Genomic DNA, 115,343 nt, shown 5'->3' with positions numbered 1-115,343 from the left:
AACTTCTGCAGCGAAGTTGAATGTTTCAGAAAGTGTTGGATGCGGATGAATAGTTAAACCAATATCTTCAGCATCAGCACCCATTTCAAGTGCCAATACAGCTTCAGCAATTAACTCACCAGCGTTTGTTCCAACGATACCTGCACCGATGATCTGGCCAGTACCTTTATCAAACATTACCTTAGTCATACCTTCGCTACGGCCGTTACTTAATGAACGTCCACTTGCAGCCCATGGGAATGCACCTTTGGTGATTTCAATACCTTCTGCTTTACACTCTTCTTCTGTTTTACCCATCCATGCAATTTCAGGATTAGTGTAAGCAACAGATGGAATGGCACGAGCATCAAAGAATGCTTTGTGACCCGCAATCACTTCGGCGGCTGTTTTGCCTTCATGTGTTGCTTTATGCGCAAGCATTGGTTGCCCAACGATGTCACCAATTGCAAAGATGTGAGGCACATTAGTACGCATTTGGTTATCAGTAGCGATAAAGCCATGATCATCCACTGCAACACCTGCTTTATCAGCGTCAATCAATTTACCGTTTGGTGAACGACCGATTGAAACAAGTACGCGATCGAATGTATCAGACTCAGGTACGTTCTTAGCTGTCTTTTCATCAAGCGCTTCAAATTTACAAAGCATACCTGCGTCAGATGGCTCAATAGAAGCAAGTTTAGTATTTGTGAAAATGTTTTCGTATTGCTTGGCAATGCGACGCTCTAATGGCTTAACAAGATCGCGATCAGTACCAGGCATTAGGCCCGGAGATAGTTCTACGATGGTTACTTGAGAGCCAAGTGCATCATAAACAGTAGCCATCTCTAAACCAATGATTCCACCACCAACAACTAGCAAACGCTTTGGGATATCTTCCAGTTCAAGAGCGCCTGTAGAGTCCATTACACGTGGGTCATCCCAAGGAATGAAAGGAAGTTTAGTTACACGAGAACCAGCAGCAATAATACAATTATCAAAAGTTACTTCTGTTTTAGTACCATCTTCCGCTTCAACTTCAATCGCTTTATCAGAAGTGAATTTTCCGTAACCATGAACGATAGTTACTTTACGTTGCTTAGCAAGTCCTTTAAGGCCACCTGTAAGTTTGCCAACAATATCATCTTTGTTCTCACGAACCTTATCAATGTCAATTTTTGGTTTGCCAAAACTAACACCGTGGTTTCCGGCTTCTTCTGCTTCAGTAATAACTTGAGCAGTGTGGAGTAAAGCTTTAGATGGGATACAGCCTACGTTTAAACAGACTCCTCCAATACTTTCGTACTTTTCAATCAAAATAACTTCAAGACCTAGGTCTGCTGCGCGAAAGGCTGCTGTGTAACCACCTGGGCCTGAGCCTAGGACTACTAGGGGTGCGTGCATATTAATACTTCCTTCTATTGTTTGCGGTAAACTTTATAATTAAAAAAGTCAATCATATAATCAATTATTATTTAGCCGTATACTTTAAACCATCATGCGACGAATGTCAGATAACATTTTACTTAAATGTGAAGTAAATCGTGCGCCATCTGCTCCGTCAATCACTCGATGATCATAAGAGAGGGATAATGGTAACATTAGGCGCGGTTTGAACTCAGTACCATCCCATTGCGGTTGCATGGATGACTTGGAAACACCTAACACTGCAACTTCAGGCGCATTGACGATAGGCGTAAATTTAGTTCCGCCGATACCACCTAAACTAGAGATCGTAAAACAACCACCTTGCATATCAGAAGGTTTCAATTTCTTGTCGCGAGCCAATTGCGCATATTGACGAATTTCTTGTGATATTTCTACCAGTGACTTTTGATCAACCTCCCGAATAACAGGAACAACAAGCCCATCTGGCGTATCAACTGCCACACCAATATTGAAGTATTTTTTAAGAATCAGGTTTTCGCCGGTATTATCTAAAGAGCTATTGAAACGAGGGTAGAGCTTAAGCGTTGTAACAACGGCTCTAATTATGAAAGCTAATGGCGTGATTTTAATGCCATCTTTTTCCATCTCCTTGCCCATTTGCTTACGGAAAGCTTCCATTTCTGTAATGTCGGCTTCATCGAACTGTGTAACATGCGGCACAGTCACCCAGCTACGATGTAAAAACTCACCAGTAAGCTTGTTTATCTTACTCAGAGATTGCGTTTCTATCTCGCCAAATTTTGAGTAATCAATTTCAGGCATAGGTGCTACGCCTAATGATGAACCGGCTGATTTGGTCGTTAAAGCCTTCTTAACAAAACCTTTTACATCGTCTTTATTAATACGTCCTTTACGACTTGTACCTGAAACCTCGCCTAAATCTACACCGAGTTCACGTGCGAATTTACGCACAGACGGACTGGCATAAGCTTTACTGAAGCGTTTTTCATCCAGATGTACTGTTGGTGATAATTTATCAACGGAAGATTTACTTGGCTTAGCCTCAGCGGGAGCAGTAACATTGAGTTTCACTGCATCTTCTTTGGGTTCAGGGGCCGCTTCTGGTTTGGCGTCGCTTCCCCCACTATTAACTTCCATCATTAATAGTACAGAGCCTTCTGAGACTTTATCGCCAATATTTACTTTAACCTTTAGGACTTTACCCGAAGCGCTGCTGGGGATTTCCATAGAGGCTTTATCTGATTCAACCGTGATAAGTGAATCTTCTGCTTCTACCATATCTCCTTCTGCAACAAGTACTTCGATAACCTCAACTTCATCAAAATCACCAATATCTGGTACTACGATCTCTTCAATGCTGGTTGTTCCGGCTGAAGATGTCGAAGCTGCAGCGGGCTTTTCGCTTTTCGACTCAGGTGTTGCTGGTGCTTCGGTTGTCACTGGTTCAGAAGGTTTCTCGGCCGTATCTGTTGCCGCGGAGTCTTTTGATGAAGGTTCTGCTTTTTCAGAATCATCCACTTCTAACATCAACAGCACAGTGCCTTCGGAGATATTGTCTCCGAGTCCAACTTTTAACTTAAGAACTTTACCTGACGCGCTACTCGGGATTTCCATAGAGGCTTTGTCTGATTCAACCGTTACGATTGAATCTTCAGCTTCAATAAAGTCTCCCTCTGCGACCAATACTTCGATAACTTCAACGGCATCAAAATCACCGATATCGGGTACTACGATTTCTTTAATACTCATGATCGTGGCCTCCCTTAAGCTTGTAGTGGGTTAAGTTTATCGGTATCAATACCGTACTTTTCAAGCGCATCAGCGACTTTCACCGCAGGTAATGTGCCATCATCAGCTAACGCTTTCAGCGCTGTAACTGTTATCTGGTAACGATCAACTTCGAAATGCTTACGTAGTTCAACACGCGTATCGCTTCGACCAAAACCGTCTGTGCCTAAAACGGTATATGCACTTGGTATCCACTTTCTTACCTGTTCAGGATACTGCTTGATATAATCAGTAGCCGCTACTGCAGGACCACGATGACCTGTTAATTGCTTGGTGATATAAGGCACTTTCGCATCTTCTAATGGATGTAATCTATTCCAACGCTCAACTTCGTGTGCTTCACGAGCGAGTTCATTAAAGCTGGTGCAACTCCAGATGTCAGAATCCACACCCCAGTCTTCGAGTAATAAATCGGCTGCTGCGATGACTTCAAGCAAGATAGTTCCAGAACCCATTAACTGGACTTTGTTCTTTTTCTTGCCACCATTTTTCAGCAAGTACATGCCTTTAACGATGCCTTTTTCTGCGCCTTTAGATAAAGCAGGTTGTTTATAATATTCATTCATTGCAGTGATGTAGTAGTAAACATCTTCCTGCTTGTTGTACATGCGATTCATACCGTCATGAATAATGACTGCCATTTCATAGGCGAAAGTAGGGTCATAACTGATACAGTTTGGAATCAATCCGGCTTGAACCATGCCGTGTCCATCCTGATGTTGTAGGCCTTCACCAGCGAGTGTTGTTCTACCCGCAGTTGCCCCAATCAGGAATCCGCGTGAACGTGAATCACCTGCAGACCATGCAAGGTCGCCAATACGTTGGAAGCCGAACATAGAGTAGTAAATATAGAACGGAACCATATTAACGCTGTGCGTACTGTATGCCGTAGCAGCTGCGATCCATGATGAGAACGCGCCAGCTTCGGTGATACCTTCTTCAAGGATCTGACCGGTTTTATCTTCCTTATAGAACATCACTTGTTCTATATCCTGCGGATCATATAGCTGACCGACAGATGAGAATATGCCGAGCTGTCTGAACATGCCTTCCATACCGAAGGTGCGCGCCTCATCAGGAACGATTGGTACCACGTATTTACCCATCTTCTTGTCACGGGTAATCATCGTTAATATACGCACAAATGCCATGGTAGTAGACATTTCGCGATCACCCGAACCATCAAGCAATGGCTGGAAGATATCGATAGGTGGAACTTCAAGAGGAGCCGCTGTACTTTTACGCACAGGTAATGAGCCACCGAGTTGTTTACGACGATCTAGCAGGTATTTTTTCTCCGGACTGTCATCATCCAGTTGATAGTATTGTGCTGCCGCTGCATCTTCATCGCTTAATGGAATATTGAAACGGTCCTTGAAAGCGATCATTTCATCTTCTGTTAATTTCTTTTGTGAGTGAGTACGATTCTGTCCTTCACCTGCAGCACCCATACCGTAACCTTTTACCGTATGCGCAAGGATAACCGTAGGGCCGTCTTTGTGATTCACTGCAGAATCATAAGCGGTATAGACTTTATGTGGATCATGACCACCACGATTCAAACGCCAGATATCATCATCGGTCATGTTTTGAACCATTGCGCTCAACTCAGGGTAAGCACCAAAGAAGTTTTCGCGAACATAAGCACCATCTTTCGCTTTGTAGTTCTGGAATTCACCATCAACAACTTCAAGCATGCGCTTTTTCAAGATGCCGTCTTTATCTTTAGCCAGTAATGGGTCCCAGTAGCTTCCCCATAATACTTTGATAACGTTCCAGCCTGCGCCACGGAAGACTGCTTCCAATTCCTGAACAATTTTACCGTTACCGCGAACAGGGCCATCAAGGCGTTGTAAGTTACAGTTAACAACCCATGTCAGATTCTCTAGTTTTTCACGACCTGCCAATGAGATCGCACCCAGTGTTTCGGGTTCATCGGTTTCACCATCACCTAAAAATGCCCATACGCGTCTGTCTTTGGTATCAGCTAATTTACGGTGTTGCAGATACTTCATGAAACGCGCCTGGTAGATCGACTTAATTGGGCCAAGTCCCATCGAAACAGTAGGGAACTGCCAGTAATCAGGCATTAACCATGGGTGAGGGTATGAAGATAAGCCTTTGCCGCCAGCTTCTTGTCTGAAAGTATCGAGTGTTGCTTCGTCGAAGCGTCCTTCTAAATAAGAGCGCGCGTAAATACCTGGGGAAGCATGTCCCTGAAAATAGATTAAGTCGCCACCATGATCCGGAGTAGGTGCGCGCCAAAAATAATTGAAACCCACATCGTATAAAGTTGCGGATGAGGCAAAAGATGCTATATGTCCGCCAAGTTCACTCGCTTTGCGGTTTGCTCTTACAACCATTGCCGCAGCATTCCAGCGTATAAAGGAACGAATACGACTTTCCAGTCCAGCATCACCCGGGCAGGTTTTTTCTAAATGAGGAGGAATAGTATTTATATAAGCAGTACTTGCACTATAAGGGAGGTTTGCACCGTTAGTACGTGCTGTATCGATTAACTTTTCGATAATGAAGTGAGCGCGTTCAACGCCTTCGGCCTCAATTATCGCTTCGATAGATTCTGTCCAATCCAGCGTTTCCTGTGGATCAACATCATTTATATGGTCGTTACTCATTATTTCATCTCAGTGATTTTATTGTGCCACAAAGTGTAGCTTCTATTTATTTTTTGTCAATCCAAAATAAATCGGTTTAAATTTCAATGTGTTACAGAGATAGAATAATATATTAATCGTCTGGTGTTATTTTTAGGGCGATTGTTGTAAGCTCGCCTGATGGAAATAAATCTAAAAACACCACTGCTTAATACAAGTACATCAGAAACAGAAGAGACTGAAAATATTGAAGATTGTCTTCATCCACTAGGAGGAAGATTTCGCGGCTTTTTACCCGTAGTGATTGATATGGAAACGGGTGGTTTTAATCACCACACCGATGCTCTATTAGAAGTTGCTGCCGTTACACTGAGATTTGATGAACATGGCATGCTTGCACCTCATCGTACTTATGGTTGGCATGTCAGCCCTTTTGAAGGTTCTAATCTTGAGCCAGCTTCTTTAGAAGTAAATGGTATAGACCCAAACCTACCGTTTCGTCAGGCTATTGCCGTCGATGAAAAGAAGTGTCTGGATGAGCTTTTTCTGATTGTTAGAAAAGAAATGAAGGCGAACAATTGCAAGCGTGCCATTTTAGTAGGCCACAACGCGGCGTTTGATCTTAATTTCTTGAATGCAGCGGTACAGCGAATTGCTAAAAAACGTAATCCGTTTCACCCGTTTAGTACATTTGATACGGTGACATTAGCGGCAATGGCCTATAAACAGACGGTTTTAGCTCGCTCTGTTAAAGCAGCCGGATTCCCGTGGGATGCTAATGAAGCTCATTCGGCTGTGTATGATACTGAAAAGACAGCAGATTTATTTTGTAATATCATAAATCAATGGGAAGACAAAATAGGAACCAAGAAACTAGATGGTGCAGAAGACTAGCGTTTAAGGTCTACAAACGAGAATAACAAATATAAAAAATAACCACGTAAAAGCCATAATGAAACTCAATGAAAAAAGACAGCGCTGTAACTAATCAATTTCTGTGTAAGCTTTCTGATCTTGAAGATCTATCCTGTAAAGGTTTTACCGTTGATGTAAAACAAAACTCATCACGAATATTTATAATAAGAAAAGGTGATGAAGTTTTTGCTTATCTAAATGTATGTCCGCATGCCTTGGCTCCTTTGGAATGGAACCCCGATGACTTTCTCGATGAAAAAAAAGAACATATTATCTGCGCCATGCACGCTGCAAAATTTACCATTGAAGAAGGCGTGTGTATTGAGGGACCTTGCAAGGGTGATGGCTTGACACCAGTTGATATCAGCGTTTCTAACGGTTTGATTTACTTAGATTAAATCTGCTTTATTTAATCAATATATAAGAATATAAAAAAAGCCCTGTAAGTAGGGGGGGTGGCTTTAGAGTTTCTTTTAATAGGTCTTTTGGTCAGTAGTTCCGGTATCTCTACCGTTTATCCTTAGTTTGCATCAAAGTAAATTTAAACTATATATAAAGGGTAGTTACCCCTTAATAGACTCCGGAAAAATTATGAGTTCGTCTAAAAAGCCCGCTATGTTTCGTCTTTCTTTATTATTACCTGTGTTTATAGGTTTTTCTTTTTCTACAGTCACACATGCTGATGTCCTATCGACCAGTGTAGCAGCTGATATTCAAGAACCAGCGGGAACGTATGATACTGGAGCACCCACTTTACTTAATTTATATGCAAAAACAGTCTTAGAAGAAGGTGTTTGTCTGCCTGATGAGTACGATGGGTGTACCTTCAATGATGTGTTAAACGATATTGATCCATCAGATGATTTTAAACCAGAAGTAAAAGTACATATCACAGGTGATGGTTATCCAGATGATGGTTTGCTAACAAATGGTGCAATACGTCAGCGTGGCGGCTTTAGTCGAGCGGCACCACAGAAGTCATTTCGTATTAAACTGGATAAAGATATACCGTTATGGCGTGGAGAACGACGTATTCAGTTAAATAAGAGTTTTTATGATCTGAGTAGAATCCGCAATAAGATAACGTTTGATCTACTGGTTGATGTACCAAATCTACCAAGCATGAGAACGCAGTTCGTAAATTTGACGCTTGAAGATCAAGGGGTAACTGACAATCTTGGCGTTTTCACTCAACTTGAGTATTTTGGCAAAGAATATTTAGAAAGACGCGGTTGGGATAAAGATTCTCGAGTGTATAAAACTGAGTATTTCTTTTTTCAGGAAAGCCCAGACTATGCATTGGATGGAGAGGGTGAACCTGTTGATATTGATGCTTTTGAAAAGTTAATTGAGATAAAACGAGGGGATACTCATAACGAGCTAATCAGCTTTATCGATGATGTAAACAATCCAAACTTAAATTTTCAAACCGATATTTTTAATAAATATTTAAACCAAGATAATTACTTATCCTGGTTTGCTTTAAATATATTAACGGATAATGCAGACACCGTTGGTAAAAATCACTACTACTATAACCCCATCGATACCGAGAAGTTTTATCTGGTTCCATGGGATTATGACCTAGGCTGGGAAAGCAGTACTCAGGCAGATGATGTTGGCCCGACAGATAGACCACGCTGGTGGTACTCACACGCTTATGCCTGGCCAAATAAACTTCATAGACGTTTTTTACAAACATCAGGTAATTTGGCGTTGTTAAAAAGTGCTGTTATTGAATTCAAACAAAAGCACCTGACGCAAGCGAAAATAGCCGCTAAACGAGATTCATACTACGATGTGATTTTCCCGACTATTTCTACGAGTGTGGACTGGGACTATATTTATTTCTTTGGTTCTGATCCTGAAAAAGTCGCGCAATTCAACCAGATGTTTGAGAGCTTATCTTCGAGTGTAGAACGAAACTTTAATCGTTTTTTAGAACGTGAAAATGATCCAATGCCGTTTTATACAAATACTCCATCAATTGGCGAGGATAGTATTCTATTTAGTTGGGAGGAGTCCGAGAGCCTTACTGGGCAAACTATTAGCTATGATTTAGAGCTGGCTACAACCCCAGAGTTCACGCCTGGAACTGTTGTTGAAGTAATTACTGGTATATCGCAATTGAGCTATAGACTGGATTGGGGACATCCAGCCGGAACCTATTATTCAAGGCTTACAGCAAGAGATTCAGCTAACCCTCAAAATAGTTGGATGACGTCATTAGATAGCTCGATACAGTTATCTAATTATGAATCAGCGCATGGTGTGAGAGCGTTATATGTCAATATTGATGGTACAGATCCAGAACCTCCGGTAGATGGCGTATCAAACCCTATCGTGGAGACATCGATTATTCTGGATGGAAATACAACTGACTGGAACGGTTTAGTCGCTTTTCCTAATGACCCCAATGACATAAATAATAATGCTCAAAATGTCATTGACTGGAAAAATGTCAAGATCGCGCATAGCGATGATAATGTGTATTTCTTGTATGAAAACTATGGAGCCATTAATACGGATGGATCAACCTACATTCCCTGGGGATGGCAAGTTTATATAGACAGTGATAACAACCCGGATACTGGTTTTAAATACAGTGCGGTAGTGGGTGCTGACTATATAATTGAAGGCAGTTATGTGCAGCGATACAGCGGCACAGGTACAAACTGGAGCTGGGATACAGTAGGTCGTGTAAGTGCTGAAATGACGAATAATATCCGTGAATTTAGCTTTCCTAGAAGTTGGTTGGGTTCTTCAAGTGGCATGAACCTCGTGTTTCAGGGAGCAAATGTGTCTTATGGTGGAAATACTACAGACCTCTATCCGGATGGAGCTTTGACTCAATCAGCAACCGTAAGGTCATGGAAATATGCTTTTGGCACAGTAACACCGCCTACTAATGAGGCGCCAGTAGCCACAGGTCAGAGTTTATCGCTGTTGGAAAATACCACAGTGACGATCTCTTTAAATGCCACTGATGCCGATCAGGACTCATTAAGTCTTGTCATAACAAAACAGCCTGAGCATGGAACATTAACGTCAAATCCAAACAGTTTGATTGTGTCATACATACCCGATACAAATTATCAGGGGTCAGATAGTTTCAGCTTTAAAGTTAATGACGGACAGGTGGATAGCAATACTGCAACGGTTAATCTTGAAGTGGTTCCTCAACAGACTAACGAAGGAATTTCAAATCCAGTAATCGCCGGTGGTATCAGTATCGATGGAAATGATTCTGATTGGAGTAGCTTAGAGTTCTTTAGCGCCGATCCTGCAGACGTTTCAATCAATAACTCGAATCCAATAGATTGGCTCAGTGCCGGTATGGCGCATAGTGCTGATACTGTTTATTTAACCTATAAGAATGCAGGTCCGGTTAATCCTGGTGCTAATTCTGGCTCGTCGGTTTCATGGGGTTGGCAGACATTTATTGATGGCAATCGTGACCCACAAAGTGGTTACTTACTCAATGACAATATTGGTGCTGAGTATCTGGTAGAAGGGCGTTATGTTTATCAATATGCGGGCACTAACGGTAGTTGGGAATGGATTCAACTTGGCGTCGCCCAACTCAGGTATGTTAATAATACTGTAGAGTTGAGTTTTCCACGTAACTGGTTAAGCCAACTTAATAATATAAATGTAGCATTCTATGGTAATAATACAGCCGCTGGTGGTAGTCAATACGATACCTATCCAGATCAGGGAGCTCTTTCTTATAGCTTCGGCGGTACCGGTGAATTTGGTGAACAGGTTCAGGTGGCGGAAGCACAAAGACAATCGTCGCCTGTGTCTCATCAACCTGTTATGGCAGCGACCACCACACCAACAGATACAGGAAGTTCGACGGATACACCTACTACGACTCCACCTGCAACATCAAGTGGTAGCTCAAGTTCTGGTGGCGGTAGTTTCTCATGGATGTTGTTATTCGCATCGGCGTTATTCATAAGAAGACGTATTGGGTTGACTGTAAAATAAAAGACACACTGATTTAAGTCGGTTTTAAAAAGCCTGATGCGTTAACTCAACGTATCAGGCTTTTTTTATGTATCCTTATAAATGCATGAACCTTCAAGGTTTTAATTTTCTCTTAAGAACAGCTAATTTGGTTATTATAAAAGTGATTCATGGGTTTCTCATGTATCTCTGAAAATGGAGAATTGAAAAGGATGGGTCGCAGCAATATGGTTAGATTTAACGGGATGATCAAATACCTAACGTTATACAGTTTTTGCATGGTTCTGTTTTCTGCTTCTCCTGCTTACGCCAAAAAGCCAAACCAATGTTTTGAAATTCAGAAATCATGTCCCGCATTTCAATCTTTTCGTAAGAAAACCAACCCTGGTAATGTGACTGTCACAGAAGGGAATAGCTATTCGATCATTCAAAAAAGCAAAAAAGGTACTCACTATCGGGTCAGAATAGAAGGTATCGATAGACAGGAACGTTGGATTGATAGCCGCTGTGGAATAAAAACAGATCAATGCGGTATTTCGAACAATAACAAAAATGCTCTAAAAACAATCGTATCAAAACCTGGCAAGACAAAAGCAAAATCAGGACAGTACTTATTGGCATTGAGTTGGATGCCGACCTTCTGTGAGTCGAAATCTAGGAAAAAAGAATGCCGCAGCCTGGGTGAAAATAGATACGACGCAACGCATCTTTCGTTGCATGGCTTATGGCCTCAGCCACGTGCAAATGCTTATTGCGGTGTGAGTGATACCGACAAAGGTATCGATCGAAATAAACGCTGGCACCTTTTAGAGCCACTCAAACTCTCTCATGAAACGGTTAAAAAACTCGCATTTGTGATGCCCGGTTATGCATCAAATCTGCATCGACATGAATGGATAAAACACGGAACCTGTTATGGTACCGATGCCGATACTTACTACCAGCATTCGATCGCACTAACGCAAAAAATTAATGAGTCTGCTGTCGGTCGTTTATTATCTAAAAATATCGGTAGAAAGGTTTCCCTCAAGCAGATACGTCAATCCTTCGATAGTTCTTTTGGCAAAGGTGCGGGCAAAAAAGTCGATTTACGCTGTGACCGCAAAGGTCGAATCAGTGAATTATGGATAAACTTTACCGGTGTGGTTACGGATAAAGCCGCAGAGGATTTAGATGTTTCTAGATTAATGAAATCTGCCATTGATGCAGGCTCTACCTGTTTTAAAGGTTATGTAGACAGGGCAGGTTAGAGCTTGTTTAAGATATCTCACGCACATTTAGTAAGATAGTCTTAATCATTTAATTTCAAGCGTTTTAATCAAGATCTTAACCAAGGGCTTTTACTATCTCGGTCTCATCAAACGGTCGTGTAAATACAGCGTGCAAGGGTAAAATATCGTTCAGTTTATCCACGTATTGACGTTCGTTTTTATCCACAAAAACTAAGACCTTGGTATTCGGAGCATAGCGTTGTAAGGAGTACAGCATGACATCAAGATTGCTGATATTGACACCTGCGTAATTATTTCCATAACCGTAAAAGAATTCAGCGGCGATAAAATCAGGTGGTGTATTTTTTATTTTAGCCATCAACTTACGCATCGATTTAAAACACAGCTCTTCAATACCTAGTGTTTGATATAACGCAGTTAAATGAGGGTGTGTTGGAGATTCAATCACACTGTAAATCGTTCGTTGAGGCATGCAGTTATTGTTGTCTCAATTAAATCATTTGTATATATCTCGAATAGCTAAAGCGATGGCTGGGTTCATCTTTTATAAAAACGAACAAATAAAAAAATGCCCCTAAGTAGGGGGGTGACTAAAAAGTCTTTTATTGATATAAGTCACGTTCAAAAACGAGAATCATTTGCATTTAAGTATTTGCTTATTTACACTTTAAATATCCCGTTTATTAGTGAAACCCAGTTTGAGCTAAACATGTTAAAAACCAGCCCTTTAATTAATCAACAAGAGTCTTCTCACGTTTATGTAAAGAAGATTGTGTCTGACTGTAAAACACAGGTTCGTCTTCTCGGGCTGGGTATTGGCATTGGTTCTAACCTACAGATATTACGTAATCGCGGTGGTGATATGGTACTGGCAAATAACAATAGCCGTATTAGTCTCGGAAGATCAATCGCAGAAAAAATTCTTGTTTCTAAGGAACATTAATTAGCGCCAGCTTTGGTAAAAAAAAAATGGCAAAAAAATGTTGTGGTAATGGTTGTGATCAAGAGCAAGTCTCTTGTGATAATCTGAAAGTCGCATTGGTAGGAAATCCCAATGCGGGTAAAACTACCTTATTCAATAAACTCACAGGTGCGCGACAAAGTACGGGTAACTGGCCAGGGGTAACGGTTGAGCGCAAGCAGGGTTATTTCAAATATAACGGTGAAAGCATTCGCGTTATTGATTTACCCGGAACCTATTCACTGGATTATTCCGATGCCTCTGAAGATGAAGTCATTGCACGAAAGTTCTGCCTTGATTGTCCCGAACATATCTTCGTTAATATTCTTGATGCGAGCACTCTGGAAAGAGGCTTATACCTAACCCTGCAATTGCGTGAATTAGGTATCCCGACACTGGTCTATCTGAACATGATGGATGTGGCGAATAAACGTGGGATGACAATCAACGTTGAAGAATTAGCTCATCAACTAAAGTGCCCAATCATCCCGATATCTTTGAAAGGTAGTCAGACCTCAGCGCAGATACAAAAGCAACTGATTAAAACCAGTCAGGCTAACAGAAACCCTGAAGATTTTACCCTGCAATACGATGAGAATGTCGAGATTGCCTTAGCTGAATTGCAACGCAAACATGAGTGTAATCGCCCACAGGCACTAAAAATATTACAGGAAAACCAGTCTGATTTGACAGCAAAGATGATCGCTGAGATTGAAACAAAAACAGGTGAAGAACTTGATTTTCTGCTGGCCGAAGTACGCTTCGAAAAAGCCACAGAATTAGCCAAAAAAGTCGTTACAGAACAGGGAAAAGTCAGCCGTACACGATCTGACAAAATCGATAAATACGTACTGGGTAACTGGCTCGGTGTGCCAATATTTTTAGCGATGATGTATTTGCTATTCACCTTCAGTATCAATCTTGGTGGAGCCTTCATCGATGTTTTCGACCTTACCGCACAAGCATTCTTTGTGGATGGCTTGGGCAGTTTGATGGCAAACATCGGCTTACCCCAATGGTTAATTACTATTGTGGCCAATGGCGTTGGTGGTGGTGTTCAGGTTGTTGCTACATTTATTCCTATTATCGGCGCTTTGTTTTTGTTTCTTACGGTTCTTGAAGAGTCCGGTTATATGTCGCGTGCGGCATTTGTCATGGATCACTTTATGCGCAAACTGGGCATTTCTGGAAAAGCCTTTGTACCGTTGATTGTCGGATTCGGCTGTAACGTTCCCGGTATTATGGCGACACGTACTCTGGACGATGCGCGCGAACGCATCATCACCGTAATGATGTCTCCTTTTATGTCGTGCGGTGCGCGTCTTGCGGTGTATGCCTTATTCGCTGCGGCTTTCTTCCCCGTAGGCGGGCAGAATATTGTTTTCTTGTTGTATTTGATTGGTATCTTATTTGCCATTATGACGGGTTTCATTCTGCGTAAAACCCTATTGAAAGGCGAAGCGGAAGACTTCTTTATGGAGCTTCCCAATTACCAGATTCCTAGTGTAAATAGCGTTTTGATCAATAGCTGGGGCAAGCTCAAAGGGTTTATTTTTGGTGCGGGCAAAATCATAATCATCGTCGTAACCTGTATCAATGTAGCAAATTCATTGGGTACAGATTTGACCTTTGGTAATGAAAATTCCGAAAAGTCAGTGCTCAGTGCCACAGCCAGAACGGTTACCCCAATCTTCAAACCGATGGGAATAGAAGAAGATAACTGGCCTGCAACCGTGGGAATTATTACCGGCCTGTTAGCTAAAGAAGTGGTGGTCGGAACTCTCGATGCGCTTTATTCTCAAATCGATAAGCCACAAGTGGCAGATGCAAATAAGGTTGTAGATGGAAATACAGACGAAAATAAAGAAGACGCTTTTGATTTATCCAGCAGTTTAAAAGCCGCATTTTTAACGGTTCCAGAAAACTTAACAGGCGTCGCAGATAGCCTGCTGGATCCATTGGGCTTATCCATCGTCGATGATATTTCGGATAGCGAGAAAGCAGCCGCGACTCAAGAGGTTGATATTTCAACTTTTGGCGCAATGCACAAACGCTTCGATGGAAAAATTGGCGCTTTCGCCTACCTATTATTTATTCTGCTTTATTTTCCCTGTGTTGCAGCGACAGGTGCCATGATTCGTGAAACCTCAAAAGGTTGGGGAATGCTGGGTATCGCATGGACCACGGGGTTGGCCTACGCATCGGCTGTTATTTTCTATCAATTAGCAACGATCTCACAGCATCCAGCTCAATCAATTATCTGGGTGGTGTGTTTGTTAGCGATACTGACGTCAACAATTTACGCGTTTAAGGTCGTGGGCAATAAAGAACCGGATAACCACAAGCCATTGAACTCCTCGGTGAGCTAACCATGAAACTCGGTGAAATCAGAAACTACATACAACAACGTCAGCAATCTTCGTTAAACGATGTCGCGATTCATTTCGATATCAGCAAAGAAGCTGCGAAGCTCGCGCTCGAATACTGGATTAAAAAAGGAAAGATCGCAGAACAGGGCGCATCGTGCGGAAGTAGCTGTAATGGCTGTGGTGATGCAGATGAAAGTTATCAATGGGTAACGAATGAGAAGATCGTTCGCTGGTTGTAGCTATTTCTACTTTATGATTTTAAATGCACCCCCCTACTTATAGCGGCTTTTTTATATGACCTAAAAAAGCCGCTATAAGTAGGGGGGTGGCTATCGATGCTTTAAAGCACCGATAGCATTAAGCCTTTGGCTATTGCTTTCAGGCAGGCTTCAAAGCTTTTGCAGCTTTGCTTAATCCAAGATACAAACTGACGCACATCGCCAAAAGTACAAAGGTAAACGGCAAACCGGTTGAAACGGCCATGGCCTGTAATGCGCCTAAGGCTTCTTTACCACCCACTAATAATAGTGTGATCGCAACAAGCCCTTCGAAAGTACACCAGAAGATGCGTTGTCCTGCGGGTGCATCATCTTTACCGCCGGCAGTAATAGTGTCGATAACCAAAGATCCAGAATCGGAAGAGGTTACAAAGAATACCAGTACCAGGATAATACCGAGCAGTGAAAGTACGCTGCTAAACGGAAAGCCTTTAACCATTTCAAACAGCTTTAATTCTTGCGCGACTTTTGCCACAGGTGCAGAAGCGTCTGCGATAACTTGTGATATTGCTGCACCACCAAATGCACTCATCCATAAAACACACAGAAGAGTTGGGACAATGATTACCGCAAGCACAAACTCTCTAACCGTTCTGCCACGAGATACGCGAGCGATAAACATACCAACAAAAGGAGACCATGAAATCCACCACGCCCAGTAGAACGAAGTCCAGCCTTGAGAGAAGTTAGTATCTTCACGACCAAATGGCGTAGACAACGGGATTAATTGTTTAAGATATTCAAATCCGCCGGAAAAGAAGGACTTAAAAATATCGGCTGTCGGCCCAACGATAATGATGAAAAGTAACAGTAAAAGCGCTAGCCCCATATTAATTTCAGAAAGGATTTTGACACCGCCGTCCAAACCACGCAGTACCGAAATTAAGGCTATCGAGGTAATCACTGTTACCAAAACAAGAGCAGCGACACCGCCAGTTCCCCAGCCAAACAAGAAGTTGAAACCGGCAAGTGCCTGTGTGGTGCCAAAGCCTAATGAAGTGGTTAAGCCAAATAAGGTTGCAAATACAGCGGATATATCAATCAGATGACCCGGCCAGCCCCAGACTCTTTCTCCCAGTAATGGGTAGAACGCAGAGCGTAAGGTCAGTGGTAAGTTATGATTGAATGAGAAAAATGCCAGTGCTAATGCCACTGTGGCGTAAATCGCCCACGGGTGTAAACCCCAATGGAAAATGGTAGCCGCCATCGCCAAACTACGGGATGCATCAGCATCACCAGCTGCGCCGCCTAACGGAGCCCAGTCGGTTCTGACACCACCTTCACCTAATGTGACACCGCCCATGGAAGAGCTGAAATGAGACATCGGTTCGGATACGCCAAAGAACATCAAGCCAATGCCCATGCCTGCGGCAAACAACATCGCAAACCAGCCTATATAGCCGTAATCTGGGGTAGCCTCTTGACCACCTAACCTGACTTTACCCAGTGGCGATAACGCGAGGAAGAAGGCAAATATGACAAAAATATTTGCAGCACTTAAAAAGAACCAATCGAATGTACTGGTTACAGCTGGCCGCAACCACTTGAAAAATGTTGCGGCTTGTTCTTGAAACATCAAGGTTAGTAGTACGAATGCGACTACTGAAAGTCCTGAAATGATGAAAACGGGATTGTGAATATCCATTCCAAATGGTGTTACATTATCTTGTCCTATTTCATAATCAGTTTTAATTTTGGGCACGAGTTCCTCCGTAAATTGAATTAGGGTGGAGTCAAGTTATAGCGTTTTTTGAAAGTTGCTAAGGACACGACTCCGGCATCTATTTACCCACCAAAAAGAGATGGATTGTAAATAGTAAGCCTCAGGGTAACGCGTACAGTCTGAAAAAAGTAGGGGGTGACAATAATTAACACTATTTAATCAGTTAACGTCTAAACACAACCGTACGCTTACCGTTTAATAGAACTCGACCTTCTGCATGCCATTTGACTGCGCGATTTAGCACCACCGTTTCGATGTCACGACCGATGACGACCAATTCTTCTGGCTGATTTGCGTGTGCAATTCTTTCAACAGCCTGTTCTATAATAGGTCCTTCATCTAAATCAGAATTTACATAATGAGCCGTTGCGCCAATGAGTTTTACGCCGCGTTCATACGCTTGGTGATAAGGTTTAGCTCCTTTAAAACCAGGTAGAAAAGAATGATGGATATTGATCGCATTACCTTTTAGCTGCTGGCACATCTCATCAGATAAAATCTGCATATAACGGGCAAGCACCAGTAATTCAGCATCTGTATCCTTCATCAAATCCATGATCTGTTTTTCTTGCTGGGGCTTGGTTTCTTTGGTGATCGGGAAATAGTGATATGGGATTTTGTACCAGTCCGCGATTTCGCGTTGTGACTCATGGTTAGACACAATACCCACTATCTCAACCGGCAAGTCGCCACTGTGCCACGTATTTAATAACTTGGCTAAACAGTGTCCCCAATTAGATACGGCAATTAAAACGCGTAATTTATCGGCTTTGCTGCGCATTTCCCATTGTATTGATAAATGCTCAACGGTTTTATCAAATGACTGTTTTATTGATTCTAATGCTGAGTTGTCATTGCTTGGGTGGGCAAATACCGTACGCATAAAAAAAGTTTTAGAATAAGGGTCTTCGTATTGTGAAGATTCTAAAATGTTGTAACCGAGCTCTGAGAAAAAGCTCAAGACTAAAGCGGCGATACCGGGTTGATCGGGGCAACTTAGTCTTAATACGATGATGTTCTCATCTTCGCTGATTTGTGAGTCCATTATTTGTGAGTCCTTGTATTAATGGTTCCTTGATTTAATTCCAAGGGAATGGGCTGTTAGAAACAGGGTGAAATTTGCCTTCTGCATAACGATAAAAACTAAACGGTGTAAATAGTGAGGAGGTTTCGCTATTTACTCACTACGAATATCTTCAGCAACTAACTTACGTTTAGGAAACGTTTTCGATGGACGTTAAAATCATATGTAAAAATGCGTCGGCTGATGAGCGAGGAGAGAACAGTAAATATTCATCTTCTGCTCCTGCCACTGGTTCATTTACTTGCATAATGATTACTCCAAGATATTCCATCGATGTTCTCGTTACAGAAAAAGGTCCAAAACCTGAAGCGTCAGAACTAGGTTGTAAATTAATCGAGCAAATGCGTTCCAAAGCTGCTCGTGTATTTGAACCACTAATTTTCAACATGGCCCAACTATCGGACTGGTCGCTTAAGTAAGCAGAATCTTTAACCTTTTCCTGAATATGCGCTACTGCAGTGCAGTTTTGGTAAACAGTTTCATTTTCAAATAACACAAAACACTGGTCTTGCTGAACGCTCAGGATTCGCGTGTTATCCACAGCGGATGTTGTGAATTTGCCGACTTCAGGTAGTTCAGCATCGTAAGCGGCTTTAATGTTCTCTACTAAAGCTGGCTTTTTATCTTGAGATGATGAATTAGAAGAAAACGCCATTGAAACCATGGAATACCCTAAGAGTTCAGAGACGTTAATACCATCAAATTGCTGACTGAAACCATCAAAAGGAATTTTTTCTTCTAGTTTAAATGTATTGTTAGTTGTGGGGTTAGGATTAGACACGTAAACGTTCTCCTTCTGGATCTACAAAATGTGCTGAAACTATTTCGACATCGATTTCTTTGCCTTGTAATAGATTACTTGCGGTAACAATTTCGCCCATGCGTTCATGGCCTTTTTTGATAAAGCCGATACCAATTGAATGACCAAGCGAAGGGGAGAACGCTACGGAACTCATCCAGCCTTCATCGTTTGCTGTGACAGGTTTATTACCTTTGCTAATAAAATGCGCACCAGCTGAGAGTGATTCGCTCTTATCCACCGGTACAAAACCAACTAATCTATTCGCATCTTCTTTAACCAGATTAGGTCGTTCCGACATCATATTGCCGATGCTGTCTTTCTTCTTCGACACCATGCGACCCATACCCAGGTTGTATGCGGTGGTTTGACCGGTTAGCTCATTACCTGCAGCATGACCTTTTTCGATACGCATGACACTCAATGCTTCGGTACCATAAACAACCACATCGAACTCTTTTCCTGCCTCTGTCATGGCTTTCATCATGCTGTAACCATAACGAGTCGGAACTGCGATTTCGTAGGCGAGTTCGCCGGAGAATGAAATTCTAAATAGTCGAGCAGGTGTTCCACCACAAACTGTAATATCGCTACAAGCCATAAACGGAAACGCTTCGTTACTGATATCGAATTCAGGATCAACGATTTTCTGCAATAGCTTACGCGCATTAGGTCCGGCAACTGAATACTGTGCATATTGCTCGGTGGCTGAAATCATGTGTACGTCTAAATCTGGCCATAAACACTGGTGACAAAACTCCAAATGTCTGGCAACAGCAACGGCATTGACTGTGGTGGTTGTCATCAAATAGTGATGCTCACCAAGACGCGCGGTTGTGCCGTCGTCCATGGCGAAGCCATCTTCTCTTAACATTAAACCGTAACGCACCATGCCGACTTTGAGGGTAGAAAAGGTATTGCAGTAAACACGATTGAGAAATTCACCCGCATCACGACCTTGAATATCTATTTTTCCTAAAGTGCTGACATCGCAGATACCCACTGATTTACGCGTTTGAGTGACTTCGCGATCAACACTTTCACGCCAGTGTGTTTCACCGTCTTTAGGGTACCATTGCGCACGTAACCACGCTCCGGCTTCAACAAATTCTGCACCTTGTTCTGTTGCATATTGATGACTCGGCGTATATCGAATAGGGCGGAACTCTTTTCCACGAGTTCGACCTGCATACGCCGCGATAGATACGGGTGTATATGGCGGGCGGAATATCGTGGTGCCCACTTCAGGAATGGTTTTGCCTTCGTTGTCAGCCATTACTGCCATCGCAGGAATATTGGACGTCTTGCCTTGGTCTGTCGCCATTCCTAATGTGGTGTAACGCTTCACATGTTCAACCGCGGTGAAACCTTCCTGCTGTGCCAGTTTTATATCTTTGGTGGTTACATCGTTTTGTAAGTCTAACCAGCTGCGTGACTTGGTATCCGTTTTAACAAACCAGAATGCGGAGTTTGCAATCGACTCTGCATTAGTAACGTCAGCCTGAGGGCACCCCCCCACTTTGAGGCTGTTTTTTAATTCCTTTGAAAGCGTTATTGCCAATTCGTGACCGCTTTGCAGGGCAGAGGATAAATCCAGTTGCCCATTTGCTGCCCCAGCCACATGCATATTTGGTGGTAACTCACCACCGGGAACGAATGCGAGAAGATCTTCATTCCATTGAGGTCTGCCACGATGATGGCAACTTAAATGTACATTCGGATTCCAACCACCTGAAACCGCAAGACAATCGGTGTCGTATGTTTTGCCATTAGAAAGCGTGATCGATTGAAGCGCATGACGACCTTTGGTGTCGATAACGTGCGCGTCCATTTCAATGCTAGCGCCTGCGATATTAGCAACAGGCTGAATAGCTCGGCTATCAATCACAGCTTGAACATTGATACCTTTAGCAACCAGATCACTCGCTGTTCGCCAGCCATCATCGTTATTGGTGAAAATACTGACGTTTTGGCCTGCTGCTACATCATAGCGGTTCGCATAGGTTCTTACCGCACCTGCTAACATCACTCCAGGTCGATCATTGTTTGGGAAAGCAATGGGTCTTTCTGTCGAGCCTGCGCTTAAGATGGCGCGTTTAGAATAGATGCGCCAAAGCACTTGTCTTGGTTTGTTTCCATTTTCAGCAATATCACTTGCAGAAAGGTGATCTGTTTTACGTTCAAGTGCGCTGTAAATGCCATGATCGTAAGCACCCAGAACGGTGGTGCGTTTCATTAAACGGACATTATCCATCGATGCTAATTCAGCAAGAGTAGCCTTCGCCCATTCGGCCCCGTGCATACCATTCACTTGGTAAGTTTCGTTATTTAAACGACCACCCATAACGAAATCTTCATCCGCAAGAATCACCTGACTACCAGCTTGTCCAGCCGCTAATGCCGCAGCTAATCCACTAGGACCTGCGCCGATGATTAAAATATCGCAGTGCAAAAAGCCTTTGTCGTATTTATCAGGATCTTCTTGTCCTGATAGCTCACCTAAACCCGCAGATTGGCGAATAATTGGCTCGTAGATTTTTTCCCAAAATGCCTTTGGCCACATAAAGGTTTTGTAATAAAAACCCGCGGTTAGGAAAGGGGAGAGGAAATCATTGATCGCCATTAAATCGTTTTTAAGAGAACCACGATGGTTTTGACTGCGCGCTTCCAATCCATCAAAAAGTTCAGCAACCGTTGCTCTAACATTGGGTTCTTGCAAAGCACCACTTCGTAAATGCATGAGTGCATTAGGCTCTTCAGAACCTGCAGTGAAAATGCCACGAGGTCTATGGTATTTGAATGAACGCGCGACCAGTTTTTGGTTATTCGCTAACAATGCAGAGGCGAGGGTATCACCTTGATAGCCTTCAAATTGTTCACCATTAAAACTGAACTGAATGGTTTTATCGCGATTAATAAAGGCATTGTTGTTTTTGCTTTTATCGTTGCTGATTCTATTGTTCTGGCTCATTTTTCACCGCCTTGATTTTCTATCGCTACTTTATTAGCTCGCGCGGTTTTGTTAGCTAACGCGGCTTTATTAGCTAACGCGACGTCTTTAGCTAATTCAACATTATAAATTTCATGCGTGATGGTATTGCGAGTCACAACTAACCATGATCGGTCACCTTGCTCGTGATACCAAAGTTCTCTGTGCTCACCTGCGTTGTTTACGCGGATGTGAACATAGTCGTGGTATTGCTGTAATGCTTCTGCAGTTTTTGCTTCGTCTGCATCCTCGCCTTTCCAGTCTGGTCGGTCGATGAGACAGGCATCTCCCAGATAAAGAAATTCAGACGAATCACGAGGCCCAAGAAGAGGGTGGTTGATAATCATTGTTTAGTACCTCTTGAAGTCATTGAGAATGACACCCCCCCACTTACAGGCAGTTTTTTAAATGAGACTAATTCGTTGTAATTTAAGATATTCATAATTAATGCGTATTCGGTTGCGCGCCTCGTCCGTTTTCATCAACAATATTGCCAGTCTGGAATCTATCGAGACGGAATCCAGTGGCGACTTCATGTGGTGTATCCGTTGCTAGTAAATGTGCGTAACACAAGCCACTGGCAGGGGTTGCTTTAAATCCGCCGTAGCACCAGCCACCGTTAAAATACAATCCTTTAATATGGGTGCGATCGATAAAAGGTGAACCATCCATAGACATATCCATGACCCCCCCCCAGTTACGAAGCAATTTTGCACGGCCGATTGAAGGCATAATAGCCATGCCGATTTCGCAAACATCCTCTACCACAGGAAGATTGCCGCGTTGTGCGTAAGAATTGTACATATCCAGATCGCCGCCAAACACTAAGCCACCTTTGTCAGACTGAGATATATAGAAATGTCCTGCGCCAAAAGTCACCACTCCATCAACAATAGGCTTTAAACCTTCGCTAACAAACGCTTGTAAAACATGAGTTTCAATCGGTAAATTGATTCCTGCTTGTGACATAACCCGGCTAGAAGAACCGGCTACACAAGATGCGACTTTTTTAGCGCCAATATCACCTTTATTGGTTTTAACGCCAGTGCATTTTCCATCTTTGATAATGAAGCCAGTGACTTCACAATTCTGGATAATATCGACCCCGCGGCTATCAGCGCCACGCGCATAACCCCAAGCCACAGCATCGTGTCTTACCGTGCCTCCGCGTTTTTGTAATAGTCCACCTTTAATAGGGAAACGTGCATTTTCGAAATCAAGGTAAGGGTAGAGTTGACGAACGCCATCCTGATCCAGTAATTCTGCATCACCACCAGACATATGCATCGAGTTGCCTCGACGAACCATCGCATCTCGTTGACCATCACTGTGATAAAGGTTCAAAATACCGCGTTGAGATACCATCGCATTGTAGTTAAAGTCTTGCTCAAGTCCTTCCCAGAGTTTCATCGATAACTCATAAAAAGGCTGGTTCTCTGGTTGAATATAATTAGAACGAATAATCGTAGTATTACGTCCTACATTACCGCCACCAATCCAGCCTTTTTCTAAAACCGCTACATTGGTGATGTTGTAACGACTCGCAAGATAATGCGCCGTGGCTAAGCCATGACCACCGCCACCAATGATAATAATGTCATATTCTTTTTTTGGTTCAGGTGTGCGCCAAACGGGCTTCCAACCTTTGTGACCCGTAAGGGCTTCTTTGATAACTCTAAAACCGGAGTAACGCATATTTAATTCTCTAGCTGCTTGATCAATAATTAATATTAAGTAAGTGTTGATTAATAGTGTCAGTTTTCTAGGAGTTGATATTTCTTAAAATGGACGGAATATGTTCTAATATAGAAATGCCAAAAAATAATAAACAATTATTCAGAGTGGGTTTTTTGCTCATCGATGATTTTGCCTTGATGGCTTTCTCTTCGGCGATTGAACCATTGCGTGCTGCAAATACATTGCTTAAGCGGGCAAAGGAACAGGCGTTTTATAAAATTGATCTATTTTCTATCGATGATGTTTCAACAAAAAGTTCGATGGGTATCCAGGTAAATGCAACCGCCAAACTGGAAGACGCAGAGAATGTGGATATTCTGTTTGTGGTCGGTGGTGGTGAATTCAATGTTTTGAAGAAACCAGAGATTTATAAATTACTCCGTAAATTAAGCAATCAAGGAATGATCTTGGGCGGTGTTTCAGGTGGGCCGGTAACATTGGCTTTGGCGGGCGTTATGAATAACCGTCGGATGACCGCGCATTGGGAATACACCACAGCATTGCAGGAATTAATGCCAGACATACTGCTTGAAAACTCATTGTATGTTATCGATCGTGACCGCTATACCTGCGCCGGTGGTGTTGCGCCAGTAGATATGATGAATGCGATTCTCACCAAACATCATGGTGCAACATTTGCGCAAGAAGTCAGCGACTGGTTTATTCATACCGAAGTCAGACCTTCGGCAGGGCCGCAACGTTCAAGTTTGGCAGAGCGATATCCATCAGCCACACAACCGGTAATTCTTGCGATTGAAGCGATGCAAAACCATATCGCTGACCCTCTGGATTTGGAACAGCTAGCGCGACTCTCAGAAATCAGTCCGCGTCAATTAAACCGCTTATTCAAAGATAAACTGGGACATAAAACCATGGAGTTTTATAAACAATTACGATTGCAAATAGCTAACAATTTACTTAAACAGTCTCCAATGAAAATTATAGAAATTGCACAAGCTACTGGTTTTGTCAGTGCGGCGCACTTTTCAGCTTCGTTTAGTAAGCTGTTTGGGGAGACGCCATCTGAATTGCGGAAGAAAGGTTAGGAATGCCACTCCCCACCATTTAGGCACTTATATTAAAAAGTGCCCCAAAGGTGGGGGGTGACTTTGACTAATTATCATTTGTTGGATTGGCATTTATTTCTTCTAAAAGCCTATGCAGTTCAATTTTCCAATCGTCTTTCAATTTTTTCGCAAGTCTGGATAGTGGTCTGAAATTAGAAGATAAAACAGCATAATCATAGCGAAGATGTTCTTTTAAGGGTCTGAATACTACTTTGCCATGGGAGCTATCCATTTTTAATTCAGTCACCATTGTCAAAGGGTCGGTAATCGCCACGCACTGTCCTGCGCTGACAAACTGAAAAGCGGGTAAAAAAGTCTGGCTATCTACGATTTGATTAAACAGTAGACCTTGCTCTTCAAATAAATTAATGATTCTTTTGGTATTGATGTGTTGTTTCATCAAGCCACCGATGGGTATGCTATCAAGGTCTGTTACGCTGATAACTTTTTTCTGTGTCAATGGATGATTTTGCGGTAGCGCAACAAAGCAGTCAGCAGATATTTTTTCTATTGCGTATTGGCTTGCTTCACCACTCAGATTTGCAGCATCAGCAAAACCAAAATCTATACTTTGGGTGGCAGCTAATTCATGAACCTGATTTGAAGAGTGGGCGAATAACGTCACTTTGATATTGGGATTTTCACCAATGCTACGACTGATGAATCGAGGGAATAGGTACGTCGCAGGTCCTGGCATTGCTGCGATTCTTAAGCTGCCTATTTCGGCATTTTGCATACTGTGCAGGGTGCGTTCAATCGTTGAAACACGTTTTAATATACCTTGCGCTTCCTCTAGAAAATAATAGGCTTCGGGTACTGCAACCAGTTGCCTTCCTTGTCGTTCAAATAACTTAAAGCCAATGGAGTCTTCAAGATTTCTTATCGATAAACTTATCGCCGGTTGCGTTCTGTGGAGCAAAACGGCTGTTTTAGAAATAGAGCCAGTTTTCATGACTTCGGTAAACACTTTTAGCTGGGTTAGGTTCATATAATCATCGTAAGAAATTAATAGTAAGTATTTTCATATAAGTAAAACTTCATAAAAAGCAATATAAACAAATTAGTATTTATATTGCAAGCGACTACACTCTTATCATCGCAAACCTGAATTACGGTGGTTAAGCGTGATCTTTTTAATTTAACAGGAGTATAACGATGTCCATGAGTTCCAAGTTAGCAAGTGCGTTGCTTGCCACAATAGTTACAGCCGGACCAGCAATAGCGGCTGATCCCACATTCTTTCGTATAGGTACAGGTGGTGCTGGCGGCACTTACTTCCCTATCGGTGGAACCATTGCCAATGGTATTTCTGCTCCTCCAGGCTCACGCCCTTGTGAGAAAGGTGGTCAGTGTGGTGTTCCTGGTTTAATCGCTATCGCACAATCTACAACAGCTTCTGTATTCAATAATGCAGCTGTAGAAAACGGTGAGTTAGAAGCCGGTCTTGCTGCAGCTGATGTCACACGCGCCATGTTCAAAGGTGAAGGTAAATTTGAAGGTAAACCACATCCGAAGTTACGCATTGTGGCAAATCTGTATCCGGAAGATTTACATTTAGTTATGCCAAAAGGCAAAACGATTAAAGATTTGGGTGATTTAAAGGGTAAACGTGTCGGTATTGCTCAAGCAGGTTCTGGTACCCAGGTTGCGGTATTGCAGATGCTAGATAAGTGGGGCGTCAATCGCGATAATATGGAAGAGGCTGAGTTAAATAATTCACAATCTGCAGAACGTTTGGCTGACGGACAGATCGATGCGTACTTTTATGCAGCTGGTTGGCCGGTTGCTGCAATGATACAACTTGCTTCTACAAAGGGTATGAGCTTGCATTCATTTACCGATGAAGATTTAGCTAAAATCAATGAAGCCGTTCCAGCTTATATTCCTTCAATGATTCCAGGTGGGGTTTATGAGGGGGTAGATAAGGATGTTAAGACGCCAGCTGTAAGTGCTCTATTGGTTGTTTCTTCAGATTTATCAGAAGATATGGTTTACAAACTAACGTCTGCGTTATGGAACGATAATACGCGTAAACTGTTGGACAATGGTCATGCCAAGGGTAAACAAATCACGCTGGAAACAGCACTCGATGGTATCAGTGCGCTTGGTGTTCCTTTACATCCTGGTGCAGAAAAGTTCTATAAAGAAAAAGGCAAACTCTAAGCCTATTCGTTTTTTCAGTTAAAAAAAATGATGTTGAAAAGTGACCGGGTATCTCGATAAATAACGAGATACCCAGGTTTACCCTACCCAATAACAATTGACCAAGTTGCAGCATTAATATGAATCAAAATACCAAACAAAATACAGATGACCTCACAGCAGAAGAGCTTGAAGCGATTGAGCGTAAATACGATGAGAGTAGCGCAACGCGTGCTGTAACCAATAGGGCAGGGTCTATTTTACGTGTAGTTGCATTAGTATTTGCTGCTTATCACTATATTACCGCTGGTTTTGGTTTGCCAGCAGATCACTGGCACATGGGTTGGCATTTGTCTGGCTTGTTTATACTGACCTATGCATTTTTCCCGGTTTTTAATACAAAGGGTTTATTCAAGCTAAAGTCCACACCTTTCAGAATCGGGAATATTCCTATTTATGATCTGATACTGATGATACTTGGAGTGTCAGCTGCGCTTTATCTTGGATTTGCATGGCGTGGAGTGCCGTTTTTAGGGATAGAAGAACAAACGTTCAGAATGGGTAATCCAAATAAGTTCGATTTGTTCTTTGGTGTGATTATTATTTTGTTGGTGCTTGATATTGCGCGTCGTACGCTAGGTTGGGTGCTGCCATTTATCATTGCAGTGTTTATATCTTATGCTTTATTGGGGCCTTATTTCCCCGGTTTACTGCAACATCCAGGGGTTAAGTTTAATACGTTTGTATCATCCATGTATTTCCCGCAAGAGGGAATATTTGGTGTCACACTCTGGGTTGTATCAACCATCGTGTTTCATTTTGTTTTGTTTGGGGTTATTGCACAACGTACCGGATTAGGTCAGTTGTTTATCGATAACGCCACGATTCTCGCAGGACGATATACAGGTGGCCCTGCAAAAGTGTCTGTTATTTCTTCTGCTTTCTTTGGCACGATATCAGGTTCATCGGTTGCCAATACGGTTTCTACAGGGGCACTGACTATTCCCAATATGAAGCGTTTGGGTTATCCCGGACATTTCGCCGGTGGGGTAGAGGCTGCTGCATCTGCAGGTGGTCAAATTACGCCACCTATTATGGGTGCAGCCGCATTTATTATGGCTGAGTTTTTAGAACTGCCGTATACCACAATTATTATTGCAGCCATTTTCCCTGCATTTTTACATTATGTCGGTGTATTTACCGTTGTCCATTTGATGGCGCGTAAGCTCGATCTCAAGGGCTTAACTAAAGAACAATTACCTTTGTTAAAAGAAGTCTGGAGCAAGGGCTGGGCAAATATCATTCCGCTTATTGGTTTATTAGCTGTTTTATTTGCCGGGTATACCCCATTTATGTCAGCTTTCTGTGGAATTTCGTTGGCTATCGTTACAGGTATGTCGCGCATAAAACAACCGATAACAATGGTATATGCCGCGGCGTTCATAGCTTTTGTTGTCTGGAAGTTTTCCAATGAAGGCTTTAGCGGAACAATGTCTCTGATTCTAATCGCGGGTGCTCTAGTCGGAACACTGAATCCTGTAGAGCGTACAAAACTCCCTGAAATGTCGGAGTCTGTGCAACTGGGTGTTAAATATGCCTTAGCTGTAGGTGCTGCATCTGCTGCTGTGGGTATCGTAGTAGGTGTTATTAACACTACGGGTATCGGTTTTCGTATCGGGTTTATGGTAACGCAGGGGGCTGGTGCCTTAGCGTCTGATTTCCACTCAATAGTCAGTCTTGGTTCGCTAAACCTGTTTTCTGTAGAAGATTTACAGCTCTTTATCTCACTTGTTTTTATCGCGATTGCTTGTATTTTAATGGGAGCAGGTATCCCGACTACCGCGTTGTATATCATGCTGGTTTCTGTAGCTCAGCCTGCATTGGCACAGTTAGGTATACCGCCAATAGCGAGTCATTTATTTGTTCTTTATTATGGTGTGGTCGCTGAGATAACCCCACCGGTCTGTACGTCCGCTTATGCCGCAGCAGCCATTGCAAACTCTAATCCTTTCCGAACCGGTATTTCGGCATTCACACTCGGATTGGGTAAAATCATTGCGCCCATGGCCTTTGTCTACGCACCTGTATTATTGATTGTTTCCTCTGCTGGTTTTGATTTATGGACATTTACATACTCTGCTGTGAGTTGTGTGATGGGGGTCATCTGTTTGTCTGCAGCTGTGGTTGGGTTCTGGTTAGCACCAATGGGAGTGATTGCACGTATTCTGGCTGCTATTGCCGGGTTGGTGTTTGTGGCGCCATCTTTAAGCGCGGATCTTGCTGCGCTCATTATCGTTTCACCTGTGATCATCACGCAGGTTTTAAGTAAGCGAAGCGCAGTGTTGGTTTCATGATTGCCATGAATAAAGAACCTGTCACTATTATCGGCGCTGGCATAGTTGGTATCTGCTGTGCGCTATCGCTTGCAAAACGCGGAGTACCCGTTCGACTGATTGATCGCGATCAACCAGGTCAGGGAACATCTTTTGGGAATGCCGGAGTCATTTCGCCTTGGTCAATCATACCGATGGCATTACCTGGTCTCTGGAAAAAAATACCGAGTTTATTGTTAAGTCGGGATCGACCTTTGTCTGTGAGCCCTGAATTCTGGCCTCAAATGATTTCATGGGGGAGTAAGTTATTATTAAATTCGAATGAAGAGTCAGTGCGTAAAACAGCTGATACGATGTCTTATTTGTGCGGCCCTTCAATCGAATTATTCCGTGAACACCTATTAGGAACGGGTCACGAAAATCTCATCGTGGATAGTTATTACGTGCATGTATTTCGGGATGCGAACAAGGTTAGTCTGGATAATCTTGATTACCGTATTCGTCTCGAAAAAGGCGGAGATCTTGAATTAATTACCGATAATGAGTTGAGACGTTTTGAACCTGCGTTGTCTCCTAAGTACAAAGCAGCCGTTATCATCAAGGGTCAGGCCAGGACTTTATCCCCTGGTAAGTTGAGTGAAGTATTAGTTGAAAAAGCAAAATCTTTAGGGGTAGAGGTTATTAATTTAGATGTGTCTTCGATCCGAAAACAGGCCGATGGTTGGGAAATTGAAGGAAATGGTAGTCACTTAACGAGCAGTAGGGTAATACTTGCCGCGGGTGTCTGGTCTAAAAAATTATTAGAGCCGTTAGGCGTGAAGGTGCCATTGGCTACCGAGCGTGGTTATCATATCGAAATATCTGATCCTCAAGTCGAGTTGAATAATTCGATTATGGATATGGACGCAAAGATTGTTGCTAGCACAATGATGAATGGTTTACGTCTGGCTGGAGCCGCAGAATTTGCTCATCCTGATAAACCTGCCGATCAAAGTAGGGAGGGTTTACTAACAACTCAAGCAAAAACAATGTTTCCTGATTTGAAAGTCGGTAAAACTAAGTTCTGGATGGGACGACGCCCTTCATTCCCTGATAGTTTACCGTTGTTAGGAGAAATAGAGGGGCAAAAAGATCTTTACGCTGCTTTTGGACATTCTCACTTTGGTCTTATGATGGCACCTAAAACAGGTGAAGTACTGGCTGATATTTTGAGTGGTCAGCAACCCGATTTTGATATGAATGCTTTTTCTCTTAAGCGTTTTAAATAGAAAATTTCAAAAGTCGTTTAACACTATTCAGTTATCGATACTTTATTATCGATTTTTCTGTCATAAATAAAACTATCGTTTATAAAAAACTGCATGCGCATTAATGATAATAGTAATTAGAGTTTCTAATACTTATGGATCACTTTATCCAACTATCGCTTAATTATTGAAAGCAACCGCAATTGATTTATAAGGTTGCTCAAATAAAAAATGAGTTGTTCATTTTTAAGCATAGATATTTTTGATAAAGAGGTTTATCTGATGCGTATTGAATACGACGCCCTTGGCGAAAGTCTATTAGACGACGCTGTATATTATGGAATTCAAACACAGCGAGCAAAAGAGAATTTTGATATATCGAATAAGACCATAAGTGATATTCCCTATTTTGTGAGTAGTATTGCCCAAATAAAAAAAGCAGCGGCGATTGCAAATTATAATGTTGGGGCATTAGAAGAACCCATCTATAAAGCGATTTGTCAGGCTGCAGACGAAGTGATTGTTAATCCAGATGCTGCGTCCTTTTGTATCGATGTATATCAGGGTGGTGGCGGAACGTCTGCAAACATGAATCTCAATGAAGAACTGGCGAATCGGGCAAATGAGATTTTAACCGATCATAAAGGCTACGATACTGTTCACCCAAATACGCATGTCAATATGGGGCAGTCTACTAACGATGTGATTCCTTCAGCGATGAAGTTAACTGTCTATCAAACACTTGAGGTTTTGGAACAAAGGCTTATAGATTTTACAGTGTCGTTGAAGCGTAAAGAGCATGAGTTTAATGAAGTGGTTAAGCTTGGTCGTACCTGTTTTCAGGATGCGCTTCCTATTACATTAGGTCAGCAGTTCAGCGGTTATCGCAGTGCTTTCGAGAGAATGATTGTTGATGTTCGTAATGTACGAAAACTTTGTTTGGAGTTGCCGTTATCAGCCACTGCAGTAGGTACTGAGTTTGGTACGTTTAAGGGGTATAAAGAAAACTTGTACGCGTCTTTGCAACAGGTAACGGGTTTGGATGTTGTCGTTGAAGATAACTTGTTTGATGGTTTGCAAAATGCTGATATTTGGGTGAAAGTTTCCGCAGTGACGAAAGCTGTTGCTTTAAATCTGAATAAACTTTCTAGTGATCTACGTATAATGTCATCAGGCCCTAGAGCAGGACTGGGTGAAATAAGATTGCCGGCAGTACAGCCTGGTTCATCAATTATGCCCGGAAAAGTTAATCCGGTAATGCCAGAGATGGCAATGCAGGTTTACTTTCGAGTACTCGGTAATGATGTTTCTGTCACCCGAGCCTGTGAAGGCGAATTGGATCTGAATGTTTGGGAGATGCTGATTTTAAACTGTGTCACTGAATCTTGTGGCTTACTTAGTCGATGCTTGCCGTTACTTGCTGAAAAGTGTATTGATGGTATTCAGGTAAATCAGGAAAAGTGTTTACAGGATGCAGAGCAATCAATTGCGCTATCAACTGTTATCGCGACCTTATTTGATTATCAAACTGCCTCTAAAATTGCTAAACAAGCTGAACTTGAGAATAAGACAATCAAAGAAGTAGTGGTTGAATCAGGAATAATGAGTCAGGAAGAAGCTGAAACATTTCTTAACCCATTGATGATGACATCTCCAGAGCGATTCAATACCTTTTTTAATACTAAATGGAAAAACCGTGAATGAGTGCTCAATCGCCAATCTTATTACAAGCCGCTCGTTTTCTGAATGAAACGACTTACGATCAATTGCCTATAGAAACGGTCGAAATAGCCAAACGAGCTGTACTTGATTATGTAGGGGTTGCGATTCCTGGTAGTACACAAGAAGTGACTAAAAACTTAGTTCAATGGGCGAAAAAAAGAAGTTGGGGAGAGTCGGCTTCAATCATCGGTAGTGATCTTAAGATGGATGTGGAACATACTGCATTGGTTAATGCAGCGGCAGGTCATGCGCTTGATTTTGACGATACTAGCTGGGCAACGATTGGTCATCCTACAACGGTAATTCTACCCGCGCTTTTAGCTGTATCAGAGGATCAGGGAAAGTCTGGTAAAGAGTTACTATTGGCTTATATTACAGGTGTTGAGGTTGCCCACAAAGTCGCTGATTTAATGATGCCTGAAGCATCAGAACAGGGGTGGCACACAACTGGAATTTTTTACTCCTTTGGAACGGCTGCTGCAACGTGTCAGCTTTTACAACTCGATGAAGAAATGACGACTCGAGCGTTAGCGCTTTCGCTATCGCGAGCCAGCGGCATACGGAGTAATTTTGGTACTCAATCAAAACCTTATCATGCGGGCATGGCTGCCAAAGCAGGCTTGGAAGCGGTAAGTCTGGCGCAAGCAGGGATTACGTCTTCTGCGATGGCACTGGAAGGCCAAGATGGTTTTATTCAATGCTTTGCCGGGGATGAGCTGGCGAATAAGGCGAGAAGTCTTACTGAATCGATTAAATTTGGTGAGGAGTGGGATATTTCTACTCGCGGTTACGCATTCAAAAAATACCCTAACTGCAGTGGTAACCACCCCGCTTGTGATGTGATTCTTGAATTTCTTAATCACAATAAAATTGATTCAGAAGATATTGAGTCCATCGATTGCGGTGTTAGTTTACTCGGCCCAAAAGAGTTAGTGTCGCATCAACCAAAGACACCTGTTGAAGCCAGATTCTCTCTGGAATTTTCTCTAGCTGCTGCTTTTATCTACGGTCAAATTACACTTGATGAATTTACCGAGGAAAAAATTCAAAATCCAAGAGTTCAGGCTTTTATGCAGCGTATTACCATGGAAGTGGATGAGGATCTTGCCAAATTAGGATTTATAGGAACGGCACCCATAAAAATCTGGATTACCAAAAAAGAGGGTGAGAAGCTCTTTTTAGAGAACGATCTTGCAAGAGGCAATCATGAAAAGCCATTTACCGACGAAGAATTTATCGATAAGTTTTGTAAGTGCACAAAAGCTAGTATGAATACAGATCAACAAAATAAGTTGATAACCATGATTTTGAATTTAGAAAAGCTCGGATCGATCAATGATTTATTCACTGTTTTACACATTGAACGTTGAGAGAAAAATGAGAAACAAATGAGATATTTAAACCCTAAATAGTGTTAAGAATTGGCCTGTTCATTAATAATAATTTCCGAGGCAGTCCAAGGGAAGTTATCTCCAATTTTAGGCAGAAGGTTTTCTCTCAATTGTTGTGCACATTCTTTCTGAATAATATTCACTAGACCTTGGTATTCTTTATCTCGGGTAATAATGTATATAGCTCGGTTAAACGAAGGTTTCGGTGATGGCTGTATATGAACGTCAGAGAGAATATCTTTACACTGCAACAAGCATAGAGGTGTAGAAACAGCCCATCCCAATCCATCTGCAACCATAGATAATAAAACACGAGTGGTATCTGCTTCTACTTTCACAGAAGGTGTAAGGCGCATACGTGAAAAATGGTTTTCGGCTAATCGTCCAGAGGCTGATCTGCGAGAATATCGAACCAGAGGCAAGCCACTATCTATTAAATTTATCCATTTATCGGCAGAATCTACTAAGGTTGATTTTTTCGGTAGAACAAGTAAATGTGGTTCTTCACAAAGGAAAAATCGATTAAGTCCTTCAATACCATCCAAAGGGTCGCTGGTAATTATAATATCGACTTCTCTATTCATTAAATCATGTGCAATATTGGGCGATATCCCACTCAATACTGAAATTTGCCGAGTCTGTTCTGACAAAGCGTGAATAAGTGCCGGAGCTACGCTAGATGATAGGGAGTCGATAATGCCGATTTTAACAATAGGTTTCAGTTTATTACGCTCTCTAATTAGAGAGATAGTTTGTTCGATATCAGAGAACTGTCCTTCTAAAAGATCTCGTAACAGGATGGCATCCTGATTCATCGTTATTGGTCGAACTTCGCGGTTAAATAAACTGACCCCCAATGTATCCTCGAGTTTGTGAATGTTTTGCGACACAGAGGATTGGCTTAAATCTAGTTCTTTTGCGGCTTTAGTAAAGCTTTGATGTTGGCAAACGGCTAGAAAAACCCCCAGTGTTTTACTGTAAAGCAATTGAGTAAATTTTTTTGATGTTGCAGATTGCATCTACGTTTCCAGGTCAATATAGGTGGTTTAAAGGCGGAGTGTATCGCTATTAGTTACATTTTGGCATATTACTTATAATTATTTAAAATGATTGTTGAATCGGTATAGCTAATAGTAATAATTAGAGTTCCTTATAATTCTGGTTCATTATTTCATCCTGTAACAAACTCTTTTTAGAGAAAGTAATTAGGGAAGTGCTCTAAAGTAGGGGGGTGATAATAATTCTTTTAGAATAGAAAAAAATTCACCTTATTAAAAATGATTCAATTCTGACAACTTGTTTTTTCTCTACTAGTCTTACTTAAATGAATGAATTGTAAAGAATAGTTGTCACCTATCTTGAGCAATTTTTTTTTCGGTTGTTGTGACAAAAAAAATAGAGGATCCACCATATGATTAAACCAATTCTTAGTAAAATTGTAAGCGCTTCAGTACTGTGCGCAGTTGCAATGAGTAGTCAGATTGCTCAAGCTGATGTCATAGATGATATTAAAGAACGTGGAGTTCTGAAAGTTGCTGTAAAGGCAGATTACAAACCTTATGGTTTTCGTAATCCTGAAGGAAATATCATAGGCATCGAGCCAGAACTGGCTAAAGATGTTGCTGATCGTCTAGGTGTTAAGATTGAATATGTACCTGTCGTTAGTTCAAATCGAATGCAATTCTTAGAACAGGGCAAAGTTGACTTAATGATCGCTACCATGACTGATAAGCCAGATCGTCGCAAAGTCATTTCGATAGTAGAGCCTAATTATTACTCATCAGGTACTAATATTTTATCGGCTAAAAAGTACGGATTCAAGAAATGGGAAGACCTAAGAGGTAAACCAGTTTGTGGTATTCAAGGTGCTTTCTACAATAAGAAAACCGGTAAAGAATTTGGCGCTCAAATTGTTGCTTTTAAAGGCACTGCAGAGGCTTTAGCAGCGTTGAAGGGTGGTAACTGTGTAGCTTGGGTTTATGATGATTCATCAATCGTTGCTAAAACCAAAGATGAAGCATGGAAAGATTATGAAATGCCATTGAAAACCATTGATGATGCACCTTGGGGGTTAGCGGTTAAATTAGGCGAGACTAAATTCCATGAATTGATGAGTGATCAAATCAAGAGCTGGCATAAGTCTGGTCGTATTCTTGAGCTTGAGAAAAAATGGGGTGTAGAAAACACGCCTTTCGCACTTAAAATGCATGAAGAGTACAAGTAAACTTTAGTCCTTTGCTAAAGTTTATCCTAATGGGTGGAATTCGATTCTGATCTTCACCCATTTTTGTTTATTTACTTCCCAATACTGAGATCCATACATGGAAGCCTTTTTTGAATGGTTTAAAATCCTCTACGACAACACGGGGATAAACTTACCTTTTTTATACGATAGTTATGATCGAGCCCGAATGTGGAATGGCTTCTTGATGACAATCAAACTATCCGTTGTAGCATTATTTTTCTCCGTAATTATTGGAATCATCGGTGCATGGCTACAAAATTCGCCACTAAAATGGACGCGCCGAATTGTTAATGGCTATATCCAGATATTCAGAAATACTCCTCCCTTAGTGCAGCTTTATTTCTTCTATTTTGCGATAGGCGCATTACTACCAAAAGTATCTAATGGATATGGTGGTGAAATGCCATTGTTGGGTGGCTTCGCTTGGGCTGCGATCTCCTTATCGTTCTTTGCTGGTGCGTTTAATGTTGAAATTTTCCGCTCTGGTATGGAAGCAGTTCCCAAATCTATGACTGAAGCCGCAGAGGCTTTGGGTTTTTCACGTTTACAAATTTATAAAGATATAACACTGCCTTTGGCATTTCGTGTGGTATTACCTGCGTTAAATAATAATCTGGTCAATCTGGTCAAAACAACTACCTTAGCTTATGCGATTGCAGTACCAGAAATGCTTTATGAATCTAATCAAATCTGGTCTGATAATGTCAATGTCACCGAGATGATGATCTTCTTACTACTCGCATACTTCTTTTTAGTCGGCGTTCTGGTATGGGGTATGAATCGCTGGGAAAGATCGCTTAAAATTCCGGGGTTTGGCACATGAGTCACTCTACTTACAACGGCTTTAATAGTCGTAAAAAACAACAGCAATATAAAACTGATCTTCCGGTGATGATCACCCCTGAAGCAAAAGTACCCGGTTCACTTACTTCTAGTTTAAGTGCTTATATTTTTAAGCCGTGGCATGGCTTTATGCTTATCTTCTTTTGTATCGTTTCATCGAGTATCGCCTTTGGTGTCGATGAAAATGCTAAGTCTTCCATTCCCGAAGTTTTATGGCGCTGGATGCCGCTGTTATTGAAAGGTTTTATCTTCAATATCGTGATTTCTATTTGTGCCATGGCAATTGGTACAGCAATAGGAGCGGTGTTAGGGCTAGGGCAGATTTCATTGAATAAATGGATACGAAGATCTTCGTGGTTTATCACTCAATTCTTCCGTAATTCACCGTGGTTGGTTTTACTCTTTTTCGCGATGTTCTTACTACCGTTTGAAATAAACATTGGCGGATTAGCTATACCGTTACCTGACTGGGTAAAAGCCATCATTGGCTTATCATTACCCGTTATGGCGAATGTTTCAGAGATCGTTCGCGGTGCCGTTGTATCGCTACCGAGTGGTCAATGGGAAGCCGCAGAAAGTCTGGCATATACACGCAGACAAACGTTGTGGTTAATCATCTTGCCGCAATGTGTAAAACGCATGTTACCGCCATGGATGAACCTCTACGCGATACTTACGATGGCAACTGTATTGGCATCTATCGTTGGTGTATCAGAGGTAATGACGCTTACGGGACAAGCATTGGCAGCAGAAGGTGGTAGAACGGATTTACTCGCCCCGTTCTATTCATTTGTATTGTTGATTTTCTTTATGTATTGCTACCCGATTGCACGCTGGACAGTACGTTTAGAAAAGAAATTCTCAGTGATAGGTTAAGGAGCGTTTTCTTAAGAAAATACTCTTTAAGAAAAATTAATAAACACACTGTTGTTCTTCAGAACAACAGTGAGATTAAAAGTCAAAGGAATAATATATATGAACTGGGATGACAGCATGCCAATGGTTTCGATTAAGGATGTGCACAAAGCATTCGGTGATTTTGAGGTTTTGAAAGGTGTCTCGATGGACATCAAAAAAGGCGAAGTAGTCTGTATTATTGGACCATCTGGTTCTGGTAAATCGACACTGATTCGCTGTATCAATGCACTTAACGATATCCAGCAGGGATCAATTTTAGTTGAAGGGCAAGAAGTTAATGATCCTAATCTTGACAAGCTAGAACTTCGAAAAAAAGTGGGAATGGTGTTTCAACAATACAACCTGTTTCCACATAAAACCGCGCTTGAAAATGTCATGATGGCGCCCATTCGTGTATTGAAACAAAGTAAAGCTGAAGTAGAAAAAACGGCAAGAGCACTGATTAAAAAAGTACGTCTTGACGGTAAAGAGGATAGCTATCCGGGTGAATTATCTGGTGGTCAGCAACAACGTGTTGCTATCGCGCGATCACTTGCAATGAATCCTGATGTAATGCTATTTGATGAAGTTACAGCAGCACTTGACCCTGAGACTGTTGGCGAAGTTTTGCAAACGATAAAAGACCTGGCAGAAGAGGGTATGACTTGTATTCTGGTAACCCATGAAATGAATTTCGCGAGAGAAGTGGCTGATCATATCTACTTTACGGATAGAGGTGTCATCGTTGAGCACGGCTCACCAACTACATTTTTCGATGAAGCGAAAGATCCACGTACCAAAGAGTTTTTGAGTCAGATTCTTTAGTTAGGCACCCCCCTACTTATAAGGGGTTTTTTTATTAATCAATAGAAAAGCCTCTTTATATCCTCAACTATTTCCCTTGAATTTACGATTCTGCAAAGGTCGCGATAACTCTTATCGAATTCAGAATCATTCTATCTTTATTCTATCTTCTTACGGCCTTCATCCCACTAGCGGATAACGTCTCACTAATTTAAATGGCTCATGGTAGTTGGTTTGGTGAAACAGACATATTTGGTCGACGTGGAAGGGCTTGCCTAAAAAAGATCTGAATAATTGTTTGAGGCACTTGCGAACAATCTTGATGTCTTTTTTCTTCAATTGATTACTCAGCGTCATGTGAAAATTAAACTCATCCATCACAAACGGATAACCCCATTTGTCTAACAACTCGGTTTGATGGGGGGTTAAATTATCGGGATCTCTTCGTGCTCTCTCAATCTCTGTGTTGGGTGCGCGGAAATCTTCGAATGTGGTGACGCAATCAGACGCTAGAGCAGTTAATTTTTTACACGGTTTAATCGGGGTCAATGCTAAAAGCTTATCCATTTTTTTGATTTTTAGTGGTTTGCATTTAAAGGGATTATAGTTTTTGCTGAATTCATCCAGAGCTGATTCTAGCTCTTCAATATTTTTTCCAGATTGCAGTCTGAATGGTGCTTTAAGTGTTGCATGAAAGCCGTACTTTTTGGGATTTGTCGAAAATTTAGCTAATTCATCCAGGTCACGGTGGTAAACAGTTTTTTCAAAGTCTTCAATATGTCTGCCGGTGCATACATCGTACCCAAGCCACAAAGTTGCTAAACGATAAACTGGATGATCCGTTGGCAGAGTGAAATAAATCGCATAGCGCTCCTGACTTTGTATGTCGCTTTCAGGTATCTGAGTAGATGAGCTAGGGTTATTCATTCTTATTGATGTGTCCATAATAAAATGTGGTTAGCAGTGGTCTCTATTAAACCATCGTTACGATAGGTTTTAAATGACCTGAACCTGATTCTCCATCTATTTTTGAATTATTAGTTTTGAAAAAGCGGTGAGCCGTACTGATTAATCTTCCTAATAAAAGACTAGCTAGCATACGCATGTAGTGAGTTCAGTAGTGGAAGGTAGTGATCAAAATCTGCATTTGAATTTTCTGACGTTTTCCCACAATCATCAAATCGACTAAGTTGAACGGCTTCCTTGAAATACGGCTTGTTTTCAAACGCTTTGATTTGTTGCGTGTTTTGGTAGCGTCCGCCTTGTAGCTTTAAACTCTCTTTAGAAGTTGGGGGGAGGTCGTTATAGTAGTGATTATCAATGGTGCATAAATACCTTTTGGCCTCAACGTGATAGCGAACCGGTTGAAACACCTCGGGACCAAAGAATTGACTTAAAATGATCGCGCCATGTACTTCGTGCACATCATCTCTGCCTTCAAGTGTCAGGTCAGTATCAAAAATTAAATGGCCAATATCATGTAATAGACAGGCAGCAATCTGTGCATCGGTTGCAAAGTTTTGCTCAGCAAGTTTGGCAACTTGCACAGCATGCTGAAGCTGCGATAGCGCTTCGTTATATTGGTTTTGATTATCGGGCGTGTAGAACGCTTGTAATTCTGAGATTTTTCGCATTCTAAGCATCCTCTGTCTAAAAAACAGAAGATAGTAGACGCTGAACATGACAAGAATATTACAGATTTATGATTTTTCAATTTATAATATGCGCCATCTAGATTCAATCCTTACTTCGTTTTACTGTTTAAAAAAAACTTCAAACGTAAGAGAGAGTCTATAGATATAAGCTGAACTATAAGTTTTTTCATGGTTTGCATAAAATACTATGAATACTTGTGAGACTGTTTTGTATATAAGATATTATGGTGAGTAATGTATAGTGAACATCCGCTAGTGTGCACACTACTCACTAGTACTCCCCTTTATAGAAGTTAAGAAATGACCATGCTGATAAATAAAATACGATCCTCCTGTTTGCGATCATTTCTTATAATTATTTCTTTTTCGGTGTTTTCGCAATCTCACGCGAATCATGAAATTGTACTGTCTTATCCCAAAGAGTCTGCCTATCAATTTATGGCTAAGCGGGTACTTACGGAGGCTTATCATCAAATTGGCATCAATATTACTTTAGAAAAATTGCCTGCAATCCGTTCGGCGTATTATATTGAAAATGGTTCTGCGGATGGTTTACTGGCAAGAACTATAGGTATTAAAGAACTACATCCAGACCTTATAATGATTTCTGTACCAGTGGCTTATGACGTGATTTCTGTTTATGCCAAAACGGATATAAAAGTAGAAGGATGGGAAAGTCTTTTACCCTACAGTATTGGGTATGTTACTGGTTCTAAAACGATTGAAGATAAAACTAAAGGGATGAAAGTAGAAGGGGTCAGATCTGAAAAGCAAGGTTTAATCAAACTGGACTTGGGAAGGAATGATGTGTTTATCGGATTAACCGGTGCTCAGTGTGTTATCAATAAACTGAATTTGTCAGATATTAAATCCTTAGATCCACCCTTGGAGACAGTGATTTTATTTCACTTTTTAAATAAAGAGCACAGTGAGCTCGCTAAAAAATTAGAGCTGATTCTAAGAAATATGAAATCAACTGGACGAATTGAGGAGTTACAGAAACAATCTGTTTTAGAGTTTATGAATCAATGTTAATGTCTGTTTTATAATATAGTTAGAGTTTACCCAGATAGAAGCTAATCAGCTAATTATCGTAGCCATAGTAGTGACTATGACAGTGCTTATATAATTATGAATTTACACAACTATTCAAAACAAACAGGTTTTTATGCATAAGCTGCAACAGCTTTTCATCGCTGCTATTTTCGCTATTTCTACAATGGCGTCTATTTCAATTGCATCTCAACATGTTTACCCAAGCGTTTCTCAAGCAGAGCCTCAAGAGCAAAACGATAGTACTCCTGTTAACAATAGTACTCCTGATAACGATAGCCTAGATAGCGGTAACAAAATTGTTATTTCTCAGCCAGACCTTGATAGTTCATTATTTATAGAAACAGCCAGACGCATTCTTAAAGTCGCTTATTCGCGAATTGGAAAAGAAGTCGAATTTGAATTGTTCCCCGCAGAACGATCTTTAGTATCTGCTAACTCCGGGGTGACAGGTGGTGAGTTAGTGAGAATGAGTGGGCTTCAAAGTGAATATCATAATTTGATAAAGATACCGATTTCGATTGTTTCAAATGAGATTTATGCGTATACCAAAAAACAGGATTTTGTCGTAGAAGGGTGGGAAAGCCTTAAACCATACAAAATTGATTTTATTTTTGGTAATAAATTTGCAGAACAAAAAAGCAAGGGTTTCAACTCAGCAAGAGTGAAATCTAGCTACCAGGGTTTAAGGAAATTAAGTGCCGACAGGAGTGATTTTTTTATTGGGGTATATGGCGTGAGATGTATCGCAAATAAATTCCAGTTCAACGATATAAAGGCATTAACTCCCATTTTAGATAACTTTCAGATGTACCATTATTTGCATAAACGTAACGAGTCTATTGCCGAACAACTAAAGTTAGAGCTGCTAAAAATGCAAAGAAGTGGTGAGATGGAATCAATACAAAAGGAAGCCAAAAAGGCGTTTCTGAGTCAATGCCAATAAATTGCCAATCCGAAAATCATAAAGAATAAATCTCTTTTTCTCCTCATTCACATTTTTTCTCTAATTCACTCTTCCTTCGCTTCCTTACAACTATCCAGTCAAAAGCGTTCAGCTTTATGATCACATTAAAAACAAAGGTAATGTGCGTTTAATTAATAAACGTAAAATAGCCTCCAAAGTAGGGGGGTGCCTTTAGTTAATAAATGCTGAGAAGTATTTCGACGCTAACATTGCTTAAGCCCTCATTAGGGTTGTTTTGCTATAATCGGCAAAAAATAATAAAAAATGGCTTAAATGCATAAGCTTAAAAGAGCATAGGACTCGCTAACAATGAACGAAGAATACCAATACAAAGAAAGGCAAATAGAGAAAGATTCATCCAAAGAATTTCGTTTTGGCGAAGGCAAAATCAGCGGGGTTTTATCTCTGGTTTTAGGTGTTTTAAGTTTGTTGGCGGTATTTGCGTATTTATACCCTTCATACCTCACCACAACCGATTTGCGTAAAACCTATGATGCGGGGCAATTACAAATAGTGCTCAAATACGGGATGTATTTCTCATTATTGTTTGGTGCGTTGACGCTTATTTTAAACAAAGCTCGCTATAAATATTTTGGTTTGGCGGGCATTACACTGACCTTGATAGGCTTTGCTTTGGGTGGGTACAAAATACCTGTCGGGGCGGTTGAGCCTAAAGAGTTATCGTTAGGTGTCGATTGGTTAATACTCGCATTTTTAGGGTCAACTATCATTTTTATGGTGCTGGAAAAACTGTTTCCTAAATACCGTGATCAGATCATCATGCGTCCCGAATGGGATGTTGATCTGTTTTATTTTTGCTTCAATCATTTGGCTATTTCAGCAATCCTGATTTTTGGCAACTACCACGCCAGTCATTTTGATTGGGCATTAAGCCCATCGTTACAAGAATCTATTCAATCCATGCCGATTACGCTGCAAGTGATTTTAATTGTCTTGAGTGCTGATTTTGTCTTGTATTGGGAACATCGGGCGTATCACGAAATCAAGCTACTGTGGCCAGTACATGCGGTGCATCATTCGATTGAAAACATCGATTGGCTGGCAGGGTCACGCGGTCATTTCATTCAAGTATTTTCCGAACGTGCCATGGTGATGATTCCATTGTATTTATTAGGTGCCGATGAAACGGCGTTAAATGCTTATGTGGTATTTGCCGCCTTGCAAGCGATCCTGATTCACACGAATTTATCGATACCGTTTGGGCCATTGAAATACGTGTTCGTGACGCCGCAATTTCATCATTGGCATCATAGTTCGGAAAAGCCCGCGATCGATACGAACTACTCAGCGCATACCGTTCTGTATGATCGATTATTTGGCACCTATCACTTACCCGGAGAACATTGGCCGGCAGAATATGGCACCACCAAACGTATACCAAGAACGGTGATGGGACAGGTATTGCATCCTTTCTTTCCGAATAAAAATACATCCATGAAACAAATGAAAGACAAGTCTTGAAACATACTTCCATAGAACATGCTCTGAAAGTCATGTTCTAAAAAAGTCATACAATAAAACCTCAAACATAAAGCCAAACCCAAACATAAAAAAGCCCCCCAAAGTAGGGGGGTGACTTTGATCTATGTATGTTTTTCCAACATTACTCGTAACTATGATGATTATTTTCAAAACAAATCATTCACATAGGCTACAATCAAACCAACTGATCTAAGAAAAAAATTATACGTGTTACAAATAGATAATCTGCATAAAAGTTTCGGGTCCCTGGAAGTTATCAAGGGTGTTTCAATCGATGCTGCCAAAGGGGACGTAATATCCGTTCTAGGTCGCAGTGGTTCAGGTAAAAGTACCTTTCTACGCTGCATCAACTTTTTAGAAACCCCCACAGAAGGGACAATCAGTCTCAACGGAGAAGCTATCACGGTTAGCCCGAATAAAAAGGGTGACTCAGTCGCGAGCGATAAAGCACAAATTCGTCGTTTGCGCACAAAAATGCCGATGGTGTTTCAGCAGTTTAATCTCTGGTCTCACATGACTGTTTTAGACAATGTTACGATTGCATTAAAAACAGCCCTAAAACTTCCTAAAAAAGAAGCCAAGCAGCGCGCCGAAAAATACCTCGCACAAGTCGACATGATGGATAGACTGGATTATTACCCCGGCCAGTTATCTGGTGGTCAAATGCAGCGTGTGGCGATTGCCAGAGCGTTAGCGATGGAACCGGATATTTTATTATTTGATGAACCAACATCTGCACTCGATCCCGAGCTGGTTGAAGAAGTGCTGAATGTCATCAAGAAATTGGCCGAACAAGGGCTAACGATGCTGGTGGTTACGCATGAGATGGCATTTGCCAGAGATGTGTCTAACCGCGTTATTTTCTTCGATGATGGCGTTATTGTCGAAGACGGTCCTCCACAAGAAGTATTTACCAATCCTAAATCCCCCCAATTTACGCAGTTTATTTCAAAGGAGTATTAGGTATTACTCAATATAACGATTTTTAACAGTCTGTTATATAAAGCGTTACACAGGAATTTGATACTTATAGAGTTTTTATTAAGCAAAATCTGAGATTCCTCAAAACAAACGCTCGTTTTTTGTCTAAGATAGACGAGTGTATTGATTAAATACATCAATTAAACCAATAGAAAAGGATTTACCTTATGAAAAAACGTTTAACTATTAGCTCATTGTTATTGAGTGTTTCTTTGCTTTTTACTGCATCGGCATTCGCAGAAACGCTGCGCATCGGTGTTGAAGGCGCTTATCCTCCATTTAGTAAAGTAGATAAAGATGGAAAGCTTAGCGGTTTTGATATCGATATGGCTAACGCACTTTGTAAAGAAATGGGTGTTGAGTGTAAGCTAATCAAACAAGATTGGGATGGCATTATCCCAGCACTTATCGCTAAAAAGTACGATGCGATCGTGGCTTCTATGTCTATTACAGAAGAGCGTAAAGAGAAAGTTGATTTCACTAATCATTACTACAAATCACCTGCGCGTTTCATCCACAAAAAAGGTGCTGACCATGTGATCTCTGCTGAAGGCCTAAAAGGCAAGAGCGTAGGTGTTCAACGCGGTACTGTTTCTGACAAGTTCATCACTGGTACATTTGGTGAAGGCGTTGATATCAAACGATACGGCACACAGGAAGAAGCGTACCTAGACTTAAATGCAGGTCGTTTAGACTTTGTATTCGCTGATGCATTCGTACTGCTTGAGTTTATCAACTCTGATAACGGAAAAGACTACGAGTTTATCGGTGATAGCTACACAGATCCGAAATACTTCGGTGAAGGTATCGGTATTGCAATCCGCAAAGGTGATACAGAGCTAGCGAATAAATTCAATACAGCATTAGAAAACTTACGTAAGTCTCCTTACGATAAAGTTCGTGAAAAATACTTCGATTTCGACGTGTTTGGCGAATAAGATCTCTACCAGCCTCTCCTCATAAATCGGGGAGAGGTTTTTTAGTTAACCTTCCTAACAGATTTATCCTATGACAGAAATATTTGGTGGCTATCTTCCCATGATCCTAAAGGGCATGGTTGTAACAGTCGAAGTAGCCCTGCTGTCATTAATTCTATCACTTGCTTTAGGCATTCTTGCCGCATCCGCCAGACTCTATGGTGGTCCTATCGCGAAAGCTATTGCCGGCACCTACACCACTGTCATCCGTGGTATTCCAGACCTTGTTTTAATGATGCTGATTTTCTTCGGTGGTCAGGTTCTGGTAAATAAAGTGGGTGATAAATTCGGCTGGGGTTATATTGATATTGACCCATTTATCGCCGGCATTCTCACCATTGGTTTTATTTTTGGTGCCTATATGGGCGAAACCTTCCGTGGTGCGATTATGGCGGTTTCCAAAGGTGAAATCGAAGCAGGTCATGCATACGGTATGACAAGTTTTCAGGTATTTACCCACATTACTTTCCCGGGAATGATTCGTCATGCGATTCCAGGGTTTTTCAATAACTGGCTGGTATTGGTCAAAACAACGGCGCTAGTGTCTGTTATCGGCCTCGAAGACATGGTCTTCAACGCGAAAGTTGCAGGCGATACATTACGCCAGCCATTTACGTTTTACGTATTAGTGGGGGTTCTATTCCTGCTGATTACAGCGATCAGTGATCTCGCCATGAAATGGTTAGAACGCCGCTACAAAATAGGAGGTCATTGAAATGGATTTTTCGATTATCTTCGACAATCTACCGCTGTTATTTAAAGGCTTAGGTCTTACTTTACAGTTACTCATTATATCTTTAATCGCTGGGTTTGTTATTTCCATACCCTTGTCGATTATGGCTGCCTCAAAAACGAAGTGGGCAAGAATACCGGCTAAAAGCTTTATCTATGTATTCAGAGGCACCCCCCTACTTATACAGATATTTATTATCTATTATGGTTTATCGCAATTTGAATGGTTACGCGAGAGTCCATTGTGGGGCTTCTTCAAAGAAGCTTATTGGTGTGCGATTCTCGCATTCGCACTGAATACCGCTGCTTACACGGCAGAAATTTTCCGTGGCGCGATTGTACAAACACCTAAAGGTGAAATAGAAGCGGCAGTGGCTTATGGTATGTCCAGATGGGATCAATATCGCCATGTTATTCTGCCGAGTGCGTTAAGGCGTTCTATTCCCATGTACGGCAATGAAGTGATCTTTATGTTGCACGCGACGGTACTTGCTGGTGTGATTACACTGGTGGATTTGTTCGGTGCGGCGAAAATACTGAACTCGCGATATTATGCGCCGTTTGAATCTTTCATAAGTGCAGGTCTTTTCTATCTGGTGATTACATTCACCATCGTGTTTATCTTCAAGCTTATAGAAGGGCACTTCCTTAAGCACTTGAAACGTTAATCGTTTAGATATTACATTAGCCGCTACTGCAAATTTCCCGGGATGAAGACAACGCCTTTTTATACGGTAGAAAAATTATAAAACCTCATTAATTTCGTACATTTACGTGTATAACGTTTTTAATATCCTATACTAGTATCGACGAAAATTATTTAGAGATTTTTATAGGTTTTGTTAATTTTTGTATAATCCATTTACAACTTTTAGCTAGACCTAATTTTGTTTTTAGTCGTTACATACATAAAAATTTCAAAGTTAAAATTATTATCTAATAGGAGAAATTATAATGAAAAAAACACTGATTAAACTACTTTCAGTAAGTGCACTAACTCTAGCTGTCGCTGGCGTAAATGCGGCAGATACAAAAGACTATGTATTGAATACAGCGTCAACAGGTGGAACATACCACCCGGTTGGAACGGCTATTTCTACGTTATCTAAAGTTAAATTGTTACCAAAAGAAGGCTTCAGCCTTACAGCAGTTAACTCGGCAGGTTCTGGTGCTAACGTACAGGCATTAGGTGCTGGCACTGCAGATTTCGCAATCCTTCAGGGCCTTTACGGTTCTTACGCGGCAACGGGCACAGGTCCGGTAACGGCAAAACAAACCAATATGCGTTCGGTTACCATGCTTTGGCAAAATGTTGAGCAGTTCATCGTAAGTAAAGATGATGCAAAAACCGGCACTATGGCTGATATGGTTGCATTAAAAGGCAAGTCGATGGGCTTTGGTAAGCAAAACTCAGGAACGCTAGGTTCTAACAAAGTATTGATGCAGGGTCTTGGTGTTGATATCGAAAAAGACTACACGCTGGTTTACTCTGGTTACGGTCCAACAGCAGATGCATTAGCGAATGGTCAGGTATCTGGTGTTGGTATCCCATCAGGAACGCCAACGGGTGCAATCACTAAGTTGATGGCAGCAAACACAGGTAAATTTACACTGTTAAATACAACTCCTGAAGAAATGAAAAAGATGGATGGCGGACGTGAATTATGGACACCGTTCACTATTAAAGCAGGTACTTACCCAGGACAAGATAAGGATGTAACAACGATCGCACAGCCTAACTTCCTGGCGGTTAATGCAAGCGTTGATGAGAATCACGTTTACCTATTAACTAAAGCACTGTATGAAAACCTACCATTCTTGCAAGCGATTCATAAAGCGACTAAAGCGATGAATAAAGATGCTGCAATGGCTGGTCTACCTGTACCACTTCACCCGGGTGCAGTTAAGTACTACAAAGAAATTGGTTTGACAGTTCCAGATCGTTTAATCGCTAAGTAATTTCTTAGTTCGATTAGTTAAACTAGATAAATAAAAAAGGCGGTCGTTAGTAATAACGACCGCCTTTTTTTATGTTTAGTGATAGCGTTTTTTGTTGGCTTGATTGGCTACCTGTCTACTTAGATACCTACTTACCTACTTACTTACTTACTTACTTACTTACTTACTTACTTACTTACTTACTTACCAACAAAGAAACCATTCTGTACAGGCATCAACACTTTATTCGATACGCCTAACTCAGTCGCAGCATGTATTGGCCAGTAAGGATCTAACAGGCTCTGACGAGCCATTAGCGCGATATCTGCATGACCGCTGGCAATTAATTCTTCTGCCTGTTTCGCGTCTGTAATTGCACCCACTGCCATCGTCATGATGTTTGCCTGTTCACGAATTTTTCCTGCTAAAGCAGGTTGGTTTGCGGTACGTTCACCCATCGACGCCCTGGCTTCCGGGGTTGCGCCACCACCTGAACAATCGACAATATCGACACCACGGTCTTTCAGCCATTTAGCCATTTGAATATTATCTTCAACGGTTAGCCCGCCTTCGATCCAGTCAGCTGCAGATAAGCGAACAGCCAGGGGTAGATTTTCTGGCCATACAGCTCGTACAGCATCGACGGTTTCCAGCATCATTTTTGCACGACCTTTGATATCTCCGCCGTAGGCATCATCACGAGTATTTACTAACGGTGTGAAAAAACTGTGCAATAAATAGCCGTGTGCACCGTGAATTTCCAGTAATTGGTATCCGGCGGTTAATGCGCGTTTAGCGGATTCTGCGAAAGCGTTCTGGATATGTTTGATTTCATCCAGACTCATTTGATGCGGTGCCCTCATCAAACGCGTGCCATCCTGATCGAACGCCTGATCTGTGGGTGCGATCATCTCCCAGCCACCTTCATCAACGCTTAAATGCGCACCACCGTCCCACGGAACAGCTGCAGAGCCTTTACGGCCAGAATGACCAATCTGAACGCCAATCACAGCGCCATGATCTTTCACAAAGCTATTGATGCGCGTTAGTGGTTCTATTTGCTCATCGTTCCACAAACCCGCACATTTAGGTGTGATTCGTCCATCCGGTGTTACTGCTGTCGCTTCTGACATGATGAAACCTGCACCACCGACAGCACGAGAACCGAGTTGCACCAAGTGCCAATCATTAGCCATGCCATGATTCGACGAATATTGACACATGGGTGAAACACCAATGCGGTTACGAAAAGTAATATCTTTGATTTTGAGTTCAGAAAAAAGCGCTGACATCGGATTGATCCTTAAAATACAATTAACAAGAAGTAAGGATAGTACAAAAGACACCCCCCCACTTACATGAGTTTTTTATTTCAAGGTGCTATTTAATTCTTCCAGATAGCTTTCTAAAATCAGATTGGTTCTTGCACCTTTGCGAACAATCGCGGAATAGTGCGTGATGAAGTTATTTTGTTCGGGCTGAATCGCTACCATCAAATCATCCTTAACCCAGCGTTCGGCAAAGTGAGTCGGCAAGAAACCGATGTAATGTCCTGTTAATATTAAGAAAGCGATACCTTCGCGATCTGTCGATGTCGCCGTTGCTCTGAGTTTTTTCTGTTGTTGTTTGATTTCTGCGGCTTGTGGGTAGGCGGGTAACACAGCATCAAATTCAGCGAGTTGCTCCGAACTCAACTTGGTATTATCTTTTGAAAATAGGGGGTGTTCCTTGCTGCAATAGAGTAATGATTTTTCTTTATAAAGCGGTATGTAATTCAACCCCGAAAGCGCGCGCAAATCTGGCACAACACCAATGTGAAGTTGTCCATCGATGACCGCCGTTTCAATATCTTTTGGCGGAATCATGCGGATATTGACGATGATTTCAGGTCCACGATTTTTTAACTTGGTCAATGCCCGACTGATGTACATTTGCGGGATCGTCGCTAAATTATCCGTAATGCCGATATTGAACTCGCCTTTTAATTCTCTGTTGATGGCATTCACTTGCGATTTGAACGTCTCAAGACTACCCAATAATTGCAACGCCGCTTGATACACTGTTTCGCCTTCATTGGTCACCGAAAAACCAGCGCGACCACGGTGACACAGTCGCATATCGAGTAATGACTCTAATTCAGATATAGCCAGACTGATTGCGGGTCGACTGATATTCAATTCAATTTCTGCAGAAGCAAAGCCACCCGATTCGATAACGGTTTTATAAATCCGTAACAAGCGAATATGGGTGTCGCCAATCTTGTGGGGGAGTAACGTTTTTTTAGCGTTTTGGCTTGTCATCTGATGGGAGTGGGATAGAAAGGTTTTAAGAAAATTCTGTTAGTTAAGTAAAAGCTTAAACTAAGTTTAATATGTTTTGATTTAATAACCTAATAATAAGTCCATAATAGCGTACTCACATTTGATAGGGACAATTGCTGGGTATGCAAAGCCATACAGCAATACGAGGTAGATATGCAAAGTAAGAGTGAAGTACTAGCCAGTTGTAATCTTTCACAAGAGCAACTAGACAGCTATTGGATGCCTTATACGGCGAACAGAGAATTTAAGAAAAATCCTCGTATGATTGTTTCTGCCGAAGGTAAATATTATACCGATGCAGAAGGACGTCAGGTATTTGATGGACTATCAGGATTATGGACGTGTGGAGCAGGGCATAGTCGCCCTGAAATCACCGAAGCGGTGAGTAAGCAAATCGCACAACTGGATTATTCACCCGCGTTTCAATTTGGTCATCCCAAAGCCTTTGAATTAGCGCATCGCATTACTGATTTTATGCCTGATGGGATGGATCGTGTGTTTTTTACAAACTCAGGATCAGAATCTGTAGAAACTGCGTTAAAAGTAGCTCGTGCCTATTGGCGTAAAAAAGGTCATGGAACTAAGAATCGCTTTATTGGCCGAGTGAAAGGCTATCACGGTGTGAACTGGGGTGGAATCAGTGTCGGCGGAATAGGTCCGAACAAAGCTATGTTTGGTCCGGCGTTAGAAACCAGTCATATACAGCACACCATGTTACCTGAAAATCTGTTCTGCAAGGGTATGCCAGAAACGGGTGTGCATTTAATCACTGAGCTAGAAGAAATGATTGCACTGTACGATGCGTCGAATATCGCTGCCGTTATCGTAGAGCCAATGGCTGGTTCGGCGGGCGTTATTCCACCGCCAGTGGGTTATTTAAAACGCCTGCGTGAAGTGTGTACCAAACACAATATCTTGCTTATTTTTGATGAAGTTATCACAGGTTTTGGTCGAATGGGATCAAACACGGGAGCGGAAGAATTTGGCGTAACGCCAGATTTAATGACCATCGCTAAACAGGTCACCAATGGCACGGTGCCGATGGGTGCTATGATTACCAGAAAAGATGTGTATGAAACGTTTATGGAAAATGGTGGTCCGGAATACGCGCTAGAGATTCCTCATGGCTATACTTATTCAGGTCATCCTGTGGCATGTGCAGCAGGCTTGGCAGCGTTAGATGTGTTAGAAAATGATCAATTGGTTTCACGCGTGAAATCGATGGCACCCTATTTTGAAGAAAGTGTACACAGCCTCAAAGGTACGCAGTATATTAACGATATTCGTAACTACGGTTTAGCGGCAGGTCTCACAATAGAGGCAGCACCGGGAGAACCAATGTTGCGCCCTTATCAGATCGCGATGAAATGCTGGGAGAAAGGATTTTATGTCAGATATGGTGGCGATATGATCCAGCTAGGCCTACCTTTTACGGTAGAAAAAGAAGAGATCGACAGCCTGATCAATGCGCTGGGCGAGTCAATTAGAGAACTGGATTAAAAGAGAGCAATTAGAGACTTAAGCGATCTTTTTAACCCATGAATTAAAGAACAAAAACATAACGATATAGGACGGAAAAAATGACAACGATTGGACACTTAATTAACGGCGAGACATATACGGATAATGGCCGTACTCAAGATGTATTTAACCCAGCAACAGGTGAAGTAAGCAAGCAAGTTGCACTGGCATCAAAAGAGACAGTTGAAGAAGCAATTGCTGCTGCACAGGCTGCTTTCCCCGCGTGGAGAAACATGCCCGTCGGAAAACGTTCTGCGATTATGTTCAAGTTCAAAGCATTACTAGAAGCAAACGCAGACAAGATTTGTGAATTGATCGGTGATGAGCACGGTAAAATTTGTCACGATGCAGCGGGTGAATTACAGCGCGGAATCGAAGTAATCGAATACGCATGTGGCGCAGGTGAATTCCTGAAAGGCGAGCACAGTAAAAACGTTGGTCCAAATATCGATTCGTGGAGTGAATTTCAGCCATTAGGCGTTGTTGCTGGTATTACACCATTCAACTTCCCTGCAATGGTACCTTTATGGATGTACCCAATGGCGATTGCTTGCGGTAATACATTTGTACTTAAGCCTTCAGAAAGAGATCCATCATCGACTTTATTCATTGCTCAACTATTCAAAGAAGCAGGGCTTCCTGATGGCGTAATGAATGTTGTTAACGGTGACAAAGAAGCAGTTGATACCTTATTGCATGATAAGCGTGTTCAAGCAGTTAGCTTTGTTGGTTCGACCGATATCGCAGAATACATCTACACCACAGCGACTGCTAACGGCAAGCGTTGTCAGGCACTTGGTGGTGCTAAAAACCACGCAATCGTAATGCCAGATGCAGACATGGATAATGCAGTAAACCAACTATTGGGTGCGGCGTTTGGTTCATCAGGTGAGCGTTGTATGGCGCTATCAGTTGCGGTTGCAGTGGGTGATAACGCAGCAGACGCATTGATCGAAAAGATGAAAGTTGGTATGGCGCCGCTAAAAGTCGGTGAAGCGAAAGTAAAAGAAAATGACTTCGGTCCGTTGATTACTCGTGAAAGTCAGGAAAGAGTGGTTGGCTATATCGATAGCGCAGAAAAAGACGGCGCAACGGTTGTCGTTGATGGTCGTAAACCAACAGTTGATGGTTTCGAAAACGGATTCTTCGTTGGTGCAACATTGATTGATAATGTAACGCCAGAAATGGATAGCTACAAAAACGAAATATTCGGCCCAGTTCTACAAGTGATTCGCGCTGAAACTATGGAAGAAGCAATGCAGCTAATCAACGATCACGAATACGGTAACGGTACTTGTATCTTTACCCGTGATGGTGCGGCAGCTCGTTACTTCTCAGATAATATCCAGGTGGGAATGGTTGGTATCAACGTACCGTTACCAGTGCCAGTTTCTTATCACAGCTTTGGTGGTTGGAAGCGTTCATTATTCGGTGATTTATACGCATACGGCCCAGATTCAGTAAGATTCTACACACGTCGTAAAACGATTACACAACGTTGGCCATCAACCGGCGTTAAAGAAGGCGTTAGTTTCTCATTCCCGAGCTAAAACGCTTTCGGTATAAGACTTAGTGGTTAGGCTATCATTTTTGATAGCCTTTTTTTTGTTTTAAAAAAAGTGCCCCAAAGTAGGGGGGTGGGTTACGCCCCTTTAAAAGCAATGCGTATCGCAAGAAAGAATGGATCGGAATTATCTGAGAAACTGATATTATATCGATAATTACACATTGAGTAGGAAGCATGAACCGTCGTAAGAAAAGCATTCAGATCGTAAAGTCTCGTATCAAAAAGGCCAAAGCCAAATTAGCGACAAATAGCAAACCTAAATACATTAGCAAAGCTGAGCGCGCTAAATTAGCAGAAGCGGCAGATCAAGAAACTAGCACAGACACAGAGGGCTAATCTTAGGGGGTTTCAGATAACAACGATGACACCATCATTAGAAAAATACGCGCTCCTCATGGTTATATGAGCACAGCACAACAAAGATTTTTGTTCTTCATATAAAAACAGGTAAACAATGAAATCATTGATTACCTGATAATTCTAACTAAGTAAAAAAGGCTTCGGAATCCTTCTTTCAAGAACCTAGTTTCGGCCTGCGATTACGCCACCATCCACATCCCATATTGCTCCTGTGACCCAACTCGAGTCATCACTCAATAAAAAGCTAACGGTTTTAGCGATATCTTCTGGTTGGCCAATTCTGCCGATTGGGTGAAAACCGTTGAAAGTAGCTAGTGTTTCATCCATAGCACTTGGGTCAATGAATGATTCAAAAATCGTTGATTTTACCAAGGCAGGCGATACCGCATTCACACGAATATTATGATCTGCCAACTCCATAGCCATATGTTGTGTCAGTGCGTGCAAGCCTGCTTTAGCCATTGAGTATGCAGAAGAAGGGGTTGCCTTAATCGCTTGTTTCGCCCACATAGAACCAATATTAACAATTGAGCCACCACCGTTAGCAATCATGTTTTTAGCCACAGCTTGAGAGATAAAAAAGATGGCTCGGTTTAATTCCTGGTAGATGTCATAGTCGTCATTGCTGTGATCAACAAATGGCGTTGGTTTAAAATAACCCGCAGAATTCAGTAGATATTTAATGTGTTGATTACCGCTGTTCGCGAATTCAATAATAGTCTGTAAATCTTCAGCCTTGTATAAATCTGCCTGCAGGGTTTCAACGTCACCAAATGCAGAAAGCTCCTGACTTGCCTGATTTAATTTTTCCGCGTTTCTGCCGACAATGATTGTTTTTATATTACGTTTCAATAATAATTTCGCGCTCTCTAAACCCATTCCACTTGATCCACCAATAATAAGTGCGGTAGGTTGGCTTGTATTTTCCATCTCATAATCCTCTTTGTATTGTGTTAACTATGTTTTGTAAACTAGTTGTGTAAACTGAATTGTTTGAACCAATCTGTGTAAACAAATCAGTGCAAAGTGAAATGAAAGATTACAAGTAAAGGTTGTTCCTAAACAGTAGGTACAATTCAGTAAGGTAGGTACAGTTAGGTATATCTTTATGATAAGTAACAGAAAAATATTTTTGAGAAACTCCGCTCCGGAACGCAGTGCGCGTATGGTAGAGAATGTGTTTCGCTGTAAATGGTCTCTGACGGTCTATCAACTTCTGTCCGAAGGCATTAATCGCCCGGGAGAAATGGTACGAAGTGTCGAAGGCCTAACCACAAAAGTACTGAATGAATGCCTGCGCAAAAACATGGAATACGGCATCATCAAACGCATCGAATACAACGAAGTTCCACCAAAAGTTGAATACGTCGTGACACCTTTCGGCAAAAAATTCATTCGTATTCTTGATGAATTAAAAGAATTACAAAACGAAATGAGCGCTTAACTAACACCAGAAACGTAACAACAGTTAGTTATTCAATGTTGAGTTATAAAAATAAGCAAATACTGCAACGCCTATAAAAATCTGGCACTTTACCGTTAGGAGAATAACAAGATGTATAAGCTATTCTATGCCCCCAGAAGTGCATCAATGGGCATTCAGGTCATTCTGGAAGAAATTGGTGTTCCATACGAACTGATCCCCACGACCACCGACAGAAACAAACCTTGTCCACCAGAACAACTAGCGATTAATCCCAATGGCTGGGTGCCAGTTCTCTCATGGGACGAAAGTACGACAGAAACGACAGGCGCGATGTACGAATACGCCGCGATTACCATGTTCTTATGCGATCGTCATCCGCAAGCAAATCTAGCTCCTGCCATCGATGATCCTGCTCGAGCGCTTTATTTACAGACGCTGGTCTATTTCTCCAATTCCATACAGAACGCATTCCAGCTCAGCTACTATCCAGATCGATTTGTCGACTCCCCAGCAGATGAGCCCAGTGCACAACGACGTGGTAATCGACGCCTCAAAGAAACATGGAAAGTGATTGACGATCAAATAGGGGATAAGCAATGGATGCTAGGCGATCGCTTCAGTGCTGCTGACATTTACCTTTATATGCTTAGCACCTGGCTAAACCCTGTCCTGGGTCATCCAGCCATCGACGAATTTGCTAATATTAAACGCATAGCCAATTCAGTGGCGCAACGACCAAGTATCCAGCTCGTTTTTGAAACCATGATGAATCATCAATAGCCGGTAAAATTTAAAAGTAACAGGAGTAGTTTAATTTGGAAAAACTATCTTCATGCAAAATTCTCTATCTATTTTTTATTGCAGATATTTTTTTCAGATATTTTTTAAATACTAAACTAGAATAATTTATGTCAATTAATGGAGATGAAAGGAATGAAATACTTAAATTTATTAAACTTCGTATTCTTAGCAGTATTTATGGCAGGTTGTGGTGGTGGTAGCAGTAGCTCAACTACAGATACAGGAACAGGAACAGGAACAGGAACAGGAACAGGAACAGGAACAGGAACAGGAACAGGAACCAATAATACTGATGCCGAATTAACCGGGGTTTGGAAATTAACCGAACGTCCACCTAATTCATCTGGCAGCGCTGATCTAGCCCTTCATACTTATCTACCAGATGGCACATATTATTTTGCTGAAGTAAATGAAATTAATGATGGGGATGATTTTGAGTATGGTACTTATACCTTCGCAGATGATGTTATTACTGTTAATGCTGTAGTTGACACTAACTCCAATATTGGTCTTTCATCTTTTGCAAGTTCTCCTGGGCAAGAAATCAGCTTAATTGAAAATACTTTCTCTTGGTATGACTCCGTAGACTCTGGTAATTATAGTTATACAAGACAAGATTTATCTTCAGGAGGTATAGTTGGCGCATGGCAATTTAATGATGTGTTATTTGTTTTCATGGATAACGGTCAATATGTTGGGCATCAGCCAACAGAAGAGAACGATCTTATAGGATATGAGTTTGGTACATATACTTATAATAACAATTTGTTAACAATCTCAACTATCGATAATAGTGATGGGGAGGCATTATTCTGCGACTTGCCTGAATCTTCTAATTGCACGGACACTTCCTTTAGCGCGACAGTTTTTACTGACTCATTAACTATTACTTTCCCTGACTTTGGTGATGTTACTTTAACCAAAGTACTATAAGAATTAAAAAGTGATAAATATTCAAAAATAATGAATAAGGATAGATTGTGAGGGCGAAGCACTCATAATCTATCCTCTTGTTGGACAAACCCAATATACTTTTTAAGAAAATTGTTTTTCGATCTCAGGATGGAAAGTGACCTTTTATAAAGGTAGCTTTGTTGACTCCCCCGCAAATGGGCCCAGTGCGCAGCGACATGGTAGCCGACGCCTCAGAGAAACATGGAAAGTGATTGATGATGAAAAAGGGGACATCAATGGATGCTAGCTGACCGCTTCAGTGCTGCTGACATTTACCTTTATATGCTTAGCACCTGGCTAAACCCTGCCCTGGGTCATCCAGCCATCGACGAATTCCCCAGCGTCAAACGCATAGCCAATTCAGTGGCGCAACGACCAAGTATCCAGCTCGTTTTTGAAATATGATGAGATAGATTAAGGACTTAACAATATTTTCAATAAATAAAAAAGTGCCCCAAAGGTGGGGGGTGGCTTTTAGTGATCAGTGGACAGTAAATTGTGCTTAATCGATTAGAAATTTTACACATTACTTATAAATGAGACACCCTTTCTTATCTTGAAGACATATTGGAATTTATGCTTTGCTAGTCGTTTTTAAAATTATATAAAAAAGAAAAAAGGTAGCTTCTGGTATATACGAAATAGACAGGAGCGTCACTATCTGGAATAGATAGAATCCGTCTATTTCTAACAGTTCGCATAAAAAAAAGTTATACTAAGGGTACATTAGGCTTTACTTTTATTTATATAGATTTTCGGCGCCGATAATGACGGGGACAGAAAGAAGCTGTGTAATAAACTGTTATGTAGTCTGCGACGCAAAAACGATGAATATCAAATGAAAACTGAAGATAAATTAACAATATTTGGCTATACAAAAGAATGGTTAGATTTAGGTATTCTAAGTACAGATACTCTTGAAGATCAGCTAAATGATTATCAGGAGACAAATCATAGTTGTTTTGAACATTATCGATGTGGGGCTTTTTCAAAATGGATATTTGATACTAAAGAAGCAACAACAGAAGAAATTGAAGGCTTTATTAAATTAGCTCTGTCTGACCCAGAAGAAGGAATGGGATTAAGTGCAATTGTTGACCTAATAAATGCTTCTTGGTTAACAGATGAGCAATTTAAAAGAATAACTTCATTAGAAACACTTAAGCAAAAAATTCCTCAAGAAATAAACAAAATATATATTCTAAGAGAACTTAGAAAAGATTCTATCTCTGGAGAAGTTTTTAAAAAATGTATGGTCTCAAACAATAGTGGTATTCAGCGTAAACTATTAGACCATTCTCAAATAACTAAAGACATGATTGATGAATTAGCTAAAAATGGTTCAAGTAAAAAAATCAGAAACATTGCTACTCAATTATTACGAAGTAAGCAATATCAATAAGTTACATAACAAGTTGCAGCATTGGAAAAACTACTCGCTCACGCTCGCATTTTTCCACTGTGCAAGGCGTTATATTTAAAGGAGATTATCGTGAACGAAGTTATAAATCCGAATGAGTTTTATATTACTACAACAATGGCGACAGGTAATTCCAACTTTAAAGATGCTGCAATGCTACTAAGATTTACTGGTTATAGCCCTGTACTACTTAAGAATGATGATAAAGAAAGAATATCTCTTCAAAAAGCTATCGAGTGGACAAAGAAAGAAATAGTTTCTAGTGAAGGCGTAGAAAAAGAATATAGACAAGCCATGTTAAAAGAACTTACAAGTATGATTTATGCGGACTTACCCATGTCAAAAGAAACGCTGATTTTACAGGCAAAGGTGTTCCCTGAGCAGGCACAAGCACTTTACAAGTCAGAAAAAAAGAATCTTTCAGCTTCTGCACTAAGTATATTAGAAGAGTCAGGGGTCATTTAACAAGATATAACAAGGTGCTTAAACAGGGAAAACCTATGCAAGCTTCGGTTTCCTCTTCGCAATGCGTTAGGTTACTAAATTATGGCTAGATCTATATTAGAACGTATAAATATTCTTCAGAAAATTGGTGCTCCCGAATTATTTTCAAATTTAAATAATGGATTTAAAGCCCCAGGAAAATACAAATGGCAATATCAAGAACCTAGTACCTTTAATTATCTGACCACTGAATATCCTGACAACATGCCGTTTGAAAATGATCTAATCCCACTTTGGGAGACAAACGGTGATTATATTGTTGCGTACGTAGCTCAAGATGAGCCAAAAATAATTAAATATTATTTTGAAGACTCTGCTGAAGAATTTGAAATAATTGGCTCATCTATACTAGATGCAGTTGAGCATATTCTTAAATTTGAATTTGTTGAAGGAGAGGCTGTAAAGAGTGAGTTTTTTGAACTCGCTGCTCTCCTGAAACATCCAAACCCTCACCAAATTTACAAAACACTTGTAGCAGAATATGGTGAATAATTCTGCTAACTTTCACAACAAACCTAACAGTTTGCTGCATCGGAAAAACTATTCGCTCACGCTGGCATTTTTCCGCTGTACAAGTCATGAAGCTTAAAACAACTCACTCATTGAAAACATAATATGAACTGGAAAAAACTCTCTGATTTACCCAATAATAAATTCAAATGCAAGGAGTACGGAATCATCTACTGGGAAATCAAGAACGACAAAGTCTTCCACCAAAATAGATTTATTAGAGGTGCGGATACATCAAGCTTTGAGGTACGTATAGAAGAAGATTCAGGAAAAGTATCAACTGATCATCAGCAACAATTTTTTGGTCGTGATAAGAACCACATTTATCATGCCTGGGATAAACTTAAGAAAATTGATAGGGATTCTTTTGAAGAAATTGGGAATAATTATTGGAAAGACAAAAGTTTAGTATATTTTGAATATGAAACTTCTCTCAGACCTTTAAAAGGTGGAAGTCTAGATACTTTTTCATACTTAAATTCTGGATATGCAAGAGATTCTTCTTTTGCTTATTATTTTGGTAAACCCATTAAAAGCTGTAAAGAGCCTATGGCATTAACAATGACCGACAGCGGAAATGATATTTATGCTAGAGATAATGTAAATGTTTATTATGATGGTGCAGCTCTAAAAAACTCTGACCCTTCAACATGGGAATATATCAGTAATGGTTACTCAAAAGATGCCAAAAGTATCTACTATGGTTCGCATAAAATACCAAGAGTTCATCTAGAATCTTGGAAACCTGTTTCAGGTGTTTATTCAAAGGATAAGAACAGTGTTTTTTATATGTGGTTTAAGTTAAAAAATACTGATCCAGAAACATGGATATTACTCGGAAATAATTTTTCTAGAGATTCTAAGAGCTTATTCTTCTCAAATAATTTATTAGAAGGATTAGAGGTGAGTAAATTTCTGACACTTCCAGAAAGAGAAGCTAAAGAACAATTAATACTTCACCAAGAAATTTTATATAAACGTACGTTAAGCGATCATGAAGTAAAAAGTATTAATGATTTATCCATAATATAAAAAATTGACTGATAAGTTTCATCGGAAAAGCATCAACTTTCAAAAAGAATAAAACCATCTCTCCTCTAAAAAATGCCTAAAAGTAGGGGGGTGTCAAAAAAGGATAGAAAATGCCATTTACACCAATCCATATGGGCCCTGGAATTCTGATAAAGTCCTTGTTACAAGGAAGCTTTAGTTTGATGGTTTTCGGGTGGGCACAAATAGTCATGGATATACAGCCACTAATTGTACTCATAACCGGTGAGGGACATTTACATGGTTTTTCACATACTTATGTTGGTGCTTCTTTATTAGCTGTTTTTGCTGCATTATCAGGTAAATATTTGTCTGAGTTTGGTCTGATGATTCTTGGCATCTCTAAGAAAAGTAATCCGATTAAAATTGCATGGTGGGTAGTTTTTTTAAGTGCATTTATTGGTACATTTAGTCATGTTCTTTTAGACAGTATCATGCACTCTGATGTTGAGCCATTTTACCCGATCACTTTGCAGAATAACTTTCTAGGTTTCTTAACAATTGATCAATTACATAAACTTTGTTTGTATAGTGGTATTGTAGGTGCAGGGATATTCTACTTTGTACAACTTGTTAATAAAAAGACGTAAATAGTTTCTTAAAAGGTGCGTTAAAAGCAGGCGTCCGCTGAGCAAGGCATTAGGAGTGCGAATGAGATACACACACGATACATGGTCTGTTGATCTGCCAAACCACTGGCAAGTTGAAGAAACTGATGAGTGTCTTGCAATATACGATCCTGATGGTGTTGGTGCTTTTCAAGTCAGCTCTTTCTTCAAAGAGGGTGGAGACATAACCTTTGAAGATCTATTGGAGTTCGCAGAAGTTGAAAGTCCAGAGAAAACGGATTTGCCATTTCTAAACGGTATATTTAAAAAAACAGTGAGCGGCGGCGATACCTTTTTTAGTTGGTGGTTGTCTGGAAAAAACCATCTTGTGTATGCTACTTATATTTGCAGTACGGAAGGTGAGAATATTGAAAAGCGAGAGAGAGAAGAGATTATTCACTCTTTACGGTCACATCATGCGTAAGCACACTCTTAAAAAGCAATGAAAAATCACCCGCAAAAAGCGTGGGTTGGTCTCACTATCACTTTCCATTTATTGCGGCATTAGCTTTCAAACATAATTTGTAAATTTGCTGTAGTGATACTATAGTGGCACTATTATGAAAATAGAACTTGTAACTACACTTAAGAGACAAGCAACTAAAATACTTGCTGAGCTCCATGAATCCAAAGAACCTGTTCTTATTACAGAGCATGGGCAGCCTTCAGCTTACTTAGTTGATGTTAGCGATTACGAACTTACACAAAATAGGATGAAAATCTTAGAAGGTATTGCTCGTGGTGAAACTGCAATTATAGAAAACCGCACTTTTACACAAACAGAAGCAAAAGCAAAAATGAGTAAATGGCTCAAATAATATGGACAGAGCCAGCACTACAAGACTTAAATGAAATAGCTGAATTCATCGCTCTTGATAAAATTTCTGCTGCTAACAAGCTTGTACAAAAAGTCTTTTTTAAAACTGAGAGACTTGAGCGGTTTCCAAAGTCAGGTCGTAAGCTGCCTGAACTTGAAAATTCTCGTTACCTTGAAATAATTGTAAATCCATGCCGTATCATTTACAGAATCGATAAAGAGAAAGTATTTATTTTGTACGTAATGCGCAGTGAAAGGTCACTTAGGAACTTCATACTAAATGACCGTGAAAATGAAAGCAGCTAACAAATACACTCATCCAACCAATAAAAGCAAGTTTTCTGCGTCACCCCACTTTTGCAATAGGCTGATGTAGGCGTCAGCATTCCGGGTTATCCACGAAAATCAGATATCCTATTTCCATTAAGAAAGATATACGTCAGTTCCCACATTTATTAGCGCTTGTGAGCTTATGTCTCCGTAAATACCTAGATTTTGATCTGCTTCGTTTACAATTGTGCGCAGCATCGATTTGTCTAAGCCAAAAGTTTGTTGTTTTCTCGTTACGGCACCACAGCGCGGAGCTGCATTCATGCACTTAATACTCGTATTGTCGATATGTAAGGTTTTACCAAGCCATTCTTGTTCGACTAAACCTGAGATTCCTTCAGTGGTCTCGATCAAAATGTTAGGGCGGAAACGTCGTATGTCCCAATCTGAATCAGGGTGATTCTTCTTGAAGTGGTCCATGGTGGCAGTAGTAATGATGTGACAGGGCGATACGAGAAAGAATGTTCCGGGTAGCGTCACATAATCAATAAAGTCCTGAGGTAGGTCGCTAAAGTCTGGCAGACTCTCGCCCGGTTCGCGCGTAAATGTGTCTTTCAGTTCCTGGAGCCAATTGTGATTTTTAGCTTTAAAGCGCTTGTACAAATCATTATCGCTATCAGGCTGAAGTGTTTCGAGTATGGATTCGTGGCCTAGCAGCTCTGAGATTTTTTGATTAATTTCAGCGGTCACGCCCGAGTTGAATATTTGTCCGTCGGGGAAGTTTAGTGAAAGAGGCGCTTGGTCAATATTTGCTGCATTGTCAGTATTATAGGTTGCGATACAGCTGAGTAAATTGGGCCTGAATTTACAGCTTTGGATTTCATTTCTTTTTACGTCACGAACGGCAAATTGTCGGTCACCTTCTAAACCATGCTGATCGATATGACAACTCTCAATACTTTCACCAGCCATGCCTTTTACGGGGTAGCGCCATATCTCTTTTATTGTTCCGATTTTAATCATGGGGTGCTCGATACTTGTCTTTGGTTTGAATAACGCTCTGTTATTGAACCTGATTTTATGAAATATGGGTTTTTTTGGTGCAAAATCAGGGAGAATGTTTATTCCGGTTTAGTTATGCCTAGTAGAGCAAAATATATGCCAACAATGCTAGGACTTTTAGCTTTGTTGAAAAATACGTAATCTGGCAGTATCGAAGTGCCAGTATTGTTGGCCTAATATTGCTTGTATTTTAGGTACACTATTTGATTTTGGCAATATATGTATAACCAATATGTCCAGTGGATATTTTTCACTTCGGTTTTTTTACAATAGCTCCGCTATTTTATTGTAAAAATACTACGTTAAAAATGTCGTTGAACTGATCAGTTATATATTTGCGACGCTGAATAGAAAAAGTGCCTAAAAGTACGGGGGTGTGCTTTTATTAAACCAAGGTTACAAATGAAAACATATAAAGGCTCATGTCACTGTCAAACGGTTCAGTTCGAGATTCAAACTGACTTTCCTGAACTTACTACTTGCGACTGTTCAATTTGCCTTCGCAAAAACGCATTGATGGTGAAAGTACATGAGAGCAAACTGAAAATATTAAGCGGTGAGGAATCGCTAACAACGTACACATTTCATACGCATACAGCTGAGCATTATTTTTGTAGTATCTGTGGCATTTATCCATTTCATCGAAAACGTGTTGCGCCTGATCACTATGGTGTCAACGTATATTGCCTTGAAGGTTTCGACCCTACTGGTATTCCTGTTAGGGCTACAGATGGAAAGGGTATGGCGTAATTAGTCGTTAAAATAAGGCATCACATATAAGTAGCAGAGCAATCTTTCTAGATCAGAGAATTTTAATGACAGTAGTTTGTGAAACAGACAGATTGATTATTAGGCGCTTTCAGCTTTTAGATGCTGAGTTCATTGTCCGATTATTAAATGAAGAGTCTTTTATTCGTTATATTGCTGATAAAAATGTCCGCACGAATGCTGATGCTTAAAACTATCTATTGAATGGCCCTTTAAATAGTTATAAAACTTTTGGCTTTGGTCTTAATCTGGTTGAATTAAAAAGCTCGGGAACTCCAGTAGGCATGTGTGGCTTGTTGAAAAGAACAGAGCTTGATCATCCTGACATTGGTTTTGCTTTTTTACCTGAGTTCTGCAGTAAAGGCTTTGCCTATGAGGCGACTTTATCAGTGCTAAATGATGGGTTTTCAACGCATGCTTTGCAGACGATTTTAGCGGTAACACTGCCAGATAACGTAAGCTCTAAGGCTTTGTTAAGAAAAGCGGGGTTTAATGCTATTGGTAAAATGGAGTTATATGGTTCTGAGAATAATGTCTATGAATACCGGGTAAAAAACAACTAACAACTAACAACTAACAACTAACAACTAACAACTAACAACTAACAACTAACAACTAACAACTAACAACTAACAAGAATACCGAACGTTTCATATTGGGCTTTAGCAAACTATCTACTCTGCCCTTCATTTCCTTAAATGAATATTAAAAAACTGCCCCAAAGTAGGGGGGTGACTTTGATTCTTATTCAACTAAAAAAACAGAGAACTACAACGGTTCAGACGCTGTCTTTTCTCGCAATAACAACATCCCGGCAAATATTAACGCTAGCGCGATATAGTCCAGTGTTTGAATTTCTTCTCCGAGTAAAAATACGGCGATGATCATGGCGATCACAGGCGGTAGATAGGTTACTGATGATGCTCTTACTGCGCCGAGTTTATCGACGACGTAATAGTAAGCAATAGAAGCGATGGCGGTATTGATTAATCCCAAACCGATGATAGTGCTGGCGATGGCTTTAGGCGTGCTCCAAACGTTTAAGATACCTGTAAAATCGATAAACGGAATCATCATCAATAAGCCCAGACCGAGTTGATAGGCGGTTAAGGCGATGACTGAGATTCCGAGTGGGGCGATATATTTTTTGGCATAAACAAATGATGCGCCTACCGCGGCTGAGCCCAAGAGTAAATACATCACGCCATAGAGGTTTGCACTGCCTGCGCCTGCATTAAACGGGTTGGCAATTAGTACGACCCCAAGAAACCCTAATAGAATCCCGCCTAGTTTTACCCAGGTGGCGTGTTCTTCTTTGATGAAAGCGATCGATAATACAAACGCAAAAAGCGGTATCGAACCACTTAAGGCGCCGGCTATGCCTGAATTTAATAATACCGTTCCTTTAGCAAAAAACAGGAAATGCATCAGGGAAGCCAGCACTGCTATCGCTATTAAATGTTTCCAGTGTTTTAGGTGTTCGCGTTCGAATGATTTGCTGATGATTCCGTAAACCGCTACCAGTAAAAACCCTAAAAATACGCGATAAAAGGCAATCTGTTCGGCACTGATAAATTCGTTAGCGATTTTAATAAAGACAAAAGTACAGCCCCACGCCAGCGCCAATAATAGGAAGGTTAGATAGGGCAGATATTTTTGCATGGAAACGGGTAGAAATTTCATGGGAATCTTCTTCTAAAAAAAGCCCTGAAAGTAGGGGGGTGGCTTTTTTGTTTAAGTGGGGTTTATGTAAGTGCTAGTGTTTGATAGGAGCTTAAGTATAAACAAAGTCTTGTTCTACCGTGAGAACAATGGCGCGAGAATGTATCCTTATGTCGCGCAGATACTTTTCGTCTCTACAAGCACGTAAGATAATGTTAAATGTATAAATAACAACTAAAGAGCGTATCACTATGCCTAGTCCAAGTCGCGGTCGTCGTAATCGTCGTTCCAAAGGTGGCGAAAAAGCAGCTCCAGTCGCTGCACCAGCTTACATCACTCGCAAGATTCCCGAATACGAAATACTCGGCGAAGAAGGTTTGGCGATTATCGAGGCGAATGCCGATACGATTCTGGAAGAAACCGGCATCGATTTTAAAGATGATCCGGAAGCGTTGGAAATGTGGAAAGAAGCGGGCGCTTCGGTTGATGGACAACGCGTGCGTTTTCCCAAAGGTATGTGTCGTAAGATCATTCAGGACAATGCCCCTAATCAATATACGCAGCATGCGCGAAACCCAGCCAAAAGTGTCGAAATAGGTGGCAAGCATACGGTGCTTGTACCAGCCTACGGCAGTCCGTTTATTCGTAATCTGGATGAAGGACGACGTTATGCCACTATCGAGGATTTCCGTAATTTCGTGAAGTTGGCATACATGACGCCGCATCTGCATCATTCTGGTGGTACGGTTTGTGAGCCGGTAGATTTGCCCGTCAACAAGCGCCATTTTGATATGAATTATGCGCACATGAAGTATTCGGATAAACCCTTCATGGGCTCAGTAACGGCAGGCGAGCGTGCGCAAGATACGGTCGATATGTGCGAAATTCTATTTGGCGATAACTATATCGATGAAGCAACGGGCAGGCCAAAAACAATTACGACGAGTTTAATCAACGCCAACTCGCCGATGTCATTCGATGACACCATGTTAGGTGCGCTTAAGGTTTATGCGAAGAATAATCAGGCGTGTATTGTTTCACCGTTTATTCTCGCGGGCGCGATGTCGCCAGTTACCGTTGCAGGAACCTCTGCTCAAGCATTGGCAGAAGCACTCGCAGGGATGGCGTTTGCGCAGTTAGTAAACCCGGGAGCCCCCGTTATTTTTGGCACCTTCGCCAGCTCCATGTCGATGGCATCAGGTGCGCCTACATTCGGTACGCCAGAGCCTGCATTGGTATTAAATGTGATGGCTTCGCTGGCTCGTCGATTAGGCGTTCCGTTCCGTTCTGGTGGTGGTTTCTGTGGGGCTAAAGTTGCAGATGCTCAGGCAGGTTATGAATCATCAAATTCACTCTGGCCAGCTATCAATGCGGGTGTGAACTTCGTATTACATACCGCGGGCTGGATGGAAGGTGGTCTGGTAATGGGCTACGAAAAATTCATTATGGATTGTGATCAGGCAGGCATGCTAGCAACTTACGCTAAAGGCGTAGACCTAAGTGAAAATGGACAAGCGATGGATGCCATCGAAGAGGTTGGTCCAGGCCAGCATTTCCTCGGTTGCGCGCATACTCAGGCAAACTTCCGCGAAGCGTTTTATCATTCACCCATCAATGACAATAATAGTTTTGAACAGTGGAAAGAAGACGGCGAACTCGATCTCGCACAACGCGCCAATGCCTATTACAAAAAGCAATTAAACGAGTACGAATTGCCAGCTATGGATCCTGCTGTGGATGAAGCACTGATTGAATTCATGGAAAAGAGAAAAGCCTCTTTTCCTGATTCGAATATTGCCTAGATAGGTGTTTCATTGAACGCTGTTTATAAGCTTAAAATATCACCTCTGTAATTGTTTCTACCTGAGGTATATGCCATACGGCAATAGTTTATAAATGCTTTTACATTAGCTTCATTGTTTGATGTTTTCCAAGCCAGTCCGATATCCATAGTGGGGATGGGGTCTGATAGTGGGATGGTAATTATTCTATCTCCCTCAAGTGACCATGGTCGATAAACCACATCAGAAAGAATAGTTATTCCTGCTCCTGTAGCAACTAAACTTCTCATTGCTTCGATTGAATTCGTCTTAAATGTAATATTGGGTTTTAAATCTAACTTTCCCCAAAATCTTGGGTGAGTGACTCTGGCTTCGTCTATTGTTAATTGTATATAAGGCTCATGAGAGACATCTTCTAAACTAACTGAATCTAGTTCAATAAATGGATGATTAGGTGGAACCCATAATTGTCTTGAAGACTCAATGAGGGTTTCGCTGGTTATGTCCGAATTGTTTATTAGGTTTGACGTAATTACCAAAGCAATATCTAAGCTTCCATTAATCAGCTTTTTCTCAACTATTGATCGTTTGTGTTCACTTATTGTTATATCAAGATTTGGGAATGATTTTTTAAATCGTGCAAGCAAAGGCGCGAGAAAGTATGAGGCTATAGTGTAAGTCACCCCAATCGACAGTTTTCCTTGTGCGGTCTCTTGTTGACTATCAAGAGCATATTTAGCATTAGATACGGCATCTAGAATATTCTGGCTGTGTTGTACGAAACGATGTCCATCGTACGTCAACTTTAATCCTTTGCGATGTCTTGAAAATAGAGAAACCCCTAATTCCTTTTCCAAATCTTGTATGGCCGCTGTCACGGACGATGCTGAAATACAAACTTCTATAGCAGCAGATGATACCGAGCCAAGTTCTGCTACAGCCATAAAATATCTAACTTGCTTTAAAGTGAAGGACATTTGTTGTTCTCAAGGGTGAAATTTCTAGGTAGCGAGCAACTATAGCAGTAACTCGAAAGGCATGTAAATTCGGAAAAACAGAATTTACATTTGTAATTTTCATAATTTACTTAAAATCGATTTTATAGAATTATGGACTCAAGAATCAGTTCTTTAAGTAAGTCATCATTATTTGATACAGATTATTTAGAGTCTTTTTTAGTTCCTTAAATCACATAAAGGTATTTATCATGAAAAAAAACATTACTTTACAAGCTACGAAAATAGTAAGCACGGCAGCGTTAGTTTTAGCGACTACCGGAATGAGTTTTGCAGCGGAAGTATGGTATCCATTTCCTGTAGAAGAGTGGACCCCAGCGTTTGACATGACAAGCCCAAGAACTTCTATTGAATATAAACCTTTAGAAAAAGCTGAAAAGAAGTGGGATATCTGTGTCTCTTTTCCTCACATGAAAGATGCATATTGGTCAGCGGTTAATTATGGCGTAGTTGACGAGTCAAAAAGACTCGGGGTGAAGATGCAACTTGTAGAAGCTGGGGGCTATACAAATTTAAGTAAACAAATCTCACAAATTGAAGATTGTGTTGCCGGTGGTGCTGACGCGGTAGTTATTGGTGCAATTTCTAATGAGGGTTTAAATAATCTTGTTAAAGAAGTTCGCGGCAAGGGTGTTCCCGTTATCGATATTATTAATGGTATGTCTTCTCCAGATTTGTCTGCAAAATCATTAGTTTCGTTCGGCGAAATGGGAGCCCAGACAGGTGAATATATTTCTAAATTACATCCTGCGGGTGGCAAGCCTGCCAAAGTAGCATGGTTTCCAGGTCCTCCTGGAGCAGCTTGGGTAGAGGCTGGTAACAGTGGTTTTCAGAAAGGGATTAAAGGCAGTGCTATAGAAGTTGTTGAGACTAAGTATGGCGATACCGGTAAAGAGGTGCAGTTAAAATTAGTCGAAGATACTTTGGAAGCTCATCCAGATATTGATTACATCGTAGGTACTGCTGTAACAGCAGAAGCAGCAGTGGGTTTACTGAGATCAAGAGGTTTACTGGATAAAATCAAAATAGTTTCATACTACTTTACTCCAGGGGTGTATCAGGGCATCAAAAGAGGGCAAATTCTTGCCGCTCCAACAGATTCAACAGTAATTCAGGGACGAATAGCAATAGATCAAGCGGTTCGTATATTAGAGAAGAAACCATATAAGAAGCATGTCGGTCCTAAGCTTTATGTGATTGATAAGCAGAATATCGAAACGTTCGATCGTAATTCAGCTTTAGCTGCAGACGGTTTCAAACCTACATTTTCAGTTAAATAATTCTTCATTTTGGAACTTGGTTATTTTTATGAATAGTAAGTCTCAACATTTATCTGACTCTGTTAAAGAAGGCGAAACATTATTAAGAGTTGAAGGGGTTAGTAAACGTTTTCCTGGGGTGTTAGCCCTCGACAATGTTTCATTTAATCTAAAAGCTGGAGAGGTGCATGTACTGTTTGGTGAAAATGGTGCAGGTAAATCCACAATGATTTCAATGATTGCTGGTGTTCATACCCCTACAAGCGGAGAAATTCGCTTTAGGGGAGAACCCGTGGATTTGAAGTCAGTTCGTTATGCTAGATCTCTAGGTATCAGCGCTGTTTTCCAAGAGTTTTCTCTTGTGGGGCAACTAAATGTTGAGCAAAACTTATTTTTAGGTGATGAGCGAGTTAAGAATAAGATTCTTAGAAAAAAGGAATTGCACATTGAAGCTGAGAGGATATTGAAAGACTTAGGCTTTGATCTGAAGCCTTCTCAGATCGTGTCTTATTTATCTAGGGCTGAGCAACAGATGGTAGAAATTGCGAAGGCATTTAGATCGGAGGTTTCAGTCTTAATTCTGGATGAGCCGACTGCTTCTTTAACCGAACGTGAAACTGATCAATTATTTAGATTGGTTGAAATGCTAAAAGCTCAAGGCGTTGGTGTTATTTATATAACGCATCGTATGGCAGAAATCCGTCGAATAGCAGATAGGATAACTGTGCTGAGGGACGGTAAATATGTTGATACGGTTGACGCTAAATCTACCACTGAATCAAATTTAATTAACCTGATGACGGGGCGAGTTGTTGGTGAAATTTTTCCTAAAATAGATTTTAAGCCCAAAGATAAGATTCTCTCCATAGAAAACTTAAGTACCAAAAACCACAGAATCAAAGATGTGTCAGTTCATGTGTCTCCTGGCGAAATTGTTGGGTTAGCAGGTCTTGTTGGTGCAGGGAAGTCAGCTTTAATCAGAGCATGTTTTGGAATACAAAGCGTTTCCTCTGGGAAAGTCATATTTGATGGTGAAGATGTTACCAATATGACTACCAGGCAAATGCTAGATAAAGGGTTTTTCTATAGTCCGCCCGATAGGAAAGGGGAAGGGTTAGTGATGATTAGAAGTTGTCAGGAAAATATCTCTTTACCTTCCTTGCATTTACCAAAATTTAATAAATGGAATCTTCTCAGGAGATCTCATGAATTAAAGGAGACCCTAAGTTTAGCGACAAAGCTGCAATTGCATCCTTTAAAAATTAATCGAGAGGTAGAGCATTTTTCTGGAGGAAACCAGCAAAAGGTCCTATTGGCTAAATGTTTAACAAGAGATGTTAAGTTATTTGTTTTTGATGAGCCAACGGTTGGTGTTGATGTAGGTACAAGGGTAGAAATATATAAATTCATTGCGAAATTATGTGAAGAGGGTGCAGCTGTAATTATCATTTCTTCAGACCTACCTGAGGTTATAAATATGAGTCATCGTTTATATGTAATGCATCGCGGTAAGTTACAAACAGAGCTTCGTGGTGATGAAATCACACAAGAAAACGTACTAATGAACTTTTTTGATAAAGAGGTAGCTTAAGGTGTCAGCAGAAATAGAATTACAGCTTGAAACAGCGAATACAGATTCTGAAAAGAAAGGAGCTTTAAATTTTTTCAAAATGGTGTTTGTGAAAATTGGCGTTTTGCCCTTTCTTTTGATTATTGCAATTATTGTATTTGCAGTAACTTCAGATAATTTTTTAACCAGCCGAAATTTATCAAGTGTCGTTCGACAATCATCCTTTCTAATTTTAGTTTCAGTGGGGCAAATGTTCGTACTGTTAACCGGTGGCTTTGATCTTTCGGTAGGGACTATTGTTGCTCTAACTTCCGTTGTAAGTGCAACAGCAATGGCTATTTTACATACGATTATGCCAGATTCAGTTTGGTTGGTTATAACACTCGGCTGTTTTGCAGGAATTTTAGCGGGTAGTTTTGTCGGAGTAATAAACGGACTTGGTGTTTCCTTATTAAATGTTTCTCCTTTCATGATGACGTTAGGGATTTCATCTGTTGGATTTGGAGTTGCCTTATACATGACGGGTGGCACACCAGTATATGGAATGCCTCCTGAGTTCGGAAATATATTCGGTTATGGCAAATTTTTAGGAATACCTGCTCCGGTTTTCATTGGCGGGGTACTTATTTGCATGCTGTATTTCCTTCTAAATTGGACTCGTTTGGGTAGATATTTCTACGCAGTTGGTGGGAATACCAAGGCTGCGAGCTTATCTGGAATAAATACAGGACTTGTGAAGTTTTTAGCTTATTTGATTTGTGCCGCAACTACTGCAATTGCTGGTCTACTGTTAACTGCTCGATTGGATACTGGTGAAGCCAATATTGGTTCAGCTATGCCTTTGGAGTCGATTGCTGCATGTGTCATTGCAGGTGTCAGTTTACGTGGTGGGCATGGTCGTCTAGAAAATGTCGTATTAGGTGCTTTGTTTATAGGCCTTGTGCAGAATGGCATGAATTTAGCGAGGGTTGAATCATACTTGCAGACGGTCGTTATAGGATTGCTTTTAATTTTGGCGGTTATTGCGGATCAGTTGCGAATTCGAGTCATGAAGAGTCTTTATAATTAAATTATAAAAAGTACATAGGAGGGAGTTATGAATATAGATGTAAATATTAACTGTGATATGGGAGAAAGCTTTGGAATTTATCAATTAGGAAATGATGAAGCAATTATGCCTTTTATTACTGAAGCAAATATTGCTTGTGGGTTTCATGCATCGGATCCAAATCACATGATGAATACAGCAGTGCTAGCAAAAAAGCACAATGTCAGAGTTGGGGCACATTTTTCACTTCCAGATCTAGTTGGATTTGGTCGAAGAGAAATGAAAGTAAATAAAACCGAACTTTACAATATTGTGGTTTATCAGGTTGGCGCATTAATGGGTTTTTTAAAAACGCTAGATGTTCCACTAAGCCACTTAAAAGCTCATGGAGCTTTATATGGAATGGCATCAAGACAAGAGCATGTTGCTGAAATCATTGCTGATGTCGGAGATTTATTTAAAGTCCCTGTTTTAGGGATTACAGGAACAAAACAAGAAGAGCAATGTAAAGCAAAGGGGGTTGAATTTAAATCTGAGTTTTTTGCTGATCTCGATTATGACGATAATGGTGGGTTAATTATCAGCAGAGTGCATGAGGCAGTGGACCCAGAAGAAGTTGTTGAGAAATGTTTAAGTGCAATAAAGAACGGCACAATATTAAGTGTCAATGGGAAAGAGTTAGCGGTTAAAGCTGAAACCATTTGTGTTCATTCAGATACACCAAATGCTGTTGAAATTGCTGAAAGTTTATCCACTGCTTTGAAACAAATGTAAGTTGAATTATTTGTAATATTTATAAGAGGATTATGTCATGGCTATTAAAGAATTTATGTCTCCAGTACCAGGAATATTTTATACACAGCCCAGCCCAGATGAACCGGTATATAAACAAGTAGGTGATGTTGTTTCAGAAGGCGATTCGCTGTGTTTGGTTGAAGTGATGAAATCTTTTCACACAATTGTATCTGACACATCAGGAACATTTAAAGGTTACCTCGTTGAAAATGAAGATGAAGTTTCTCCAGGGCAAGTTTTACTAGAAATAGAAATATCAGAGTAATAGGACATCTGTCATGAGTATAAATAAACTGTTAATTGCAAATAGAGGCGAAATTGCTGTACGTATTTGTAGAGCAGCACAAGAGCTTGGAATAAAGACTGTTCAGGTATACAGCGATGCTGATGAAGATTCTCTGGCTGTAAAAATTGCTGACGAGACTGTAAATATTGGTCCAGCTTCGGCAAGTAAGTCTTATTTAAATATGGAAGTAATACTTCAGGCAGCAAAAGAAGTAGATGCTGATGCTGTTCATCCGGGTTATGGGTTTTTCTCAGAGAATGCTGAATTTGCTGAGGCAGTTACTAACGCAGGGATGATCTTTGTCGGCCCTTCTGGAGAGACTATACGTCAGATGGGAGATAAAATTTCAGCACGTTATGCAGCGGATAAAGCAGGTGTTCCTACTGTTCCTGGAAGTAAAGGTTTATTAAGTGACTTTGCTGAAGCAAAAGATGTAGCCGATCAATATGGATTTCCTTTAATGGTTAAAGCTACAGCAGGTGGTGGCGGAAGAGGAATTCGAATTGTAGAAAATATAGAAGAACTTGAACGTGCTATCGCTGAAGCCAGTACTGAGGCTAAAGCGGCTTTTGGAAATGGAGGGCTATATATTGAAAAATATATAGAGACTGGTCGTCATGTTGAGGTTCAGTTGTTAGGTGATGGTACTGATGTAGTGCATTTCTTTGAAAGAGAGTGTTCTCTTCAAAGAAGAAGGCAAAAAGTTTGGGAAGAGGCTCCGGCATTTTTATTAACCGAGAGTGTTAGAAATAAACTCTGTGAGTCTGCAGTTTCTTTAGCCAAGTCAGTAAATTACAAAGGTGCTGGTACCGTTGAGTTTTTATACGATGAGACTTCAGAAGATTTCTTTTTCATAGAAATGAACACTCGTATACAAGTAGAACACCCTGTGACAGAAATGATAACGGGCGTAGATTTATTGAGAGAAATGATTCGTGTTGCAAATGGTGAAAAACTTAGATTTAAGCAAGATGAAATTAAAATTAAAGGTCATGCTATCGAAGTCCGTTTAAATGCAGAAGATGCTTCTAATAATTTCTTACCTAATCCTGGTGTTGTAAGTAAAGTTCATTTTCCTGGTGGTCCTGGTGTGCGAATGGATACCCATTTGTTTGCAAATTATAAAATTTCTCCATATTACGACTCTCTACTCGGCAAGTTGATTGTTCACGATGAAGATAGGCTTAGTGCAATCAAAAGATTAGAAAGGGCGTTATCAGAACTTGAAATTGAAGGGGTCAAAACTACTAAACCTCTCTTTCAAGCGTTAGCTAAAGACCCATCAGTAATATCAGGTGATTACGATACAAAATGGCTTGAATCTTGGTTAGAAACAAATAGTAGTAATTTGAGTCGCTAATTTAAGGAGAAACAAAATGAAAACACGCTATTCCTTTGGCGGTGATGAGCACATTTTCGTTGAAGTAGATAAAGAAATGTCTCTAGAAGCTTTTTTTAAAAGCCTAGCCATGACCAATCAAATTAAAGAAAAAAATATTGATGGGATTATTGAAGTCTGTCCTGCAAATGCCTCTTTTCAAATAAAGTATGATCCCGACAAAATACATCCAAACGATATGATGGATACATTAGTTGGAATTGAAAATGATGTAGATCATATTGAAAATGTTTTAGAAACACGAATTATTGAAATTCCTGTTTACTACAATGATCCATGGACCCATGAAACGTTAATGAGATTCAGAGAAAGACATCAAGATCCTGATGGAACTGATCTAGAGTATGGGGCACGCATTAATAATTTTGATTCTGTTGACGATTTCATCAACGCTCATCAAGAAACACCCTGGATAGTCACAATGGTAGGTTTTGTTGCGGGTTTACCATTTATGTATCAGTTAGTTGATAGAGAACATCAAATAGAAGTTCCGAAGTATCTTCGACCTCGCACAGATACCCCAAAGCATACTGTAGGTCATGGAGGTTGTTTCTCGTGTATCTATTCCGTACGGGGTGCAGGAGGCTATCAGATGTTTGGTGTTACCCCAATGCCAATTTTCGATCCAAACCAGGAGGTAAATCATCTGAAGGATTTTATGTTGTTTTTTAAACCAGGAGATATTGTTAAATATAGATCGGTCGATAGAGACGAATACGATCAAATACTACTTGATGTGGAGGAGGGTACATTTGAACCTCTCACAAAACCGGTGACTTTCGTGTTAGATGATTTTAATAATGACATGGAAGGCTATAACAAAGTTATTAAGGAGGCTTTATATGTCAATTAAAGTAATCACACCTGGGTTATCAACTAGTGTTCAAGATCTTGGTAGACCTGGTTATTATCATTTAGGCATTCCTTTATCTGGTGGAATGGATCGTTACGCTTTAAGAGTTTCAAATTTATTAGTCGGTAACGATGAAGGTGCCGCAGTTCTTGAAACAGCTTTTATGGGGCCTGAATTACTCTTTAACAAAGATGCCATTGTTGCAGTCACTGGTGCAGGAATGCTACCTAAAGTTGATGGTGAGGCTAAAAGTACATGGGCTTCTTTTGTGATAAAAGCAGGTCAAACTTTATCGTTTGATTTTCTTACCTCTGGAGCAAGAGCTTATATTGCGGTTTCAGGTGGAATTGATGTACCAATAATATTAGGTAGTCGATCAACATACACGCTTGGAGCACTAGGAGGTTTTGAAGGTAGGGGTTTAGCTGCTCAGGATGAGTTGCCAATAAACGAGTCTGACATTAGTAAACATACTGAAAAAAGTATTGATGAAAGCCTAAGAAATCTTCCACAGAAGCCTGGTGAACTAAGATTTATACCTGGAATTTACTGGCATCGTATAACAGAAAAATCTCAAGCAACTTTTATTAATGATACATGGAAAGTTGCACCTGAAGCTGATCGTATCGGTTACCGTTTTAAAGGCGGGGAAGCATTAGATTTTGTTGATAGAGAGCAGGCCTTTGGTGCGGGTTCTGATCCATCAAATATAGTTGATAGTTGTTATCCATATGGATCAATTCAAGTTCCTAGTGGCTCAGAACCTATTGTCCTACATCGTGATGCCGTCTCAGGTGGTGGTTATTTCATGGTTGGTGTCGTTATTTCTGCTGATATGGATTTAATCGGTCAACTTCAGCCAAATAAACCTAGTACGTTTGTCCCTGTCACTATGGAAGAAGCTCTTATTGCTCGAAGAGAAAGAAAAGAAAAGCTTTCAAAAGTAAGAGATTTTCTTAGTTAAATCAGAGTGATGATTTAGCAATAAATTTGATTTTTATACGCTTTTTAATTTGGACATATATTGAGGATATAGGAAATATTAAACAATCTGTTAAATGCATTTCTTAATCAGCATATATCTATTTACTTAACTAATTAATAATTGGAGGAACAGTATGTTCTTTAAACAAATTACCTACCCAACACTCATCCAGGAAGTATCTGGATTAAAAGACTCGATGCTGACAAAGGTATTTCTAGCCCTTGTGGGTTCCTTAGCTCTATGGGCGTCAGCCAAAATTAGTATACCTTTCTATCCTGTGCCAATGACAATGCAAACGTTTGTTGTCTTGATGATAGGGATGTCTTATGGTGCGAAGCTCGGTGGAGCAACTATTACGTTATATCTAGTTGAAGGAGCATTAGGACTTCCTGTCTTTTCAGGAAGCCCAGAGCGTGGTATTGGTCTTGCCTATATGTTTGGCCCAACAGGTGGGTATCTTTTAGGATTTTTAGTATCAGCTGTAACTGTAGGTATTCTTGCTGAGCGTGGTTTTGGTAAAAATATTTTATCTACCTTGATTTCTATGACAATTGGTACCGCAATAATTTTTGCTTTTGGCTTACTCTGGTTGGGCAGTATTATTGGTTGGGATGCATCTTTGTTAGAACTAGGTTTTACGCCTTTTGCGTTAGGAGCAATTTTGAAAATAGGTTTAGCTACTCTTTCACTACCTCTTGCTTGGAAATTACTAGGAAAGAAAAGCTAGAAGGATAAAGATATTGTTAGTGTATTCTTTGAAGTTATCCAAGGGGTACACTAACAATTTCTAGCATCACCCAAATCATAGTAATCCTGCCACACAGAATCAGGAACCATACTGCCACCCGTTGCCCATGCAATGTGCGTGGCACTCTCCATTTTATCTAGAAGTCCTTTAGCCTCTAAATAATCATTGGCTTTGTTGACGATGGAGATGCCGGGAAAACCGGCGAGTGCAGAGGGTTCTAGTTGGAGCTTTTCAGTATCTGCAACTAATCTAAGTAGTTGATACAGTTCTTTGTCTTCAACGGTGTATACGCCATCGAGTAATGGCTCCATGTTTTTACACACCAAGCCAGAGGGGCGACTCACAGCTAAACCATCTGCTGCTGTAAGACCATCTAATCCAATATCTTTAGCGCTGATGTCTTCTTGTAATCCCGTTCCTAAACCTAAAATAACAGCGGGTGCATGAGTGGGTTCGGCGAATATGCAGTGAACATTATCTCCAAATGCTAATTTTAGGCCAAAGCTAAGACCACCAGGGCCTCCGCCAACGCCACAGGGGAGATAAACAAATAATGGATGTTCGTTATCGACGTTAATTTCAAGTTCTGCTAATTGCTTCTTCAATCGTCTGGCGGCTACAGAATAGCCGAGGAATAAATCGGCTGAAGATTCGTCATCGACAAAGTGACAATTTGGGTCTTTTTCGGCTTCTGCTCTACCTTGAGCCACCGCGAAGCTGTAATCATCTTCGTATTCTTGAACGGTCACGCCTTTACTGCGCAATAAGTCTTTCTTCCATTGTCGGGCATCAGCTGACATGTGTACCGTGACTTTTAAGCCAAGGCTCGCACCCATAATGCCAATGCTCATGCCGAGGTTTCCGGTAGAGCCGACGACCAAAGCGTAATCACCAAAGAATTCGGTAAACTTTTCAGTGCTTAAAACGGAGTAATCATCGTTAGTGTTGAGTAAACCTGCTTTGATTGCGAGACTCTCGGCATATTTGAGTACTTCATAAATGCCGCCACGTGCTTTGATGGAACCAGAAATAGGTAAGTGGCTATCGAGTTTAATCAGTAACCGACCGGCAAGATCCATATCGTAAAAGGTTTCAAGCGCTTTTTTCATCGCAGGAGCAGTGACTAATTCGGATTCAATAATGCCGTTAGTAGAATGAGTTTCAGGAAAGGTTAGAGCGATATAAGGGCTAAACCGATCAAGGCGAGCCGCCGCATCGTGCTCGTCAGATTCTGAAAAATCTAGTGCAGAGTGCGCATCAGCAAAAGGTAGTTGATGGTTGTTTATCCAAAATACAGCTTTAGCATTTGCTAGGTCTTTGATCTCTGGGAATTTTAAAGAGTGCTCTGATATTAGGTTGGATTTAAGATTTGAGTGAGTATCGCTGCTGCGGGTCATTGATTGAAATTCCTGAGTAATCGTATCTTTTTTAATTATAGATGACTGACCAGAAGTATTATCTTAATTAGCGTTTTTTTGGAAAAAATGTAGGTGGTTTAAGTAGCCTTTGTGTTATTTATAGGCAAAAAATAACCCACCCTTTAAAGTATTTCATATAACATTGGGTGGGTTATTTTAGTGTTTAAGCGATAGCCAGTATGACTTAGCCAGGTTGCTTAGTTGTTCTTAAGTAAGGCTTGATAGTTTTCCATCCTGCTGGGAAAAGTCCTTTTGCTTCTTCATCAGAAACAGTCGGTACAATGATCACGTCATCGCCATCTACCCAGTTTACTGGTGTTGCTACTTTGTACTCTGCAGTTAACTGCATTGCATCAATAACACGTAAGATTTCCTGGAAGTTACGACCTGTAGCCATTGGGTAAGTCAGCATTAGTTTAATGCGCTTATCTGGTCCGATAACGAATACAGTGCGAACGGTTTGGTTGTTAGCCGCTGTACGACCATCTGCATCAGCTTCTTCATCTGCAGGAAGCATATTGTAAAGCTTTGATACGTTAAGGTCTTCGTCGCCAATCATTGGGAAGTTAACGGTTGAACCTTGCGTTTCTGCAATGTCTTTTTCCCATTCGCCATGATTATCAATTGAGTCTGCGCTGAGTCCAATTGTTTTTACATTGCGTTTTTCAAACTCAGGTTGTAGACGTGCAACTTCACCTAACTCTGTGGTGCAAACTGGTGTGAAGTCTTTAGGGTGTGAAAATAAAACAGCCCAACTGTCACCAATCCACTCGTGAAAGTTGATCGTGCCTAAGGTTGTGTTTGCGGTAAAATCTGGTGCTACATCATTTATTCTTAATGCTGACATGTTTAATCCTTTTTATTTGGTTTGAGTGTTGTTGTTAATGTGGAATAGATTATTCATGAAAAGTAATTTCTGTAAAAGTGATATAAATAGATTTATATATTACATTTTAAGATAAGTATTTTATGTCTGGTATTTGCATTTTTGTCTTCGTTGAGATTTGAAATCAGGAAGAAAGAGCCAAGAATTAGTTAAAAAAGCTCACCCATTCTAATATTGACTTAAAAAATGATAGTAGTATCGTGCGCAAAGAATCACGCAAAAACTACACTTATTATTTACTTTAAGTAGCAATAGGTAGCATTAGGTAGAAAAAATTATAAAAATGCGTTTTATTAAATTGTCATTTATTCTGTGTTTGGTGTCGCTGTTCTTTATCGTCAGCGTCTCAACGGATACCTTTGTATCGAATGATGAGCATGCGAGCGTCCATAAATACTATATTCCTGATGTCGTTGATTTTGACGATAGTCCAGATCTTGCACCTGCGCCTCAAACAAATTCCCATTTAGTAGTAAATGTATTTAGCATCGGCTTATTTGCTGTCTTGCAAAAAGCCATTCTCAAAGTCAAAAAGACCCTTTATATTCGCGGTCCTCCTATTTTCTGATTGATCTAGCCCAAATCAGTTTAAACAGCTAATGCATATGCCTTTTATTTATTCTCCATAGGAATTCCTGGGCGTGTGTTTTGTAAAAAATAGAATAGGTATTTGATTATGAAGAAGATGAATTTACACCCATTAAACCGTGTTGAACATTTGGTTCGTCCAGAAGATTTTGATGAAATAACCCTGAGTTCACCGGCAGTTTCTGTGTTTACAGACTTTAAAAAACACATGCCGTTAATGATTGAATCTGATATTTCAGCGGTTCAAGCAAAATATCTCATGCAAAAGACGCATGTACGTTTACAGATCGCGGTAGATAGAGAAGGGGAGCTGCTAGGTACAATCAGTTTAGATCAGCTCAGCGATCAAAATTTGTTAAAAGAGCACACGAAAGGACGTGATCGTGAAGATGTTCTGGTCAGGGATTTGATGACACCAAGAGAAGATATCATGGCTCTGGAGTATAAGGAGTTGATGGCATCTACCATTGGAGATGTTGTAGAAACGTTGAAAAAAGATGGGGTGCAGCACTTTTTGGTAGTCGAGCCGAATAAGCATCAAATCAGAGGAATTATTTCAACGTCTGACATCGCGCGTCGCCTGCATATTCCGTTGGATATTGAGACCAAAACCGCATCGTTTGCGGATGTGTTTAATGCTATAGGAAGTCTTTAACTAACAGAAAGTCTTTAACTAATAGAAAGTCTTTAACTAATAGAAAGTCTTTAACTAATAGAAAGTCTTTAACTAATAGAAAGTCCTTAACGAATAAAAAGACTTTAGGATAAAGACGTATCAGTGAATAACAGACGCCCATATTACATAGGCGTCTGTTTTTTCCAGATAATATTGCTTGAATCAAGAGTGCGTTTTAATTCCCTCTGGGTCGTACATCGCGCCGTATCCAACCGATTCGATTTTTACTTTGTAGATTTCATCGAAGTAGTCCATATCTAATATTCGACCTTCCTGACAGTATTCATGTGGAATGAACGCCAGCGCGATATTTTTACCAATGCTTGGACCGTATTCGATACTGGTGGTGTAAGATCGTCTACCCACTGAATCGATAAGAACTTCACCGGTTTCTGGATCGATGATTGGACAATTCCCTAGTGGATAACGTTTTACGCCATTGGCATCGGTATTGTCTTCCATGCTCAATGTACACAATGTCGCTGGTTGGTGTTCTCTGTCGCGAATTTTCAGGTAAGCTTCTTTACCGTAGAAATCAGCGGCTTTTACCAGTTTACGTGCAAGATCGACTTCTAGCAGATTGTATTCGGTGAGGATGTCGGTGTTTTGAATACGCAAACTCTTTTCTACACGACGACTGCTGGCGTAGGTTTCGATGCCCACCGGTAGCACGCCTTCTGAGTAAAGCGCATCCCATACTGCGAGCCCATCTTCGTATTTGAAATGTAATTCCCAGCCTTGCTCACCTACGTAGGAGATACGGAAAGCGGATACTGTTTTACCTGCGATTTCGATATCTTTAACTGCTACGAATGGGAAGTTTTCATTGCTGAGCTCTTCCGGATTGGTGACTAACTTTTCTAAGGTAGTACGTGCATTTGGACCCCAAAGTCCGATACAGCCAAAATCAGGTGAATGATCAACAATAGATAGTTGTTTGTAGCCGTGATCTTCAGACAAACGCTTCATCCAGACAAAGTCACGGTTACCGTTGTAACCACCATCGATAACACGGTAGTGGTTTTCAGCCAAACGCAATACCGTTAAGTCAGCGCGAACACCACCAGTGTGATCCAGAAAGTGCGTGTAAATGCCTTTGCCTGTCGGCGTATCACCCGCAACTTTTGCTACGCAGAGGAATTCCATAAAGTTTGCGGCTTGGTCACCCGTCACATCGTAAACAGCAAAATGACAAAGATTGATCATTCCCACGTTCTCTGACATTTCCAGATGTTCTGCATTGGATACGCGCCAGAAATGACGGTTTTCCCATTCTACTTCGCGCACAGGGACTTTATCTCCCCATTTTTCGAGTAGATGTTCGTTAGAGGCGTAACCGTGCGCTCGTTCCCAACCCACGGCTTCCATGAAGTAACCGCCGAGTTCTTTTTCGCGTTCCCAGAAAGGGCTTTTGTGATGATTACGAGCTGCAGTATAAGGTTCGCGATTATGTACTGGCGGATTATAAATTTTGAATGCCGTTTCATAACATCGATCAGCAATATACTGTTCAGTCTGTTGGAACGGGTAATAACGGGCAACATCGATACTGGAATGATCAAACTCGGTAACCCCATCAGTCATCCAGTCAGCAACTATTTTGCCAGTACCAGGACCATCTTTTACCCACACAGATTCAACGTACCAAAGGCCACGAACATTGGCTGATTCGCCAATAGAAGGGCCACCATCAGCGGTAACTTGTAGTAAACCGTTAAACGAATATTTCTCGTCATAACCCAGATCACCAAGAATAGGGGTGAGCTCCATGGCGCGTTCCATCGGCTCTATCACTTGTTCTAATTCCAGATCGCGCATCGACGGTGATAAGCGGCAATCTTCTTTTTCTAATATATCGCGTGGGTGACACATACGCGGCGCTTTCTCTTCGTAATAACCCCATTCTATTTGACCACCTTCGGCAGATTTAGGGTCGCCGGTATCGCGTAAGTATGCGGAGTTACCCTGATCTCTTAGTAATGGATAACCGATTTCTTTGCCTGTATTGGCAAATTCGTCAAAACCGCCAAAGAAGGTTAGTGGGTGATCGACAGGCATAATGGGTAAATCTTCACCGGCCATTTCTGCGATTAAACGTCCCCAAAGTCCGGCACAACACACCACATAATCTGCTTCGATATAGCCGCGATTAGTTTCTACCCCTTTGATATGACCATCTTCAATTTTTAAACCGGTACAGGAAGTGTTGGCGAAGGATTGTAACTTTCCGGATGCGACGCCCATCTCCACTAATTCACCGGCAACGGTTTGCGAGCGTGGCACAACCAGTCCTGCATCAGGATCCCAAAGCGCGCCCTGGATTACGTCTTCTTCAAGATGCGGAAATTTCTCTTTGGCTTCTGCGGGTGTAATCATTTCAACGCGATTACCGAAAGCCTTGCCAGACGTTACACGGCGCTTGAGTTCGACCATGCGTTCATCATCACCAACACGTGCAACTTCGATACCGCCAATGCGCTCGTAGCGACCCATTTTCTCGAAGAAGTCGATACTGTATTTCGTGGTGTGCATGGTCATTTGATCGTGCATGGTGTTAAAGCAAAAATCAGATGCGTGTGCGGTTGATCCAATATCTGTTGGAATGGCTGACTTATCGATGCCGACAATGTCATCCCAGCCGCGTTCGATTAGGTGATGCGCTACTGATGAGCCAGTAATGCCGCCGAGGCCGATAATGACGACTTTTGCTTTTTCCGGAAATTTTGCCATGTGTTTCACTCTCTAGATCAATCGGTAGTATGGGTAGGTTTCAATTTCATTAAGATGCTTGCTCTTACAATATCCTAACGTGATTGATTTTGCCTGAAACAAATTACTGACCTTATTTAAAAACGATATTTTATGTTTGATATGCGTCGGACTCGCTTATTAAGATAAACCATTAGTAAAAGAAAGCTGCCTAAAAAACGCCTGTAAGTAGGGGGGTGGCTTAATAAATTATACAAAGCTTTAAAATTCATATTTCTGTTGAATGAACCAGTATCTTTAATCACAGTCTGAGTAGTTTCAATATTTGCAGTATCGACGCAACACGTTTATTAAACTGATACTGCAAATGATTAAAATGGGTTTGCGAGGTTTACATGAATATTAATAGTGACAATAAACAGAAACAATTAGCAGAAAAAAGCCGTGGTGGTTTTTCGATCAGGTCTTTATTTGCAGGGGCATTTTCTTTCTTGTTTTTTGTCTTATCAGGGCTGATCGCCATCTCAATGTTGGTGATGGTGGGTGAAAGCATTATTGCTGGTGAAGAGTTCATGCCAGTCATTTTAAAGAGTATTAATACCGGCATTATTGCTTTAGCGGTGTTTGAGCTGGCTTTGGTTATCAATCAGGAGTACCGACTAGATAAAGGTGAGCATAATGTAATCACCAGCCTTAGAAGAACACTGCCACGTTTTATCGGCACGGTGTGTGTTGCCTTATCTCTGGAGGGGTTGATTATGGTGATTAAGTATAGTCAGCTTGATATGGCAGGAAACTTGTATTATCCCGTAGCCATTATCATTAGTACTGCGATATTGCTTGCTGCTTTAGGTTTATTCCTGAAGTTATTACCAGAGCCAACACAAAGACAAAATGAAGTGAAACTGATGACTGTTCCGTCGAACAATAGCCTAGATAGAGAAAGAGCAGATTTTCCCGTACCTACATATAACTAGTTTACTTATTACATATAAAGACAAGCAAAATTAAGATAGGTAAAAAAAGATAGGTAAAAAAAGATAGGTAAAAAAAGCCCTCAAAGTAGGGGGGTGGGTATACATTTTAAAATAACCAGACTAGTAAGGCACTAGTCTGGTTGTCTGCTAAATGTCGATCATTTTGTTCTTATTGTTAGATCCTGATCAGTGCCAAATGGGTTTTTGTGGACTTCTAATCCAGAAAAACTATTGCGTGCGTTTAAGCGGTTAAACTTACTGATTAGGTGTTTAATTAATGATGACATTCCTTTCTCCTTTTATGAATTAACCTGTTCCTTTCAGGTTGAGATCAGTATAGGACTTGAAGCGAAAACACTTTGTGACATATTCACGGTGAGTTTGTGAGATATTCACCTTTATGGAGTGATAACCGATGCGGCGAGCAGCTCTTCGTGAGTTGGGAACCACATTTGATCTGGCTTTTTACTAAAGACTTTATCCAGAAAGCTTTGATTGATTCCTCTGGATTTAAACAACTCAATATCCCGGCGTTGTTCCTCTTCCGGCTTGTGAAAGGGGACGAGCTTTTTGTGGTGTGAATAATCCAGTTTGTACTGGTGGAAGCCTAGTTTTGCGCCTTTTGAAAGGTGGCGTTTGTTACCGCCAATGAACGCACTGGCACAAGCACTGCTGCAATACTTATCTACTTCTGTATCGAGGTTATATCTGGAAAATAATTTAGATAAGCCTCGGCCTTCATAAATGTGCCCACCATTGCTTTCTAATAGCACCGAGGTAATGGTTTTATTCTTTTCAATCAATGAGGTGACGGCTTTTGTGATACCAATGTCTAAATCGCCTTTTATGGTTAATTGTTGTTTTTGTGGGTCTATAGAAAGGGTGTAAGACGGTTGCTCCTGTTTGGCTGCCAAACGTTCGATTTTGTTCTTATACAAGTACGCATCCTGAATTAATTCAAGACTGTAAGACAGCGTGAATAATACCGAGAGGACCATTACTGCCTGAATAAAACGCGTTTTGATTGTACTTGAGGCTTTAACAAAGTCTCTGTCGACAACACGTATCAAACCGATCAGTTGCCAGGGAAAGATAATCAGTCTGGTAATAGCCAGCGATATAAAGGTTGCACTAATGCGTTGCTGCGGGTCATCAAAGAAAGTGCGGAGTATTAGTGGTTCTAACAGGCTCAATAATATCAAAAGAAAAAGAAACACAACCCAGAATGAGAAGCTGATATTCAGCTTTCCATTCCAGTAATTGATTAAGAATTTGATAATCGACCCTTTGCTCAGTGAAAGCCTTTTTTAAAAAAAAGGCCTAAAAGGTGGGGGGTGGCTTTTCGTTTTTAGCCGTTGTTTGTTCTCAGATAATGAGTCACAACTTTATTCTTCATTGTTTACGTCGTTCGTTAGTGAGGTGTAATGCCTCTTAATCTTTCATTTCTACGGCGTAGTAATTCAACCATAAACAATAATATTATTGAGAACGTAATCAATAGCGTCGCAACTGCTAAAATTGTTGGGCTAATCTCTTCACGTATACCTGAGAACATAGCCCAAGGTATGGTACGTTGATTAACACTACCTACAAATAACACCACTACCACTTCATCAAAAGAGGTGATAAAAGCGAATAACGCGCCTGAAATAACACCTGGTGTAATCAGTGGAACAGTGATGCGGAAGAAGGTATTGGTAGGTGATGAACCAAGGTTTGCTGCTGCACGGGTTAAACTGTGGTCAAAGCCTGTCAGCGTCGCTGTAACGGTTATCACAACAAAAGGTGTAGCTAACGCAGCATGCGCAAGGATTACACCAATGTGTGTGCCTAATAAGTTAATTTTGGCGTAGAAAAAGAACATACCTGCAGCAGAAATAATAAGAGGCACAATCATTGGCGAGATCAGGATACCCATCATCGCTGTCTTGAATGGAAAATCTTTTTGACTTAAACCTAAGGCGGCTAAGGTGCCGAGGAAGGTTGAGATAATAGTCGAGAACAACGCGATGATTAATGAGTTTTTAACAGCGGCTCGCCAGTTAGAATCACTGAAGAAGGCTTCATACCATTTCGTTGAATAACCTGCCGGATCAAACGCCACCATTTCAGGTGTAAACGTAAAATAGGGCTGTGCATTAAACGATAACGGTATGATGACCAAAATCGGAATAATAAGGAAAGCAAAGATGAGCACACAAATTGTTAAAAATGTGTAATGCCAGATTCTTTCGCCAGTTGTTGCGTGTAGTGGAAGTGCCATATCTATTTCCTTTTCCTTAACCCAGTTTCATATTGTCGATGCCGACAATTTTGTCATAGAGGATATAAAGTGCGACTACTAGCAAGAGTAATAGCGTTCCTAAAGCGGCAGCTAAGCCCCAATTAAGTGATCCTGAAATATGATAAGCAATAAAGTTACTGATCAACGTACCTTGTGTTCCACCAACTAAAGCTGGGGTAATGTAATAACCGATTGAAAGGATGAAAACCAGGATGCCTCCTGCGCCGATACCCGCTATGGTATTGGGGAAATATACGCGTCTAAATGCCGTGAATGAATCTGCGCCCATAGAACGCGCGGCACGCACATAGCTAGGATTAATGGTCTTCATCACACTAAACAACGGCAGAATCATAAAGGGCAATAAAATATGTGTCATGGCGACCACAGTACCTGTCTGGTTGTGGATCATCGCTAGTCTGCCATCATTACTAATCAAGCCGATGGCGAAGAGGAAGTCGTTGATAACACCTTCCTTCTGCAATAAGGCAATCCACGAACTGGTTCTTACCAGTAGTGATGTCCAGAAGGGCAGTAGTACCAAAATGATTAATAAGTTACTGGTGCTGGTTTTTAATGTTGCTAATAAATAGGCAATTGGGTAACCCAGTAACACCGTTAAAAAGGTAATTAAAAAGCTCAGCCACAGCGTGCGTTTAAACAGATTTAAGTAAATCTGGCTGTCTTCCGCTTTCCAGGTGACGCCATCAACGTCCTGTTTCATATCAACAGCTGATAGGAAATACGATTTGGTATAAGGACCGCTTTCTCTATGAAGGAGTTGCCATGTTTCCAGTTTGCCCCATTTTTTATCCATGCCTATGAGGGCTTCTTGATACGTGGTTGTGAGTTTTTCAGGGTCTAGTTTTCTGAGTTTACGACCTGTTTTTCTAAACAGACTCGATGTGCCTGATTTTTCATAATTCAAACGCTTACCTAAGCGATTGATGGTTTTCTCTTTGGCTGCGACCTTGCCATCGATGATGAATGCTTTAAATACTTCTTCATCGGGAAGCTCGCCCGATTTGGGATCCCACTTTAATAATAAGGGTGCTGCAGTGGGTAGAATTTCTTGAGTAATAGAATTGTCGACACTTTTCATTAACATGTAAAAGATCGGCAATATAAAGGTAATTAGAATGAATAGGAATAAGGGAGCCACTAGGAGTAGGGCGTTGCGTTTTTTTCTTCGTAAAGAGCGCTGGAGGCTTAACTTTAATGAAATGCCGTCTGCTGTTTTTAAATCGCCCGTTTCGCTTTTTGTCATTCTAGATCCATGAATTTAGGGTTGTACTTTTATGATGAGAAACTATTAGTAAATGCTGTTTCTAGCTGTTCTATTAGCTGTTCTATCTAAATATTGTCTAACGTGTATAAACTATCTAGCTTGTGTAAATTAGATTAAAGTTGAATAAAAATAGCCGGAGTAAATCCGGCTATTTTTAAGCGCTTTAATTAGCCTTTAGCTAACCAAGCTTCAAACTTCTCAGCAAGTTCTTCTTTGCGATCAGCCCAAAAGTTAATGTCTTTAAACAGTGTGTTTTTAGCATTAGCTGGGTTTGTAGGCATATGTGGAGCCATATCTATACCTAGCTCAGCATGCTTACCTACTAACGCTGCAGACGACTTACGTGCTGGACCGTAAGAAATATACTTAGCCTGATCTGCTAAACGCTGTGTATCTGTAGCGAATTTTAAGTATTTCTTAACTTCTTCCAGGTTAGGAGCACCTTTAGGGATAATCCATCCGTCTAGTTCGAATAACTGAGCATCCCACATCATGCCAACAGGTTGCTTGTTTTCTACAATTGCAGAGAATAGACGACCGTTATAAGCAGAAGCCATTACAACTTCGCCATCAGCAAGTAGCTGACCAGGTTGAGCACCTTTCGTCCACCAGATTACGTCTTTCTTAATGGTGTCTAGCTTTTTGAATGCGCGTGCTACGCCTTCTTCAGTCTCTAGCTCTTTATAAACGTCTTTACCTGCAACACCGTCAGCCATTAAAGCCCACTCAAGGTTACCGATTGGGTTCTTTTGTAGAGCACGTTTTCCAGGATATTTTTTAGTATCAAAAACATCGTTTATGCTTGTTGGTGGAGTGCTACCTACTTTATCAGTACGGAAACCGATAGTTGTTGAGTAAACAATCTGTGGAATGAAACATGGTGAAACAAGTGAATCGCCAAAGTCTTCAGAAGCAGGTGTTCCATCTGGAGCTGGTGCTAATAGTTTATCAACATCAACTTCGAGGGCTAGACCTTCGTCACACAGTGCGACAGCATCATCAGGAACAACATCGACCAAATCCCATGAGATTTTTCCAGCTTCTGCTTGAGCACGCAATTTAGATGCGCCTTCAGCTGCAGAGTCATCATTGATGATCTTGACGTCTGGATGTTCCTTCATGTAGGGCTCGTGATAAGCTTTCTGCTGACTTTTTGTATAAGCGCCACCCCAAGATACAACAACCATTTCGGTTTTTGCTTGAGCTGTGCTTACGCTTGCTGCAAGTACTGCAGTAGCTAGGCTACACTGGATAAAAGTTTTCATTATTAATCTCCTTTGATGGTAATAATGTTCTTGATGAAAAGTGCGGATATTGTTTCTTCCGCACAGGTAAGAGGCTAATGCCAAATCCGTATATGACTCTGGGGTTTAGAGTCTTTAATTATCAAACGCGTCTAATGCGCGACAATCATATTCATTCCAGCCGATCTTGACGGTATCGCCTTTATTAAGATCAGCATGGTGTGAAGAATTGGGAATCTTCACGTAAAAATTATCATTTCCACAGACTTCCATGCGCGTACGAATGTGGTCGCCGAGGTAAATGAGTTCCGCAGCCTTGGCTTCAAAGATATTAGGTACCTGACCAGGTTCTGGGTTAACAATAACGCGTTCAGGTCGGATAGATAATGTAGAAGGCTGTCCGACTCCCTTGATATTAATTTTATTCGCTTGTATCTGAGAGCCATCATCGGTTTTAACTACGCAGCTGTTTTCAGTTTCACTGGTGACTATGCCATGGAGGCAATTGTTATCACCAATAAAATCAGCAACGAATGCATTTTCAGGCTCTTCATAAAGAATATTGGGTGGTGCTAATTGCTGGATAACACCAGCATCGAATACTGCAACGCGGTCTGACATTGTCAGCGCTTCGCTTTGGTCGTGCGTTACATATAAAACTGTTACACCAAGTCTTTCGTGTATGTGTTTGATTTCATACTGCATTTGTTCGCGTAAGTTTTTATCTAATGCGCCTAAAGGTTCATCCATCAGGACAACATCTGGATCGAATACTAAAGACCTTGCTACGGCAACTCGTTGTTGCTGACCACCAGACAATTGAGCTGGACGTCTATCTGCAAAGTTACCTAATTGCACCATGTCTAAGGCATTTTTAACTTTTGCTTCGCGCTCTGATTTCCCCATTTTTCGAACTTCTAAAGGGAAAGATAAATTTTCACCGATAGTCATGTGTGGGAATAGTGCGTAGCTTTGGAAAACCATGCCGATACCGCGTTTATGCGGAGGAACACGGTTTATTGGGACATTGTCTAGGTATATTTCACCGTGTGTGGCTGGCTCAAAACCTGCGAGCATCATGAGGCAAGTTGTTTTGCCTGACCCTGAGGGGCCTAACATGGTGAGAAACTCACCTTTTGCCATATTTAAATTTAGGTCTTTAACAACGAGGATTTCGCCATCATAACTCTTTTGAACATTTTCGAATCTAACTAAGTAATCTTCTTTGTTTACAGGCATAAATTTAAGGGTCTGTGGTTTTATTATTAAAAAAGCTGGTTTTATTCATTAATTCTGTAAAAAATATAGGTTAAGGAATATTCATTGTCAAACTTATGATTAATATTAATTTTCTAAGTGTTTAATATGTATTTATATGTCGTTTTATGGCAAATAACAGGATTAAATCCTGTCTTTAAGAATTATTTAGTCAGTTTTTGGAGTTATATATTTCTGAGGTCGTTGTACGTAGTGTCTTTCACTTCTTCACTGACAATATTGGTATGAGTGAGTGAAACATAGGGCAATGTATCTAACCCTTTTCCCAGAAACTCTCGATATTGTTGAATATCGCTAAAGCGAAGCTTCAATAGATAATCAAAACCACCTGCTATCATGTGACATTCTAGTATTTCAGAATAGTTTTTTACTCTGTTGGAAAATTCTCTAAACACTTCATTGTTCGTTTTTTCCAGAGTGACCTCGATGAATACTAATAAAGACGTGTTTGTTTTTACGGGACAAATGATGGCGTGATAGCCTTGAATAACTTCTGCTTTTTCAAGACGTTTGACTCTTTCAAGACAGGGTGTGGGACTTAGGTTAACACGTTTTGATAATTCAACGTTTGAAATTCTTGCATTATGTTGTAGCTCTTCCAGAATGCGTTTATCTATTGAATCCAGTTGAAGTACTTTATTTTTTTCTATCACGATATTTCATCCTGTTTACTAATGCAGATGTTTGGGTTTGTTCTTGGTACTGAAGGAATAGAGAGATATTATGCCAAAAAAGTTCATTATAAAGCATCTTAATTTCTTATTAATTATAAGGGCAGTTTATCTGAGTATATAAAAGGCACCTCCCCACTTACAGGCAGTTTTTTTATAAGCTATGAAAAAATACATAAGGATTTGCTTATCAAATAATGATAATAAAAAGAGGCTAATTTACATTATTAAATTATACTCTGAGTAATATTGTGACTGTTACATAGGTATAGGCATCGTTGATCACTGAAGACTTAACTAGTGAGAATTTCTCTCCGAAACATTTTGGATTTCTGGCGTTGCCCGGATTTTCTTTGATTGCGTATGCGGCTGCAATCGATACGCTGCGATTAGCAAATCGTTTACAAGGCGCTGAACTGTATACCTGGGAGACGATTACGCCTAACGATGAATTAGTCATGGCAAGTAATGGGCTAGAAGTTAAACCTAACCGTAATTATCAAGATACTGATGTTTATGACATGCTGTTTGTTTGCGGCGGCGTAAAAATCAGCAGTACCTGGTCAGAATCAATAGGCAAGTATTTACGTTATCAGGATAAAAGAGGGGTCGTGCTCGGTGCCTTATGCACTGGTGCCTATATTTTAGCGAAGGCAGGCTTACTTGATGGCTATCGTTGTACTTTGCATTGGGAAAACATAGCGTCTATGCGCGAAGAATTTCCCCATTTAAATATCACTGATGACATTTATGAAGTGGATCGTAATCGTTATACCTGTGCGGGCGGCACAACGCCTTTCGACATGATGCATCATTTGATTTCACGTCAATATGGAAGAGTACTTGCGGCGGCTGTGAGTGAAACTATTCTGGTTGATCATGTGCGTAATATGACCGACAGACAACGTGTTCCCTTAAGACAGCAAATCGGTACGAGTCAACCTAAATTGACCGAAGCCGTAATGCTGATGGAAGCAAATATTGAAGATCCATTAACGCCTGACGAATTATCCAGTTTAGTCAGCATTTCAAGACGTCAACTCGAGCGTTTATTCCGAAGTTATTTGAACTGCACACCTACGCAATATTATTTGGGATTACGTTTACGCAACGCCAGAAGACTGTTGTTACAAACAGAAAAGGCGATTATTGATATATCACTTGTCTGTGGTTTTTCATCGGCCCCTCACTTTAGTAAATGTTATCGCGATATGTTTGGTTTGCCGCCACGAGATGAACGACGCCTTCTTCTTAAGCGAGGCGAGTCTGAAGACGATTCTTCTTTTGCAGGCAGTAAAACAACCTGAGATAGGTGCTCGAAAGTATCTATCTTGTGTGGAATTGCCATGGCATTTACGAAGTAATCCTGAAAACTGGCTTCCGTAGCTGTTTCAATTTTTTCCATGCGCAATACTTCATTTTCGATTTCACGACGTCCCGCCAGATTGGTTAAGGCAATTCTTGCGCCTGTTCCGGCGGCATTGCCTACAGATTGCACCTGATCGAGAGGACAGTCTGGAATCATTCCCAAAAGCATGGCGTATTTCGGATCGATGTGCGCACCAAATGCACCGGCAAAACGGATCTGCTCGATTTTCTTGACGTGTATCTTATCCATCAATAATTGCACGCTGGCATAGAGCGTGCCTTTTGCGAGTTGAATGGCACGAATATCATTTTGAGTTATCAGAACACCTGTTTCAGATCTGGCCGAGTTGATGTCGCTATCATCGTTTTTACTCGCCACCATTTTGTAAGCCCAGGTTTTTCCATCGTTAACAATGCGCGCAGATATACTGGCTTTTTCACCGTTAATGACGCCATCAGTGGTCACAATGCCTGCGAGATACATGGTGGCAATAGCTTCGATGATGCCCGAGCCACAAATGCCGGTGACGCCCGTCTCGCCAATAGCTTCATCGAAACCAGGGTCGTCCGACCAGAGATCTACCCCTATCACTTTATAGCGTGGTTCCAGCGTTTCAGGATCAATTCGAACTCTTTCAATCGCGCCCGGTGCAGCACGTTGCCCATTATGAATTTGTGCGCCTTCGAAGGCAGGCCCAGTTGGGGATGAGGCCGCTACCAGCTTTTTCTTGTTGCCTAGAATAATTTCAGCATTGGTGCCCACATCAATAATGAGTGTCATCGCGTCATTTTTATAAGGTGCTTCAGAAAGCACTACTGCAGCTGCATCAGCACCAACATGTCCGGCAATACAAGGCGGTAAATAAACCTGTGCGCCGGCTGCCAAATGTAGATCTAAATCTCTAGCGGGTAAGGTCATCGAAGCTTGGGTCGCTAATGCGAATGGCGCTCCACCTAACTCAACGGGATCGATCCCAAGAAAAATATGGTGCATAACCGGATTGCCGACAAAGGTGGCATCTAGCAGTAAATCTTTAGACACTGGCTTGTCGTCAGATCGAGGTGAGGTATTTGCCTCAATCAACAGCTGATCAACTAAATGGTTAATGCCTTCTCTGATTGCAGCGGTCATTTTTAAATCACCGCCTGGATTCATCATTGAATACGAAACCCGACTCATCAGGTCTTCACCAAAGCGTATTTGAGGGTTCATAATGCCGTGTGATGCGAGCACTTCACCGGTAGCTAGATGACACAAATGACCAGCAATGGTGGTAGACCCCATATCGACTGCCAAGCCATAAGCATCTTCTTGTTTACCTGACCAAATACCAATAATGCGCTGGTTCTCATAAATGGCAACAGTCACTGTCCATTTACCTTTTCGAAGCGCAGGTTGTAGATCGCGTAATAAATGGGTTTCAATCGATAAGTCAGTGAGACTTGTCTCGAACTCAATGGCATCTTTGAGCCTTTCCAAATCTCCCGTGGGTGAATTTAAATCTGGTTCTTCAACATCGACTGTGATCAGTTTAACGGCTGGTTTGTTTTCTATATCTAACACGGTCGCATCTTTACGAATGACCTGCTGGTGTGTCTGACTTTCTGCTGGAACATCGATGACGATGTCGCCTTGTATCTTTGCACTGCAACTGAGTCGGTAGCCTTGCTCTAAGTCTGCTTCACTGATTCGCTCTCTTTCGGCAGAAGTAATAGGGGAGAGGTGTTGTGTCTGAGATTCTATTTGGTGTTTAGGAAACGAGCCTGTACTTAATTTAACTTTGCAACGGGTGCATAAGCCATTGCCACCGCAGAGTGAAGCAACATCTGCGCCTAATTCTCTCGCTGCAGATAATACATCTGTGCCTTCTTTTATGTCTCCGCGAATACCTGATGGCGTAAAAACGACTTTAAAAGTGCTCATTCATTTATCTCAATCTATTTATCATTTTCTAGAGCAGGAATAACACAATAATCACTGGCATCTTCAGTATGTATATTGCCTACCGTTTTTAAGTGTGTTGGTGCATCTAGAGTTCCCGCACCAATGCTGATTTGATTATCCTTATTGTTGTCCCAGAAGACATTACCACCACAATTTTCGCAGAACCCCTTAAAAGTGCCAGGTGAACATTCATACCACTTTAAGGTGTTTTCAGATTCCATTGTTAAATGATCTTTATTGACGCGTGTTGCCGCAACATGATGACCACTGGTTTTACGACATTCTGAGCAAAAGCAATTAACTACGTCCCGTGCTGGTCCATCGATGCGGTACTTTACGCCACCGCAATGACAACTCCCGGTTAGGTGAGAATCCTCTTTGTTATTAATGCTCAAAATGTCTGTCATGTTAACCTCTGCGGCGGCGACGTCCAGAACGTTCGCGTGCTCCTGCTGCAGGTGGTTCACGATAATTAGAAAGCCATTGTGCGCAATCAGGGTCATTGCCCATCACCACATCAGCTGCTCGTACAGCCTGAACCACTTCTGTGTGTAATGGATTCACGATGGCTGATGTCATTCCAGCCCCCATTGCCATACTAATGAATGACGCATTCATACCGTTTCGGTTAGGAATACCAAAACTAAAGTTAGACGCGCCACAGGTGGTATTTACTTTTAATTCATTGCGTAAGCGACTGATTAAATGCAATACCTGTTTTCCAGCATCGTTGATTGCACCAACTGGCATCACCAGCGGATCGACCACTATGTCCTCGGCTTTAATACCATAATCCTGAGCTCTTTCGATTATTTTTTTCGCTACTTCAAAGCGCACATTCGGATCTTCCGAGATTCCTGTTTCATCGTTTGAGATTGCAACCACAGCACAGTTGTATTTTTTGATGAGGGGTAATACATCTTCCAGACGATCTTCTTCACCAGTAACTGAATTCACTAAGGGGCGACCTTGATAGACTTCAAGTCCCGCTTCCAAAGCAGCGACGATGGATGAATCAATAGACAGTGGGACATCCGTAATTGATTGGACCAATTTGATGGTGTCTGCGAGAATTTTAGGTTCGTCAGCTAAGGGTATGCCGGCATTTACATCCAGCATTTGAGCCCCGGCAGCTAGCTGAGCCAGGGTATCCATTTCTACACGTGTAAAATCACCGTTTTTCATTTCTTCAGCAAGAATTTTCCTGCCAGTGGGATTGATTCTCTCACCGATCATAACAAAGGGCTCATTAAAACCAATCGCAATTTCTTTACTGTGCGAGCTTAATACCGTTCTGGTCATTTTACTTCTCCTCTTTTACATTGAGTTTATCCAAGGTACAGCAAATGAATATTCAGATTACTCAGCCTGATCTGGGTGCCAAGGAATTCTATCTCCTAAAACGCCAGATTTTAAAACGATGTCTTTTACAGAGGATTCTTGTCTGTATGCCATCACGTGTACTCCTGCAACACCTTCGATTTGTTTTAGTTGTTGCATGAGCTCGATACAAATTTGCTGACCTTCCTGTTTCGGGTTTTCAGCATCTTTCAATCTTTTTATGACCCAGTCCGGGATATGAATCCCTGGCACGTTGTCACGTATCCAGGTCGCAGAACGCGCTGACGCCATAGGACCAACTCCGGCTAAAATAAACACTTTATCTAGTAAGCCTTTATCACCAGCACGCGCCATATATTCTTTAAATACCGGAATATCAAAACAGTACTGTGTTTGTATAAACTGTGCGCCAGCTTCGATTTTTTTTGCCAAACGATCAACCCTGAATTCCCTGGGTTCTGCAAAAGGGTTTGCGACAGCGCCAAGAAAAGAATGGGGTGGTGTATCAAGTTTACGCCCGCTTAAAAAACGTTTCTCATCACGCATTATTTTAATCGTTTGAAGTAGTGTCATTGCATCAAGGTCAAAAACGGGTTTAGCCTCTGGATGGTCACCCGCCTGAACACCATCGCCAGTTAAGCAAAGCATATTTGCCACACCCATGGCAGAGGCACCCAAAACATCACCTTGAATAGCGATACGGTTTTTATCTCGACACGAAATTTGCATCACCATCGAATAGCCTTTGCGGGTTAGCAAAGAGCATACGCCAACACTCGACATATGACAGTTTGCACCTGAACCATCTGTGGCATTAATGGCATCCGTGACGCCATCGAAAAGGGCTGCTTGTTTATAGACTTCTTGCGGGTCTGCAGAATCTGGAGGCGCCATTTCAGAGGTGACGGTGAAATGTCCTGCGCGTAAAATACGTTCTAATCGACCAAACGAATTGTGCCCCGGTAATATGCTCAGGTTTTCTCCTGGGATAGGTTCGTCCGAGAATTTCATTAAACCTCATCCTTCACTGTTAGATGTTTTTCACGAACCTCTTTAAGCCATGAAGAACGTCCTTTAAGACTATGATCTACCGCAATTTGTACATTTAAAATAGATTCTCTTGACCCAGCTATTGATTGATTATTGTTGATAATTTGATCGCCACGCCAGGCTTCAACCCATACACAACGCATCTCGGGTTTTACTTCGCAATTGCCGTTAGCCCTCACGCCACCACAAGGACCATTTCTTAATGTTTTAGGGCAATTCATGGGGCAGGACATACCGGTTTCATGAAGTACGCATTGACCACACATTTGACAGTCAAAGAGTAAGCCTTTTACGTGTTTCTCAACAAAGGCGACAGGCTTTTCAACACGCTCATAACCTATTAGTTTCCAAACAGGGTGCAGGGCACTTAGAGTATTTTCTAATATTTTATAAACGCTATTGAAGCTCTTCGCATGACTCACTGTCCATTTACGAACCGAGTACATTTTTAAGCGTCTCCGCATGGGTTTGCCTGATCTGTGTTTTCTGGGAGTAAGCCTTTGTTTCTGACAATGCTATCGAGTTTTTCATCAGTGAACTCTGCTTCAATCTGATTAGCTACGCTTTCCACAAGTTCGTTTATATCACCTTCTTGTTTGGTATTTGTGCGCTTCCAGTCCTCAAGATAAGCATCACTATCGATTTTCTTAGCGCGCATAGCAGCGCGGTCAATTGCTTCTTGAAATCGAGCGGGTAATAGCTTTTTTGCTCGTTTACGTCCTTCCTGAACGGTGACTTGCGATGGAATATCGCGCCAATAAATGATCACTACTTTAGGCACTAGGCTGTTTTCTCCAGTGAAGTGTTTAATGTCAGGTTTTCAATATTAATAACCTGATTTGATATTTTATTTAATTCGTCTTCCATTTCACCATAACCGGTGAAAATGCGCTCATAAGCAAGACCAAGACGAGATGCGGATTCCTCAGCTTTCTGATCGAGTTCCGGGTTATCGGTTTGCGCTAAATAAATAAGTTTTTTGTAATTGCCAAAATACATTTCAAGCAGTTCCGGCTTACGATCAAGACCTAGCATTTTCCACACATAGGTCTCGAAATGCTGGGTAAGGAAATCAGTGAGATAAAAAGTGCCAATTTCGGCTTCATGCAAGTCATTAAAGGCATCATGACCAGCAAAAAACTGATAACAATGTGCCCCAGGTAATCTGCTTGTGCCGGTTTCTTCTAAAACAACATCTAATAAGCCACCAGTGCCGCAATCCCCATAAGCGACGAGAATTTCCCCGTCGTTATGTGTTCGAATTTGTATGATTTTTTCGCGAACTGCATCAGGTATTAATGCCGGTGTTGAATGGTATTTCGCGGGTAGACAGTCAATATTAAAATGATCCCATTGGTTTAATGTTTTCAAAGCAACAAGCTCATTCGCGAGTGCACCACAAGCGATAATATTTACAACTTGTTTGGGATCAGATTTCATTACATTAGCTGGCTCTGCGCAGAGCAACCTGCTCTTTGGCAATATCAACGGCAGAAGCCGCATCACGACAATAGGCATCGGCACCAACTGCTTCACTAAATTCTTCATTGAGTGGTGCACCGCCAACGAGCACGATGTAATCTTCACGCATGCCTTGTGCAACCATCTCATCGATGACAACTTTCATATACGGCATAGTTGTGGTGAGAAGAGCTGACATTCCCAATATATCCGGTTTGTGTTCTTCAAGCGCCGCGAAGAAATCTTCGGCAGACTGATTAATACCAAGGTCGATCACTTCAAAACCAGCGCCTTCCATCATCATTTTTACCAGATTCTTACCGATATCATGGATATCACCTTTAACGGTGCCAATAACCATTTTACCTGCACGACTTCCGTCTGATGCAGATAGAAGAGGGCGCAAAATTTCCATTCCGCCTTTCATGGCATTCGCTGAGGAAAGCACTTCGGGTACGAATAAAATACCATCTCTAAAATCGATGCCAACGATGGTCATGCCACCTACTAAGGCTTTGGTTAAAACATCTCCCGCTTCCCAGCCACGTTTTAATAGAATTTCTGTTCCTTCAATAACTTCTTCTCTGAGACCGTCATAAAGATCATCTTGCATTTGCTCGACTAATTCATCGTCATCGAGTGCATTTAAATCAATATCTTCTTCGTCATCATAGTTTGAATCATTATCGTTTTCAGCCATATCTAAACCCTGTAAAAGTGAACCTGATTAGTGAGCGCATTTCTGTATCTTTATTAAGTGTATGGTTTAACCATTATTTATGCTCCAGAATTAACGACTTACCGTTATCTGATTACGACGTACTCAGGTGAAATTACAAAATCTTTTATTCATATCGTGGGCGAAGGCTCTATGGGTGATATAAAATTTATGAGTTATTTAAAAGTAAAATTAAATCAAAACGCAAACTAAACTAAAAGTAAGGTTGATTATTAAACGCGAGTGAGAGGAAATAAGTTATGGATAAAGAAAGATTTGAATTGGGATTAAACCAACGGAAAGCGACGCTAGGTGCGGAATATGTGGAAAACACGCTTCAATCCGCAGATGATTTTAGTCGACCGTTTCAGGAAATGATGACCGAATGGTGTTGGGGGTTCGGTTGGGGCGATGACGTAATCGATCTCAAAACACGATCACTGATGAATCTCACCATGATTGCGGCATTAGGCAAAATGCAGGAATGGGAATTACACCTGAAAGGCGCGTTAAAAAATGGCGCATCGGTTGAAGAAATTCGGGCGGCTATTCATGCGATTGCGATCTATTGTGGCGTGCCACAAGGGGTAGAATGTTTTCGTATTGCGCGAGAGGTTTTAGAAGCAGAAGGTAAGCTTTAATCCAAAAAAGTGCCTCAAAGTAGGGGGGGTGACTAATATTGGTTCTTAAATACCTTATTTTAAGTCGTTGCCAGTTGTGGTTGGCGTTTTGCCCATGGTCGTTCATCAATGGGCAAATGGATAATTGCTGAGAACCCGCCTACACCAACACCAATCCACCACACAATATTGTAGTTACCGAATAGATCGTAGAGGCTGCCACCCAACCAGACACCGAGGAATCCGCCGAGTTGGTGTGAGAAAAATACCAGTCCATAAAGCGTGCCCATATAACGTAAGCCATAGATATGCGCAATCAGACCCGAGGTTAATGGTACCGTTGCTAACCAGAGTGCGCCCATAGTGACAGAGAAAAATACCACAGAAGCAGGTGTTATCGGATTAAGAATAAATAGCGCAGCGATAATTGTGCGCAACATGTAAATGCTTGCTAATAAATACTTTCTTGAATATCTGCTTCCGAGCCAGCCAGCGAGTAAAGTGCCGCCAATATTAAACACACCGATGATGGCTATCGATAACGCCCCAAGTGTTGTGGTGCTCGAAACCCCAAGCGTTTGCATGATGCTGTCGGGCGAAATAACGCTACACATTTCCGCAATAAACGCGGGGAAGTGCGCGGTGATAAATGCAAGCTGGTAACCACAGGAGAAAAAACCGAGGAAGATAAAAGCAAAGGTAGGGTCTTTAAAAGCCTTCTTTAAAACAGTACCGAGGGATTCATCATTTTTTTCAACTTTAGGTGGCGGTGGCACGCGCATAAAGGTTAATGCGAATAACGACAATAAGATAAACCCTGCAAACATCATGAAAACAGATTGCCATTGCATGCTTTGAAGCATGGCTTGCGCTAACGGAGGCCCCACAATCTGACCAGCAGAACCCGCTGCCGTTGCGATTCCAAGAGCCATGGAGCGGTGTTTATCAGATGCGGCGCGCCCAACGACCGCTAAAATGACGCCGAAACCAGTTCCGGCAATTCCAAAACCAACCAGAATTTCCAGAAACTGGTGTTGACCAGGGGTAATCGCAAACGAAGAAAATATCAAACCTGCGGCATAAAAAAGTGCACCCGTGATAATCGCTTTACGGTCGCCATATTTCTCTGCAAGTGCACCAAAAATAGGTTGTCCGATACCCCAGAACAGATTTTGAATGGCAATGGCAAAAGAAAAATCAGCCCTTAACCAGCTGAATTCAGTGGCGATAGGAATTTGAAAAACACCAAATGAAGCCCTGATAGCGAAGCTCACCAGAATAATAATACAGCCCGCAATTAATACAGGCGTAAATAAAGAAGCACTCTTGGTTGTCGTGTCAGCAGTAGTCATAAAAACGATGTTTAGGGAGAAGTAGCTTCTCGGATTAATTTATTATAGACACAAACGGAGTCCTGCCTAGTTTTTAGTGATAGTTTGTTTAACGATGATCAAAATAGTCTTATTACAAAAATATATCTAATTGTTAATACAGAAGGCTATCATCACTAAATCGGATTGGTTTAGCTTCGCATCCTATTGCTTCGTTCGATGAGATAAAAAAGTGCCTCAAAGTAGGGGGGTGACTTAAACAATAATATGCACCCATAGTGATACTTAATTTTTTGCAGGATCATGTTAGCATAACGCTTCTTCAACCTAGTCCAATGAGAACCATTAATGGAAGACAAAATCGATGGGGTTTTTTATCCCAGTGAAAACCCGGGCGCGCATGAACGTCACTTAATAAGACGCAATAACAATGTATTGTTTGGTACACGTCAAACTGAAGTCGACAGTGATTCTTTGCAAGAAAATCAGAAAAAAGATCACGATATTTTGCAGCAATTCATGTCAGATTTTCGCGACTTGATGACTCAGGCCGTTTCTCTTGATTTGAATGAAGACAGCGACGTCATTCTGAAAATTAAAGACCGTCTGGATAAGATGTATGCGGCGTCAGTCAGTGTTGCGGATGATCAGAGCAGAGTGAAAGAGTCGATTAAAAAGTTATTGGCTGTGATTATGCAATCTGTGCGTCAGGGAGCGGGAACGGACTCTCATGCATTGCAAGAACTAGATCAGGAAGATGCTGCACGAAAAGCAAATTTTGCCTTTTTAGAATCTAATTTAGTGGCTGATATTCTGGACCCTGATTCACCAATCGAAAATGTTGATTTGGTACCTACGTTATTATCAGCAGAGAAAGATGACTTGGCGTTGGCAACTCAGTTATTTGATGAACAGCAAATGGAATATGTCTTATCTCAAAGCGAAAGCTTAGTGACAAAGTTAGATGCAGAAGGTCATGATGTAAAACAGGCTGCTGAAAATTACGTATTTATGGAAGGCTTCATGACATTCTTAAAAGAACAGATGGCTCCCAAATAGTCTTTTAATAACATCAGATGCAAAGCATATATTTAAGGCAGTTTTTGTAATAATTGCTTTATGAAAATATCCATATCCGGGAAGCTTAGATTGGCTTCTCGTTGTTTTTTGCCCCACATCGGTTCGGGGAAAAAACTATCTTCTTTAAAGCGCGCCATAATGTGCCAATGCACCTGAGGTAAATAATTGGCGAACGATGCGATATTGATTTTTTCAGGTTTGAAGTATTCCAGCATCTCTCGTTCGATTAGATCAAGCAGCATCCAGATTTGTTGCTTTGTTTCCTGATCACAATCGGTCATTTCTTTGCTGTTGTCTTGAGCAAAAATCTTCAGCCATGGAATTTCAGAATCTTCTACTTCTATGCGTATGTGTTCGTTTTGGTAAATGCTAGTCATTTGCAGAGTTAAACACGGATGCAAAAAAAAAGCCAAGGAGATTCCCTGGCTTTTGGTGTATGAAAATTGAGTTACTCAGTAACTGTGATCGTTACATTACCTGAGCCGTTGTGCCCATGGCCATCGTGAACACCGTAGTAAAAAATATCAGTGCCTATAAACCCAGCATTAGGGGAGTATAAAACACCACCGCCACTCTGTTTAACCACGGTACCATTATCAGGAGGGCTGATTTGATCAAGTATCAAAACATCACCATCAGCATCGGAGTCATTGGCTAATACATCAATAAAGATTGCAGTGTTCTTAGGCGTAGTGACAACTTCATTGGTAATAGAAGGGTAAGCATCGTTACCGTCATTAGGGTCAGTGCTAGCAACTGTTAATGCTGCTACATCTGTACCACCTCGACCATCAGAAACCGTGTAGAAAACTGTAATACTTCCAATATTTCCTTCAGGATTAAAGAGAATCGTACCATCGTTATTCAGGACAGCTGATCCAACCGTAGGTTGAACGATTGACTGAACTGATAACGTGTCACCATCAGGATCTGTGTCATTGGATAATACATTGACTAATACGGTCTTATCGAAATCTACATCTGCCACATCTTCAACAGCATCAGGGGAATTGTTTGGTACCGTAACAAATACTGTAGCTGTCGCTGTAGCTCCACTTCTATCTTGAATAGTATAGGTAAATGTATCTGTACCCGTAAAAGTTGAATTTGGCGTGTAATCAAGCGTTGATGGTGTATTTCTAGCTACAGTTCCATTACTTGGTTGAGTGTAATCATTGGTAAGGTCAGTGCCATTATTATCTGGGTCAAAGTCGTTGTCTTTTACTCGAATTCGTAAAGTATTAATACCATCAGTAGTTACATTATCATCAACAGCCACTGGAGGATTATTTTTAGTAACGACAATAGTTACAAGGGCCTTATCTGTTCCACCATTTCCATCGCTAATAATATAAGTGAATGTATCAGTTCCTAAGAACCCAGTGTTTGCCTTATATCTAATAAACGCTGAATTTGAATTATAGGTAACAGTTCCATTTGAGCCTTGAGAAATCTGTATGATTGCTAAATTGTCTCCATCTGGGTCAAAATCATTACGTAATACACTTATTGATGCTTCATTAGTTTCAACTGTTGTTACTGAGTCATCCTTTGCTTCTGGGTCTTGATTTGGTATTGACTGAACCGTAATTGTTAATACAGCAGATGCAGTTCCTCCGTTGCCATCACTAATTTTATAAGAGACTGAATCAGTTCCTGTGAAACTTGTGTTTGGTGTGTAAATAATATTTCCACCAGAACTTACAGCTTGACCATTTCCTGCTTCGCCAACACTAGAAATACTTAACGTATCGCCATCAGCATCACTATCGTTCTCTAATACATTAACTGCAATTTGCGTATTATAAGGTGCGCTGGCAGAGTCATTTTTAGCAATAGGTGCACTATTAGTTGGTGCTGCTACCTCAACTGTTACAGTGGCTACATCTTCGTAAAGTCCTGTTGCTACATCTGCGATTGAATAGCTAAAGGTGTCTGTACCCGTAAAGTCTACATCGGCTTTATATTTTATTTTATTTGAAACAATAGTCGCCGTTCCGTGACTAGGAAGTTCATCTATAAGAATAATTTCAAGTGCACTACCAGAATAAGAAATATCATTTGCCAGTACATTTATAGTGATGGTTCCTGCATTAGCCACAGTGATGCGGTCGGCATTTGCTTTCACTTGATTAGAGTTTGTTGGAAATAGCAAGGTATAAACAGGCATTGCTTGCTCAGGAATCTGATACATCACATTCCAGTTTTCATCACGACTCATAAATGCCATTGGAATTTTATTCCCTAGATATTCAAAGTCTGACTTTTTGATGGCGACTTCCAGAATATTTCCTGCTTTAACAAACTCTGTATCACCAATTGTATAGTCCCATGCCCATAGCGCTGAGTTACTTGTTGATTTATCGAGTGAGTTGTTTTCTAACATATAGTCAGCACCTGCCGACCAGCCACTCATGTGTGCGGCTAGATCTAAGCCGGTGCTCGCTCTATTATCGTTATCCATGAAAATTTGAGTGTTTTCATTGAGGTTATCGGCGTTTACTAAAATATAGATTTTTTCAGCATCATCGGTGACCTTCATGATGCCATTTGATGAGCTCGTTAAGGTCGGTATATTTATCCAATCTGAAGCATTTCCGTCAACAGTAATGCCTTCAGGCGTAACTGCTGTGATTTCAATTTTTCGAGTTTTTGTTGCTTTATTACCTGCATTATCTTTAACGCTATAGTTAACAGTGTAACTACCTGCTACAGCAGTGTTTACATTTGATGAGATAACAATACCTGTACTTAAATCACCATCGATATTGTCAATAGCTGTTGCACCTAGTTCACTATAGGTAGACCCAACTTCAAGATTAAGTGGATTTGCACCAATCAAACTAAGAACTGGCGCTTCTATATCTACAGGTGTTGTTGAGCAATAAGATAGGGTGAATGACTGCATCTTCGCAGAAATTGGGTAGAAGGTTGCTATATTCCAATCATCATCGCGAGTCATTACACCCACGTTTAGGTTGTTACAGATGTCACCAAGTAGGGCGAGATCGATATTGATTTTTAATTTATCAATGCTTACTGCATAAGTGATATCGCCTGCATTTGTATCCCAACTCCAGGTGGTGTCGTTTGCGGTTGATTTGAATAGGTCACCGTCTTCTATGATGAAATCGACCCCACTTTGTGACCAAGCCTGATTTTCAAATTGAAAACCTGTTGCAGCGGTATTGTCAGTATCCAGATAGATTTGAACATGATCACCATGACTTAAATTATCAGACTGAATGGTAATGAGTAATTCATTGCCAACCACTTCGACTTCTAAGTCGGTATCGCTTTGGGGCGTTAGTAACGGAGCACTTTTCCAGTTAGTGGTATTCACTATTCTCGGCAGTGCGGTGACTGATGGTGCATCACTGATAACAACATCAACAGTGTCATTTGAGTTTGAATTATCGGTTGAGTCAGATGAAGCAGACGAAGAGCTTCCACCTCCGCCACAGGCACTTAAAATTATAGATAATGATGCAGCAAAAACGATAGATAGAGATCCATTCAGTTTCATCAGTGAGTCCTTTCAGTATGAAATATAGTGTGTTTGAACCATTGATAGATTCAAGCGAAGGAATTATAGGGGTAATAAAGAACAGAGTTTTCGAATCACTCTAAACTAAAGATAAGGGGTTGTATTCATTGGATGTAAGGATTTTATGCAAGCGTGGAACACGAGCTTGGTATGCAAGCCCATTAATGATCTTATGCGCAGATAGATTACAAATTGCATCGTTGCAGACATCGCTCTATTATCGACTTTTTCCAGAGTCTTGTGTTTAATTGACAAGACTAAGTAGGCGATAGTAAATAGAATGAGTTTTCTCGATCATATCAAGCAGTGTAATCATTATAATCCACTGAATTACATGCCATTTCTTGTGAATGGTATTCAATATGGATGGGCAAAAAAAGAGTTTGTCGAACAGCTAAAAACCTATGACAAGGTTTTCGCTATCGAATCAGATTGTCTAACGATTAATCCTGCTTTAAGCACTTGTGAAGAGCGTAGTGCCGCAATAAAACCTGTGTTGGAACAACTCCACAAAGAGGGTGTTATTGATACCTGGGTGAATGAGCTGTATGCCATTACCAATCATTTCGGTGATGAGCCTGCGGTGCTAATTGAAAGAGCATCCGTCAGCTACTTTGGAGCACGAGGTTATGGAGTACATATCAACGGTCTGGTAGAAAAAAATGACGGTGTGTACATCTGGATTGCAAAACGTGCCAAAGATAAACCGTTCTGGCCCGGTAGTCTTGATCAGATCGTCGCAGGTGGTCAGCCTGCTGGAATAAGCTTGATTGAGAACGTCATCAAAGAGTCGGCAGAAGAAGCGGCAATCCCAGAATCTATTTCAGCGAAAGCCGAATTAATGAGCGAAATTCATTATCGGGGTGAAACGCATAGCGAAAAGAATAGAGGGTTAAATGTCGATACATTGTTTAATTATGATTTATGGCTACCCGACGACTTTACACCCGTCAATACCGATGGCGAAGTTGATGAGTTTATCTTGATGTCACTAGAAGAAATGGCAGATATCACAGATACAAGTAATGACTTCAAGGCTAATTGTAACCTGGTCAATATAGATTTATTAATCAGACGAGGTTTGATAAGCGAAAGCCACCCAGACTATAATGAAATCACACAATTACTGTATGCCCCCGCGGCACTGTAATCTGTCTTTTTAGAAAAGATTATTAACGAACACAAACTGAGAAATTTATGAGCTATACCACCGAGAATAACCACAGTATTCCTTTGAATCCTGTGTCTAGCAGTGAACTTGAAACTACTTTAAAACAGTACCCAGAAAACGTATCAAAATGGGTTGTGAGTAACGGTTTCGAGGCCAAGCCAGATCAGTTTTGTGTCGTGCCAGATGCAAATGGTGCGCTATCAATGGTATTTGTCGGTGTTGAAGAAAACATCACCAATAAACCTGAATTATTAATGTGGTCAATAGCTGGTTTACCAAAGAGTTTGCCTGCGGGTCAATACCATCTGGAAGCGAACTGGTCAGAGGCTGAGAAACTAAAGGCCACTATCGGCTGGGGACTTGGCGATTACAGTTTCGATTTCTTTAAAGCTGATTTCCTGGAACCTAAAGAGAAAGCCGTATTGCGCGTTGAAGAGCAACAGCTGGATGAAGTAAATGCCTTTGTAGATGCATTCACACTCGTTAGAGATATGGTCAATACACCAGCAAACCACATGATGCCAGCAGATATGTCTTCGCTAGTTCAAGAGTTAGCCGAACAACACGATGCAACTTTTAGTGAAGTGGTCGGTGATGATTTACTGGAAGAAAACTTTCCCGCGATACATGCGGTAGGTCGTGCCAGCGATCACGCACCAAGACTTTTGCAAATGAATTGGGGTGATGAGAAAAACCCAGTACTTAGTTTGGTCGGTAAGGGCGTTTGTTTTGATACAGGTGGCCTTGATTTAAAACCATCCAAGTTTATGCGTAATATGAAAAAGGACATGGGTGGTGCAGCGCATGTGTTAGGTCTGGCGCATTTGATTATGAGCAGAAACCTACCTGTTCGACTTCAAGTATTGATTCCGTCTGTGGATAATGCGGTTTCAGGAGATGCCTATCGTCCGGGAGATATCATTGATACCCGCGCACATAAAACCGTTGAAATCGATAATACAGATGCTGAAGGTCGCGTTGTATTGTGTGATGCATTAGCCCTGGCGTGCGAACAAACGCCAGATTTAATCATCGATTTCGCCACCCTGACTGGCGCTGCTCGTGTTGCCGTAGGTACAGAAATACCGGCACTCTTCAGTAACACCGATTCAGTTATTGCTGATTTACAAAAAGCCTCGAAAGAATCCGGCGAGTTACTATGGCCGTTACCTTTACACCAAGGTTATCGTTATCAATTAGAAAGTGCAGTCGCCGATATGGTGAATAGCTCATCAGAAGGTTACGGTGGTGCGATTACTGCAGCGTTGTATCTCAATGAATTTGTTACTGAAGGAACTCAGTGGGCACATTTTGATGTGATGGCGTATAACACAAGAGATCGTGCAGGAAGACCGAAAGGTGGCGAAGCGATGGGCTTATTGGCTACGTTTGCTTATTTAGAAAGCCGTTATTCTTAATCTACGAATTAATCTAAATCTAATTAGTCGTACAAAAATCTAAATACACCCCCCACTTATAAGGCTTTTTTTAAATAAAGCCTTATAAGTGGGGGGGTGTATTAGTTTATAAATTAGTGTTCGGAAGGCTTTTCAGGTTTATAAAACTGAATAGGCTGTTCTTGTTGCGATTGTTCATAACTTCTATCGTAGATGAATTCGATAGAAATTCCGCCGTCTTTTCCTTTCGAAGTTACATCTTTCTCACTGCTATCCTTCGCGCCTTCTCCTTCAGTACCTTCGCACTGTATTTGTTGTAACTCTGGCATGCGTTTTCCCAGAAAAGTACACATCGCAATCGCCTGGTTAAAATCCTGTTTTAATAATGCATTGACCAAAGAGTTGGCGACAAATTGTGCGCGTTGCAAAGGGTTGGGATTTTCGATAAAGGTATCTCCCAGCTGAATACCCTGATTCATGCGTTCATCCATACGATCCAGGTATTGCCGTTGTTTTCCGGGAAGCGGTTTATTTCTATCAAATTCTAATACGGGCTCTTTATTGAAAATGACGAGTAACTTGTTATCTTGCATGGCTATTAATCTTGCGTTGCTAATTATCCTGAAACACTTTTAAGCGCTGGTAAAAAAGTGCCCCAAAGTAGGGGGGTGACTTTAATTATATTTGATAATCTATCGAGAATACTTAAACAGATGAAGGAAGAAATAGTTTAAGCAAGATCATCAAACCCCGCCGCTTTATACAACTCTTTAGCCTTTTCTGCATTCTGTTCAACGCCTTCACCTTGTTCATACATCATCGCAAGCGTCGTCATTGATCCTTGCAAACCTTGTTCTGCTGCTTTTTCAAACCACTCAACGGCTTTCGCTGAATCTTTCACAACACACTCACCTTGCATATACATAAAACCTAAACCGTGCTGGGCGATTGGATAACCTTGCTCGGCAGATGCCGTCATCATTTTCACTGCCTGCGTGGGGTTTTCAACAGTCCCCAGACCATTTTGATACATGATCGCCAGCATGTGTTGTGCGTGCGCATCTCCATCGTTGGCAAAGGGAGAAAGTAATTGCATCGCGCGGGAAAAGTGTTTGGCTTCAAAAGCGGCGAGGCCACTGGAAAAGTCCATTTCTTGGTTATCAGAGCGTGTCTGTTCAGTCATATTATTTTCACTATTAAGGATTGATAAATAGAGTTCTAAGTTTGAATTTTAGCTGGAAATTACTGGTGATTGAATATCTCTAAATACCCAATAAATACGTTTTCAGAGAGAAAGTTGGGTCATAAAGGATGCATTGCTTTGTTTATAAAGAGAGTGATCGTTCAGGTTCAAAAAAAAATTAAAAATATTTTTACTGGAAATTCATCTTGTTTTTCTGCGGCTAAAAATAGACTTGGATATAAAAATATATATTTAATTATCAGTCCATTAAGAGGTCTTATGAAATCATGTTATGGGATGAGAATTAATCTTATATTTAATGCAAATGAGAATGATAAGTATTGGATTCATTCAGTTCGTTCATTTTAAATTCAGTAACAATAAAATAATATTGCATGCATAAACATTGCATAGCAGCATTTTGCAGATTTATTGTTAACGTCTTCTCGTTCAATGAAAAAAGTAGATTGCTAAAAATAAAAATTTATATCTACACATTTAATATTCCATAAATAACTAAATAAAATACACGGGTTTGGGTATGGCATTTCTAAAGGAACTTCAATTTCTAGTTTTCTCACTTTTAGCTAAAAAAACAAATAAAAATAGAGCTAAAAACAATTTTGAGGTTATACAGAATAGTCGTATTAATCATACGAACGGCCCATCAAATAATATAAAAATTAGACCCTTAAATTCTAAAAAAATTACAGCATTAGTATCATTATTCCTGTTTGCGTTTTTAACTCCTAACATCGGTTTTGCTGAAACAAGAACTTTAAATCAGGCAACTGCGATAACTAGCGGTATGAGACTTTGTGATTCGGCCGCTGAGTATTGTGTCGATATCACTCGTAATTCATCAAGTTCTCTGGGTGCATCTACGGTATTTGTCCCGGGATCGACGCCAACAATAGGGTCGACAGGTTCTGACGTAGGAAATGATGAGTTAATAACTCTTGATTATGCTGTGTCGGCATCATCTCTACCATTCGAGTTAGATGATATAGCTATTGAAAACATCCAGAGTCTGACTGCGGGTAAAAGTTGTGTAATCGGAGCGTTAGGTATTGAAATTCTCTGTACATACAGCGCTACGAATATCAGAGATGCCTATGCATGGTCAGCGCCAGGCAGCTGGACACTAGGCACTAATCCAGGAGGTGCCGTAGTTTCTGTAAATACCGGAAATTCGGATAATGTGGGTTCATTTCTGATTAATGATCCTGACGGGGATAACAATCTAAATCTCATCGGACAATTTACTGAGTTACCTGCAGATGCGACATCCGTATTGTTGAATATGAAAGGTGAAGAGAATGGACATACCGTCGGTTACAATTTAGATACGCCTACTAGTAGCCTGAAAATGTATATTTTCAATTCAGGTGGTGGTTTGATGTCGTGGTCTTTTGAACCATCTATGACCATAACTCTGGATACTACTGCTCCTACCGTTAGTGTCGATATTGTAGATACTGAGCTAAACGACTCCGATCTGGAATCATCAGTAATCTTCACCTTTAGTGAGCCAACTTCAAATTTTGATAACAGCGACATCACCTTAGTAGGAGGTGTTTTAAGTAATGTTACAACATCAGATAACCTGACTTATACCGCAACATTCACGGCTACTGATGGATTGAGCACAACAGGCTCTGTCACGGTAGATGCTGATAGTTACACCGATGCGTCAGGCAATTTAGGTGCAACGGCTACAGATTCGGTTGCAATTGATACTGTAAATCCATCCGTGAGTGTTGCTATTGCGGAGTCTGATTTAAACGATAGTAGCAACATATCATCGGTAACTTTCATTTTTAGTGAAGCTACAACTGATTTTGATAACGCTGATATTGCCTTAGTGGGAGGTAGCTTAAGCGCTGTAACAACGTCGGATAATATTACTTACACAGCTAACTTCACGGCAATTGATGGCGAGAACACAACAGGTTCAGTCACTGTTACAGATGCGAGCTACACAAATGCAAATGGTAATGTAGGAACATCAGCTTCAGATACTGTCGAAATCGATACTGCCAACCCATCCGTCAGTGTTGATATTGTAGACACTATTTTGAACGGTGCTGATAATGAATCTTCAGTTATCTTTTCTTTCTCTGAAGCTACTACTGACTTTGATAATACCGATATATCGGTGGTAGGAGGTACATTAAGTAACGTTTCAACATCTGACAACATCACTTATACCGCAACATTTACTGCAACAGATGGGCTTAGTTCAACCGGTTCTGTGACTGTTAATGGAGATAGTTATACTGACGAAAGCGGCAATTTAGGGGTAACAGGCACAGACACAGTTGCTATCGATACTATTAATCCTTCTGTTAGTGTAAACATTATTGATTCCAGCCTAAACGATGGGGATAACGAATCTACAGTTACTTTCACCTTTAGCGAAACCACCATAAACTTTGATAATACTGATATTACTTTAGTAGGCGGCTCTTTAAGCGGCGTAACAACATCAGACAATATTACTTATTCAGCCACTTTTACAGCTACAGATGGTTTGAGCACGACAGGGTCTGTGACAGTGGATGCGAATAGCTATAGTAACGGCACTGGTAACCTTGGCACAGCCGGTTCAGATACGGTGATAATAGAGACAATTAACCCATCAGTCAGTGTCGACATTGTTGATACAGCGTTAAATGATGCCGATAAAGAATCATCAGTAACGTTTACTTTCAGTGAAGCGATTACAGACTTTGATAATACAGATATCTCTTTAGTAGGCGGTACTTTAAGCAATGTGACGACGTCGGATAACATTAATTATTCGGCTACCTTTACTGCAACAGACGACACTAATACCACCGGTTCTGTGACCGTAACAGCAGGCAGTTATACGAATACAGCAGGGAACTTAGGAACTACTAATTCGGACACTGTCGTTATCAATACAGGAAACCCATCAGTCAGTGTCGATATTATTGATGCTAACTTAAACGATGCCGATAGTGAATCTACAGTAACTTTTATCTTTAGTGAGGCGACTACAGACTTTGATAACAGTGATATCACTGTAGTAGGTGGTAACTTAAGTAACGTCAGCACATCTAACAATATTACTTATACCGCCACCTTCACAGCAACAGATGGTGAGAACACAACTGGCTCGGTAACTGTTAATGAAAGTAGCTATACAAGTGGCGCTGGTAACCCCGGAGCCTCAGGTACAGACACAGTCGCAATCAATACATCTAATCCATCAGTGAGTGTTGACGTCGTCGATACAGAGTTAAACGATAGTGATAATGAATCAACGGTTACTTTTACCTTTAGCGATGAGATAACTGACTTTGATAATAGTGATATTACTTTAGTAGGTGGCAGCTTAAGCAGCGTAACAACATCAGACAATATTATTTATTCAGCAACATTCACGGCTACTGATGGATTGAGCACAACGGGCTCAGTCACAGTAGATGCTGATAGCTATGCAAACTTAGCTGGAAATTTAGGAGCCACAGGTTCAGATACGGTTGCCATAGATACTGTCAATCCATCCGTGAGTGTCGATATTACAGATACAAATTTGACTGATGTTGATAATGAGTCATCAGTGACTTTCACCTTCAGTGAAGCGACAACAGATTTTGAAAATAGCGACATCACAATAGAAGGGGGTAGCTTAAGTATCCTAACAACATCTGACAATATTACTTATTCAGCTATCTTCACGGCTACTGGTGGTACTAATTCAACAGGTTCTGTAACTGTTGATGCAGGCAGTTATACAAACGCTGCTGGTAACTTGGGTATAGCAGGTTCAGATACAGTAACAATTAATACCACTAACCCATCCGTTGTTGTAAACATTGAAGACACTGATTTAAACGATACCGATAGTGTATCAAATGTCACTTTCATATTTAGTGAAGCAACATCAGATTTTGATAACAATGATATCACTCTAGAGGGCGGTACCTTAAGTAACGTTAGTACATCTGACAATATTAATTATTCAGCAATATTCACCGCAACAGATGGTGTTAATACGACTGGTTCAGTGACGGTTGATGCCGGAAGCTATACAAATTCAAGTGGAAATTCAGGTACAACAAGCACAGATACTGTTGCTATTGATACCGTTAACCCATCAGCAAGTGTCGATATTACAGATAGTAATTTGAGCGACCTTGATAATGAATCCAATGTGACATTCACCTTCAGTGAAGTGATAACAGATTTTGATAACTCCGATCTTACTCTGGTAGGAGGAACGTTAAGTAACGTCAGTACATCTGATAACATCATTTATACCGCAACCTTCACCGCGACAGATGGTGTCAACACTACGGGATCCGTGACAATAAATGCAGGTAGCTATACAAATGGCGGTGGGAATTTAGGTACAACAGCTGACGCTACGGTAGCTATTAATACCGCTAATCCTTCGGTGAATGTGGATATTACTGATACTGAATTAGATGATACTGATAATATTTCTAATGTAACCTTCGCTTTCAGTGAGGCGACTACAGACTTTGATAACAGTGACATTACATTAGTAGGGGGCACACTAAGTAACGTCAGCACATCTGATAACGTTATTTATACCGCTATCTTTACCGCAACAGACGGCTTGAGTACAACTGGTACGGTCACCGTAAATGCAGGTAGTTACACAAATGTTGGGGGTAATAGTGGGTCAACAGGAACAGATAGCGTTTCTATCGATACTGCTAATCCATCTGTAACTGTCAATATCGAAGATACTAATCTGAATGACGCTGATCTTGAATCAAATGTCACTTTCATATTTAGTGAAGCAACACCAGATTTTGATAATAGCGACATCACAATAGTAGGGGGTACCTTAAGCACTCTAACAACATCTGACAATATTACTTATTCAGCGACATTCACTGCATCGGATAGTGTCAACACGACAGGGTCAGTAACTGTAGAAGCAGATAGCTATAGTGATAATGTTGGTAATCTGGGTTCAACTGCGACAGATACAGTGACGATTAATACTGAAAATCCATCGGTAAGCGTAAACATCGTAGACAGCACATTAAGTGACGCTGACAATGAATCGACAGTAGTATTTACCTTTAGTGAAGCCACCGCAGACTTTGGTAATTCTGATATTTCGTTATCTGGTGGCACTCTTAGCAATGTAACAACTTCCGATGGAATTACTTATTACGCAGTATTTACCGCAACAGATGGTTTGAACACGACGGGTTCAGTCACCGTAGATGCGGATAGTTATAGTAATGCAGCTGGGAATTTAGGAACTGCTGGTTCTGATAATGTGGTAATCGACACTTCTACAGATACCACAGCACCAGATGCACCAACGCAAGTGATTACGGTAAACACTGACGGTACACTCAGTATCTCTGGTACGGGTGACCCTGGAAATAC

Annotated in this window: 105 protein-coding genes and 1 pseudogene (1 of these 106 running past the window's edge); 63 read left to right on the top strand and 43 right to left on the bottom strand. The window is 40.9% G+C overall.

Annotated elements, in window-relative coordinates:
- The 3 genes and pseudogenes from lpdA to aceE all read right to left on the bottom strand — a co-directional run.
- Positions 1 to 1,386, bottom strand: a pseudogene (gene lpdA, locus OO007_RS14380) (dihydrolipoyl dehydrogenase) (its annotated part extends 45 nt beyond the left edge of the window); the annotation flags it as partial.
- A gap of 81 nt (positions 1,387 to 1,467) precedes the next feature.
- Positions 1,468 to 3,138: a dihydrolipoyllysine-residue acetyltransferase gene (gene aceF, locus OO007_RS14375; RefSeq protein ID WP_325809324.1), complete on the bottom strand. Its 1,671-nt coding sequence runs from the start codon at positions 3,136 to 3,138 to the stop codon at positions 1,468 to 1,470.
- A 14-nt stretch (positions 3,139 to 3,152) separates the two neighbouring features.
- Positions 3,153 to 5,813: a pyruvate dehydrogenase (acetyl-transferring), homodimeric type gene (gene aceE / locus OO007_RS14370; RefSeq protein ID WP_325809323.1), complete on the bottom strand. Its 2,661-nt coding sequence runs from the start codon at positions 5,811 to 5,813 to the stop codon at positions 3,153 to 3,155.
- Between the two features lie 159 nt (positions 5,814 to 5,972).
- On the opposite strand from aceE, the gene rnt reads away from it, so the two are divergent.
- From rnt to OO007_RS14350, 4 genes are all read left to right on the top strand, one after another.
- Entirely contained in the window at positions 5,973 to 6,686 is a 714-nt protein-coding gene (gene rnt / locus OO007_RS14365) for a ribonuclease T (RefSeq protein ID WP_325809322.1), read from the top strand.
- A gap of 68 nt (positions 6,687 to 6,754) precedes the next feature.
- Complete coding sequence (locus tag OO007_RS14360; RefSeq protein ID WP_325809321.1) at positions 6,755 to 7,105, top strand: Rieske (2Fe-2S) protein; 351 nt, start codon at positions 6,755 to 6,757, stop codon at positions 7,103 to 7,105.
- Positions 7,106 to 7,298: 193 nt separating this feature from the next.
- On the top strand, positions 7,299 to 10,700 hold the full coding sequence (locus OO007_RS14355) for a CotH kinase family protein (protein ID WP_325809320.1): 3,402 nt from the start codon (positions 7,299 to 7,301) through the stop codon (positions 10,698 to 10,700).
- 191 nt (positions 10,701 to 10,891) lie between these two features.
- A complete protein-coding gene (locus OO007_RS14350) occupies positions 10,892 to 11,929 on the top strand; it encodes a ribonuclease T2 (RefSeq protein ID WP_325809319.1) in 1,038 nt (345 codons plus the stop codon).
- A gap of 76 nt (positions 11,930 to 12,005) precedes the next feature.
- Here the strand turns inward: OO007_RS14350 and OO007_RS14345 are convergent, their stop codons facing one another.
- Complete coding sequence (locus tag OO007_RS14345) at positions 12,006 to 12,383, bottom strand: hypothetical protein (RefSeq protein ID WP_325809318.1); 378 nt, start codon at positions 12,381 to 12,383, stop codon at positions 12,006 to 12,008.
- A gap of 237 nt (positions 12,384 to 12,620) precedes the next feature.
- On the opposite strand from OO007_RS14345, the gene OO007_RS14340 reads away from it, so the two are divergent.
- Genes OO007_RS14340 through OO007_RS14330 form a run of 3 tightly spaced genes read left to right on the top strand, consistent with a single transcriptional unit; the run spans position 12,621 to position 15,480 of the window.
- Positions 12,621 to 12,854: a FeoA family protein gene (locus OO007_RS14340; RefSeq protein ID WP_131906772.1), complete on the top strand. Its 234-nt coding sequence runs from the start codon at positions 12,621 to 12,623 to the stop codon at positions 12,852 to 12,854.
- A gap of 26 nt (positions 12,855 to 12,880) precedes the next feature.
- On the top strand, positions 12,881 to 15,241 hold the full coding sequence (gene feoB / locus OO007_RS14335; protein WP_325809317.1) for a Fe(2+) transporter permease subunit FeoB: 2,361 nt from the start codon (positions 12,881 to 12,883) through the stop codon (positions 15,239 to 15,241).
- A gap of 2 nt (positions 15,242 to 15,243) precedes the next feature.
- Complete coding sequence (locus tag OO007_RS14330) at positions 15,244 to 15,480, top strand: FeoC-like transcriptional regulator (RefSeq protein WP_131906770.1); 237 nt, start codon at positions 15,244 to 15,246, stop codon at positions 15,478 to 15,480.
- A 139-nt stretch (positions 15,481 to 15,619) separates the two neighbouring features.
- On the opposite strand, the gene OO007_RS14325 is transcribed toward OO007_RS14330, so the two are convergent.
- The 6 genes from OO007_RS14325 to OO007_RS14300 form a co-directional block, all read right to left on the bottom strand.
- The gene (locus OO007_RS14325; RefSeq protein ID WP_325809316.1) at positions 15,620 to 17,221 is read right to left on the bottom strand and encodes a BCCT family transporter; all 1,602 of its coding nucleotides are present in this window, start codon (positions 17,219 to 17,221) and stop codon (positions 15,620 to 15,622) included.
- A gap of 184 nt (positions 17,222 to 17,405) precedes the next feature.
- Entirely contained in the window at positions 17,406 to 18,287 is an 882-nt protein-coding gene (gene purU / locus OO007_RS14320) for a formyltetrahydrofolate deformylase (RefSeq protein WP_325809315.1), read from the bottom strand.
- A 169-nt stretch (positions 18,288 to 18,456) separates the two neighbouring features.
- On the bottom strand, positions 18,457 to 19,107 hold the full coding sequence (locus OO007_RS14315; RefSeq protein WP_325809314.1) for a hypothetical protein: 651 nt from the start codon (positions 19,105 to 19,107) through the stop codon (positions 18,457 to 18,459).
- Positions 19,100 to 22,096, bottom strand: coding sequence for a sarcosine oxidase subunit alpha family protein (locus tag OO007_RS14310; RefSeq protein WP_325809313.1), 2,997 nt, complete (start codon positions 22,094 to 22,096; stop codon positions 19,100 to 19,102). Before OO007_RS14310 ends, OO007_RS14315 begins: the two co-directional genes overlap by 8 nt.
- The gene (locus OO007_RS14305; protein WP_325809312.1) at positions 22,093 to 22,461 is read right to left on the bottom strand and encodes a sarcosine oxidase subunit delta; all 369 of its coding nucleotides are present in this window, start codon (positions 22,459 to 22,461) and stop codon (positions 22,093 to 22,095) included. Before OO007_RS14305 ends, OO007_RS14310 begins: the two co-directional genes overlap by 4 nt.
- Before the next feature lie 97 nt (positions 22,462 to 22,558).
- Positions 22,559 to 23,809, bottom strand: a complete 1,251-nt coding sequence (locus OO007_RS14300; protein WP_325809311.1) for a sarcosine oxidase subunit beta family protein — start codon at positions 23,807 to 23,809, stop codon at positions 22,559 to 22,561.
- 89 nt (positions 23,810 to 23,898) lie between these two features.
- Between OO007_RS14300 and OO007_RS14295 the strand changes: the two genes are divergently transcribed.
- The gene (locus tag OO007_RS14295; protein WP_325809310.1) at positions 23,899 to 24,897 is read left to right on the top strand and encodes a GlxA family transcriptional regulator; all 999 of its coding nucleotides are present in this window, start codon (positions 23,899 to 23,901) and stop codon (positions 24,895 to 24,897) included.
- Positions 24,898 to 24,964: 67 nt separating this feature from the next.
- Here the strand turns inward: OO007_RS14295 and OO007_RS14290 are convergent, their stop codons facing one another.
- Entirely contained in the window at positions 24,965 to 25,906 is a 942-nt protein-coding gene (locus tag OO007_RS14290; protein ID WP_325809309.1) for a LysR family transcriptional regulator, read from the bottom strand.
- A 173-nt stretch (positions 25,907 to 26,079) separates the two neighbouring features.
- On the opposite strand from OO007_RS14290, the gene OO007_RS14285 reads away from it, so the two are divergent.
- The 5 genes from OO007_RS14285 (at position 26,080) to OO007_RS14265 (ending at position 33,732) form a co-directional block, all read left to right on the top strand.
- Positions 26,080 to 27,081, top strand: a complete 1,002-nt coding sequence (locus OO007_RS14285) for a TAXI family TRAP transporter solute-binding subunit (protein ID WP_207907102.1) — start codon at positions 26,080 to 26,082, stop codon at positions 27,079 to 27,081.
- A 119-nt stretch (positions 27,082 to 27,200) separates the two neighbouring features.
- Positions 27,201 to 29,414 carry a TRAP transporter permease gene (locus OO007_RS14280; RefSeq protein ID WP_325809308.1) on the top strand — a complete coding sequence of 738 codons (2,214 nt, stop codon included), beginning with the start codon at positions 27,201 to 27,203 and terminating at the stop codon, positions 29,412 to 29,414.
- Between the two features lie 5 nt (positions 29,415 to 29,419).
- Entirely contained in the window at positions 29,420 to 30,661 is a 1,242-nt protein-coding gene (locus OO007_RS14275) for an NAD(P)/FAD-dependent oxidoreductase (protein WP_325809307.1), read from the top strand.
- A gap of 210 nt (positions 30,662 to 30,871) precedes the next feature.
- Positions 30,872 to 32,344 carry an aspartate ammonia-lyase gene (locus OO007_RS14270; protein WP_325809306.1) on the top strand — a complete coding sequence of 491 codons (1,473 nt, stop codon included), beginning with the start codon at positions 30,872 to 30,874 and terminating at the stop codon, positions 32,342 to 32,344.
- On the top strand, positions 32,341 to 33,732 hold the full coding sequence (locus OO007_RS14265) for an MmgE/PrpD family protein (RefSeq protein ID WP_325809305.1): 1,392 nt from the start codon (positions 32,341 to 32,343) through the stop codon (positions 33,730 to 33,732). The genes OO007_RS14270 and OO007_RS14265 overlap by 4 nt, the downstream gene beginning before the upstream one ends.
- Before the next feature lie 44 nt (positions 33,733 to 33,776).
- Here the strand turns inward: OO007_RS14265 and OO007_RS14260 are convergent, their stop codons facing one another.
- Positions 33,777 to 34,772 carry a LysR family transcriptional regulator gene (locus OO007_RS14260; RefSeq protein WP_325809304.1) on the bottom strand — a complete coding sequence of 332 codons (996 nt, stop codon included), beginning with the start codon at positions 34,770 to 34,772 and terminating at the stop codon, positions 33,777 to 33,779.
- Positions 34,773 to 35,164: 392 nt separating this feature from the next.
- Here OO007_RS14260 and OO007_RS14255 point away from each other — a divergent pair, with 392 nt between their 5' ends.
- The 4 genes from OO007_RS14255 (at position 35,165) to OO007_RS14240 (ending at position 38,563) form a co-directional block, all read left to right on the top strand.
- On the top strand, positions 35,165 to 35,977 hold the full coding sequence (locus OO007_RS14255) for a transporter substrate-binding domain-containing protein (protein ID WP_325809303.1): 813 nt from the start codon (positions 35,165 to 35,167) through the stop codon (positions 35,975 to 35,977).
- A gap of 97 nt (positions 35,978 to 36,074) precedes the next feature.
- On the top strand, positions 36,075 to 36,821 hold the full coding sequence (locus OO007_RS14250) for an amino acid ABC transporter permease (RefSeq protein ID WP_325809302.1): 747 nt from the start codon (positions 36,075 to 36,077) through the stop codon (positions 36,819 to 36,821).
- Complete coding sequence (locus OO007_RS14245) at positions 36,818 to 37,717, top strand: amino acid ABC transporter permease (protein ID WP_325809301.1); 900 nt, start codon at positions 36,818 to 36,820, stop codon at positions 37,715 to 37,717. The genes OO007_RS14250 and OO007_RS14245 overlap by 4 nt, the downstream gene beginning before the upstream one ends.
- Positions 37,718 to 37,816: 99 nt before the next feature.
- Positions 37,817 to 38,563, top strand: coding sequence for an amino acid ABC transporter ATP-binding protein (locus OO007_RS14240; RefSeq protein WP_442784346.1), 747 nt, complete (start codon positions 37,817 to 37,819; stop codon positions 38,561 to 38,563).
- 159 nt (positions 38,564 to 38,722) lie between these two features.
- On the opposite strand, the gene OO007_RS14235 is transcribed toward OO007_RS14240, so the two are convergent.
- Positions 38,723 to 39,469, bottom strand: a complete 747-nt coding sequence (locus tag OO007_RS14235) for a DUF1045 domain-containing protein (protein ID WP_325809300.1) — start codon at positions 39,467 to 39,469, stop codon at positions 38,723 to 38,725.
- A gap of 161 nt (positions 39,470 to 39,630) precedes the next feature.
- Complete coding sequence (locus tag OO007_RS14230; RefSeq protein ID WP_325809299.1) at positions 39,631 to 40,176, bottom strand: HD domain-containing protein; 546 nt, start codon at positions 40,174 to 40,176, stop codon at positions 39,631 to 39,633.
- A gap of 390 nt (positions 40,177 to 40,566) precedes the next feature.
- Between OO007_RS14230 and OO007_RS14225 the strand changes: the two genes are divergently transcribed.
- The 8 genes from OO007_RS14225 to OO007_RS14190 all read left to right on the top strand — a co-directional run bounded on the left by OO007_RS14225 (position 40,567) and on the right by OO007_RS14190 (position 48,369).
- A complete protein-coding gene (locus OO007_RS14225; RefSeq protein ID WP_325809298.1) occupies positions 40,567 to 41,232 on the top strand; it encodes a substrate-binding periplasmic protein in 666 nt (221 codons plus the stop codon).
- A gap of 133 nt (positions 41,233 to 41,365) precedes the next feature.
- A complete protein-coding gene (locus tag OO007_RS14220) occupies positions 41,366 to 42,196 on the top strand; it encodes a hypothetical protein (protein ID WP_325809297.1) in 831 nt (276 codons plus the stop codon).
- Positions 42,197 to 42,526: 330 nt separating this feature from the next.
- Positions 42,527 to 43,699: a sterol desaturase family protein gene (locus tag OO007_RS14215; protein WP_325809296.1), complete on the top strand. Its 1,173-nt coding sequence runs from the start codon at positions 42,527 to 42,529 to the stop codon at positions 43,697 to 43,699.
- A 228-nt stretch (positions 43,700 to 43,927) separates the two neighbouring features.
- Positions 43,928 to 44,683: an ABC transporter ATP-binding protein gene (locus OO007_RS14210; RefSeq protein ID WP_131906751.1), complete on the top strand. Its 756-nt coding sequence runs from the start codon at positions 43,928 to 43,930 to the stop codon at positions 44,681 to 44,683.
- Positions 44,684 to 44,868: 185 nt separating this feature from the next.
- Positions 44,869 to 45,639, top strand: a complete 771-nt coding sequence (locus OO007_RS14205) for an ABC transporter substrate-binding protein (RefSeq protein WP_325809295.1) — start codon at positions 44,869 to 44,871, stop codon at positions 45,637 to 45,639.
- A 70-nt stretch (positions 45,640 to 45,709) separates the two neighbouring features.
- The gene (locus OO007_RS14200; RefSeq protein ID WP_243651652.1) at positions 45,710 to 46,393 is read left to right on the top strand and encodes an ABC transporter permease; all 684 of its coding nucleotides are present in this window, start codon (positions 45,710 to 45,712) and stop codon (positions 46,391 to 46,393) included.
- 1 nt (position 46,394) lies between these two features.
- Positions 46,395 to 47,078 (top strand): ABC transporter permease, encoded by a 684-nt coding sequence (locus OO007_RS14195; protein ID WP_325809294.1) that lies wholly within the window; start codon positions 46,395 to 46,397, stop codon positions 47,076 to 47,078.
- Positions 47,079 to 47,364: 286 nt separating this feature from the next.
- Positions 47,365 to 48,369, top strand: coding sequence for a TAXI family TRAP transporter solute-binding subunit (locus OO007_RS14190; RefSeq protein ID WP_131906748.1), 1,005 nt, complete (start codon positions 47,365 to 47,367; stop codon positions 48,367 to 48,369).
- A 179-nt stretch (positions 48,370 to 48,548) separates the two neighbouring features.
- Here OO007_RS14190 and OO007_RS14185 read toward each other — a convergent pair whose 3' ends face one another.
- Positions 48,549 to 49,640 carry an NADH:flavin oxidoreductase/NADH oxidase gene (locus tag OO007_RS14185; protein WP_325809293.1) on the bottom strand — a complete coding sequence of 364 codons (1,092 nt, stop codon included), beginning with the start codon at positions 49,638 to 49,640 and terminating at the stop codon, positions 48,549 to 48,551.
- Between the two features lie 75 nt (positions 49,641 to 49,715).
- On the bottom strand, positions 49,716 to 50,648 hold the full coding sequence (locus OO007_RS14180; protein ID WP_131906746.1) for a LysR family transcriptional regulator: 933 nt from the start codon (positions 50,646 to 50,648) through the stop codon (positions 49,716 to 49,718).
- Between the two features lie 174 nt (positions 50,649 to 50,822).
- On the opposite strand from OO007_RS14180, the gene OO007_RS14175 reads away from it, so the two are divergent.
- The 3 genes from OO007_RS14175 (at position 50,823) to OO007_RS14165 (ending at position 54,093) form a co-directional block, all read left to right on the top strand.
- Positions 50,823 to 52,169: an aspartate aminotransferase family protein gene (locus OO007_RS14175; RefSeq protein ID WP_325809292.1), complete on the top strand. Its 1,347-nt coding sequence runs from the start codon at positions 50,823 to 50,825 to the stop codon at positions 52,167 to 52,169.
- Positions 52,170 to 52,249: 80 nt separating this feature from the next.
- Entirely contained in the window at positions 52,250 to 53,740 is a 1,491-nt protein-coding gene (locus OO007_RS14170; protein ID WP_131906744.1) for a CoA-acylating methylmalonate-semialdehyde dehydrogenase, read from the top strand.
- A 191-nt stretch (positions 53,741 to 53,931) separates the two neighbouring features.
- Positions 53,932 to 54,093: a DUF2986 domain-containing protein gene (locus OO007_RS14165; protein WP_325809291.1), complete on the top strand. Its 162-nt coding sequence runs from the start codon at positions 53,932 to 53,934 to the stop codon at positions 54,091 to 54,093.
- A 186-nt stretch (positions 54,094 to 54,279) separates the two neighbouring features.
- Here the strand turns inward: OO007_RS14165 and OO007_RS14160 are convergent, their stop codons facing one another.
- The gene (locus tag OO007_RS14160; protein ID WP_325809290.1) at positions 54,280 to 55,047 is read right to left on the bottom strand and encodes an SDR family NAD(P)-dependent oxidoreductase; all 768 of its coding nucleotides are present in this window, start codon (positions 55,045 to 55,047) and stop codon (positions 54,280 to 54,282) included.
- 178 nt (positions 55,048 to 55,225) lie between these two features.
- On the opposite strand from OO007_RS14160, the gene OO007_RS14155 reads away from it, so the two are divergent.
- The 13 genes from OO007_RS14155 to OO007_RS14095 all read left to right on the top strand — a co-directional run bounded on the left by OO007_RS14155 (position 55,226) and on the right by OO007_RS14095 (position 62,513).
- Positions 55,226 to 55,561 (top strand): winged helix-turn-helix transcriptional regulator, encoded by a 336-nt coding sequence (locus OO007_RS14155; protein ID WP_131906741.1) that lies wholly within the window; start codon positions 55,226 to 55,228, stop codon positions 55,559 to 55,561.
- Between the two features lie 111 nt (positions 55,562 to 55,672).
- On the top strand, positions 55,673 to 56,323 hold the full coding sequence (locus tag OO007_RS14150) for a glutathione S-transferase family protein (protein WP_325809289.1): 651 nt from the start codon (positions 55,673 to 55,675) through the stop codon (positions 56,321 to 56,323).
- Between the two features lie 153 nt (positions 56,324 to 56,476).
- On the top strand, positions 56,477 to 57,277 hold the full coding sequence (locus tag OO007_RS14145; protein WP_325809288.1) for a hypothetical protein: 801 nt from the start codon (positions 56,477 to 56,479) through the stop codon (positions 57,275 to 57,277).
- A 136-nt stretch (positions 57,278 to 57,413) separates the two neighbouring features.
- Positions 57,414 to 57,545 (top strand): hypothetical protein, encoded by a 132-nt coding sequence (locus OO007_RS14140; protein ID WP_325809287.1) that lies wholly within the window; start codon positions 57,414 to 57,416, stop codon positions 57,543 to 57,545.
- Positions 57,539 to 57,703: a hypothetical protein gene (locus OO007_RS14135; protein ID WP_325809286.1), complete on the top strand. Its 165-nt coding sequence runs from the start codon at positions 57,539 to 57,541 to the stop codon at positions 57,701 to 57,703. The genes OO007_RS14140 and OO007_RS14135 overlap by 7 nt, the downstream gene beginning before the upstream one ends.
- Before the next feature lie 433 nt (positions 57,704 to 58,136).
- Entirely contained in the window at positions 58,137 to 58,700 is a 564-nt protein-coding gene (locus tag OO007_RS14130; protein WP_325809285.1) for a hypothetical protein, read from the top strand.
- A gap of 90 nt (positions 58,701 to 58,790) precedes the next feature.
- Positions 58,791 to 59,183: a hypothetical protein gene (locus OO007_RS14125; protein WP_325809284.1), complete on the top strand. Its 393-nt coding sequence runs from the start codon at positions 58,791 to 58,793 to the stop codon at positions 59,181 to 59,183.
- 81 nt (positions 59,184 to 59,264) lie between these two features.
- Positions 59,265 to 59,714: a hypothetical protein gene (locus OO007_RS14120; RefSeq protein WP_325809283.1), complete on the top strand. Its 450-nt coding sequence runs from the start codon at positions 59,265 to 59,267 to the stop codon at positions 59,712 to 59,714.
- Positions 59,715 to 59,837: 123 nt separating this feature from the next.
- Positions 59,838 to 60,764, top strand: coding sequence for a DKNYY domain-containing protein (locus OO007_RS14115; RefSeq protein ID WP_325809282.1), 927 nt, complete (start codon positions 59,838 to 59,840; stop codon positions 60,762 to 60,764).
- Positions 60,765 to 60,874: 110 nt separating this feature from the next.
- Entirely contained in the window at positions 60,875 to 61,372 is a 498-nt protein-coding gene (locus OO007_RS14110) for a metal-dependent hydrolase (protein ID WP_325809281.1), read from the top strand.
- A 61-nt stretch (positions 61,373 to 61,433) separates the two neighbouring features.
- Complete coding sequence (locus OO007_RS14105; protein WP_325809280.1) at positions 61,434 to 61,814, top strand: DUF3805 domain-containing protein; 381 nt, start codon at positions 61,434 to 61,436, stop codon at positions 61,812 to 61,814.
- A gap of 136 nt (positions 61,815 to 61,950) precedes the next feature.
- Complete coding sequence (locus OO007_RS14100; RefSeq protein WP_325809279.1) at positions 61,951 to 62,208, top strand: type II toxin-antitoxin system Phd/YefM family antitoxin; 258 nt, start codon at positions 61,951 to 61,953, stop codon at positions 62,206 to 62,208.
- Positions 62,196 to 62,513: a type II toxin-antitoxin system RelE/ParE family toxin gene (locus OO007_RS14095; RefSeq protein ID WP_325809278.1), complete on the top strand. Its 318-nt coding sequence runs from the start codon at positions 62,196 to 62,198 to the stop codon at positions 62,511 to 62,513. Before OO007_RS14100 ends, OO007_RS14095 begins: the two co-directional genes overlap by 13 nt.
- A 117-nt stretch (positions 62,514 to 62,630) precedes the next feature.
- Here the strand turns inward: OO007_RS14095 and OO007_RS14090 are convergent, their stop codons facing one another.
- Positions 62,631 to 63,500, bottom strand: a complete 870-nt coding sequence (locus OO007_RS14090; RefSeq protein ID WP_325809277.1) for an MOSC domain-containing protein — start codon at positions 63,498 to 63,500, stop codon at positions 62,631 to 62,633.
- A gap of 441 nt (positions 63,501 to 63,941) precedes the next feature.
- Here OO007_RS14090 and OO007_RS20280 point away from each other — a divergent pair, with 441 nt between their 5' ends.
- The 3 genes from OO007_RS20280 (at position 63,942) to OO007_RS14080 (ending at position 64,870) form a co-directional block, all read left to right on the top strand.
- Entirely contained in the window at positions 63,942 to 64,289 is a 348-nt protein-coding gene (locus OO007_RS20280; RefSeq protein WP_442784345.1) for a GFA family protein, read from the top strand.
- 65 nt (positions 64,290 to 64,354) lie between these two features.
- On the top strand, positions 64,355 to 64,498 hold the full coding sequence (locus OO007_RS14085) for a hypothetical protein (RefSeq protein WP_325809276.1): 144 nt from the start codon (positions 64,355 to 64,357) through the stop codon (positions 64,496 to 64,498).
- 9 nt (positions 64,499 to 64,507) lie between these two features.
- Positions 64,508 to 64,870 carry a GNAT family N-acetyltransferase gene (locus tag OO007_RS14080; protein ID WP_325809275.1) on the top strand — a complete coding sequence of 121 codons (363 nt, stop codon included), beginning with the start codon at positions 64,508 to 64,510 and terminating at the stop codon, positions 64,868 to 64,870.
- Between the two features lie 205 nt (positions 64,871 to 65,075).
- Here the strand turns inward: OO007_RS14080 and OO007_RS14075 are convergent, their stop codons facing one another.
- Positions 65,076 to 65,990: a DMT family transporter gene (locus tag OO007_RS14075; RefSeq protein ID WP_325809274.1), complete on the bottom strand. Its 915-nt coding sequence runs from the start codon at positions 65,988 to 65,990 to the stop codon at positions 65,076 to 65,078.
- A 230-nt stretch (positions 65,991 to 66,220) separates the two neighbouring features.
- On the opposite strand from OO007_RS14075, the gene OO007_RS14070 reads away from it, so the two are divergent.
- The gene (locus tag OO007_RS14070) at positions 66,221 to 67,771 is read left to right on the top strand and encodes a trimethylamine methyltransferase family protein (protein ID WP_325809273.1); all 1,551 of its coding nucleotides are present in this window, start codon (positions 66,221 to 66,223) and stop codon (positions 67,769 to 67,771) included.
- A 23-nt stretch (positions 67,772 to 67,794) separates the two neighbouring features.
- On the opposite strand, the gene OO007_RS14065 is transcribed toward OO007_RS14070, so the two are convergent.
- Entirely contained in the window at positions 67,795 to 68,727 is a 933-nt protein-coding gene (locus OO007_RS14065) for a LysR family transcriptional regulator (RefSeq protein WP_131906734.1), read from the bottom strand.
- A 230-nt stretch (positions 68,728 to 68,957) separates the two neighbouring features.
- Here OO007_RS14065 and torT point away from each other — a divergent pair, with 230 nt between their 5' ends.
- The 9 genes from torT (at position 68,958) to OO007_RS14020 (ending at position 77,688) form a co-directional block, all read left to right on the top strand.
- The gene (gene torT, locus OO007_RS14060; RefSeq protein ID WP_325809272.1) at positions 68,958 to 70,046 is read left to right on the top strand and encodes a TMAO reductase system periplasmic protein TorT; all 1,089 of its coding nucleotides are present in this window, start codon (positions 68,958 to 68,960) and stop codon (positions 70,044 to 70,046) included.
- A 28-nt stretch (positions 70,047 to 70,074) separates the two neighbouring features.
- Positions 70,075 to 71,616: a sugar ABC transporter ATP-binding protein gene (locus OO007_RS14055; protein WP_325809271.1), complete on the top strand. Its 1,542-nt coding sequence runs from the start codon at positions 70,075 to 70,077 to the stop codon at positions 71,614 to 71,616.
- A gap of 79 nt (positions 71,617 to 71,695) precedes the next feature.
- Positions 71,696 to 72,664, top strand: a complete 969-nt coding sequence (locus tag OO007_RS14050) for an ABC transporter permease (protein ID WP_131907082.1) — start codon at positions 71,696 to 71,698, stop codon at positions 72,662 to 72,664.
- A 27-nt stretch (positions 72,665 to 72,691) separates the two neighbouring features.
- Positions 72,692 to 73,417 (top strand): 5-oxoprolinase subunit PxpA, encoded by a 726-nt coding sequence (gene pxpA / locus OO007_RS14045; protein ID WP_325809270.1) that lies wholly within the window; start codon positions 72,692 to 72,694, stop codon positions 73,415 to 73,417.
- Positions 73,418 to 73,454: 37 nt separating this feature from the next.
- A complete protein-coding gene (locus OO007_RS14040) occupies positions 73,455 to 73,703 on the top strand; it encodes an acetyl-CoA carboxylase (protein WP_131906730.1) in 249 nt (82 codons plus the stop codon).
- A gap of 13 nt (positions 73,704 to 73,716) precedes the next feature.
- Positions 73,717 to 75,084, top strand: coding sequence for an acetyl-CoA carboxylase biotin carboxylase subunit (locus OO007_RS14035; protein ID WP_131906729.1), 1,368 nt, complete (start codon positions 73,717 to 73,719; stop codon positions 75,082 to 75,084).
- Positions 75,085 to 75,100: 16 nt separating this feature from the next.
- Positions 75,101 to 75,976: a 5-oxoprolinase subunit B family protein gene (locus OO007_RS14030; RefSeq protein ID WP_325809269.1), complete on the top strand. Its 876-nt coding sequence runs from the start codon at positions 75,101 to 75,103 to the stop codon at positions 75,974 to 75,976.
- Entirely contained in the window at positions 75,966 to 76,940 is a 975-nt protein-coding gene (locus tag OO007_RS14025; RefSeq protein ID WP_325809268.1) for a biotin-dependent carboxyltransferase family protein, read from the top strand. Before OO007_RS14030 ends, OO007_RS14025 begins: the two co-directional genes overlap by 11 nt.
- A 154-nt stretch (positions 76,941 to 77,094) precedes the next feature.
- A complete protein-coding gene (locus OO007_RS14020) occupies positions 77,095 to 77,688 on the top strand; it encodes a biotin transporter BioY (protein ID WP_325809267.1) in 594 nt (197 codons plus the stop codon).
- Between the two features lie 50 nt (positions 77,689 to 77,738).
- On the opposite strand, the gene OO007_RS14015 is transcribed toward OO007_RS14020, so the two are convergent.
- The gene (locus OO007_RS14015) at positions 77,739 to 79,106 is read right to left on the bottom strand and encodes a D-serine ammonia-lyase (protein ID WP_325809266.1); all 1,368 of its coding nucleotides are present in this window, start codon (positions 79,104 to 79,106) and stop codon (positions 77,739 to 77,741) included.
- Between the two features lie 205 nt (positions 79,107 to 79,311).
- Positions 79,312 to 79,974, bottom strand: coding sequence for a peroxiredoxin (locus OO007_RS14010; protein WP_325809265.1), 663 nt, complete (start codon positions 79,972 to 79,974; stop codon positions 79,312 to 79,314).
- 322 nt (positions 79,975 to 80,296) lie between these two features.
- Between OO007_RS14010 and OO007_RS14005 the strand changes: the two genes are divergently transcribed.
- Both OO007_RS14005 and OO007_RS14000 read left to right on the top strand, forming a co-directional pair.
- Positions 80,297 to 80,581: a hypothetical protein gene (locus OO007_RS14005; RefSeq protein ID WP_325809264.1), complete on the top strand. Its 285-nt coding sequence runs from the start codon at positions 80,297 to 80,299 to the stop codon at positions 80,579 to 80,581.
- 108 nt (positions 80,582 to 80,689) lie between these two features.
- The gene (locus OO007_RS14000) at positions 80,690 to 81,256 is read left to right on the top strand and encodes a CBS domain-containing protein (RefSeq protein ID WP_131906722.1); all 567 of its coding nucleotides are present in this window, start codon (positions 80,690 to 80,692) and stop codon (positions 81,254 to 81,256) included.
- Positions 81,257 to 81,439: 183 nt separating this feature from the next.
- Here the strand turns inward: OO007_RS14000 and OO007_RS13995 are convergent, their stop codons facing one another.
- Positions 81,440 to 84,007 carry an FAD-dependent oxidoreductase gene (locus OO007_RS13995; RefSeq protein WP_325809263.1) on the bottom strand — a complete coding sequence of 856 codons (2,568 nt, stop codon included), beginning with the start codon at positions 84,005 to 84,007 and terminating at the stop codon, positions 81,440 to 81,442.
- 374 nt (positions 84,008 to 84,381) lie between these two features.
- Between OO007_RS13995 and OO007_RS13990 the strand changes: the two genes are divergently transcribed.
- Positions 84,382 to 84,963, top strand: coding sequence for a hypothetical protein (locus OO007_RS13990; protein WP_325809262.1), 582 nt, complete (start codon positions 84,382 to 84,384; stop codon positions 84,961 to 84,963).
- 158 nt (positions 84,964 to 85,121) lie between these two features.
- On the opposite strand, the gene OO007_RS13985 is transcribed toward OO007_RS13990, so the two are convergent.
- From OO007_RS13985 to OO007_RS13955, 7 genes are all read right to left on the bottom strand, one after another.
- Positions 85,122 to 85,250: a hypothetical protein gene (locus OO007_RS13985; RefSeq protein ID WP_279388054.1), complete on the bottom strand. Its 129-nt coding sequence runs from the start codon at positions 85,248 to 85,250 to the stop codon at positions 85,122 to 85,124.
- A gap of 111 nt (positions 85,251 to 85,361) precedes the next feature.
- Positions 85,362 to 86,156, bottom strand: a complete 795-nt coding sequence (locus OO007_RS13980) for a hypothetical protein (protein WP_325809261.1) — start codon at positions 86,154 to 86,156, stop codon at positions 85,362 to 85,364.
- A 218-nt stretch (positions 86,157 to 86,374) separates the two neighbouring features.
- Complete coding sequence (locus tag OO007_RS13975) at positions 86,375 to 87,226, bottom strand: ABC transporter permease (protein ID WP_131906719.1); 852 nt, start codon at positions 87,224 to 87,226, stop codon at positions 86,375 to 86,377.
- 16 nt (positions 87,227 to 87,242) lie between these two features.
- Positions 87,243 to 88,514, bottom strand: a complete 1,272-nt coding sequence (locus OO007_RS13970; RefSeq protein WP_131906718.1) for an ABC transporter permease — start codon at positions 88,512 to 88,514, stop codon at positions 87,243 to 87,245.
- A gap of 188 nt (positions 88,515 to 88,702) precedes the next feature.
- The gene (locus OO007_RS13965) at positions 88,703 to 89,800 is read right to left on the bottom strand and encodes an ABC transporter substrate-binding protein (protein ID WP_131906717.1); all 1,098 of its coding nucleotides are present in this window, start codon (positions 89,798 to 89,800) and stop codon (positions 88,703 to 88,705) included.
- A 114-nt stretch (positions 89,801 to 89,914) separates the two neighbouring features.
- Positions 89,915 to 91,018, bottom strand: a complete 1,104-nt coding sequence (locus OO007_RS13960; protein ID WP_131906716.1) for an ABC transporter ATP-binding protein — start codon at positions 91,016 to 91,018, stop codon at positions 89,915 to 89,917.
- Between the two features lie 203 nt (positions 91,019 to 91,221).
- Positions 91,222 to 91,710, bottom strand: coding sequence for a winged helix-turn-helix transcriptional regulator (locus OO007_RS13955; RefSeq protein WP_243651642.1), 489 nt, complete (start codon positions 91,708 to 91,710; stop codon positions 91,222 to 91,224).
- A 296-nt stretch (positions 91,711 to 92,006) separates the two neighbouring features.
- Here OO007_RS13955 and OO007_RS13950 point away from each other — a divergent pair, with 296 nt between their 5' ends.
- The gene (locus tag OO007_RS13950) at positions 92,007 to 93,035 is read left to right on the top strand and encodes a GlxA family transcriptional regulator (protein WP_325809260.1); all 1,029 of its coding nucleotides are present in this window, start codon (positions 92,007 to 92,009) and stop codon (positions 93,033 to 93,035) included.
- Here OO007_RS13950 and OO007_RS13945 read toward each other — a convergent pair.
- From OO007_RS13945 to OO007_RS13910, 8 genes are read right to left on the bottom strand one after another with little or no spacing between them, the layout of a single operon-like run.
- Positions 92,930 to 95,020, bottom strand: coding sequence for an ASKHA domain-containing protein (locus OO007_RS13945; protein WP_325809259.1), 2,091 nt, complete (start codon positions 95,018 to 95,020; stop codon positions 92,930 to 92,932). The two genes, OO007_RS13950 and OO007_RS13945, sit on opposite strands and share 106 nt — an antisense overlap.
- A gap of 14 nt (positions 95,021 to 95,034) precedes the next feature.
- Positions 95,035 to 95,448, bottom strand: a complete 414-nt coding sequence (locus OO007_RS13940; RefSeq protein ID WP_325809258.1) for a GFA family protein — start codon at positions 95,446 to 95,448, stop codon at positions 95,035 to 95,037.
- A 1-nt stretch (position 95,449) separates the two neighbouring features.
- Complete coding sequence (locus OO007_RS13935; RefSeq protein ID WP_325809257.1) at positions 95,450 to 96,343, bottom strand: dihydropteroate synthase; 894 nt, start codon at positions 96,341 to 96,343, stop codon at positions 95,450 to 95,452.
- A 57-nt stretch (positions 96,344 to 96,400) separates the two neighbouring features.
- Positions 96,401 to 97,393, bottom strand: coding sequence for a methylenetetrahydrofolate reductase (locus OO007_RS13930; RefSeq protein WP_325809256.1), 993 nt, complete (start codon positions 97,391 to 97,393; stop codon positions 96,401 to 96,403).
- On the bottom strand, positions 97,393 to 97,896 hold the full coding sequence (locus OO007_RS13925; RefSeq protein WP_325809255.1) for a methylenetetrahydrofolate reductase C-terminal domain-containing protein: 504 nt from the start codon (positions 97,894 to 97,896) through the stop codon (positions 97,393 to 97,395). Before OO007_RS13925 ends, OO007_RS13930 begins: the two co-directional genes overlap by 1 nt.
- On the bottom strand, positions 97,881 to 98,213 hold the full coding sequence (locus OO007_RS13920) for a virulence factor (RefSeq protein ID WP_325809254.1): 333 nt from the start codon (positions 98,211 to 98,213) through the stop codon (positions 97,881 to 97,883). Before OO007_RS13920 ends, OO007_RS13925 begins: the two co-directional genes overlap by 16 nt.
- Positions 98,213 to 98,980, bottom strand: a complete 768-nt coding sequence (locus tag OO007_RS13915) for a DUF1638 domain-containing protein (protein WP_325809253.1) — start codon at positions 98,978 to 98,980, stop codon at positions 98,213 to 98,215. The genes OO007_RS13920 and OO007_RS13915 overlap by 1 nt, the downstream gene beginning before the upstream one ends.
- Positions 98,877 to 99,593 carry a corrinoid protein gene (locus OO007_RS13910; protein ID WP_131906708.1) on the bottom strand — a complete coding sequence of 239 codons (717 nt, stop codon included), beginning with the start codon at positions 99,591 to 99,593 and terminating at the stop codon, positions 98,877 to 98,879. Before OO007_RS13910 ends, OO007_RS13915 begins: the two co-directional genes overlap by 104 nt.
- Positions 99,594 to 99,871: 278 nt before the next feature.
- On the opposite strand from OO007_RS13910, the gene OO007_RS13905 reads away from it, so the two are divergent.
- Positions 99,872 to 100,252 (top strand): carboxymuconolactone decarboxylase family protein, encoded by a 381-nt coding sequence (locus tag OO007_RS13905; RefSeq protein WP_299881047.1) that lies wholly within the window; start codon positions 99,872 to 99,874, stop codon positions 100,250 to 100,252.
- Positions 100,253 to 100,311: 59 nt separating this feature from the next.
- On the opposite strand, the gene OO007_RS13900 is transcribed toward OO007_RS13905, so the two are convergent.
- Positions 100,312 to 101,583, bottom strand: coding sequence for an MFS transporter (locus OO007_RS13900; RefSeq protein WP_325809252.1), 1,272 nt, complete (start codon positions 101,581 to 101,583; stop codon positions 100,312 to 100,314).
- 327 nt (positions 101,584 to 101,910) lie between these two features.
- Between OO007_RS13900 and OO007_RS13895 the strand changes: the two genes are divergently transcribed.
- Positions 101,911 to 102,621, top strand: a complete 711-nt coding sequence (locus OO007_RS13895; protein WP_325809251.1) for a hypothetical protein — start codon at positions 101,911 to 101,913, stop codon at positions 102,619 to 102,621.
- Positions 102,622 to 102,653: 32 nt separating this feature from the next.
- Here OO007_RS13895 and OO007_RS13890 read toward each other — a convergent pair whose 3' ends face one another.
- Together OO007_RS13890 and OO007_RS13885 are read right to left on the bottom strand one after the other, a co-directional pair.
- Positions 102,654 to 103,019: an HIT family protein gene (locus tag OO007_RS13890; protein WP_131906704.1), complete on the bottom strand. Its 366-nt coding sequence runs from the start codon at positions 103,017 to 103,019 to the stop codon at positions 102,654 to 102,656.
- A 71-nt stretch (positions 103,020 to 103,090) separates the two neighbouring features.
- Complete coding sequence (locus tag OO007_RS13885) at positions 103,091 to 106,168, bottom strand: Ig-like domain-containing protein (RefSeq protein ID WP_325809250.1); 3,078 nt, start codon at positions 106,166 to 106,168, stop codon at positions 103,091 to 103,093.
- Between the two features lie 301 nt (positions 106,169 to 106,469).
- Here OO007_RS13885 and OO007_RS13880 point away from each other — a divergent pair, with 301 nt between their 5' ends.
- The gene (locus tag OO007_RS13880) at positions 106,470 to 107,339 is read left to right on the top strand and encodes an NUDIX hydrolase (protein ID WP_325809249.1); all 870 of its coding nucleotides are present in this window, start codon (positions 106,470 to 106,472) and stop codon (positions 107,337 to 107,339) included.
- Between the two features lie 47 nt (positions 107,340 to 107,386).
- Positions 107,387 to 108,778: a leucyl aminopeptidase family protein gene (locus OO007_RS13875; RefSeq protein WP_325809248.1), complete on the top strand. Its 1,392-nt coding sequence runs from the start codon at positions 107,387 to 107,389 to the stop codon at positions 108,776 to 108,778.
- A 113-nt stretch (positions 108,779 to 108,891) separates the two neighbouring features.
- Here OO007_RS13875 and OO007_RS13870 read toward each other — a convergent pair whose 3' ends face one another.
- The gene (locus OO007_RS13870; RefSeq protein WP_325809247.1) at positions 108,892 to 109,350 is read right to left on the bottom strand and encodes a hypothetical protein; all 459 of its coding nucleotides are present in this window, start codon (positions 109,348 to 109,350) and stop codon (positions 108,892 to 108,894) included.
- Between the two features lie 137 nt (positions 109,351 to 109,487).
- Positions 109,488 to 109,940 (bottom strand): tetratricopeptide repeat protein, encoded by a 453-nt coding sequence (locus OO007_RS13865; RefSeq protein ID WP_325809246.1) that lies wholly within the window; start codon positions 109,938 to 109,940, stop codon positions 109,488 to 109,490.
- Between the two features lie 541 nt (positions 109,941 to 110,481).
- Here OO007_RS13865 and OO007_RS13860 point away from each other — a divergent pair.
- Positions 110,482 to 115,343 (top strand): beta strand repeat-containing protein (locus OO007_RS13860; RefSeq protein ID WP_325809245.1); only part of this gene is annotated, 4,862 nt, incomplete at its 3' end.

It is taken from the genome of Cocleimonas sp. KMM 6892, from assembly GCF_035798195.1.
Lineage (GTDB): Bacteria > Pseudomonadota > Gammaproteobacteria > Thiotrichales > Thiotrichaceae > Cocleimonas > Cocleimonas flava.
The sequence above is the reverse complement of the archived record's forward strand: the minus strand, read 5'-3'. Positions and strand labels throughout refer to the sequence as shown.

Bases quoted from the DNA above. Each gene is read 5' to 3' on its own strand.
- OO007_RS14150 (WP_325809289.1), top strand. From the start codon at position 55,673: ATGTATAAGCTATTCTATGCCCCCAGAAGTGCATCAATGGGCATTCAG.
- OO007_RS14305 (WP_325809312.1), bottom strand. From the start codon at position 22,461: ATGATTATCAACCACCCTCTTCTTGGGCCTCGTGATTCGTCTGAATTT.
- OO007_RS14020 (WP_325809267.1), top strand. From the start codon at position 77,095: ATGTTCTTTAAACAAATTACCTACCCAACACTCATCCAGGAAGTATCT.
- OO007_RS14110 (WP_325809281.1), top strand. From the start codon at position 60,875: ATGCCATTTACACCAATCCATATGGGCCCTGGAATTCTGATAAAGTCC.
- OO007_RS13990 (WP_325809262.1), top strand. From the start codon at position 84,382: ATGAATATTAATAGTGACAATAAACAGAAACAATTAGCAGAAAAAAGC.
- OO007_RS14285 (WP_207907102.1), top strand. From the start codon at position 26,080: ATGAGTTCCAAGTTAGCAAGTGCGTTGCTTGCCACAATAGTTACAGCC.
- OO007_RS13925 (WP_325809255.1), bottom strand. From the start codon at position 97,896: ATGCGGAGACGCTTAAAAATGTACTCGGTTCGTAAATGGACAGTGAGT.
- OO007_RS14155 (WP_131906741.1), top strand. From the start codon at position 55,226: ATGATAAGTAACAGAAAAATATTTTTGAGAAACTCCGCTCCGGAACGC.
- OO007_RS13935 (WP_325809257.1), bottom strand. From the start codon at position 96,343: ATGACCAGAACGGTATTAAGCTCGCACAGTAAAGAAATTGCGATTGGT.
- OO007_RS13970 (WP_131906718.1), bottom strand. From the start codon at position 88,514: ATGACAAAAAGCGAAACGGGCGATTTAAAAACAGCAGACGGCATTTCA.
- OO007_RS14230 (WP_325809299.1), bottom strand. From the start codon at position 40,176: ATGCGAAAAATCTCAGAATTACAAGCGTTCTACACGCCCGATAATCAA.
- OO007_RS14145 (WP_325809288.1), top strand. From the start codon at position 56,477: ATGAAATACTTAAATTTATTAAACTTCGTATTCTTAGCAGTATTTATG.
- OO007_RS14205 (WP_325809295.1), top strand. From the start codon at position 44,869: ATGAAAAAACGTTTAACTATTAGCTCATTGTTATTGAGTGTTTCTTTG.
- OO007_RS14015 (WP_325809266.1), bottom strand. From the start codon at position 79,106: ATGACCCGCAGCAGCGATACTCACTCAAATCTTAAATCCAACCTAATA.
- OO007_RS14240 (WP_442784346.1), top strand. From the start codon at position 37,817: ATGAACTGGGATGACAGCATGCCAATGGTTTCGATTAAGGATGTGCAC.
- feoB (WP_325809317.1), top strand. From the start codon at position 12,881: ATGGCAAAAAAATGTTGTGGTAATGGTTGTGATCAAGAGCAAGTCTCT.
- OO007_RS13960 (WP_131906716.1), bottom strand. From the start codon at position 91,018: ATGCCTGTAAACAAAGAAGATTACTTAGTTAGATTCGAAAATGTTCAA.
- OO007_RS14075 (WP_325809274.1), bottom strand. From the start codon at position 65,990: ATGAAATTTCTACCCGTTTCCATGCAAAAATATCTGCCCTATCTAACC.
- OO007_RS14165 (WP_325809291.1), top strand. From the start codon at position 53,932: ATGAACCGTCGTAAGAAAAGCATTCAGATCGTAAAGTCTCGTATCAAA.
- OO007_RS14330 (WP_131906770.1), top strand. From the start codon at position 15,244: ATGAAACTCGGTGAAATCAGAAACTACATACAACAACGTCAGCAATCT.
- OO007_RS14345 (WP_325809318.1), bottom strand. From the start codon at position 12,383: ATGCCTCAACGAACGATTTACAGTGTGATTGAATCTCCAACACACCCT.
- OO007_RS14310 (WP_325809313.1), bottom strand. From the start codon at position 22,096: ATGAGCCAGAACAATAGAATCAGCAACGATAAAAGCAAAAACAACAAT.
- OO007_RS13890 (WP_131906704.1), bottom strand. From the start codon at position 103,019: ATGACTAGCATTTACCAAAACGAACACATACGCATAGAAGTAGAAGAT.
- OO007_RS14360 (WP_325809321.1), top strand. From the start codon at position 6,755: ATGAAAAAAGACAGCGCTGTAACTAATCAATTTCTGTGTAAGCTTTCT.
- OO007_RS14000 (WP_131906722.1), top strand. From the start codon at position 80,690: ATGAAGAAGATGAATTTACACCCATTAAACCGTGTTGAACATTTGGTT.
- OO007_RS14290 (WP_325809309.1), bottom strand. From the start codon at position 25,906: ATGAACCTAACCCAGCTAAAAGTGTTTACCGAAGTCATGAAAACTGGC.
- OO007_RS14220 (WP_325809297.1), top strand. From the start codon at position 41,366: ATGCATAAGCTGCAACAGCTTTTCATCGCTGCTATTTTCGCTATTTCT.
- OO007_RS13915 (WP_325809253.1), bottom strand. From the start codon at position 98,980: ATGAAGAATTTAGTGAAGCAGTTGGTGCCGATGCCTATTGTCGTGATG.
- OO007_RS14190 (WP_131906748.1), top strand. From the start codon at position 47,365: ATGAAAAAAACACTGATTAAACTACTTTCAGTAAGTGCACTAACTCTA.
- OO007_RS13940 (WP_325809258.1), bottom strand. From the start codon at position 95,448: ATGACAGACATTTTGAGCATTAATAACAAAGAGGATTCTCACCTAACC.
- OO007_RS14340 (WP_131906772.1), top strand. From the start codon at position 12,621: ATGTTAAAAACCAGCCCTTTAATTAATCAACAAGAGTCTTCTCACGTT.
- OO007_RS14135 (WP_325809286.1), top strand. From the start codon at position 57,539: ATGCTAGCTGACCGCTTCAGTGCTGCTGACATTTACCTTTATATGCTT.
- OO007_RS13885 (WP_325809250.1), bottom strand. From the start codon at position 106,168: ATGAAACTGAATGGATCTCTATCTATCGTTTTTGCTGCATCATTATCT.
- OO007_RS13895 (WP_325809251.1), top strand. From the start codon at position 101,911: ATGGAAGACAAAATCGATGGGGTTTTTTATCCCAGTGAAAACCCGGGC.
- OO007_RS14010 (WP_325809265.1), bottom strand. From the start codon at position 79,974: ATGTCAGCATTAAGAATAAATGATGTAGCACCAGATTTTACCGCAAAC.
- OO007_RS13975 (WP_131906719.1), bottom strand. From the start codon at position 87,226: ATGGCACTTCCACTACACGCAACAACTGGCGAAAGAATCTGGCATTAC.
- purU (WP_325809315.1), bottom strand. From the start codon at position 18,287: ATGGACTCACAAATCAGCGAAGATGAGAACATCATCGTATTAAGACTA.
- OO007_RS14130 (WP_325809285.1), top strand. From the start codon at position 58,137: ATGAAAACTGAAGATAAATTAACAATATTTGGCTATACAAAAGAATGG.
- OO007_RS14160 (WP_325809290.1), bottom strand. From the start codon at position 55,047: ATGGAAAATACAAGCCAACCTACCGCACTTATTATTGGTGGATCAAGT.
- OO007_RS14245 (WP_325809301.1), top strand. From the start codon at position 36,818: ATGAGTCACTCTACTTACAACGGCTTTAATAGTCGTAAAAAACAACAG.
- OO007_RS13875 (WP_325809248.1), top strand. From the start codon at position 107,387: ATGAGCTATACCACCGAGAATAACCACAGTATTCCTTTGAATCCTGTG.
- OO007_RS14275 (WP_325809307.1), top strand. From the start codon at position 29,420: ATGAATAAAGAACCTGTCACTATTATCGGCGCTGGCATAGTTGGTATC.
- OO007_RS14280 (WP_325809308.1), top strand. From the start codon at position 27,201: ATGAATCAAAATACCAAACAAAATACAGATGACCTCACAGCAGAAGAG.
- OO007_RS13900 (WP_325809252.1), bottom strand. From the start codon at position 101,583: ATGACTACTGCTGACACGACAACCAAGAGTGCTTCTTTATTTACGCCT.
- OO007_RS14115 (WP_325809282.1), top strand. From the start codon at position 59,838: ATGAACTGGAAAAAACTCTCTGATTTACCCAATAATAAATTCAAATGC.
- pxpA (WP_325809270.1), top strand. From the start codon at position 72,692: ATGAATATAGATGTAAATATTAACTGTGATATGGGAGAAAGCTTTGGA.
- OO007_RS14090 (WP_325809277.1), bottom strand. From the start codon at position 63,500: ATGATTAAAATCGGAACAATAAAAGAGATATGGCGCTACCCCGTAAAA.
- rnt (WP_325809322.1), top strand. From the start codon at position 5,973: ATGGAAATAAATCTAAAAACACCACTGCTTAATACAAGTACATCAGAA.
- OO007_RS20280 (WP_442784345.1), top strand. From the start codon at position 63,942: ATGAAAACATATAAAGGCTCATGTCACTGTCAAACGGTTCAGTTCGAG.
- OO007_RS14270 (WP_325809306.1), top strand. From the start codon at position 30,872: ATGAGTTGTTCATTTTTAAGCATAGATATTTTTGATAAAGAGGTTTAT.
- aceE (WP_325809323.1), bottom strand. From the start codon at position 5,813: ATGAGTAACGACCATATAAATGATGTTGATCCACAGGAAACGCTGGAT.
- OO007_RS14050 (WP_131907082.1), top strand. From the start codon at position 71,696: ATGGTGTTTGTGAAAATTGGCGTTTTGCCCTTTCTTTTGATTATTGCA.
- OO007_RS14170 (WP_131906744.1), top strand. From the start codon at position 52,250: ATGACAACGATTGGACACTTAATTAACGGCGAGACATATACGGATAAT.
- OO007_RS14265 (WP_325809305.1), top strand. From the start codon at position 32,341: ATGAGTGCTCAATCGCCAATCTTATTACAAGCCGCTCGTTTTCTGAAT.
- OO007_RS13985 (WP_279388054.1), bottom strand. From the start codon at position 85,250: ATGTCATCATTAATTAAACACCTAATCAGTAAGTTTAACCGCTTAAAC.
- OO007_RS14065 (WP_131906734.1), bottom strand. From the start codon at position 68,727: ATGTCCTTCACTTTAAAGCAAGTTAGATATTTTATGGCTGTAGCAGAA.
- OO007_RS14040 (WP_131906730.1), top strand. From the start codon at position 73,455: ATGGCTATTAAAGAATTTATGTCTCCAGTACCAGGAATATTTTATACA.
- OO007_RS14030 (WP_325809269.1), top strand. From the start codon at position 75,101: ATGAAAACACGCTATTCCTTTGGCGGTGATGAGCACATTTTCGTTGAA.
- torT (WP_325809272.1), top strand. From the start codon at position 68,958: ATGAAAAAAAACATTACTTTACAAGCTACGAAAATAGTAAGCACGGCA.
- OO007_RS14350 (WP_325809319.1), top strand. From the start codon at position 10,892: ATGGGTCGCAGCAATATGGTTAGATTTAACGGGATGATCAAATACCTA.
- OO007_RS14355 (WP_325809320.1), top strand. From the start codon at position 7,299: ATGAGTTCGTCTAAAAAGCCCGCTATGTTTCGTCTTTCTTTATTATTA.
- OO007_RS14025 (WP_325809268.1), top strand. From the start codon at position 75,966: ATGTCAATTAAAGTAATCACACCTGGGTTATCAACTAGTGTTCAAGAT.
- OO007_RS14300 (WP_325809311.1), bottom strand. From the start codon at position 23,809: ATGCGTTACTCCGGTTTTAGAGTTATCAAAGAAGCCCTTACGGGTCAC.
- OO007_RS14105 (WP_325809280.1), top strand. From the start codon at position 61,434: ATGAGATACACACACGATACATGGTCTGTTGATCTGCCAAACCACTGG.
- OO007_RS14200 (WP_243651652.1), top strand. From the start codon at position 45,710: ATGACAGAAATATTTGGTGGCTATCTTCCCATGATCCTAAAGGGCATG.
- OO007_RS13910 (WP_131906708.1), bottom strand. From the start codon at position 99,593: ATGGCTGAAAACGATAATGATTCAAACTATGATGACGAAGAAGATATT.
- aceF (WP_325809324.1), bottom strand. From the start codon at position 3,138: ATGAGTATTAAAGAAATCGTAGTACCCGATATCGGTGATTTTGATGCC.
- OO007_RS14235 (WP_325809300.1), bottom strand. From the start codon at position 39,469: ATGAATAACCCTAGCTCATCTACTCAGATACCTGAAAGCGACATACAA.
- OO007_RS14005 (WP_325809264.1), top strand. From the start codon at position 80,297: ATGCGTTTTATTAAATTGTCATTTATTCTGTGTTTGGTGTCGCTGTTC.
- OO007_RS14100 (WP_325809279.1), top strand. From the start codon at position 61,951: ATGAAAATAGAACTTGTAACTACACTTAAGAGACAAGCAACTAAAATA.
- OO007_RS14070 (WP_325809273.1), top strand. From the start codon at position 66,221: ATGCCTAGTCCAAGTCGCGGTCGTCGTAATCGTCGTTCCAAAGGTGGC.
- OO007_RS14175 (WP_325809292.1), top strand. From the start codon at position 50,823: ATGCAAAGTAAGAGTGAAGTACTAGCCAGTTGTAATCTTTCACAAGAG.
- OO007_RS13865 (WP_325809246.1), bottom strand. From the start codon at position 109,940: ATGACTGAACAGACACGCTCTGATAACCAAGAAATGGACTTTTCCAGT.
- OO007_RS14255 (WP_325809303.1), top strand. From the start codon at position 35,165: ATGATTAAACCAATTCTTAGTAAAATTGTAAGCGCTTCAGTACTGTGC.
- OO007_RS13995 (WP_325809263.1), bottom strand. From the start codon at position 84,007: ATGGCAAAATTTCCGGAAAAAGCAAAAGTCGTCATTATCGGCCTCGGC.
- OO007_RS13930 (WP_325809256.1), bottom strand. From the start codon at position 97,393: ATGAAATTCTCGGACGAACCTATCCCAGGAGAAAACCTGAGCATATTA.
- OO007_RS13905 (WP_299881047.1), top strand. From the start codon at position 99,872: ATGGATAAAGAAAGATTTGAATTGGGATTAAACCAACGGAAAGCGACG.
- OO007_RS14095 (WP_325809278.1), top strand. From the start codon at position 62,196: ATGGCTCAAATAATATGGACAGAGCCAGCACTACAAGACTTAAATGAA.
- OO007_RS13880 (WP_325809249.1), top strand. From the start codon at position 106,470: ATGAGTTTTCTCGATCATATCAAGCAGTGTAATCATTATAATCCACTG.
- OO007_RS14260 (WP_325809304.1), bottom strand. From the start codon at position 34,772: ATGCAATCTGCAACATCAAAAAAATTTACTCAATTGCTTTACAGTAAA.
- OO007_RS14250 (WP_325809302.1), top strand. From the start codon at position 36,075: ATGGAAGCCTTTTTTGAATGGTTTAAAATCCTCTACGACAACACGGGG.
- OO007_RS14085 (WP_325809276.1), top strand. From the start codon at position 64,355: ATGACAGTAGTTTGTGAAACAGACAGATTGATTATTAGGCGCTTTCAG.
- OO007_RS13965 (WP_131906717.1), bottom strand. From the start codon at position 89,800: ATGAAAACTTTTATCCAGTGTAGCCTAGCTACTGCAGTACTTGCAGCA.
- OO007_RS14180 (WP_131906746.1), bottom strand. From the start codon at position 50,648: ATGACAAGCCAAAACGCTAAAAAAACGTTACTCCCCCACAAGATTGGC.
- OO007_RS14035 (WP_131906729.1), top strand. From the start codon at position 73,717: ATGAGTATAAATAAACTGTTAATTGCAAATAGAGGCGAAATTGCTGTA.
- OO007_RS14055 (WP_325809271.1), top strand. From the start codon at position 70,075: ATGAATAGTAAGTCTCAACATTTATCTGACTCTGTTAAAGAAGGCGAA.
- OO007_RS14120 (WP_325809283.1), top strand. From the start codon at position 59,265: ATGGCTAGATCTATATTAGAACGTATAAATATTCTTCAGAAAATTGGT.
- OO007_RS13945 (WP_325809259.1), bottom strand. From the start codon at position 95,020: ATGAGCACTTTTAAAGTCGTTTTTACGCCATCAGGTATTCGCGGAGAC.
- OO007_RS13870 (WP_325809247.1), bottom strand. From the start codon at position 109,350: ATGCAAGATAACAAGTTACTCGTCATTTTCAATAAAGAGCCCGTATTA.
- OO007_RS14215 (WP_325809296.1), top strand. From the start codon at position 42,527: ATGAACGAAGAATACCAATACAAAGAAAGGCAAATAGAGAAAGATTCA.
- OO007_RS14185 (WP_325809293.1), bottom strand. From the start codon at position 49,640: ATGTCAGCGCTTTTTTCTGAACTCAAAATCAAAGATATTACTTTTCGT.
- OO007_RS14195 (WP_325809294.1), top strand. From the start codon at position 46,395: ATGGATTTTTCGATTATCTTCGACAATCTACCGCTGTTATTTAAAGGC.
- OO007_RS14295 (WP_325809310.1), top strand. From the start codon at position 23,899: ATGGACGGAATATGTTCTAATATAGAAATGCCAAAAAATAATAAACAA.